The 112,547-nt window shown below is 41.1% G+C and carries 138 protein-coding genes, 1 tRNA gene, 1 rRNA gene and 2 pseudogenes (1 of these 142 running past the window's edge); 109 read left to right on the top strand and 33 right to left on the bottom strand.

Translation table 11 applies throughout. The features are described from left to right. Positions 1-410 carry the 5' portion of a YhcN/YlaJ family sporulation lipoprotein gene (locus tag C4B60_RS10895; protein WP_104058040.1) on the bottom strand. Its footprint begins 262 nt before the window's first position, so 410 of the gene's 672 nt are visible here — the first part of the coding sequence; the start codon lies at positions 408-410; its stop codon lies off the left edge, out of view. 116 nt (positions 411-526) lie between these two features. Here C4B60_RS10895 and C4B60_RS10890 point away from each other — a divergent pair, with 116 nt between their 5' ends. Further along, positions 527-808, top strand: a complete 282-nt coding sequence (locus tag C4B60_RS10890; RefSeq protein ID WP_104058039.1) for a YutD family protein — start codon at positions 527-529, stop codon at positions 806-808. 31 nt (positions 809-839) lie between these two features. Here C4B60_RS10890 and C4B60_RS10885 read toward each other — a convergent pair whose 3' ends face one another. Further along, positions 840-1,076 carry a cytosolic protein gene (locus C4B60_RS10885; protein ID WP_104058038.1) on the bottom strand — a complete coding sequence of 79 codons (237 nt, stop codon included), beginning with the start codon at positions 1,074-1,076 and terminating at the stop codon, positions 840-842. Between the two features lie 156 nt (positions 1,077-1,232). Here C4B60_RS10885 and hepT point away from each other — a divergent pair, with 156 nt between their 5' ends. Genes hepT through C4B60_RS10870 form a run of 3 tightly spaced genes read left to right on the top strand, consistent with a single transcriptional unit; the run spans position 1,233 to position 3,466 of the window. Continuing rightward, positions 1,233-1,670 carry a type VII toxin-antitoxin system HepT family RNase toxin gene (gene hepT, locus C4B60_RS10880; protein WP_104058037.1) on the top strand — a complete coding sequence of 146 codons (438 nt, stop codon included), beginning with the start codon at positions 1,233-1,235 and terminating at the stop codon, positions 1,668-1,670. A 35-nt stretch (positions 1,671-1,705) separates the two neighbouring features. Further along, a complete protein-coding gene (locus C4B60_RS10875; protein ID WP_104058036.1) occupies positions 1,706-2,473 on the top strand; it encodes a TIGR01457 family HAD-type hydrolase in 768 nt (255 codons plus the stop codon). Between the two features lie 30 nt (positions 2,474-2,503). Continuing rightward, positions 2,504-3,466 (top strand): 2-hydroxyacid dehydrogenase, encoded by a 963-nt coding sequence (locus C4B60_RS10870; RefSeq protein WP_104058035.1) that lies wholly within the window; start codon positions 2,504-2,506, stop codon positions 3,464-3,466. An 85-nt stretch (positions 3,467-3,551) separates the two neighbouring features. On the opposite strand, the gene C4B60_RS10865 is transcribed toward C4B60_RS10870, so the two are convergent. Next, on the bottom strand, positions 3,552-3,788 hold the full coding sequence (locus C4B60_RS10865; protein ID WP_039810717.1) for a NifU family protein: 237 nt from the start codon (positions 3,786-3,788) through the stop codon (positions 3,552-3,554). 102 nt (positions 3,789-3,890) lie between these two features. On the opposite strand from C4B60_RS10865, the gene C4B60_RS10860 reads away from it, so the two are divergent. The 3 genes from C4B60_RS10860 (at position 3,891) to C4B60_RS10855 (ending at position 4,875) form a co-directional block, all read left to right on the top strand. Beyond that, positions 3,891-4,226 (top strand): YuzD family protein, encoded by a 336-nt coding sequence (locus tag C4B60_RS10860; RefSeq protein WP_104058034.1) that lies wholly within the window; start codon positions 3,891-3,893, stop codon positions 4,224-4,226. Positions 4,227-4,381: 155 nt separating this feature from the next. Continuing rightward, entirely contained in the window at positions 4,382-4,504 is a 123-nt protein-coding gene (locus C4B60_RS21835) for a hypothetical protein (protein ID WP_280632266.1), read from the top strand. 146 nt (positions 4,505-4,650) lie between these two features. Then, on the top strand, positions 4,651-4,875 hold the full coding sequence (locus C4B60_RS10855; protein ID WP_104058033.1) for a transcriptional regulator: 225 nt from the start codon (positions 4,651-4,653) through the stop codon (positions 4,873-4,875). A gap of 434 nt (positions 4,876-5,309) precedes the next feature. Here C4B60_RS10855 and C4B60_RS10850 read toward each other — a convergent pair whose 3' ends face one another. From C4B60_RS10850 to C4B60_RS10840, 3 genes are all read right to left on the bottom strand, one after another. Continuing rightward, a complete protein-coding gene (locus C4B60_RS10850) occupies positions 5,310-6,479 on the bottom strand; it encodes a tyrosine-type recombinase/integrase (protein ID WP_167578637.1) in 1,170 nt (389 codons plus the stop codon). Positions 6,480-6,628: 149 nt separating this feature from the next. Continuing rightward, complete coding sequence (locus C4B60_RS10845; protein WP_167578636.1) at positions 6,629-7,150, bottom strand: ImmA/IrrE family metallo-endopeptidase; 522 nt, start codon at positions 7,148-7,150, stop codon at positions 6,629-6,631. 313 nt (positions 7,151-7,463) lie between these two features. Beyond that, positions 7,464-7,814, bottom strand: coding sequence for a helix-turn-helix domain-containing protein (locus tag C4B60_RS10840; RefSeq protein WP_104058030.1), 351 nt, complete (start codon positions 7,812-7,814; stop codon positions 7,464-7,466). Between the two features lie 167 nt (positions 7,815-7,981). Here C4B60_RS10840 and C4B60_RS10835 point away from each other — a divergent pair, with 167 nt between their 5' ends. The 57 genes from C4B60_RS10835 (at position 7,982) to C4B60_RS10565 (ending at position 42,670) form a co-directional block, all read left to right on the top strand. After that, the gene (locus tag C4B60_RS10835; RefSeq protein ID WP_104058029.1) at positions 7,982-8,221 is read left to right on the top strand and encodes a helix-turn-helix transcriptional regulator; all 240 of its coding nucleotides are present in this window, start codon (positions 7,982-7,984) and stop codon (positions 8,219-8,221) included. Positions 8,222-8,337: 116 nt separating this feature from the next. Beyond that, a complete protein-coding gene (locus C4B60_RS10830; protein WP_104058028.1) occupies positions 8,338-8,577 on the top strand; it encodes a LexA family protein in 240 nt (79 codons plus the stop codon). Next, positions 8,570-9,328 (top strand): phage antirepressor, encoded by a 759-nt coding sequence (locus tag C4B60_RS10825; RefSeq protein ID WP_104058027.1) that lies wholly within the window; start codon positions 8,570-8,572, stop codon positions 9,326-9,328. Before C4B60_RS10830 ends, C4B60_RS10825 begins: the two co-directional genes overlap by 8 nt. 14 nt (positions 9,329-9,342) lie before the next feature. Next, positions 9,343-9,642, top strand: coding sequence for a helix-turn-helix domain-containing protein (locus C4B60_RS10820; RefSeq protein WP_104058026.1), 300 nt, complete (start codon positions 9,343-9,345; stop codon positions 9,640-9,642). A gap of 49 nt (positions 9,643-9,691) precedes the next feature. Continuing rightward, a complete protein-coding gene (locus tag C4B60_RS10815; protein ID WP_104058025.1) occupies positions 9,692-10,264 on the top strand; it encodes an XRE family transcriptional regulator in 573 nt (190 codons plus the stop codon). Positions 10,265-10,399: 135 nt separating this feature from the next. Next, a complete protein-coding gene (locus tag C4B60_RS10810; protein ID WP_104058024.1) occupies positions 10,400-10,588 on the top strand; it encodes a hypothetical protein in 189 nt (62 codons plus the stop codon). Then, positions 10,588-12,570 carry an AAA family ATPase gene (locus C4B60_RS10805; RefSeq protein WP_104058023.1) on the top strand — a complete coding sequence of 661 codons (1,983 nt, stop codon included), beginning with the start codon at positions 10,588-10,590 and terminating at the stop codon, positions 12,568-12,570. Before C4B60_RS10810 ends, C4B60_RS10805 begins: the two co-directional genes overlap by 1 nt. Positions 12,571-12,589: 19 nt before the next feature. Further along, positions 12,590-13,246: a hypothetical protein gene (locus C4B60_RS10800; protein WP_104058022.1), complete on the top strand. Its 657-nt coding sequence runs from the start codon at positions 12,590-12,592 to the stop codon at positions 13,244-13,246. Between the two features lies 1 nt (position 13,247). Beyond that, positions 13,248-14,126, top strand: a complete 879-nt coding sequence (locus C4B60_RS10795; RefSeq protein ID WP_104058021.1) for a recombinase RecT — start codon at positions 13,248-13,250, stop codon at positions 14,124-14,126. Next, positions 14,123-14,827 (top strand): MBL fold metallo-hydrolase, encoded by a 705-nt coding sequence (locus C4B60_RS10790; RefSeq protein ID WP_104058020.1) that lies wholly within the window; start codon positions 14,123-14,125, stop codon positions 14,825-14,827. Before C4B60_RS10795 ends, C4B60_RS10790 begins: the two co-directional genes overlap by 4 nt. 12 nt (positions 14,828-14,839) lie before the next feature. Next, the gene (locus C4B60_RS21680; RefSeq protein WP_245153946.1) at positions 14,840-15,184 is read left to right on the top strand and encodes a hypothetical protein; all 345 of its coding nucleotides are present in this window, start codon (positions 14,840-14,842) and stop codon (positions 15,182-15,184) included. Next, positions 15,129-15,497, top strand: a complete 369-nt coding sequence (locus C4B60_RS10780) for a hypothetical protein (RefSeq protein ID WP_245153944.1) — start codon at positions 15,129-15,131, stop codon at positions 15,495-15,497. Before C4B60_RS21680 ends, C4B60_RS10780 begins: the two co-directional genes overlap by 56 nt. 39 nt (positions 15,498-15,536) lie before the next feature. After that, positions 15,537-16,328, top strand: a complete 792-nt coding sequence (locus C4B60_RS10775) for a hypothetical protein (protein WP_104058018.1) — start codon at positions 15,537-15,539, stop codon at positions 16,326-16,328. Beyond that, positions 16,246-17,172 carry a DnaA ATPase domain-containing protein gene (locus C4B60_RS10770; RefSeq protein WP_104058452.1) on the top strand — a complete coding sequence of 309 codons (927 nt, stop codon included), beginning with the start codon at positions 16,246-16,248 and terminating at the stop codon, positions 17,170-17,172. The genes C4B60_RS10775 and C4B60_RS10770 overlap by 83 nt, the downstream gene beginning before the upstream one ends. A gap of 2 nt (positions 17,173-17,174) precedes the next feature. Beyond that, a complete protein-coding gene (locus C4B60_RS10765) occupies positions 17,175-17,417 on the top strand; it encodes a hypothetical protein (protein WP_104058017.1) in 243 nt (80 codons plus the stop codon). Positions 17,418-17,429: 12 nt separating this feature from the next. Next, positions 17,430-17,597, top strand: coding sequence for a hypothetical protein (locus C4B60_RS21455; RefSeq protein ID WP_167578634.1), 168 nt, complete (start codon positions 17,430-17,432; stop codon positions 17,595-17,597). 15 nt (positions 17,598-17,612) lie between these two features. Next, positions 17,613-17,924 carry a hypothetical protein gene (locus C4B60_RS10760; protein WP_104058016.1) on the top strand — a complete coding sequence of 104 codons (312 nt, stop codon included), beginning with the start codon at positions 17,613-17,615 and terminating at the stop codon, positions 17,922-17,924. A 3-nt stretch (positions 17,925-17,927) separates the two neighbouring features. Further along, entirely contained in the window at positions 17,928-18,473 is a 546-nt protein-coding gene (locus C4B60_RS10755; RefSeq protein WP_104058015.1) for a hypothetical protein, read from the top strand. After that, positions 18,473-18,907: a pyrophosphohydrolase domain-containing protein gene (locus C4B60_RS10750; RefSeq protein ID WP_209020081.1), complete on the top strand. Its 435-nt coding sequence runs from the start codon at positions 18,473-18,475 to the stop codon at positions 18,905-18,907. The genes C4B60_RS10755 and C4B60_RS10750 overlap by 1 nt, the downstream gene beginning before the upstream one ends. Further along, the gene (locus tag C4B60_RS10745) at positions 18,870-19,085 is read left to right on the top strand and encodes a hypothetical protein (protein ID WP_104058013.1); all 216 of its coding nucleotides are present in this window, start codon (positions 18,870-18,872) and stop codon (positions 19,083-19,085) included. The genes C4B60_RS10750 and C4B60_RS10745 overlap by 38 nt, the downstream gene beginning before the upstream one ends. A 181-nt stretch (positions 19,086-19,266) precedes the next feature. Continuing rightward, entirely contained in the window at positions 19,267-19,614 is a 348-nt protein-coding gene (locus C4B60_RS10735) for a hypothetical protein (RefSeq protein WP_104058011.1), read from the top strand. A gap of 217 nt (positions 19,615-19,831) precedes the next feature. Continuing rightward, positions 19,832-19,984, top strand: coding sequence for a DUF6011 domain-containing protein (locus C4B60_RS21450; RefSeq protein ID WP_167578633.1), 153 nt, complete (start codon positions 19,832-19,834; stop codon positions 19,982-19,984). Continuing rightward, positions 19,974-20,399 (top strand): DUF1064 domain-containing protein, encoded by a 426-nt coding sequence (locus C4B60_RS10725; RefSeq protein WP_104058009.1) that lies wholly within the window; start codon positions 19,974-19,976, stop codon positions 20,397-20,399. The genes C4B60_RS21450 and C4B60_RS10725 overlap by 11 nt, the downstream gene beginning before the upstream one ends. A 5-nt stretch (positions 20,400-20,404) precedes the next feature. Further along, the gene (locus tag C4B60_RS21445) at positions 20,405-20,578 is read left to right on the top strand and encodes a hypothetical protein (RefSeq protein ID WP_167578632.1); all 174 of its coding nucleotides are present in this window, start codon (positions 20,405-20,407) and stop codon (positions 20,576-20,578) included. Between the two features lie 4 nt (positions 20,579-20,582). Further along, positions 20,583-21,950: a DNA cytosine methyltransferase gene (locus tag C4B60_RS10720; RefSeq protein ID WP_245153942.1), complete on the top strand. Its 1,368-nt coding sequence runs from the start codon at positions 20,583-20,585 to the stop codon at positions 21,948-21,950. 33 nt (positions 21,951-21,983) lie between these two features. Then, positions 21,984-22,427 (top strand): hypothetical protein, encoded by a 444-nt coding sequence (locus C4B60_RS21675; RefSeq protein ID WP_245153941.1) that lies wholly within the window; start codon positions 21,984-21,986, stop codon positions 22,425-22,427. A gap of 55 nt (positions 22,428-22,482) precedes the next feature. Continuing rightward, the gene (locus tag C4B60_RS10710; RefSeq protein ID WP_104058008.1) at positions 22,483-22,740 is read left to right on the top strand and encodes a hypothetical protein; all 258 of its coding nucleotides are present in this window, start codon (positions 22,483-22,485) and stop codon (positions 22,738-22,740) included. A gap of 82 nt (positions 22,741-22,822) precedes the next feature. Beyond that, complete coding sequence (locus C4B60_RS10705; protein WP_342365040.1) at positions 22,823-23,011, top strand: XtrA/YqaO family protein; 189 nt, start codon at positions 22,823-22,825, stop codon at positions 23,009-23,011. Positions 23,012-23,118: 107 nt separating this feature from the next. After that, the gene (locus C4B60_RS10700) at positions 23,119-23,643 is read left to right on the top strand and encodes a hypothetical protein (protein ID WP_135122109.1); all 525 of its coding nucleotides are present in this window, start codon (positions 23,119-23,121) and stop codon (positions 23,641-23,643) included. A gap of 187 nt (positions 23,644-23,830) precedes the next feature. After that, on the top strand, positions 23,831-24,367 hold the full coding sequence (locus C4B60_RS10695) for a hypothetical protein (protein ID WP_104058005.1): 537 nt from the start codon (positions 23,831-23,833) through the stop codon (positions 24,365-24,367). Positions 24,368-24,461: 94 nt separating this feature from the next. Further along, a complete protein-coding gene (locus tag C4B60_RS10690) occupies positions 24,462-24,665 on the top strand; it encodes a hypothetical protein (protein WP_104058004.1) in 204 nt (67 codons plus the stop codon). A 13-nt stretch (positions 24,666-24,678) separates the two neighbouring features. Next, positions 24,679-25,143 (top strand): sigma-70 family RNA polymerase sigma factor, encoded by a 465-nt coding sequence (locus tag C4B60_RS10685; protein ID WP_245153940.1) that lies wholly within the window; start codon positions 24,679-24,681, stop codon positions 25,141-25,143. Positions 25,144-25,364: 221 nt separating this feature from the next. After that, positions 25,365-25,568 (top strand): hypothetical protein, encoded by a 204-nt coding sequence (locus tag C4B60_RS10680; protein WP_104058003.1) that lies wholly within the window; start codon positions 25,365-25,367, stop codon positions 25,566-25,568. Continuing rightward, a complete protein-coding gene (locus tag C4B60_RS10675; RefSeq protein ID WP_104058002.1) occupies positions 25,565-26,050 on the top strand; it encodes a putative toxin-antitoxin system toxin component, PIN family in 486 nt (161 codons plus the stop codon). The genes C4B60_RS10680 and C4B60_RS10675 overlap by 4 nt, the downstream gene beginning before the upstream one ends. 80 nt (positions 26,051-26,130) lie before the next feature. Continuing rightward, a complete protein-coding gene (locus C4B60_RS10670) occupies positions 26,131-26,457 on the top strand; it encodes a hypothetical protein (protein WP_104058001.1) in 327 nt (108 codons plus the stop codon). A gap of 37 nt (positions 26,458-26,494) precedes the next feature. Continuing rightward, positions 26,495-27,253, top strand: a complete 759-nt coding sequence (gene terS / locus C4B60_RS10665; RefSeq protein ID WP_104058000.1) for a phage terminase small subunit — start codon at positions 26,495-26,497, stop codon at positions 27,251-27,253. After that, on the top strand, positions 27,246-28,448 hold the full coding sequence (locus C4B60_RS10660; protein WP_104057999.1) for a PBSX family phage terminase large subunit: 1,203 nt from the start codon (positions 27,246-27,248) through the stop codon (positions 28,446-28,448). The genes terS and C4B60_RS10660 overlap by 8 nt, the downstream gene beginning before the upstream one ends. A gap of 9 nt (positions 28,449-28,457) precedes the next feature. Continuing rightward, complete coding sequence (locus tag C4B60_RS10655) at positions 28,458-29,831, top strand: phage portal protein (RefSeq protein ID WP_104057998.1); 1,374 nt, start codon at positions 28,458-28,460, stop codon at positions 29,829-29,831. Further along, the gene (locus tag C4B60_RS10650; RefSeq protein WP_104057997.1) at positions 29,812-30,831 is read left to right on the top strand and encodes a phage minor head protein; all 1,020 of its coding nucleotides are present in this window, start codon (positions 29,812-29,814) and stop codon (positions 30,829-30,831) included. Before C4B60_RS10655 ends, C4B60_RS10650 begins: the two co-directional genes overlap by 20 nt. 14 nt (positions 30,832-30,845) lie before the next feature. Next, positions 30,846-31,166, top strand: a complete 321-nt coding sequence (locus tag C4B60_RS10645) for a hypothetical protein (protein WP_104057996.1) — start codon at positions 30,846-30,848, stop codon at positions 31,164-31,166. 12 nt (positions 31,167-31,178) lie between these two features. Beyond that, positions 31,179-31,391 carry a hypothetical protein gene (locus C4B60_RS10640; RefSeq protein ID WP_104057995.1) on the top strand — a complete coding sequence of 71 codons (213 nt, stop codon included), beginning with the start codon at positions 31,179-31,181 and terminating at the stop codon, positions 31,389-31,391. Between the two features lie 131 nt (positions 31,392-31,522). Next, positions 31,523-31,675: a hypothetical protein gene (locus tag C4B60_RS21440; protein WP_167578631.1), complete on the top strand. Its 153-nt coding sequence runs from the start codon at positions 31,523-31,525 to the stop codon at positions 31,673-31,675. 92 nt (positions 31,676-31,767) lie between these two features. Continuing rightward, positions 31,768-32,367 carry a DUF4355 domain-containing protein gene (locus tag C4B60_RS10635; protein ID WP_104057994.1) on the top strand — a complete coding sequence of 200 codons (600 nt, stop codon included), beginning with the start codon at positions 31,768-31,770 and terminating at the stop codon, positions 32,365-32,367. Between the two features lie 17 nt (positions 32,368-32,384). Further along, entirely contained in the window at positions 32,385-32,699 is a 315-nt protein-coding gene (locus C4B60_RS10630; RefSeq protein WP_104057993.1) for a hypothetical protein, read from the top strand. 32 nt (positions 32,700-32,731) lie between these two features. Next, positions 32,732-33,754, top strand: a complete 1,023-nt coding sequence (locus tag C4B60_RS10625; RefSeq protein ID WP_104057992.1) for a major capsid protein — start codon at positions 32,732-32,734, stop codon at positions 33,752-33,754. 54 nt (positions 33,755-33,808) lie between these two features. Beyond that, positions 33,809-34,093, top strand: coding sequence for a hypothetical protein (locus tag C4B60_RS10620; protein ID WP_104057991.1), 285 nt, complete (start codon positions 33,809-33,811; stop codon positions 34,091-34,093). Between the two features lie 4 nt (positions 34,094-34,097). Further along, positions 34,098-34,424: a phage head-tail connector protein gene (locus C4B60_RS10615; RefSeq protein WP_104057990.1), complete on the top strand. Its 327-nt coding sequence runs from the start codon at positions 34,098-34,100 to the stop codon at positions 34,422-34,424. A gap of 11 nt (positions 34,425-34,435) precedes the next feature. Next, the gene (locus C4B60_RS10610; protein ID WP_104057989.1) at positions 34,436-34,723 is read left to right on the top strand and encodes a hypothetical protein; all 288 of its coding nucleotides are present in this window, start codon (positions 34,436-34,438) and stop codon (positions 34,721-34,723) included. A 5-nt stretch (positions 34,724-34,728) separates the two neighbouring features. Beyond that, entirely contained in the window at positions 34,729-35,070 is a 342-nt protein-coding gene (locus tag C4B60_RS10605) for a phage head closure protein (RefSeq protein WP_245153939.1), read from the top strand. After that, positions 35,063-35,488 carry an HK97 gp10 family phage protein gene (locus tag C4B60_RS10600; protein ID WP_245153937.1) on the top strand — a complete coding sequence of 142 codons (426 nt, stop codon included), beginning with the start codon at positions 35,063-35,065 and terminating at the stop codon, positions 35,486-35,488. The genes C4B60_RS10605 and C4B60_RS10600 overlap by 8 nt, the downstream gene beginning before the upstream one ends. A 4-nt stretch (positions 35,489-35,492) precedes the next feature. Continuing rightward, on the top strand, positions 35,493-35,897 hold the full coding sequence (locus C4B60_RS10595; RefSeq protein ID WP_104057987.1) for a DUF3168 domain-containing protein: 405 nt from the start codon (positions 35,493-35,495) through the stop codon (positions 35,895-35,897). Positions 35,898-35,911: 14 nt separating this feature from the next. Continuing rightward, entirely contained in the window at positions 35,912-36,436 is a 525-nt protein-coding gene (locus tag C4B60_RS10590; protein ID WP_104057986.1) for a phage major tail protein, TP901-1 family, read from the top strand. Positions 36,437-36,506: 70 nt separating this feature from the next. Then, a complete protein-coding gene (locus tag C4B60_RS10585; protein ID WP_167578630.1) occupies positions 36,507-36,974 on the top strand; it encodes a tail assembly chaperone in 468 nt (155 codons plus the stop codon). A 2-nt stretch (positions 36,975-36,976) separates the two neighbouring features. Then, positions 36,977-37,315, top strand: coding sequence for a hypothetical protein (locus tag C4B60_RS10580; RefSeq protein WP_104057984.1), 339 nt, complete (start codon positions 36,977-36,979; stop codon positions 37,313-37,315). Between the two features lie 19 nt (positions 37,316-37,334). Next, the gene (locus tag C4B60_RS10575) at positions 37,335-40,175 is read left to right on the top strand and encodes a phage tail protein (RefSeq protein WP_104057983.1); all 2,841 of its coding nucleotides are present in this window, start codon (positions 37,335-37,337) and stop codon (positions 40,173-40,175) included. Between the two features lie 3 nt (positions 40,176-40,178). After that, positions 40,179-40,994, top strand: coding sequence for a phage tail domain-containing protein (locus C4B60_RS10570; RefSeq protein WP_104057982.1), 816 nt, complete (start codon positions 40,179-40,181; stop codon positions 40,992-40,994). A gap of 17 nt (positions 40,995-41,011) precedes the next feature. Further along, positions 41,012-42,670 carry a hypothetical protein gene (locus tag C4B60_RS10565; RefSeq protein WP_104057981.1) on the top strand — a complete coding sequence of 553 codons (1,659 nt, stop codon included), beginning with the start codon at positions 41,012-41,014 and terminating at the stop codon, positions 42,668-42,670. Positions 42,671-42,684: 14 nt separating this feature from the next. Here the strand turns inward: C4B60_RS10565 and C4B60_RS10560 are convergent, their stop codons facing one another. Then, positions 42,685-43,899 carry a hypothetical protein gene (locus C4B60_RS10560; protein ID WP_135122107.1) on the bottom strand — a complete coding sequence of 405 codons (1,215 nt, stop codon included), beginning with the start codon at positions 43,897-43,899 and terminating at the stop codon, positions 42,685-42,687. A gap of 337 nt (positions 43,900-44,236) precedes the next feature. Between C4B60_RS10560 and C4B60_RS10555 the strand changes: the two genes are divergently transcribed. From C4B60_RS10555 to C4B60_RS10520, 9 genes are all read left to right on the top strand, one after another. After that, entirely contained in the window at positions 44,237-44,500 is a 264-nt protein-coding gene (locus C4B60_RS10555; RefSeq protein WP_104057979.1) for a hypothetical protein, read from the top strand. Between the two features lie 330 nt (positions 44,501-44,830). Next, positions 44,831-46,867, top strand: a complete 2,037-nt coding sequence (locus C4B60_RS10550) for a phage tail spike protein (RefSeq protein WP_245153936.1) — start codon at positions 44,831-44,833, stop codon at positions 46,865-46,867. Continuing rightward, positions 46,867-47,001 carry a hypothetical protein gene (locus tag C4B60_RS21830; protein WP_280632265.1) on the top strand — a complete coding sequence of 45 codons (135 nt, stop codon included), beginning with the start codon at positions 46,867-46,869 and terminating at the stop codon, positions 46,999-47,001. The genes C4B60_RS10550 and C4B60_RS21830 overlap by 1 nt, the downstream gene beginning before the upstream one ends. 13 nt (positions 47,002-47,014) lie before the next feature. Then, positions 47,015-47,200, top strand: coding sequence for a hypothetical protein (locus tag C4B60_RS10545; protein ID WP_209020080.1), 186 nt, complete (start codon positions 47,015-47,017; stop codon positions 47,198-47,200). 46 nt (positions 47,201-47,246) lie between these two features. Next, positions 47,247-47,546 (top strand): hypothetical protein, encoded by a 300-nt coding sequence (locus C4B60_RS10540; RefSeq protein WP_104057976.1) that lies wholly within the window; start codon positions 47,247-47,249, stop codon positions 47,544-47,546. A 117-nt stretch (positions 47,547-47,663) separates the two neighbouring features. Then, complete coding sequence (locus tag C4B60_RS10535) at positions 47,664-48,197, top strand: phage holin family protein (RefSeq protein WP_167578629.1); 534 nt, start codon at positions 47,664-47,666, stop codon at positions 48,195-48,197. Then, positions 48,197-48,466 carry a holin gene (locus C4B60_RS10530; protein WP_104057974.1) on the top strand — a complete coding sequence of 90 codons (270 nt, stop codon included), beginning with the start codon at positions 48,197-48,199 and terminating at the stop codon, positions 48,464-48,466. The genes C4B60_RS10535 and C4B60_RS10530 overlap by 1 nt, the downstream gene beginning before the upstream one ends. Further along, complete coding sequence (locus tag C4B60_RS10525) at positions 48,466-49,668, top strand: N-acetylmuramoyl-L-alanine amidase (RefSeq protein WP_104057973.1); 1,203 nt, start codon at positions 48,466-48,468, stop codon at positions 49,666-49,668. The genes C4B60_RS10530 and C4B60_RS10525 overlap by 1 nt, the downstream gene beginning before the upstream one ends. Positions 49,669-50,079: 411 nt before the next feature. Then, a complete protein-coding gene (locus tag C4B60_RS10520; protein WP_104057972.1) occupies positions 50,080-50,436 on the top strand; it encodes a hypothetical protein in 357 nt (118 codons plus the stop codon). A 143-nt stretch (positions 50,437-50,579) separates the two neighbouring features. On the opposite strand, the gene C4B60_RS10515 is transcribed toward C4B60_RS10520, so the two are convergent. After that, positions 50,580-51,647 carry an NAD(P)/FAD-dependent oxidoreductase gene (locus C4B60_RS10515; protein WP_104057971.1) on the bottom strand — a complete coding sequence of 356 codons (1,068 nt, stop codon included), beginning with the start codon at positions 51,645-51,647 and terminating at the stop codon, positions 50,580-50,582. Between the two features lie 252 nt (positions 51,648-51,899). Here C4B60_RS10515 and C4B60_RS10510 point away from each other — a divergent pair, with 252 nt between their 5' ends. From C4B60_RS10510 to C4B60_RS10500, 3 genes are all read left to right on the top strand, one after another. After that, positions 51,900-52,136: a YuzB family protein gene (locus C4B60_RS10510; protein ID WP_104057970.1), complete on the top strand. Its 237-nt coding sequence runs from the start codon at positions 51,900-51,902 to the stop codon at positions 52,134-52,136. A gap of 194 nt (positions 52,137-52,330) precedes the next feature. After that, on the top strand, positions 52,331-52,693 hold the full coding sequence (locus tag C4B60_RS10505) for a HesB/IscA family protein (RefSeq protein WP_104057969.1): 363 nt from the start codon (positions 52,331-52,333) through the stop codon (positions 52,691-52,693). A gap of 144 nt (positions 52,694-52,837) precedes the next feature. After that, the gene (locus C4B60_RS10500) at positions 52,838-53,086 is read left to right on the top strand and encodes a type B 50S ribosomal protein L31 (RefSeq protein ID WP_104057968.1); all 249 of its coding nucleotides are present in this window, start codon (positions 52,838-52,840) and stop codon (positions 53,084-53,086) included. 233 nt (positions 53,087-53,319) lie between these two features. Here C4B60_RS10500 and C4B60_RS10490 read toward each other — a convergent pair whose 3' ends face one another. Both C4B60_RS10490 and C4B60_RS10485 read right to left on the bottom strand, forming a co-directional pair. Continuing rightward, a complete protein-coding gene (locus C4B60_RS10490; protein WP_104057966.1) occupies positions 53,320-53,970 on the bottom strand; it encodes an SDR family oxidoreductase in 651 nt (216 codons plus the stop codon). A 68-nt stretch (positions 53,971-54,038) separates the two neighbouring features. Further along, positions 54,039-55,034 carry an NAD(P)/FAD-dependent oxidoreductase gene (locus C4B60_RS10485; protein ID WP_104057965.1) on the bottom strand — a complete coding sequence of 332 codons (996 nt, stop codon included), beginning with the start codon at positions 55,032-55,034 and terminating at the stop codon, positions 54,039-54,041. 365 nt (positions 55,035-55,399) lie between these two features. Between C4B60_RS10485 and C4B60_RS10480 the strand changes: the two genes are divergently transcribed. The 5 genes and pseudogenes from C4B60_RS10480 (at position 55,400) to C4B60_RS21825 (ending at position 58,813) form a co-directional block, all read left to right on the top strand. Continuing rightward, positions 55,400-56,614: an NAD(P)/FAD-dependent oxidoreductase gene (locus C4B60_RS10480; protein ID WP_104057964.1), complete on the top strand. Its 1,215-nt coding sequence runs from the start codon at positions 55,400-55,402 to the stop codon at positions 56,612-56,614. 69 nt (positions 56,615-56,683) lie between these two features. Continuing rightward, positions 56,684-57,014, top strand: a pseudogene (locus C4B60_RS10475) (NUDIX domain-containing protein); the annotation flags it as partial. A gap of 351 nt (positions 57,015-57,365) precedes the next feature. Further along, on the top strand, positions 57,366-57,488 hold the full coding sequence (locus C4B60_RS21435) for a YuiA family protein (protein WP_167578628.1): 123 nt from the start codon (positions 57,366-57,368) through the stop codon (positions 57,486-57,488). 165 nt (positions 57,489-57,653) lie between these two features. After that, positions 57,654-57,980 (top strand): YuiB family protein, encoded by a 327-nt coding sequence (locus tag C4B60_RS10470; RefSeq protein WP_280632264.1) that lies wholly within the window; start codon positions 57,654-57,656, stop codon positions 57,978-57,980. A 185-nt stretch (positions 57,981-58,165) separates the two neighbouring features. Continuing rightward, a complete protein-coding gene (locus C4B60_RS21825) occupies positions 58,166-58,813 on the top strand; it encodes a 3D domain-containing protein (protein ID WP_280632263.1) in 648 nt (215 codons plus the stop codon). A gap of 45 nt (positions 58,814-58,858) precedes the next feature. On the opposite strand, the gene C4B60_RS10460 is transcribed toward C4B60_RS21825, so the two are convergent. Together C4B60_RS10460 and C4B60_RS10455 are read right to left on the bottom strand one after the other, a co-directional pair. Continuing rightward, positions 58,859-59,668, bottom strand: a complete 810-nt coding sequence (locus C4B60_RS10460) for a cobalamin-binding protein (RefSeq protein ID WP_104057963.1) — start codon at positions 59,666-59,668, stop codon at positions 58,859-58,861. Positions 59,669-59,688: 20 nt separating this feature from the next. Beyond that, positions 59,689-60,168 (bottom strand): divergent PAP2 family protein, encoded by a 480-nt coding sequence (locus C4B60_RS10455; RefSeq protein ID WP_104057962.1) that lies wholly within the window; start codon positions 60,166-60,168, stop codon positions 59,689-59,691. A 146-nt stretch (positions 60,169-60,314) separates the two neighbouring features. On the opposite strand from C4B60_RS10455, the gene C4B60_RS10450 reads away from it, so the two are divergent. The 7 genes from C4B60_RS10450 (at position 60,315) to C4B60_RS10420 (ending at position 66,337) form a co-directional block, all read left to right on the top strand. After that, entirely contained in the window at positions 60,315-61,823 is a 1,509-nt protein-coding gene (locus tag C4B60_RS10450) for a leucyl aminopeptidase (protein WP_104057961.1), read from the top strand. Positions 61,824-62,083: 260 nt separating this feature from the next. Beyond that, a complete protein-coding gene (locus tag C4B60_RS10445) occupies positions 62,084-62,950 on the top strand; it encodes a GNAT family N-acetyltransferase (protein ID WP_245153973.1) in 867 nt (288 codons plus the stop codon). A 179-nt stretch (positions 62,951-63,129) separates the two neighbouring features. After that, positions 63,130-63,354 (top strand): NUDIX hydrolase, encoded by a 225-nt coding sequence (locus C4B60_RS10440; protein WP_245153935.1) that lies wholly within the window; start codon positions 63,130-63,132, stop codon positions 63,352-63,354. Between the two features lie 375 nt (positions 63,355-63,729). Beyond that, on the top strand, positions 63,730-65,055 hold the full coding sequence (locus tag C4B60_RS10435; RefSeq protein ID WP_104057959.1) for a Na+/H+ antiporter family protein: 1,326 nt from the start codon (positions 63,730-63,732) through the stop codon (positions 65,053-65,055). Positions 65,056-65,144: 89 nt separating this feature from the next. Continuing rightward, positions 65,145-65,363, top strand: a complete 219-nt coding sequence (locus C4B60_RS10430; RefSeq protein ID WP_104057958.1) for a hypothetical protein — start codon at positions 65,145-65,147, stop codon at positions 65,361-65,363. Between the two features lie 152 nt (positions 65,364-65,515). Beyond that, the gene (locus C4B60_RS10425; protein WP_104058446.1) at positions 65,516-65,911 is read left to right on the top strand and encodes a hotdog fold thioesterase; all 396 of its coding nucleotides are present in this window, start codon (positions 65,516-65,518) and stop codon (positions 65,909-65,911) included. 60 nt (positions 65,912-65,971) lie between these two features. After that, complete coding sequence (locus C4B60_RS10420; protein WP_104057957.1) at positions 65,972-66,337, top strand: DUF2188 domain-containing protein; 366 nt, start codon at positions 65,972-65,974, stop codon at positions 66,335-66,337. Positions 66,338-66,353: 16 nt separating this feature from the next. Here C4B60_RS10420 and mnhG read toward each other — a convergent pair whose 3' ends face one another. Genes mnhG through C4B60_RS10385 form a run of 7 tightly spaced genes read right to left on the bottom strand, consistent with a single transcriptional unit; the run spans position 66,354 to position 72,118 of the window. Beyond that, on the bottom strand, positions 66,354-66,725 hold the full coding sequence (mnhG, locus tag C4B60_RS10415) for a monovalent cation/H(+) antiporter subunit G (RefSeq protein ID WP_104057956.1): 372 nt from the start codon (positions 66,723-66,725) through the stop codon (positions 66,354-66,356). Then, positions 66,709-66,993, bottom strand: a complete 285-nt coding sequence (locus tag C4B60_RS10410; protein ID WP_104057955.1) for a Na(+)/H(+) antiporter subunit F1 — start codon at positions 66,991-66,993, stop codon at positions 66,709-66,711. Before C4B60_RS10410 ends, mnhG begins: the two co-directional genes overlap by 17 nt. Then, complete coding sequence (locus C4B60_RS10405) at positions 66,993-67,469, bottom strand: Na+/H+ antiporter subunit E (protein ID WP_104057954.1); 477 nt, start codon at positions 67,467-67,469, stop codon at positions 66,993-66,995. The genes C4B60_RS10410 and C4B60_RS10405 overlap by 1 nt, the downstream gene beginning before the upstream one ends. A gap of 6 nt (positions 67,470-67,475) precedes the next feature. Further along, positions 67,476-68,957, bottom strand: a complete 1,482-nt coding sequence (locus tag C4B60_RS10400; RefSeq protein ID WP_104057953.1) for a Na+/H+ antiporter subunit D — start codon at positions 68,955-68,957, stop codon at positions 67,476-67,478. After that, the gene (locus C4B60_RS10395) at positions 68,950-69,291 is read right to left on the bottom strand and encodes a Na(+)/H(+) antiporter subunit C (protein ID WP_104057952.1); all 342 of its coding nucleotides are present in this window, start codon (positions 69,289-69,291) and stop codon (positions 68,950-68,952) included. Before C4B60_RS10395 ends, C4B60_RS10400 begins: the two co-directional genes overlap by 8 nt. Then, positions 69,291-69,716, bottom strand: coding sequence for a Na(+)/H(+) antiporter subunit B (locus C4B60_RS10390; RefSeq protein ID WP_104057951.1), 426 nt, complete (start codon positions 69,714-69,716; stop codon positions 69,291-69,293). Before C4B60_RS10390 ends, C4B60_RS10395 begins: the two co-directional genes overlap by 1 nt. Next, positions 69,713-72,118, bottom strand: a complete 2,406-nt coding sequence (locus C4B60_RS10385; protein ID WP_104057950.1) for a Na+/H+ antiporter subunit A — start codon at positions 72,116-72,118, stop codon at positions 69,713-69,715. Before C4B60_RS10385 ends, C4B60_RS10390 begins: the two co-directional genes overlap by 4 nt. Positions 72,119-72,498: 380 nt before the next feature. Here C4B60_RS10385 and C4B60_RS10380 point away from each other — a divergent pair, with 380 nt between their 5' ends. Continuing rightward, positions 72,499-73,068, top strand: coding sequence for a DUF5366 family protein (locus C4B60_RS10380; RefSeq protein ID WP_104057949.1), 570 nt, complete (start codon positions 72,499-72,501; stop codon positions 73,066-73,068). Between the two features lie 49 nt (positions 73,069-73,117). Here the strand turns inward: C4B60_RS10380 and C4B60_RS10375 are convergent, their stop codons facing one another. Beyond that, complete coding sequence (locus C4B60_RS10375) at positions 73,118-74,968, bottom strand: transglycosylase domain-containing protein (protein WP_104057948.1); 1,851 nt, start codon at positions 74,966-74,968, stop codon at positions 73,118-73,120. Between the two features lie 20 nt (positions 74,969-74,988). After that, positions 74,989-76,197 carry an MFS transporter gene (locus C4B60_RS10370; RefSeq protein WP_104057947.1) on the bottom strand — a complete coding sequence of 403 codons (1,209 nt, stop codon included), beginning with the start codon at positions 76,195-76,197 and terminating at the stop codon, positions 74,989-74,991. A gap of 294 nt (positions 76,198-76,491) precedes the next feature. On the opposite strand from C4B60_RS10370, the gene kapD reads away from it, so the two are divergent. Beyond that, positions 76,492-77,109: a 3'-5' exonuclease KapD gene (gene kapD, locus C4B60_RS10360; RefSeq protein ID WP_104057945.1), complete on the top strand. Its 618-nt coding sequence runs from the start codon at positions 76,492-76,494 to the stop codon at positions 77,107-77,109. Between the two features lie 69 nt (positions 77,110-77,178). On the opposite strand, the pseudogene C4B60_RS10355 reads toward kapD, so the two are convergent. Together C4B60_RS10355 and kapB are read right to left on the bottom strand one after the other, a co-directional pair. Then, a pseudogene (locus C4B60_RS10355) lies at positions 77,179-77,808 on the bottom strand (polysaccharide deacetylase family protein); the annotation flags it as partial. A gap of 65 nt (positions 77,809-77,873) precedes the next feature. Beyond that, positions 77,874-78,278, bottom strand: coding sequence for a kinase-associated lipoprotein KapB (gene kapB, locus C4B60_RS10350; protein ID WP_245153933.1), 405 nt, complete (start codon positions 78,276-78,278; stop codon positions 77,874-77,876). Positions 78,279-78,372: 94 nt separating this feature from the next. On the opposite strand from kapB, the gene C4B60_RS10345 reads away from it, so the two are divergent. From C4B60_RS10345 to C4B60_RS10335, 3 genes are all read left to right on the top strand, one after another. After that, positions 78,373-79,146, top strand: coding sequence for a peptidylprolyl isomerase (locus C4B60_RS10345; protein ID WP_104057943.1), 774 nt, complete (start codon positions 78,373-78,375; stop codon positions 79,144-79,146). A gap of 73 nt (positions 79,147-79,219) precedes the next feature. After that, complete coding sequence (locus C4B60_RS10340; RefSeq protein ID WP_104057942.1) at positions 79,220-80,449, top strand: aminopeptidase; 1,230 nt, start codon at positions 79,220-79,222, stop codon at positions 80,447-80,449. A 357-nt stretch (positions 80,450-80,806) separates the two neighbouring features. Continuing rightward, complete coding sequence (locus C4B60_RS10335) at positions 80,807-81,004, top strand: hypothetical protein (protein WP_104057941.1); 198 nt, start codon at positions 80,807-80,809, stop codon at positions 81,002-81,004. A gap of 66 nt (positions 81,005-81,070) precedes the next feature. Here the strand turns inward: C4B60_RS10335 and C4B60_RS10330 are convergent, their stop codons facing one another. Next, positions 81,071-81,937, bottom strand: coding sequence for a MurR/RpiR family transcriptional regulator (locus C4B60_RS10330; RefSeq protein ID WP_245153932.1), 867 nt, complete (start codon positions 81,935-81,937; stop codon positions 81,071-81,073). Between the two features lie 141 nt (positions 81,938-82,078). Between C4B60_RS10330 and gnd the strand changes: the two genes are divergently transcribed. The 3 genes from gnd to gntK all read left to right on the top strand — a co-directional run bounded on the left by gnd (position 82,079) and on the right by gntK (position 85,966). Then, a complete protein-coding gene (gnd, locus tag C4B60_RS10325; RefSeq protein WP_104057939.1) occupies positions 82,079-82,978 on the top strand; it encodes a phosphogluconate dehydrogenase (NAD(+)-dependent, decarboxylating) in 900 nt (299 codons plus the stop codon). A gap of 12 nt (positions 82,979-82,990) precedes the next feature. Then, entirely contained in the window at positions 82,991-84,331 is a 1,341-nt protein-coding gene (locus C4B60_RS10320) for a GntT/GntP/DsdX family permease (RefSeq protein WP_104057938.1), read from the top strand. 99 nt (positions 84,332-84,430) lie between these two features. Further along, positions 84,431-85,966 (top strand): gluconokinase, encoded by a 1,536-nt coding sequence (gene gntK / locus C4B60_RS10315; protein WP_104057937.1) that lies wholly within the window; start codon positions 84,431-84,433, stop codon positions 85,964-85,966. Between the two features lie 72 nt (positions 85,967-86,038). Here the strand turns inward: gntK and C4B60_RS10310 are convergent, their stop codons facing one another. Further along, a complete protein-coding gene (locus C4B60_RS10310; RefSeq protein ID WP_104057936.1) occupies positions 86,039-87,205 on the bottom strand; it encodes a MalY/PatB family protein in 1,167 nt (388 codons plus the stop codon). A gap of 78 nt (positions 87,206-87,283) precedes the next feature. Between C4B60_RS10310 and C4B60_RS10305 the strand changes: the two genes are divergently transcribed. Further along, positions 87,284-87,544 carry a DUF1871 family protein gene (locus C4B60_RS10305; RefSeq protein WP_104057935.1) on the top strand — a complete coding sequence of 87 codons (261 nt, stop codon included), beginning with the start codon at positions 87,284-87,286 and terminating at the stop codon, positions 87,542-87,544. A gap of 86 nt (positions 87,545-87,630) precedes the next feature. On the opposite strand, the gene C4B60_RS10300 is transcribed toward C4B60_RS10305, so the two are convergent. Both C4B60_RS10300 and C4B60_RS10295 read right to left on the bottom strand, forming a co-directional pair. Next, positions 87,631-89,787: a 5'-nucleotidase C-terminal domain-containing protein gene (locus tag C4B60_RS10300; RefSeq protein ID WP_104057934.1), complete on the bottom strand. Its 2,157-nt coding sequence runs from the start codon at positions 89,785-89,787 to the stop codon at positions 87,631-87,633. Between the two features lie 454 nt (positions 89,788-90,241). Beyond that, positions 90,242-91,588 (bottom strand): sodium-dependent transporter, encoded by a 1,347-nt coding sequence (locus C4B60_RS10295; RefSeq protein WP_104057933.1) that lies wholly within the window; start codon positions 91,586-91,588, stop codon positions 90,242-90,244. Between the two features lie 181 nt (positions 91,589-91,769). Between C4B60_RS10295 and C4B60_RS10290 the strand changes: the two genes are divergently transcribed. The 3 genes from C4B60_RS10290 (at position 91,770) to yugI (ending at position 96,502) form a co-directional block, all read left to right on the top strand. Beyond that, positions 91,770-93,962 carry a hypothetical protein gene (locus C4B60_RS10290; RefSeq protein ID WP_104057932.1) on the top strand — a complete coding sequence of 731 codons (2,193 nt, stop codon included), beginning with the start codon at positions 91,770-91,772 and terminating at the stop codon, positions 93,960-93,962. Positions 93,963-93,986: 24 nt separating this feature from the next. After that, a complete protein-coding gene (locus C4B60_RS10285) occupies positions 93,987-96,029 on the top strand; it encodes a hypothetical protein (protein WP_104057931.1) in 2,043 nt (680 codons plus the stop codon). Between the two features lie 86 nt (positions 96,030-96,115). Beyond that, entirely contained in the window at positions 96,116-96,502 is a 387-nt protein-coding gene (gene yugI, locus C4B60_RS10280) for a S1 domain-containing post-transcriptional regulator GSP13 (protein WP_104057930.1), read from the top strand. A gap of 55 nt (positions 96,503-96,557) precedes the next feature. On the opposite strand, the gene C4B60_RS10275 is transcribed toward yugI, so the two are convergent. Continuing rightward, positions 96,558-96,863, bottom strand: coding sequence for a hypothetical protein (locus C4B60_RS10275; RefSeq protein WP_104057929.1), 306 nt, complete (start codon positions 96,861-96,863; stop codon positions 96,558-96,560). A gap of 295 nt (positions 96,864-97,158) precedes the next feature. Next, positions 97,159-98,526: an AAA-type ATPase lid domain-containing protein gene (locus tag C4B60_RS10270; protein ID WP_104057928.1), complete on the bottom strand. Its 1,368-nt coding sequence runs from the start codon at positions 98,524-98,526 to the stop codon at positions 97,159-97,161. Positions 98,527-98,672: 146 nt separating this feature from the next. On the opposite strand from C4B60_RS10270, the gene pruA reads away from it, so the two are divergent. From pruA to C4B60_RS10255, 3 genes are all read left to right on the top strand, one after another. Continuing rightward, positions 98,673-100,220 carry an L-glutamate gamma-semialdehyde dehydrogenase gene (gene pruA / locus C4B60_RS10265; RefSeq protein ID WP_104057927.1) on the top strand — a complete coding sequence of 516 codons (1,548 nt, stop codon included), beginning with the start codon at positions 98,673-98,675 and terminating at the stop codon, positions 100,218-100,220. 154 nt (positions 100,221-100,374) lie between these two features. Further along, positions 100,375-101,565, top strand: a complete 1,191-nt coding sequence (locus C4B60_RS10260; protein WP_104057926.1) for an ornithine--oxo-acid transaminase — start codon at positions 100,375-100,377, stop codon at positions 101,563-101,565. Between the two features lie 89 nt (positions 101,566-101,654). Further along, a complete protein-coding gene (locus tag C4B60_RS10255; RefSeq protein WP_104057925.1) occupies positions 101,655-102,899 on the top strand; it encodes a Glu/Leu/Phe/Val family dehydrogenase in 1,245 nt (414 codons plus the stop codon). Positions 102,900-102,953: 54 nt separating this feature from the next. On the opposite strand, the gene C4B60_RS10250 is transcribed toward C4B60_RS10255, so the two are convergent. Continuing rightward, a complete protein-coding gene (locus tag C4B60_RS10250; RefSeq protein WP_104057924.1) occupies positions 102,954-103,199 on the bottom strand; it encodes a DUF378 domain-containing protein in 246 nt (81 codons plus the stop codon). 166 nt (positions 103,200-103,365) lie between these two features. Between C4B60_RS10250 and C4B60_RS10245 the strand changes: the two genes are divergently transcribed. From C4B60_RS10245 to C4B60_RS10235, 3 genes are all read left to right on the top strand, one after another. Further along, positions 103,366-104,529 (top strand): iron-containing alcohol dehydrogenase, encoded by a 1,164-nt coding sequence (locus tag C4B60_RS10245; RefSeq protein ID WP_104057923.1) that lies wholly within the window; start codon positions 103,366-103,368, stop codon positions 104,527-104,529. A 145-nt stretch (positions 104,530-104,674) separates the two neighbouring features. After that, on the top strand, positions 104,675-106,024 hold the full coding sequence (locus C4B60_RS10240; RefSeq protein WP_104057922.1) for a glucose-6-phosphate isomerase: 1,350 nt from the start codon (positions 104,675-104,677) through the stop codon (positions 106,022-106,024). Between the two features lie 100 nt (positions 106,025-106,124). Then, the gene (locus C4B60_RS10235; protein WP_342365036.1) at positions 106,125-106,538 is read left to right on the top strand and encodes a YugN family protein; all 414 of its coding nucleotides are present in this window, start codon (positions 106,125-106,127) and stop codon (positions 106,536-106,538) included. On the opposite strand, the gene C4B60_RS10230 is transcribed toward C4B60_RS10235, so the two are convergent. Continuing rightward, positions 106,526-107,275, bottom strand: coding sequence for an ion channel (locus tag C4B60_RS10230; RefSeq protein ID WP_104057921.1), 750 nt, complete (start codon positions 107,273-107,275; stop codon positions 106,526-106,528). The two genes, C4B60_RS10235 and C4B60_RS10230, sit on opposite strands and share 13 nt — an antisense overlap. Before the next feature lie 204 nt (positions 107,276-107,479). On the opposite strand from C4B60_RS10230, the gene C4B60_RS10225 reads away from it, so the two are divergent. Next, positions 107,480-107,551, top strand: a tRNA-Ala gene (locus tag C4B60_RS10225). A 58-nt stretch (positions 107,552-107,609) separates the two neighbouring features. Here C4B60_RS10225 and C4B60_RS10220 read toward each other — a convergent pair. Together C4B60_RS10220 and C4B60_RS10215 are read right to left on the bottom strand one after the other, a co-directional pair. Beyond that, complete coding sequence (locus tag C4B60_RS10220) at positions 107,610-108,746, bottom strand: CapA family protein (RefSeq protein ID WP_104057920.1); 1,137 nt, start codon at positions 108,744-108,746, stop codon at positions 107,610-107,612. Between the two features lie 267 nt (positions 108,747-109,013). Continuing rightward, the gene (locus tag C4B60_RS10215; protein WP_104057919.1) at positions 109,014-109,706 is read right to left on the bottom strand and encodes an MgtC/SapB family protein; all 693 of its coding nucleotides are present in this window, start codon (positions 109,704-109,706) and stop codon (positions 109,014-109,016) included. 79 nt (positions 109,707-109,785) lie between these two features. On the opposite strand from C4B60_RS10215, the gene C4B60_RS10210 reads away from it, so the two are divergent. Together C4B60_RS10210 and C4B60_RS10205 are read left to right on the top strand one after the other, a co-directional pair. Continuing rightward, on the top strand, positions 109,786-110,709 hold the full coding sequence (locus C4B60_RS10210; RefSeq protein WP_104057918.1) for a DMT family transporter: 924 nt from the start codon (positions 109,786-109,788) through the stop codon (positions 110,707-110,709). 266 nt (positions 110,710-110,975) lie between these two features. After that, positions 110,976-112,526: ribosomal RNA gene (locus C4B60_RS10205) — 16S ribosomal RNA — on the top strand. The last annotated feature ends 21 nt before the right edge of the window (positions 112,527-112,547 follow it).

Here is a 112,547-nt window from a genome sequence, read left to right as displayed (position 1 = left end):
ACGTAAACATGGTACCATCTTGGCACTACTGAAAAAGCATTTTTCTTTACCTGATCAGCCAGTTCATTCCGGTCCATATCATTGTCCGGCGCCACTTCATACGAAATCAATACTTCTTCATCTGTTACAACCGTTGATACATTTTCTATTCCAGGTAAAGAGGCACCAAATCTGCTAATAGCATCTGCCGTTACCTGGCGATCAAAGTTGTATACAATTCCATCATTCTCCCCGTGGTTATCATTAGGATTTGACGCTTTGCTTGAGTAGCCAAAATTGTTTTCTGTCGTAATCATTTCACCTGTATCAGCAGAAGCTGATTGTTCAGGCTTAACGGATGGCGTGTCAGGGACTGAACAGGCAGTCAGTGCGAGTGAACCTGCAAGTAATACAAAAGCGCATTTTTTCATAAACTTCCCCTCCTTCTTTCTAGGATGTCCTTATTCACCTTGTTTTTTTCATAGTAAATCATGGTTTTTGAGGTATAATGGACGTAATAGCTTGTAATGTTAGGGTGGTGTTTTAGTTGATTTCCATTCAGAATCAATCGTATGAAATTGTAGATGAGTATCGCGAGGCATTTGATCAGGAAGCGTTCGAAGGAAGATATAGTGAAATATTACATAAATATGATTTTATTGTAGGGGACTGGGGCTACGGGCAGCTTCGCTTAAAAGGATTTTTTGATGATCATAATCAAAAATCGTCCTTTGACACCAAGATCTCTACAGTAAAGGATTATTTGTATGAATACTGTAATTTTGGCTGTCCTTATTTTGTATTAAAAAAAGTTAAGACAAAAAAATGACCCGCAGAAGGTCATTTTTTTGATCTTCGTTTTAGGGAATGTGTGAACCGGGGACTTGTCTTGGAATGTCTTCGTGCAAGGACTTATTTTCATAATTGAAGGCACTGTAGTAGCGCTGTCCTTCGCGCCAGGGACCTGATTTATTTTTCACTAATGAGTACTTTCCTCTGGGAGACCCGTAAGGCCCTTCCGGTAAGGTTTCCGGTACTAAGTATTCTCTTCCGACTTCAACATTAGAAAAATCACTGTACTCTTCTTTTTTTCCCATCAGCAAAAGCCTCCTTGTCTATAGACTGCCCAAAAAGAAGGGATTTTTACACGAAAATTGTTCCCGGTAAGGAAGCTTGTGCTAAAAGAGCCGTTTAAAAATGTGGTAAACTAATGATGGAAATAAAAGAGCGAATTTATAATGGAGTGAAAAAGGATGTATTTTGTTGATCGAGAAACAATAGAACAGACGCTTGTGTATCTGGAAAATAAAGTGACTTTACTGAACAGTAATCCATCCTGGGAAACACCACTTGATCAGCTGGCTCTTGAAAGAAGCATTCAAATGGTGATTGAAAGTATTTTGGATGTAGGAAACAGTATGATTGACGGGTTTATTATGCGGGATCCGGGCAGCTATGAGGATATTATTGATATCCTGGAGGATGAAAAAGTGATTCAGGATAATATGGCAGCGCCTTTAAAGAAAGTAATTGAATTGAGAAAGCCTCTTGTCCAGCACTATTTAACGATTGATCATCAAAGGCTGGAAGAAATTATTCAGGAGGCTATGCCCGCAGTAATAAAATTCCCTGGCAGTGTAAGAAAATATTTGCTTGATGAGCTTGGCCCGGTCTCGGCTTTTAGAAAATAAATGTTTACTGCTGTATTTAGGAAAGGATGTAGAAGTTGAAAGCTTATAAAGGATATTTAATTGATTTGGATGGGACAATGTATCGGGGAACAGAGCGGATTGAGGAAGCTGTTTTATTCGTAAAAAAGCTTCACGAGCGTGGCATTCCATATTTATTTGTTACAAATAACTCTTCGAAAACGCCAGTCCAGGTGGCTGAGCATCTGACAAAATTCGATGTTCCTGTAACAGAGGAACAGGTTTTTACCACCTCAATGGCAACGGCAGCATTTATTTCCCAGGAAAAGAAACATGCTTCTATTTATGTTATTGGAGGGGAAGGAATCAGACAGGCCCTGACTGAGGAAGGGCTGGAGCTGGTTACAGATTCTCCTGACTATGTAGTGGTCGGTCTGGATAAAGAAATTACATATGAAAAACTGGCACTGGGCTGCTTAGCTGTACGGGGAGGAGCAAGGTTTATTTCAACAAATGGTGACATTGCGATTCCAACAGAACGTGGGCTGCTTCCGGGTAATGGATCCCTTACTTCTGTTATAGCTGTTTCCACTCAGACACAACCTGTTTTTATTGGAAAGCCTGAAGCGATTATTATGGAACAGGCATTAAAGGTTTTAGGACTGCCAAAAGAAGATGTAGCAATGATCGGCGACAATTATGATACTGATATAACTGCTGGAATAAACGTAGGGATGGATACCATTATCGTTCATACCGGAGTGACCACTAGGGAAATATTGCAGACGATGGCAAAGCAGCCTACTTATTCTATTAACTCGCTGTCGGAATGGAATGTACTTTAAAATCGAATTTTTAAAGGGGTGCAAAGCAGATTGAAAAATGTATTTATAACCCGAAAAATTGATGAAAAAGTAATAAGCAGACTTTCAGAGCAATTTAATGTAGATTTTTGGCCGCATGAGGATCAGGTATGTCCAAGAGAAGAGCTCTTAAAGCAGGCGAAGCGCTGTAACGCACTTTTAACGATGCTGTCAGATCAAGTAAATGCTGAGCTGTTGGACCAAGGAGGCGATGATCTTGAAATTGTCGCAAATCTGGCAGTCGGCTACGACAATATTGAGGTTGAAGAAGCTAAAAAAAGAGGAGTAATGATTACCAATACTCCTGATGTGCTGACAGATACCACTGCTGATCTGGCCTTTTCTCTTTTGATGGCGTCAGCGAGAAGAATTGTTGAGTCAGACCGTTATATAAAAGACGGAAACTGGAAATCATGGTCACCATACCTGCTTGCGGGTAAGGATATACATCATAAGACGCTTGGTATAGTGGGGATGGGGAATATCGGCCAGGCAGTAGCTCAAAGAGCAAAGGGCTTTGACATGGACATCCTTTATCATACACGCTCCCGTAAAAAAGAGGCGGAAGAAAAATATAATGCGAAGCACGCTGAGCTGGATGAGTTATTGACTAAGTCTGACTTTGTCCTTTGCCTTGCGCCTTTAACCGAGCAAACCAAGGGTATGCTCGGATCTGAGCAGTTCAAAAAAATGAAGAAATCCGCTATATTAATTAACGCAGGCAGAGGCCCGGTAGTGGATGAGGAAGCACTTATAGAGGCATTAAAAAATGGGGAAATTGCTGGTGCCGGGCTTGATGTATTTGACAAAGAGCCAATCGACAAGGATCATCCGCTTTTGTCGTTAGCAAATGTAGTTGCTGTTCCTCATATTGGCAGTGCCTCAGTTGAAACCAGGTTTGCCATGATGGATCTATGTGCTGAAAATATAATTAATGTACTTTCAGGGAAGGATCCCGTTACGCCGGTAAAATGATTAAAAAACAACCCCTCACAGACTTGTGGGGGGTTTTACCATTATAAGAAGTGGAGTATAAGTGCCACTTACATTATCCGGTTGATTAAAATACTTGCTCTACCTCAACGACACCAGGCACTTCCTCAAGTAAAGCACGTTCAATACCGGCTTTAAGAGTAATCGTCGAGCTTGGGCACGTTCCGCAGGCTCCAAGAAGTCTAAGCTTAACAATGCCATCTTCAACATCCACTAATTCACAGTCTCCGCCATCGCGAAGAAGGAATGGACGAAGCTTATCGAGAACTTCCTGAACTGAATCTTTCATTTCAACTTCTGTCATTCAAATCGACTCCTTTCCTAACATCTATTATAATAAGGATGAAGAAAAAAATCCATCCATCGAGATTAAAACAATGTTATGAAATGAAAGGAAGTGCCAATATTGACAGAAAAACCAGTTACAGTGACCGTTTATGGGGCAGAAACCATTTGCCCGAGCTGTGTAGGTGCACCATCCTCCAAAGAAACCTTCGAATGGCTTGAAGCCGCTATCGGTCGGAAATTTCCCGATCAGCCTTTTACAATGGATTATGTGGATATAAATCAACCTCAAAGCGATGAGAAAAAAGCGGCATTTGTCAGCAGAGTGTTTGATGAGGATTTATTTTATCCCGTTGTACTGATTGGTGATGATATTATCGGAGAGGGAAATCCGAGGCTGAAGAATGTATTTAATGAGTTTGAAAAGCATGGATATAAAGCCAAAGAGGAAGCTTAACTAGCGTCTAATGACTGTCGTTTATTTATATTTTTAAATATTTTAACTATTCTAAATAAAATGATTGAATTATTGCAAGTGGAGGAGCATACTATCAATAAGCTTTACCATTAAAGAAAAAAGGTGATGACATAATGAAAGTGTTAAAAAAAGGCATGAAAATCTTTTTCCTTTCAAACTTAGCGGTAGTTGGTGTACTTATCCTGCTCCCGGCCCTTGTCATTACCGGAGACATAGAGCTGGTCAATCAATTTGTAAATTACCTTACAAAAGAATAATAGAAAAAAAGAACAGCCAATTTTTTATTGGCTGTTCTTTTTTGGCACGGACAGGAGGAAGAAGATTTTTTTGGAGATAAAGGAAGTACTTTTTTGTACTAAAAACAGAACATTTGTTCTATAATAGAGGGAGAGGAGGGAAATCAATGATTAAAAAGCAGCTGTTTCATGCTATGCAAAAAAATCTGGATGTAGAAATGATTTATATCTCAAATACTAATCAGATCAGCCAAAGAAAAATAAAAGTGCTTAAGCTGAATGAACATTCAATGGCTGCCTACTGTTACCTGCGAAAAACTACCCGCACCTTTACCTACAGCAATATTCTTTCCTGTATTCCTGTCATCGAAAAAGAACCACTGGTCATGTAGGTGCGCTGAGGTCATGGCACAGTAAAGAATAAAGAGGCTAAACAAAACGTATGCCACTGCCTCTTTTTTCCGGTGTACTGCGCTTCATACGAATGCTTTCCGTGGGACGGGGCTTTAGCTCACTTAATTTCAGCAAGTGGATCTCAAGCCCCCTCTTCATCCTGCCGGAGCCGCCACCCCCGCTCCGTTCACCCCGTGTTTCTACGATTATCGTTATGTTCTATAGTCTCATCCATAATCATTATCAAGGTCTTTCGATAAAACATAAAAAAACGCTCCATATAAAGGAGCGTAAATTAAGTCATTCTTATCCGTTGTGATACTTATACATCTGTAAAAATTTAAAGAATGGCTTAATATCGCTGTTGGTCAGGTGTTTTGATCAGTTTTTCTTTAAAAAACCTGACAAAACCCTGACATTTTTTTTGATTTCTTTAAAAATCGAGCATCTTTCCGAATTTTTCTTCCATGATGATTGGAGCTTCGATTTTCGCTTGTTTCGTGACATGGGTATAAACCTTTCTTGTGGTCGAGGAATCGGAGTGACCCATCCGATCCATAATGACATCCTGACTAATTCCGGCAGCAGCCATTAAAGATACATGACTGTGTCGGAATTTATGAGGGTTGGCTTTGCCCTTATAATTAATTAGCTTCGCCAGGCGCTGAATACGGTAATGAATAAACCGTGGAGTCCGGGGATTACCTTCATGATTCACCGCAAGGAACTTCCGGGGGTTAAAATCTTTCCCGTTTTTCAATCGTTCCTCTTTCATGATGGCAATCTGTCGTTTGAAAATAAAGGCCAGCCTGGGGCCAAAAGGGATGGTTCGAATTGATTTCTGCGTTTTCGGTGTAGTGATTTCGAATTGACTTGTATTACCGCTGATATTGTACATGGTCTTCGTGATCCGTATCGTATTGGAGGTAAAGTCAATATCATCTTCTGTAAGGGCACAATTTTCCCCTACTCGCATTCCACTAAAAGAGAGCGTATGCAAAAAATAAGCATCATCTTTCAGGCCATCCTTTAAACTTGCCTTTAAAAACTTCTCAAGCAGATCCTCCTCGAAGAACAATTCAAGCACTTCATCTTTTTCAATCTCTTCAACTGTCTTTAATTTCTTAGGCGGCTTTACATAGTCAGCAGGGGAGTTCTTAATGATATCCCAAATGACCGCCTGGCGGAAAATCTTCTTAGCAGCTGCATGAGCATTAATGATGGTGTTTTCTGAGTACCCATCTTTCATCATGGCGTTTAAGACATTTTGATACATCTTTCGGGTGAATGACCTGACATCAATTCTTGATACGTATTTATTAAATCGTTTGACATGATATTCATAGGAATACTTCGTTGAATTTTTTTTGTTTTCGGTTACATGTTTCAGCCAGAGGTCAGCCAATTGCTCAAAGGTAATGTTCGCTTTAGAGCCGGCCACCAATAAACCATGCTCAGTGAGCTGATCGATCTTTTCCTCTACCTTCGCTTTTGCTATCCCTTTATTTTTATCCCTGGCTGATACTCTTCTTCGCTTCCCGGTAACTGGATCAGGCGGGGCGTCCTCCATGCATTCCCATACTACACCTTTTTTTGTTTTCACCTTATTACAGTACATTTATTCACCTCTCTTCTATACATCCATTATCATTTTGCAATAGAAGTGATTATGACGAGCATTCCAGTTGATTTATTATCTAGTGACGAAATATCACTATAGTTCCTTTATTGCAATTTCTTAATTTCGTCATTCTAGTATTTTTGATTGGTCAGCAACTGCTGCATCTGATAGAAAAACTCCTGCTCTTTCTTCATCCTAAGGTATTGCTGCAGTCGTTTACTTGCCAGGTCGTGCTCTACACTAAACGCTTTCGCAATGGCATTTACCGCGTGTGATTCAAACCGTATTCCCTGAATAACTTTTTCTAACATAAAGGTTGGCACACAGGCTTGCTGCATGAAATTTGTTGCTCTCCACTCTTGTAATTGACGGAAAGATAGGGGCATATTTCTTTGACTCCCCACATGAAGGAGTGCGTGGCATAGCTCGTGACAAAAATACCGTTTTTGCTCATGGTCACTGAGTCTTTCATCTAAAAAGATGTAACAAACTCCATCGATCATTAAGCATTTACTGGGGAGGGCTTCATACCTTAAAGCGATTCCTAATCTAGCCGCAACGGTTTCGGGGTCAATTTGACTCGGCTTAAATACATCAATTGACAGGTACAAGTTTTCAATATAATTTTCTAAATCTGTCTTCCAGAGCTTCAAAAGAACCACTCCTTTCATACGAACAAGTGTTCTATTGAAGTATAAAAGAAAACTCCCAAAATTGGAAGTGTAAGAAGAATTTATATAAATAAAATTTGATATGTAAAATAATGGTCGTTTCTTCCTCGTTTTGGAAGTACTCTAACCCGGAACAGTGTTGGAACACCTTGAAGCCTTGACAATAAAGGGCTGAACACAACTGTTAAAACGGAACTTGGAACAATATTGGAACAGTGTTGGAACAGTATTGGAACAATAATAATAAGGTTTAATAAAGTAAATAATGTATTACTACCTCTATAGCACGCGCGAGTTAATTTTTCTTATTCTTCTCCAACATGTAATAAAGACTACGAAAGTGTTCGATTACTTCCTGGTCAGTCTCAGGTAATTTTGAGTACCATTCACCTTCAACCGAGTTTGCAAAATCGAGTATTTTACGATCTTCTTCTGAAAGAGAATTATGAGTCTCATCATTCCCCAATAGATAATCCACAGATACATCAAACTTCTTTGCTATCTTTAACAAACCTTCATGACCAGGCTGGGCTTCTCCGGTTTCATATTTTGAATATGCTTGGCGAGTTACACCCAAGAGATCGGCCATATACTGCTGGCTGTATTTTTTTTGCATTCTCAATTTTTTTAATGTTTCAGGAAACATTGTTCACACCCCGATCTATAAGGCTTTCTAATAAGTATTATAACGCAACATGTAGTTGCTAAAAAGAAAAGTAAAAAAAAGTTGCAACAATTTGTTGACAGCAACTTAAAGTTGCGTATAATAAGAGTTAGAAAGCAACCTAAAGTTGCACAAGAGAGGTGAATACAGTGACTAAAAAACAACTACAGGTTCTCTTGATCAAACAAAGGGAGCGACTAAATCTTTCACAGCAAGAAGTTGCAGACCTTTCAGATGTATCTCGTCAGTTCTACAGCATGGTTGAAAAGGGTGAACGAAAACCCTCAGTCCCGGTTGCAAAGAAAATCGCTGATGCATTAGAGATTGAATGGACCATTTTTTTTGAAGTAACAAGCAACCCTAAGTTGCTTGAAGGGAATGCATGTTAGAAAGGATGTTTCAGTAATGGAATTTTGGCACTTATTATTCATTCTGCCTTTGAGTGTGGGCTTTGGAATCCTTTGGGAGTGCGCTTGTCAAGACGTCAGGAAAGATCGTGAAGCTAATGATTAAAGAAAGATCGCTCAGCAAGAGCCAGGCAAAAGTTTTAAAAGCTATCCGGTCATTCATCCAAGCTAACAAGTATCCACCAACCATTAGAGAAATTGGTGATCTTGTGAACCTGAAGTCAACATCGACTGTACATCTGCATTTTCAAAATTTGAAAGAAAAAGGTTATATCGATTTTGTTGAAAGTCAGCCACGGGCCCTCTGGATCACAGAAAGGGGAGAACAGTATGAATAGCATCACGAAAGTCTTTAACGGTACTGAGCTTAGAATCATCGATCAAAACAATGAACCTTGGTTTGTTGCAGCTGATGTTTGCAAAGTCTTGGATATCAAAAATGTCACTCAAGCCCTTGGCCGATTAGATCAAGATGAACGGTCTATGTTGAACATAGGGCGTCAGGGACTAACAAATTTAGTAAATGAGCAAGGACTTTATGAATTGATCTTTGCTAGCAGGAAATACGAAGCGAAAATATTCAAACGCTGGATTAAATCGGAAGTGCTACCTTCCATCAGAAAACATGGAGCATATGCCACGCCGGAAACATTGGACAGGATGCTCGCTGATCCCGATAACATGATCAAGATTTTAACCACCTTGAAAGAAGAACGCACTGCAAAAGAAACAGCTCAAAGGCAGATCGTCCAGGACCGGCCGAAAGTTGTTTTTGCAGAATCACTTGAAGTATCACCCGACACCATTTTGATAAAAGAGCTCGCTAACCTCTTAAGACAAAAAGGAGTTAATACAGGCGAAAAACGCTTGTACGAATGGATGCGAGAAAAAGGTTATCTCTGCAAGAAAGTCGGAGGGATGTACAACCTTCCTACGCAAAAATCTTTAGACTTGGGCCTCTTTGAAATTAAAAAGGGTGTTCGATCTAGTACCAGTGGTGAAATGAAGCAAACCAAAACAACGAAAGTAACTGGTAAGGGCCAGATTTACTTTATAAACAAATTTCTTGGCAATCAAAAAATTATTTAAAGGGGGTGAAACCATTGCTAAAAGTTGAAATTGATCTTGATCAGTTGCAGGAAGTTATCAACAACGCTGTGGATAAAGCCATTAAGCGCCACGCTTTAAAGGATTCATTACCAGCGCTGCTTACTCGCAAGCAGTTCATGCAGCTACTGGACATTGGAGATACAAAAGCTTCTGAGCTTCTCAACCGAAAGGACTTTCCAGTCTTCCGTGAAGCCGGCCATCCGAAAGTGCCTACCAAGCAGCTATTTGAATGGATTGATCAAAATACCAACTGGGTGCAAAAAAATACATCTTATCTCAATCGAGTAATTTAAGTTTACTCCATATTGAGACAAAACTAAGACGGAAAAAGGAGTGAAAGAAATGGGCAAAGACGTACGTAATAAACGTGTTGGGGAGGTTGTCAAAAAGTACAGAGAACCTAATTACACTCAACAAACTTTGAGCTTGGAAATCCCCATGTCACGAACTGGATTTGCTGAATATGAGCAAGGTTCGGTCAAGATGCCAAATGATGTGGGGCAGAAAGTGGTAACGGTTATCCGAGATCCATTCATGGTGATGGAAATGTCCCAGGCGTTTACGGGAGTGGGCCCGGTCGTTTTAGATGGGCCGCATGTGGATCTACACCGATCCAGTGTAAAAGAGAAGACGATTGAGGAAATGGAAGAGGCTTTAGATAAGCTGAAAAGCTTTTGTTTCTCTAAACCTTTTAATTACATCAGTCATTACGAAGTAGGTTCATTCAAGGACACGATCAAGGAAATGATCGAAGCAATTACAGCTTTGAACCACATGGTAGCTGTTATGTGTAAAGAGTCCGAGTCGGCTGATTACGTGGAAATGTGGAAGGCTCATTACAGGTACTTATACTCTCATGGCTACATCTCCAAAGGGCAGTTTGAAAAGTTCGGTGCAGAGGAGATGCACTCATGATGATCTTGCAACTAACCATCGGAAAGCAAAATAAAAGACCCGTAGCTGTAACTACGAGTCGGGGTTGTTCGCTTATGAAAATCGATAACTTAATTGTAAGTGATCTTCCTCAAAATATCAAGAGGAGGGACCAAGATGGACACTTATATCGCTGAACCACTGGCTCAGGATGCAGAGGTAATTATTGAATTGCACCAATGGCTTGAAAAACATAAAGCAACACTTGCAGGATCACCAGCATTTGATCAACTGCATGAAATTTATGAAATCAATCGTATGAACACGCTGCAGGAATTGAAAGTATATCAAGGGGGACGCGCGTAATGAAAAAAATGAAAATTCTTAAACTTAATCTGCTTAATTTCAAAGGGATCAAGAACTTCTCAGTTGATTTTAATGGTGGTGACGTAAAAATCTTTGGTGATAATGCCACTGGAAAGACAACCTTGTTCGATTCAGTTCTCTGGCTGCTGTTTGACAAGGATAGCAATAACAAAAAGGATTTTGAAATAAAAACCTTAACCGGTGAAGGAAAGCATTTATCAGGTCTGGATCACGAAGTGGAAGCAGTTCTTGAAATCGATGGGAAAGTTACCACTCTGAAGAAAACCTATTCTGAGAAATGGGTCAAAACGAGAGGTAAAGCTGCTAAAGAATTTTCCGGCCATCAAACGGAATACGGAATTGATGGGGTGCCAGTTAAGAAAGGCGAGTACAACAAATTTATTGAAACAATCGCTAATGAAGAAGCGTTCAAGCTTCTAACTAATCCATCTTACTTCAATGAGCAGCTGCACTGGGAGAAGCGTAGACAGACGCTCCTGGACATTGCCGGTGACATTACGGATGCAGAGGTTATCAATAGCAATCAAGCACTGCAGAAGCTATCAAGAATATTAGATACGCGTTCTATCGAGGATCACAGAAAAGTAATTGCTTCTTCCAAAAAGAAGATCAATGAAGACCTTGAGAAGATCCCGGTTAGGATCGATGAGCTGAATAGGGGTATGAACGACAATCAGGAAGACAACGAAGCTGATCTGATCGATGAACTGAATTTTATTACACATGAAATTGATCTAAAGCAGGAGAAGATCAACAGCATTATGAGTGGATCGGATGCTGCTTCCAAAGAAAAAGATTTGATGGTAGCAGAAGGCGAGCTACAGAAGATACGTAATCAGCATGACAAATATACGAGTGATCAAACGGTCCAAGTACAAAAAGTATATTTCGAAGCTCAGCGTTCAAGAGATTCCATCCAGTACAGCATTCAATCTAAGGAACGGGATATTACTCAGAAACAAAACCAAGTAGAGCGAATGGATAAGGAGTTAACTGATCTAAGGGGCAGATGGCACGAAGTTGAAGCTTTAACCTTTGAACATAAAGAACAATGCCAATGCCCTACATGCGGCCAGGCACTGCCAGAAGAAGAGGTGCAAGCTGCACGGGATAAGGCAAAAGAAAACTTCAATCTTGAAAAAGCAACCAAACTTGAAGATATAACTGCTCAAGGAAAAGAAATGAAGAAGGAAATGGAGATCTTAGTTTCTGAAATTGAGCAGATCAAGCAATCAAAAGAGCAGCTTGAGCGTGACTTGGACATTGAATTATCTCACGTTGAGAAGTATGGAAAAGAACTGAATGATATTAAAGCAGGATTGATCAAAGTTGAGGACGTACCGGCTTATCAGGACAAGCAGAAAGAAATTGAATCGATTAAAGCTGCTATTCAGGAATCAAAATCAAAAGCCATTGAGCAGGCATCAGCTGTCCGTGAGGAGATTTCAAAGCTTAGAAAACAATCTGCTGATGTTTCAAGTTCCATGGCTGAATTGAAGCGATCTCAGCAAGATAATAATCGAGTTGAAGAACTGAAAGCCGAAGAACGAGAGCTTTCTAAGAAATACGAGGAGCTTGAGGAAGAACTATTCCTTACAGAAGAATTTATCCGCACGAAAGTTAATTTGCTTGAAAGCAATATTAACAGCTGCTTCGAATTTGCGAGGTTCAAACTGTTCGAGGAGCAGATTAACGGAGGGCTGAGAGAGACTTGCCTTACTACACTTAATGGCGTGCCATATGGATCGGGGTTGAATAACGCAGCTAAGATCAATGTCGGAATCGATATAATTAATACCCTTTCGAAACACTATGGTTTCTCAGCTCCGATATTTGTCGACAACCGTGAGTCGGTAGTGAAGTTAGCAGAGTCAAAATCTCAACTTATCTCTCTAATAGTTAGCAGCGTTGATAAAGAATTAAGAATTGTTAGAGAAAAAGAGGTTGAATTTATCGGATAAAAGTAAAGGGGGTCCTAAAATGCCACAACGCATCGATAGAACTGGAATGAGATTCGGTAGATTGATTGTAAGGCGTTTGGTTGAGGTCAATAAGTATCATCAAGCTAAATGGGAATGTATTTGTGATTGTGGGAATGTCACTATAGTTCATTACTCAAATCTGCATACAGGCACTTCTAAAAGTTGCGGGTGCCTGAAAAGCGAATTGAATATAAAACGAAACACTAAACATGGTCTATCAGGTAGATACGACAAGGACAGAAGAATCTATGTTATTTGGATCCATATGAGAAGTCGGTGTTTAAATGAATCTGATATAGATTACGCACATTATGGAGGTCGTGGAATAAAAATTTGTGAAGAATGGTCAGATTATGCAGTGTTTTATAAATGGGCTAAAGAGAAGGGATATAACCAAGAACTGACAATCGAGCGAATTGATAATGACGGAAACTACGAACCTACAAACTGCCGATGGGCTACTCGTAAGGAGCAAGCGAGAAATAGACGCAGTAACCCACAATTCACATTTAACGGAAAAACAAAAACAATACCTGATTGGGCAGAAGAAATGAATATCAGCTATTCGGCACTAAGAACAAGACTGCATGATGGCTGGTCTATAGAAAAAGCATTAACAACACCAATAAAAAATAATAGGAATGAGGTAATTTAATATGTCAAACCAAAATCAATTAGCAATGGTGAAGAAAGACACAGTGGATGTAGTAGCAAACAAAGTAAAGGAGTTTCAAGAAAAAGGGGAGCTCCACTTCCCGGCCGGTTATTCCCCGGAGAACGCAATGAAATCAGCCTGGTTAATGCTGCAGGAGATCAAAACGAGTAAAGAAAGTGGTTATAAACCGGCTTTGGAATATTGCACGAAAGACAGCATTGCAAACAGTCTACTGGATATGGTGGTTCAAGGTTTGAATCCAGCAAAAAAGCAAGGATACTTCATTGTTTATGGGAAGTCACTCTCTTTCCAGCGTTCTTATTTCGGCACTATGGCGGTAACAAAACGAGTTACGGGCGCAAGATCAATTGATGCAGCTGTAATTTATGAGGGCGATGATGTGGAATACGAGATTCACAATAGCCGCGTAACTGATTTAACTCACAAACAGAAATTTGGGAATCAAAATAAAGAAATTTTAGGAGCTTATTGCACGATCGTCCAGGAGGATGGGTCAACTTACATCGAGGTTATGACCAAAGAAGAAATTGAGAAATCATGGGGTCAATCGAAAATGAACCCTCAAGGCGAGAAGTCGACTCACAATAAATTTCCTCAGGAAATGGCTAAACGGACGGTAATCAATCGAGCTTGCAAGAAGTTTTTAAACTCTAGTGACGATAGCAGCCTTCTGATGGAACATTTTAAAGGAACTGATGAACGCCTGGAAGAAGCCCAGCTTGAGGAAGAGCTTTCAGATAATGCGAACAAAGAAATGCTGGATCTTGAGTATGAAGAGATCCCTGATGAAGAACAAGCACCGGAACCGCAAAAAGAACCGGAAAGAGAGCCTGTTTCATCAGGTGGCCCGGGCTGGTGATCGATATAAAGGTATTAGGCTCGAGCAGTAAAGGTAACGCCTATCGCATTTCAGATGGGCGTACTTCTTTACTCTTGGAAGCTGGCATAAAGTTCCGCGATATCCAAAGAAAACTAGATTTCAAGACTTCTGACTTAGCAGGCTGCCTTATAAGCCATGAGCATGGAGATCATCGGTCAGGACTGAAAGATGTGCTGAGAGCAGGGATTGATGTATATATGTCTCCTGGCACTGCAGAAGCAATCGGCATTGATCATCACCGGGTCAACAAGGTTGAGAACAAAAAGCCTTTCAAGATTGGTACATGGACAGTAATGCCTTTTGATGTGCAGCACGATGTATCAGAGCCATTCGGATTCCTGCTGCAGAATCAAGCAGGGGAAAAGCTACTGTTTGCGACTGATACCTATTACATCAGGTACAAGTTCCAGAACCTAACTCACATCATGATCGAAACGAATTACAGCATGAACATCCTGAAAGAAAATATAGCAGCCGGCCGGGTGCCTAGCATCATGAGAAAGCGCCTAATGCAATCGCATTTTAGTTTGGAGCACGCATTGGACTTCTTTAAGGCTAACGATCTTAGCAAGGTCCAGGAGATATGGCTACTTCATTTAAGTGATAACAATTCGGACGAAGAGTTCTTTAAAAGAGAGGTTCAGAAGGTCACTGGCAAGATTGTCAAAATAGCGAAGTAGAGGAGAAATAACATGCTGAAAAAAGGCGACAAGGTTGTAATGCACACTTGTATTGAAGCTAAAGATCCGAATAATTTAGGTAAGATCTGGACTTGCAGAACAGATGAACAGGAAGTCACTTGGACGGGGTCAAACGTGGTCTGGTTAGAAGGCTTTTCCGGAGCATTCTCAGCTCAGTATTTACAAAAAGTTGATACCAATGAGACCGAGACCTATAAACAAATGTTTCTTGATCTACATTCAAAACTTCAATCTACAGTAATAAACGAAGTCTATAACGATGATCTTGATGTGAATGAGCATGAGTTTAATGTCGATCAGCTCAAAGAAATCGCTTTGGATCATTACCACGGTTAAGAACCATATGGAAGGGTTGAAGAAATTGAAAAAATACAGAGTGCATAGCGAAAATGATTGCTCTTTTAAACTTGACTCACTAGAAGAAGCTGAAAGAATTTATGAAAATTGGAAAGATGACTATATGTGTGAAGGAGTAAGAGAAAGCGAATCATATGTGGAAATTGCAGAAAGTGAAGATGATTTTGAGGATTACAAAGTAATCAAAAAGGTTGTAGCTGTAATTGACCATGATAGACACGAATTAGGCACACCAAAAGAAGAGGGCTTTGATTGGGATTATTGGGCAAAGTGGCTAGAGGTTGTTGAATAGTTCGAACATAAGACCAACTAACTAACAGGAGGCGATCCAGTGACTGGCGGGGCTTTTATGATCAGCAGGGAGATTTTTGACAACGATATATGGGAAGACCCGATCAAGTTACGGATTTTCCTCTTCCTTGTTGGTAAAGCAGTTTTTGCAGAAGAAGGAAAGAGGGTGGCTGGCGTTGATCTGAAAAGGGGCCAGTACCTTCGATCCTATCGAAATTTAATTGAAGACTTATCTTATAAAGAAAACAGAAGCGTTAAAAAGATTTCATTATCGACTCTTCATAGAAAACTGGATGCCCTGGTTAAGGAAGACAGGCTGAAGGTTGAAGAAACACCGCTTGGAACGATTTTCACAGTTGTGAACTACTCAACCTATCAAAACTTTGATCACTATAAAAAACCAAAAGAAGCTGCACCGGTGCAGCAGCCGGAAGAACAACAACCATCGGCTCAAAATGAGGATGCAGAGAAGAACCTGCAGGCACTGCTTAATCGTTTTCTTGAATTGAGGGGTAAAGGGCTCAACTATTCCGCAAAAGACGTAGATGCCGCCCAGGGCATTCTCCAGTATGTGCCGATTGATAAGGCGATTCATTACCTTGAAGAAAAATTCAAGGCATACAAGCCAAAACACAACTGGGATGTAATAAGTAATTTAGAATATTGCGCTGGTTACATCGTTGAATCTTATCAAAATGAACAGAAAATAAGATCCATTCAAGCAGGAGGTGGAAGAAGTGGCAAAAACCATGCAGGAAGTGCTAACGGAGCTCCGCAGCAAGACTCGATCACAGGCGGTAAGGTCGGAAGGTTACGAAGAAAACAAAGTTAAATGCAGCATTTGCCGGGACAAGGCTGTTGTAATCTACCGAGTTCATAAAGATACGGAATGGGAAGAGCGTAAAGCACAGAATGGCAGCTTCATTGAAGTACCAAAAGAAATGGTTCTGGAAGAGGACTTTTTAGCCGGTGACGTGTGCAGCCCTGATAAAGCGTGGGAGTGGAGAACAACCTATTCAAAACGTTGCACATGCATAGAAAACAGTCGCTTAGAACGAATCTTAAAAGCTAGTGAAATTACGGAAGAATTTAAGAAGCTTGGCTTCGGGAATTTCCGGACGGAGGGTAAAAACCCAATCATTCATGAAGCAAAAGAAGCTGCTCATGAGTATTACACCGAGTTTGATCATATTAGGGGCAACAGACAAAACAGCATTGCTCTCCTGGGGCAGCCGGGATCCGGAAAGACTCACTTGCTTATGGCCGTTTCTAACAATCTCATGCAAAAGAAAAAGCTTCCGGTGCTCTACTTTCCATATGTTGAAGGGTTCAACGATCTAAAGGACGACTTCACAGCGATAGAAAAAAAGCTCAAGCGAATGAAAGAAGTGGAAGTGCTCTTCATTGATGATCTGTTCAAGCCAGTTAGCAAGGTTGTAAATGGTGTAAGGATTAAGGTCCCAAGAGCCACAGAATGGCAGATAGAGCAAATGTACGCTGTTCTGAACTATCGGTATTTAAATCACAAACCGATCCTTGTTTCATCTGAATTAACGGTTGATGAATTGGCAGATGTAGATGAAGCGCTGGGTACTCGAATTTATCAAATGTGTAAAGACTTTACCGTCCTGATCCAAGGAGATCGTAAAGAGCTTAACCACCGTCTGGAGGATTAATTATGTGTGAGATTTGCAACGGAGAAGGAGCTACATACAAGGATCATGGTTTCGGTGCTGAAATCATCCCTTGTTCAAATTTAAAGTGCCAGGAGCGCAACCTGAAGGAAGCTGCCATTAAGAAAAAGCTTCGCCGCAAAAGAATTGATCAGGCTTGCAAGCGTTTAGGAATCAATTATGCAGATTTAGGGATGGATGAATTTCATAAGCAGCTGGATGCATGTAAGAAAAAACAAGTTAGTTAAGGGGGGATTCAAATGTTACTAAGACAAGCAGTTACTCGTTCAAATGAATTTATGGCCAGTTCATTCAGACAGGACTTACTCGCTGCAGGAGTCACGGAGAATAAGCAGGGCAAAAGGGTCCAGGACATGGACTACTACGAGCTGCGGAATCTACTGGCAATAACCGCATTATCAAAATAAAAAGAGGTGGTATCGATGAACTTTCATGTTGGCATGAGTGTACAGAACAATGAAAATCGACACTTCGGAATAGTCATGGGAACAGTTACTCAAGGTAAAAACATTAAAGGGTATGTCGTTCATTTCTATGATTCTCGTAAAAAGGAATACTACCACTCTTACACTAAGCCTCACGATTTAGTGCCGGTTAAAGAAGATCATTATATCCACCGCAAACCTATTAGCAGTAAAGAACAGGAAGAAGAATTTCAGGCAATATGCAAAGTCATTGCTTTTCGGATGGATGATACGGCTTGGTTAAACAAAATTAAAGGGGTTGAGGGTTGAGGGATGGCTAAAACCGATTTGACCTTAGAACTAGAAAGAAACATATTTTCTGCAACAAATAAGCAAGGTGTTTTTGGCTGCTTCGAAGTGACAATCGGTTGGTTTGGTTCTGAGCGAGTCGATTTTCTGACTTATGACACTAAAGGTATCTGGCGATGCTACGAAATTAAGGTTTCTGTTTCTGACTTTAGAAGCAAAGCCAAAAATACGTTTTGTGGACATTATAACTATTACGTCATGCCACAAGAGCTCTTTGAAAAAGTAGAAAGCGAGATACCTAAACATATAGGCGTTTATATTAATGGTTTTTGCAAAAAAAGAGCTAAGAAACAGGAATTAATAATCGATGAAGAAGTATTAAAAAATTCATTGATCAGGTCATTGGCAAGGGAATCACAAAAAATATATAAAGCTGATAATCCTAGAATAATCGATGCTATGAATAGAAGGATTAATCATGCAGAAAAAACAATGCAGGAGTACAGGCGACAATACAGAGAATTACAGCACGAAGTTAGAGAAAAATTCGGTGCAAGGTGGTGGGCTTGATGAACCAATCATTCAATAAAGTGAAAGAATTCCAAGAAATCATGCAGCAGCCGGTTGCAGATCAACCAACAGCATTACTGCCAGAGAGGGTTGCAGAACGATACGGATTCATGCGAGAGGAACTAAATGAATTCGCTATGTCAGATAAGCTGGTCGATCAGGTAGACGGGATCATTGATCTGCTATACCTGGCAATCGGAACACTTGTGGAAATGGGAGTAAGACCGGAAGAATTGTTCAATATCGTGCATGAGGCGAATATGAGCAAGCTTTGGGAAGATGGCAAACCAAGATTCGATGTGAATAACGGTGGTAAGATCATCAAGCCGCCAAGCTTTGTACGTCCTGAGCCTTTGCTAGAGCAGGAGATTCAGAGACAAAAGGAGGTCTATGAGGATGCCTTACAATTACAAGCGAGGGAAGGAAACGCCTAAGAGTATAGCCTTTATGATGCAGTATAAGATTGGTCATGCAGTCGAAGTGAAGAAGGGTAAGCGAATCATGATTGATGGCAGCCCATTCATTGTAAAGAGCATTCATAGCGTAGGGATACTAGGTAAGAACGTGAAGGTTATCGGTAAATGTACTCCTTTGGAAGAGGTAACTACATGAGGACCAACAGACCACGACTGAAGATTGTATATAAAGTTGTGCATTGGGTTTACATGTCAATCGACGATCTCATAGTTAAAAGATTCACCAGAATGTGGGACTTGATGGTCAAACACTACAAGATCACCTTTACGGTTCAGGCGTTGATATTTATAAGTTTGCTAGTTTGGGGGTTGATTGAATGAAGCTAGTAATTGGTCAAAGTGGAATAATCTATCGAGCAGATACGCTAGAAGAAATAACGCATATCGACCATGCAAAAGCTCTTATAGAAAGGTTCATAGAAAGAATGAAAGAGTTTACTGAGTCTGTAGTAGTGGTCTTTCGCAATATAATCGACACGATCCTGGATGCATTTAGAGGAATGCAAGGGGTTGCTGCTGACGTATTACATTATGCCGAACTTCACGAAAAGAGATTCAAAAACGAACACATAAGAGCAACCTGGCACATTCCGAAAGATACGAGGATCGCCAGTCAAGTACATCTAAACAAGCCGCGATACCAAGTGAGGAAAATCATTCGTTAGAGAAAAGAAACTCAATAAAATGTGTGAGGAGTGAAACCATGACCTGGGGAATGCCTAACCGCCAATTAAAGAAAGTGGTTTTCGGTTTATCAGAAGCAACCGTAAAGAAGCTAATCACACGGCACCAGGAGCGAGGTTGGATAGTGAAAAGTGATATTAAACCTCACGGGAACGGTGTAGCTTGCTTGATGGTCTATCCAAGGAAAGGAGAGGTTTCATGAACTGTCCAGTATGTGGCCGCGAATTAAAAGATGAAAAAAGCATTGCAAAAGGGATCGGTCCTGTATGTGCAAGAAAGCTCGAGAAGCTAAAAGACAAAGCAGATGAAGATCAGTTGAAAATGGAGTTGAGTTTTGAGGATGAGAAGTAAATACGGCAATAAAAAAGTAAAGGTGGATGATCACAAATTTGATTCCATCGCTGAGGCAAAGTATTACAAGCAGCTGCTTTGGTTGCAAGAGCACAAGGAAATTAACTTCTTCCGGATCCAGCCGCCGTACTTGCTGCAGGAAGCGTTTGAGAAAGACGGCATAAAGCATAGGCGCATTGATTACAGTGCAGACTTTGAGATTCATCATAATGATGGGTCAATTGAGGTAGTGGATGTGAAAACAACAGCGACTATAACAGAAACATTTAAAGTTAAAAGAAAATTATTTGATCGAAAATTTCCTCACAAATTCACGGTTCTTATTTGGGTGCAAGAGCTTAGCCAGTTTATTGAGTTTGAAGAATTTAAGAAGCTCAAAGCCAAAGGAAGGAAGGCAAGAGCAAAGAAGGGGTGAAGCTGATGTGTCGGCATGTGGTAGAGCATAAGGCTGCATCGATTGATTACGAGCCATTGGTGGTCATTCAGATTTTTGAGGAAGGGATTAATAAGCAAACCATTAAGAAATTGAATCGGTATACACAAAAGCGCCGGGTCCTGATCGGGGACCCTGGGCGTTACGAGTTTAAGAGGTGAGGAATTGAAGAATAAAAAGCAGTTGGATCTATTTAGAGAAATTATAGTAGATAACTTTGCCGGAGGTGGTGGAGCTTCTACTGGTATAGAGCTTGCTACAGGGTTGTCGGTTGATATTGCTATCAATCACGATCCTGCAGCTATCGCAATGCATAAGGCGAACCATCCGGAAACTGAACACTATTGTGAGAGTGTCTGGGATGTAGATCCGAAAGAAGTAGTAAACGGCCGGAAAGTGGGGCTGTGCTGGCTCTCTCCTGACTGCAAACACTTTTCTAAAGCAAAAGGTGGTAAGCCGGTAGAAAAGACAATAAGAGGCCTTGCGTGGATCGGGGTCAGATGGGCTGCTACTGTTCGACCCCGGGTTATCATCTTGGAAAATGTAGAAGAGTTTCAAGATTGGGGTCCTCTAAAAGATGGACGGCCGGATCCGGGGCAGAAGGGCAAAACATTTCGATCATTTGTAAGAGCTTTTGAAAGGCATGGTTATAAAGTGGATTTCAGAACTCTAAAAGCATGTGATTACGGAGCTCCTACAACTAGACAACGATTCTTTATGATTGCTAGATGTGATGGGCAGCCTATTACATGGCCTGAAGCTACTCATGGTGATCCTGGAGAAGTAAACGTTCAGCTTGGATTAAAGAAGCCATACAGAACAGCAGCAGAAGTAATTGATTGGTCGCTCCCAGCACCAAGTATTTTCACTCGATCTACTCCATTAAAGGAAAACACTTTGCTGAGAATCGGCAGAGGGATAAAGAAGTTTGTAATCGAAGCTAATGAACCTTATATCGTAAATGATCATGCTCACCTCATTCAACATTACTATACCCACCAGGGGGCTGAAACAAGAGCATCATCACCGGCCGATCCATTAGCAACAATACCTACAGCGAATCGGTTCGGGTTAGTAACTGCATTTCTCACTAAATATTACGGTCAAGGTATTGGTCAGGATGTACAGGAGCCCATTCACACTATACCTACTAAGGATCGTTTTGGGTTAGTTACAGCCTTCATGATGAAATATTACGGCACCAATATTGGGCATGGATTGAATGAACCTTTGCACACGATAACATCCGGTGGAAATAAATTCGGGCTTGTCACTGTAAAAGGAGAAGAATATCAAATAACAGATATCGGTATGAGGATGCTTCAACCACATGAATTATTTAAAGCTCAAGGTTTTCCGCAGCAGTACATTATCGATAAGGATTATAAAGGGAAGCGTTACCCAAAGTCAGCTCAGGTAGCCAGGTGCGGTAACTCAGTACCACCACCCTTCGCAGAAGCTTTAGTAAGAGCAAATTTACCGAATATGTGTGCTGCAGTTCACGAGAATAAGTATCGAAATGTGGCGCAGTAACCGCGCTGTTGAACCATATAGGAGGAGAGAAGAATGTCAGTAGAAGCACACAAATGTAATGTGATTGATTGTAAAGGTTTTATTGTTTTTGAGAATGCTGATTTTGATTATAAGAACCCACCAACGGTCAACGGGATGTATGAATTTGATGATCCCAAATGTACTGAATGCGGTAAAGAATATAAGGTTGTTCCTCATCATGCTGTTATCGCTTTAGATGAACATGAAGATATTGAATTGGTTGAATCGGCTTGCATCACGCAATTTGAAAAAAGAGAACAAGTACGCTCATTTGAAAATGAAATAATGCCATATGAGAAGGTGAAAAAATTCATCCAATTAAGACGATACACTTACTCACCTGAAGAAGTAATTGCACGTTACACAAACTACAAAAACGGAGAATATGTCAGCCATACTATGAAAGATTGTATAAAAAATTTAACGCCAGAATTAGAAAGATTGGCACCATTTTAGTTAAACCGTTCGAATATAAAGCGTGATAACCAAATAATCCATAGGAGTGGTGAAATTGCATAACAACTCTTTCTATCTTTTTAATATGGCAACCGGCCCTAGTGAAGCTGAAAAAGAGCGCATGAGGATAGCAACAAACTATATGAATCGCCGAAAATACGGCAAACATAAAGGACATTTCAAATGGGATTTGGCCGTTTCTTATTTCCGGATGGATAACGATACATTTTTCTCGGTTTGGGGCTTTAACTTTGTACCTGAAGGACGATTATGGGAAGAAGCTAAAGACTATCGTTGGAAATACCTAAATTAAACGAAAAAGAACCAAGGATCACTCCCCGGCTCTCTTAAAAACTCGACACTTTTATTATAGCATGGGGGGATCTTGTGTGAGAATGGAAGAATTAAAGATTGATGGCAAAGGCTACCTTAATATTGATATAATGGAACTAGATAAATGTGCTGTGATAATTGATGGGGGAAAAGCAAAATTAATTAAGTTGCACGAGCACGGAGAGGCGCGGATTATTACTCATCAAGGGAAAGTTAAAAGAGTAAGGTTTGAGGAAGGAGAGGATTTTTAATTTTAGATATACTTTCATGGGAGCTATTGTCTTTTGTAGCCCCACTTCTAACGTTAATTGTTTCTTATATGGTCTACACCTTATATAAAAAAGATATGAATCCAAAATTGTCAGCAAAGCCAACCTTAGAACCTTCAAATGATAACTTTCATAATGCAGATATAGGGGAAATATATTTAGAAACAAAGGATATGGTTGGTTTTCCTAATCTTCCTCATGATCCAAAAATGCTTTCAGTTGAATTATTCAATAATAGTGACCTGCCTGCTACAAAGATTAAAATGAAGTACTCTGTTGTATTTTATAAAACAATACCAACTTTTGATTCTGAGGGTACTGCTGTAAGTCATTCATATATCGAGTATAAAGAAATTAAATCTGTACTAAATTTTGATTATTTAGCCTCACATGATAGTTATTTAGTGAAAATAATGAGGGTATCTGGGGAATTCTCTAGAATAGATATAGTTGTAAAAACACTAAAATCAAAGGAAAGAACTTTTATTAGACAAAGTTTGAGGATCTACAGGTATGAGCACCCTGCATTTGAAAGTCTACAGGATAGTTACGATTACAGATTGTTACTTGGAGTTTCTCCCAATCTCCATGGGGAGGAACATAGAGAAGAGTGATTTAATAGGAGCAATAATGCTTTGTATTCATAATTTAATTGAGTTCGAAAATGAAGTAATTAATCAATGTTATTTTGAATCATAATAAACCTCCTCCCAGCAAATGAAGGACACAGAAGACAAAAAATATTACACATAAATTTTAGGTTAACGGGGTACAATTTGAGGAAGGAGAAGATTTTTAGGTATGAATTTCATTGGCGGTTTATTTAGTGACTCCAACTTTTTAGGAGCCTTAGTTGGTTCAATACTTTCTGGAATTGTAGCTGTTGGAGTGTATGTAATGAATTTAAAAAATATTAGAGATAAAGAAAAAAATAAAGAGAGAATAGATAATTACAAAGAGTTCAAAATTTTAGAATCATGTCTATCTGACCTAAGTAGTTATCTCAAGGAAATAATCGAAGGTTTAAATCAAAACGACTTTGGAATAGTAAAAGCTTACAGTGAAGAAATAATTAGACTGGAACATAGGTTTAACACAATTGATATAAAAAGGTTTGTAACTGAAAAAGAAATATTCCTCCATGCTAATTCAATAATTGCTAATTACCGGTTTTTTAATAATATTTGTACATTATTATTGGATAGAGCATCACAAGGGTTCGAAAATGAAGAGCCAAAAAAGCAATTTATTACGAGTATAAAAAAAATTAAAAGTGGTATGGATGAATCATATTCAAAAATTAGGAAAAGTCTCATAGATCTTAAATATAAAGTTTAATAGTCCCCCCAGCCAACTGGAGGACACAAATTGAGAGCAAATAAAGCTCTTAGTTTGTGTCCTCTTTTTATTTGCAAAAAAAGGAGATGATCTTATGGATGTTACTGCAAACGAAAAATTAAAAGAATTGAAACGCCAATATAGAGAGCTCAATCCTCCAAAGGTGAAAAAGAAGAAAACAAAAACCATAAATAAACCAAAACAGCCGAAGCTTTCTGACCGTGATCTACGAGATTTAATGGGCGTAGATAGACCTACATATAGCAGAAAGCGCGGCGGCTCTTATATACAACGGTGAAGGGGGAATTATTGTGGAGACAAAACAAGTTGAGACGTTCATATACGAATACCACTGGATGAGAAAAGAAGCTGACCGCCTCACATCTCTAATTTGGGGTTCCTCTGAGTCTTATAAAAGTTGGGGTGTCGCTCAGTACGGATTAGAAGCAGCAATGCCTAAAGGCCAGTCCATCCGCAGCGCTGCTGAAATGGATGCTATGGATGCCAGGGATTTACGCTTGTACAATAGGTTTCAAAAGTTCGATGAACATGTTAATGCAGTTGAATCAATTGCTAATTTTGTAGAGAAAACCTTTGATGATCGATACGCTGTTATTTTGGATTGCATGATGGAAGGTATGAGCTACCGATCAATAGCCATGCACTTGGGTGTGAATCGAAACACTATAGGTGAGATGAAAAACAAAATGCTTAACGAGGTGTGCCAAAAATGCCACTTCTTGCAGGAGTTGCAATCATGGAAAAAAACTTCGTAAAATGTGGGTAGGTCGGACGGCTGTTAGGTTGCGCTTTAGCTTATGAGCGCAATCGTAATAAGTCACTTCGTGCCTTGTACAATTTCGATTTTTATAACCCATTGGTATGATTAAAGTTCCTTTTTTTGTGGAATACTTCTCTAAAAAGTGTAGATAAAATGTTGTTTTGTGATACAATTTTTCTAATCAGCATATAGTCTACTCTTGAGGAGGGTGATTGTATGAAAAAAGGAGATGCTAATGTGGGAGCAGTTGCAGACTATGAAAAGAATGTAAATGAAGTTAAAAAAGACCAGTTGTCTGAATCAATTTTAGAATTAAGAGAAATTGGTGCTCAATTAAGAATTGACAATCCTAGAGCAACTTCACCTCAAAGTATTAAGGAAGCTGTTAAATTGGCAAGAGAAATGAGATCAATAACATGAGGGTAATTATTGATACTTCAACACTTATTAACGGATTACTTAACGACGATGATTCACATGCTTGTTATTTAATAAATCGAATTCATGATAAGTCCTTGCAGTTGGTAACGACTGAAGAAATGGCGAAAGAATTAGGTGTATCTCTATTAATCGTCTGTGAACGTGAGGGAAAAGAAGCAAAACAAGCCATTAGAGCAGCCTTGAAATTTGTACATGCTTCTGAAAAGGTCTCTCCAGAACTTAAATTTAAAAATTGTAAAGACCCATATGATGCTATGTTTATCGAGTGCGCTATTGCAGCTAATGTTACTCACGTTATATCTGATGATTACTCACTCCATAGTATTAAAGAATATTGTAAAGATCCTACCGCATTAGCCCAAATTGTAGACATCCAATTCCAAACTCCTGATGAATTTGTTAGACAAATTTATCCTAAACGTCATAAGTTGATTGAAGCTAGAAAAGCTAAAGCAGAATAGGTTTTGTTGAATTGTTGTCGCACCTTAATGGGTGCTTTTTTTATGTCTGAAAAAGCGATTAGCGTGGAAGGGGTGAGGCGTTGGATATCGTTGTAACCATTCCTAAAAGCGAGTATCACAATGATGAACTTGAATCGGTCCATATGAAAGAAGAAGGATTACTGCAATTCTGGACACTTTCCAAAGTACCTAAAAGACTTGCTGCAGGTGATCGAATTTATTTTGTAAAGAATCAACAAGTTGAATCATCCATGAGAGTGATAGACATTAAAACCGACTCCTCAATGCAGTGTGAAACCACTGGCAGGACATGGTCAGGTAAATGTCAGATTGTGATGGATGATTTAAGAGAAGAAGAGTTGCTCAATGTTAGAGGCTTTCAAGGATTTCGTTATAGGTGGTGGTGAGCCTAAAAAATAGATAGGGGATGAGGACGTGAAGTAGATGCCAAGAGCAAGAGATCCTAATAGAGATAAAGCTTTTGAGATATGGAAAGAGAAAAATGGTGACATTACAAATCGTGCTTTAGCTGAAATGTTAAACGTCCCGGAAAAGACAATCAGCGCATGGAAAAGTCGTGATAAGTGGAATGCGGTACTGCAAACGAATGATCGTAGTACTACAATGCGGAAAAAGAAACCGGAACGAAAGAAAAGAAGTGGTAACCCTAACCCGAGTAACCAGTTCACAAAACGGAACAGTACAGCAAGGACTCACGGCTTCTTCTCGAAGTTCCTGCCAGAGGAAACATTGGAGATCATGGAGGCTATGAATGAGTTTTCTGCAGCTGATCTTATATGGGATCAGATACAGATTCAATACGCTGCTATTATCCGGGCTCAGAAGATCATGTTCGTTACAGGGAAGGATGAACTGATCAAGGAACTGAAGAAAACAAAAACCACTAGTACAGACTTTGCTGACACTAAAGAGGAAGAGTGGGAGTTTCAGTTCGCTTGGGATCGCCACGCTTCTTTCCTTAATGCTCAATCCAGAGCCATGAGTGAGTTGCGTGGTCTGATAAAGCAGTTTAATGAATTAGCTTATGAACATGATGAGCGCAGATTGAAGCTTGAGCAGATGCAAACATCTATTGATAAGAACCGCGCAGTGATCTCTAAGTTGGATTCAGATGGAGAAGGCAGTCAAGAGAGCGAAGTGGCAAAAATGCTGCGTAGGATGGCAGGTGTAAAGGATGAGTAACCTGACCCAAAAGCAGCAGGAAGTCTGGAACTGTTATATAGAAGAATCACCTAAAATCCTTGTAGCAAGTGGAGCGAAACGTGCTGGTAAGACGTTCGTGTTCATCTTGCTTTTTTTAATGCATATTGCCAAGTATGAAAATCAAGGGCTCTCATTCATTATCGGCGGCGCAACGCAGGCATCAATCAGGCGTAACGTGCTGGACGATATGGAAGCGATACTCGGTAAAGAACTAAAGCTAGATAAAACAAACGCCATCCGTATATTCGGCAATAAAGTATATTGCTTTGATGGGTCTACTGCAGATGCTTGGAAGAAAGCGCGTGGTTTTACATCAGCCGGGGCACTGCTCAATGAGGGTACTGCACTTCACAACATGTTTGTGAAAGAAGTCATTTCACGTTGTTCCTATCCAGGTGCAGCTACATTCCTTGATACAAACCCTGAGAATCCAGCTCATACCGTTAAAACGGATTACATTGATAAAGACGGCCAGCGATTAAAAAATGGAAAGCTCAACATAAAAGCATTTCACTTTTCGCTGTTTGACAATGATCAATTAGATCCAGAGTATGTCGAATCAATTGTAGCAAGTACGCCGTCAGGTATGTTTACAGATCGAGACATACACGGGCAATGGGTTGCTGCTGAAGGGGTTATATACAAGGACTTCAATCAGCACATTCATTACATTTCGTCTGAAGAAGCCGAAAAGAAAAATTTCGTAAAATACTTTGCTGGTGTTGACTGGGGTTATGAACACCATGGCTCAATTGTGGTGCTAGGAATCGATGATAAAGAATACATCTATTTACTTGAAGAGCATGCCAAACAGCATGAGGAGATTGACTATTGGGTTGAGATTGCTAATGGTGTGAAAGAACGTTATGGCAATATTAACTTCTATTGTGATACCGCAAGGCCTGAACACGTAGTCAGATTCAGGCGAGAGCGCATTAAAGCGAGGAATGCTGATAAAGCTGTTGTGTCTGGCATCGAAGAAGTTGCCAGGCTGTTTAAGCTGCAGAAATTAAAAGTGGTGAAGGATCGTGTTAAGCGATTCAATGAAGAAATCAACCTGTATGTATGGAATGAGAAGACCGGAGAGCCAGTAAAGCTCTGGGATGACGTGCTCGATGCAGTCCGTTACGCCATTTATACAGAATTAAAACCAAAAAGACGTAAAACGGGGTAGGTGAGTTCATTGCTGAAATTCAAGAAGCAAATTGATGAAAATGGCATTAATGAAGAATTGATTCAGGAAATCATATCTGCTCATAGCAAAGAGCGTGAGCGAATGAAGAATTTATATCAGCGTTATAAAGCTGATGAAGACGGTCCGAAGATATTCAAACGATCTGCAGCTGCTTATGATGGCTTTGGTAAGTCGAATGCAGTTAAGCGATTAGATGATAAGGTAAACAACCGTCTGAACAACGCATTCGATGCAGATATCGTTGATACAAAGATCGGTTATTTGTTTGGTCATCCAATCAGTTATGAGGCTGGTAAAGAGAATGAGTCGCTAAAAAAAGTGTTAGAAGAGTTTATTCTTCGAAACAGTGTTGCTGATGCTGACTCAGAGTGTGGAAAGATGGCTGCTATATGTGGTTACTCTGCAAGACTTGTTTATATCGACACGGACGGCTTTGAAAGAATTAAGAACATCGAGCCGTGGGAAACGATCTTTATTGGAGAAGAGATCCACGAGCCTGATTACTCCATTAGATATTACACAATCAATGGACAAACCTATGCTGAATTTTATGATGATTCATACGTTTATTTATTTACTAAAAGTGGTGGTAATTCGTATGACTTAGTTGAAATTGAAGATCATCTGTTTGAGCATAATCCTTTATTCGGCATGGCGAACAATAAAGAGTTGAAAGCAGACGCTGAGAAGGTACTGGCGCTGATCGATGCGTACGACAGAACAATGTCCGATGAATCAAACGAGATTGAACAGTACCGCCTGGCTTACCTGATCCTTAAGGGAATGGGTGCCGATGAAGAAACACTCGCTGAAATGAAGAAGTCAGGCATCTTGGAGATGTTTGAAAAGGATGATGATGCCAGGTATTTAACAAAGGATATAAATGATCAGATGATCGAAAATCACCTTGATCGCCTTGAAGAGAATATCCTGCGTTTTTCTAAGTCAGTGAATTTCTCAGATGAATCATTCGGCGGAACGATTACCGGTCCAGGAGCCCGATACAAGCTGATTGCTCTTGAAAACAAATGCATCACGATGGAGCGTAAGTTTTCAGCAGCACTCAGATATCAGTTCAAGGTGCTTTTCAGCGCATGGGCCAAGCGCAAAGGATTCGCAAAAGAGGATTATTTGAAGGTGTGGTTTGGTTTCAAGCGCAACCTGCCGCCAATGCTGTTAGATGAAGCGCAATCAACTGCTCAGCTTAAAGGTAATGTGAGTGAGCGCACGCGATTGTCATTGCTTACGTTCGTTGATGATGTTGATTTCGAAATAGAGGAAATGGAGAACGATCTTCTGAGGTTTGGTGAACGATTGCCGGATTTAGAGGAGGATGAAGAGGATGAACCAATTACAGATTGAGGATCTCCTGGATAAACTCCTGAAGCAATCGGAAGACGATCTTGAGAAGGTATTCAATAAACGACTGAGAAGCATTCAGTTTCAAGTCTCTGAAATGTTCCGAAAGTATGAGAGGGACGGAGAGCTCGGTTGGACTGAGGTAAACAAGTACGACCGGTTTGCGAAGGAAATGGCGAATATCACTAAAGAATTGACCGGTGATTACCGCATGATCATCCGTGAGCTTCAGAAGTCGCTTGAATATCAGTACGTTGAGGGATATTTGAGAACAGCGTATCTATTGGAGAATTTCGCAGGCTCGGAGATGGGCTTTTCGGTTCCGTCGGTTGAGATGATTAAAAGCGTGTTACTTAATCCAATCGCTGAGCTGACTTTATCAGCAGTTTTACAGCAACACCGGAATGAGATTGTACGAAAAGTAAATATCGAGATTGCACAAGGCATTCAAGCCGGCGAAGGCTATTCTCAGATCGCTAAGAGGTTAGAGAAAACAGTCGGATTCTCCAAAAACAAGGCTCGGCTGGTTGCTCGGACTGAAAGTGGGCGCGTTAGAAGTCTTTCAGGTGAAAAAGCAGAGGAACAAGCTGATAAGTTTGTTGAAATCACCGGGCTTTGGATGAGTGCACTGGACTTCAGGGTTAGACGATCACACAGAATACTCGACGGTCAGAAAACCGATAAAGAAGGTTATTTTCATTACAGAGGATTAAAAGCAAAGGGACCTCACCAGTGGAATGTTGCTTCAATGGATATTCAGTGCAGATGCGTGAAGCTAAGATTGGTTAATGGGTTGATTCCTGAAGTGCGGAGAGGTAGAAACTACGCTGACCCGACGTATCAGAGAAAGCTTGCTGATCGAATTGAGAAGTATATGGCTGATGAGTCGCTGACATATAAACAGGCGCTTAAAAAGGCACAGAAAGAGATTTCACCGCCATCAATGGTTATGGATTACGAACCGTTTGAGAAGTGGAAGGAAAGACAGCCGAAAGCATCTTAAAGGAGTGAATTAGAATGGCTAAATTAGTGATCAAGAAAAAAGCAAGCTCTAAGAGCAATGATGGTGCTGATGACTTCCGGAATGAGGAAGGGTTGTTCTTTAATGATTATCATACAACAGTAGATGGTGTAGAAATCAGGCATTTAACATCATTAAAATTAATGATGTCAACAGATGCGATTAACGAGTGTTCACTTACGTTCTTTGTGGATCATGTAGATGTAGATGCCGATTTTTTGGCTGCTGTTAAAGTGCATATTGAGGAACAAAACAATAGTAAGTTGGAACAGGAAATCGAAGAAATCAAAAGAACCGGTGTCATAAAAAAAAATTAGGAGTGAGCTCAGGTGCCAAAAACAGATATCGACTACCTTAAATCTATCGACAGCACGTTAAAGGATGTGCTAAAGGAATTAAAGCGAGGGAATCCGCAGCCTGAACCTAAACGATTTGGGAAAGTAGAAATTCATAGTAAGGATTTAGCGGATGCCCTAATTCAACTTAATGAGTCAGAAGAAAGAAAAAAAGAAATGCAATGCATGGCCCGTGGCACTCGCTAGGGCTATTTTTTATATCTGAAAGGTGATGGTGATCTTGCTTTTGTACTCAAATACGAAAGGAAAGGTAAGGTGATCCACATCTCGGTTTGCTACTCCGTTATGTAGCTGAATAGTCAATGGAGGTGGTCTTAATGCAGCCCCAAGACGTAAAGAAAATCGACTTAGAGCCTATATTCGATCTTTACCGATTAGGAATGATTTCATGGGACATGATGAAAGGCTTAATAATTGCTGAGTTTAACGATTACCGAGAAAGCGTTCAACTTTATAGAGAATTCATTTGAAGTCCGGTCTTTAAGCAATAGACCTTATAAACAGGCTTATTTATTTTGCACTCTCAGGCTCGTACTGCGGAGGGCACAAGGAGGTACTACCAATGACATTAGAAGAGATCAGAACATGGCTAGAAGCCAATAGAGGAAATTCAGATGTAGCTGCTTATTTAGGAGAACTTTCAACGCCTACTGCTGAAGGAGTGGAAGGGTTCTTAGATACGGAAGCAGGACGCAAGGTTCTTCAACCACGTTTGGACAGTAACTTCACGAAGGGTTTAAACACCTGGAAGGAAAAGAACCTGGACAAGCTTATTGAGGATGAAGTGAAGAAGCGCAATCCGGACAAAACACCGGAACAAATTGAGCTAGAGAACCTCAGAAAAGAGCTTGAGGATCAAAAGAATGAAGCTAAGCGTGAAAAGCTCATGACTTCAGCAATGAAGGAAGCTTCAACAAAAGGATTGCCTACCGCCTTCCTTGATCTATTTGTAACGAGCGATGAAGAAACCACACTTGCGAATTTGAAGCGCTTGGAAGAAACGTATTCTGCAGATCTTCAAAAAGCTGTTGATGAGCGTTTCCAGAAGGGCGGCCGAAAGATTCCTTCAGGTGATCCGAACGATGATAACAGTGTTGGTTCAAGTTTCGCCAAATCAGCCAATGAACAAAGTAAGCCAGCTTCAGCTGGACTATGGGATTAAGAGAGGAGAAATAAATCATGCCATACGTAAAAAATTACGGTAAAACAGAAGAAATTAACTTTCTTGCTAGTGCTAAATTTGTAGCTTTCACTGAACAGGTGAGTGATTCAGATGTAACAGCAAACGCTGAGGGTCGTAAGGTCGTTCCTGCTGGTACTGTTTACCCTGCAAATAATGCAACTGCAAAAGGGATCCTAATCCATGATGTGGATGTCACGGAAGGTCCTCAGCCTGGCTCAATAATGGTCGAGGGTTATGTGATTGAAGCACGCCTGCCAGAAGCGCCATCCACTGAAGCAAAAGCAGCTATGACAGAAATCAAATACCGATAATTAATAATTGATAAGAAAAAGGAGACGATCACATGCCAAACGTTTTAGAACTATTTAATCAAAGAGAGGTACTTACCTACCTTCAAAACCGTCAATTTCCTGCGCTACTTGGTGAAACACTTTTCCCTGAGGTTAAACGTCAAAGCCTTGAATTTGATCAAATCAAAGGCGGCAGCATGATTCCTGTCACTGCAAGCGTTCATGCTTTCGATACTGAAGCAGAGATCGGAAGCCGTGAAGCGAGCAAACAGGCCCTTGAGCTTGCCCTAATCAAGCGTAAGATTCAACTGAAAGAAAAGGACATCATTGCGCTTGAGAATCCACGTAATAGTGCTGAGCAACAATATCTGATGTCTCAGGTATTCAATGACGTTGATCGTCTTGTTGCCGGTGTTAAATCTCGTGTTGAGCAAATGCGTATGGAGGCACTTGCTTCCGGTACGGTAACACTAGCCGAGAACGGACTGAGTGCTGTTATTGATTACGGTGTGCCTGCTGGAAATAAAGAAGCACTTGCAGGAACTTCAGCATGGACTGATAGCTCTTCGGATCCAATTGCTGATTTAGAGCGTTGGGCTGCAGTAATCAACGGATCAGCAACACGTGCGCTTACTTCCAAATCAGTACTGAATACGCTTCTGCGTCATCCTAAAGTGGTTGCTGCTATCTTCGGATCGGGGTCTGGCCGCATTCCAACTCGGGCTGATTTCAATGCATTCCTTTCTCAGCAGGAACTCCCACAGGTTGCTGTATATGATCAAGTTTTCCGTAAGCAAGCAGCAAACGGCACATACACTCAACAGCGTTACTTCCCTAACAACAAGTTTGTTATGTTCGGTGAAGGAACGATGGGTGAAACGATTTACGGTCCAACTGCTGAAGAGATCCGTCTGACTCGTGATCCTTCTATTGATACGAACATGGTCGGCAATGTACTGGCGATGGTGTATGAAGAGAACCTTGATCCAGTAAGCACATGGACAAAGGCGGTTGCTACTGCACTTCCATCATTCCCTGCTGCTGATGAAGTATTCCAAGCTCAGCCGATCGCATAATAAAAATTCTGAGGGTCGCTTTTAGGCGGCCCTATATTATTGGAGGTTACGCAGATGAAAGTGACAGTAAAAGATACAGCTGTTGTATATAACGGCAAGCGATACGAACCTAAAGCGAGTCTTGAGGTAGATGAAAAGCACTTTAATGAGAATCTTTTTTCTAAGAACGAAGCTGCTTCATCACCAAATGATGAAGAAACTGATTACTTTGGTTTTACAGCCGAACAACTTGAAAAGGTTAGCAATGACAAGCTCAAGGCTTTCTTAGATAAAGAGGGAATTGAGTACAAGTCATCTGATAAGAAAGAGGACTTTATCAATCTGATTGTCGGGGAGTGATCTTATGCCACTTCTTGAAGATATTAAAACCATACCAGCCTTTTCAAATGGCAAACATGATAGTTTCTTAGCTTTCATGGTTCCTGCTCTTGAAGAGTGGATTAAAGAATATTGCAATAATCATTTTGAAACTTCGCCAAATGGAGAAACAAAGTACCCGGGCGGCGCGAAAATCTTTATTGCCAAAGCCTGTGAACACAACATGACAAAGGCTGGCTTATCGGGCAGGTCAATGGGAAGCGTGTCATATTCATATGATTTAGAGTTTCCGGAGAGCTTGAAAATGTATCTTAGACCTTATCGAAAGCTGAAGTTTGTCAGACAAAGATAGGAGGTAGAGCAATGATCAACATTGTCGGTCCAAAAGGACAACGCATGAGAGTCACAGAACGAGCTTATAACGAGCTTTACAAAGATAAAGGCTATAAGTCTGTGAGCGACAAACCAACCGTCAAGGAAGTCCAACAAGCTGAAGTGGAGGCGGAAGAAGCCGCTGACTATTCAGCGCAAACGGAAGCAGCATTAAAACGAGTGAAGAATGAGAAATTATCGGCTTTCCTCGATGAAAAAGGCGTTGAATATCAAGAAGATGCCACTAAGAAGGATCTTATTGCGTTGATTAAGGGGTGATTGGCTTGGAAGAATTTCCACATGAAGTCATCATTCAAGTGCATACTGAGCCTGTTTCTGACGGCGGAGGTGGATATCTGCCCGGCACTGGCGGCTGGATGAATGTAGATACAGATGACTTTTTCGGGTTCTTGGACACTCCAACGTCCAGAGAAATCTACGAAGCTCATCAACTGCAGCATCCTTTTGATCGCAATCTCTATTACCCTTACAGGACCGACATAACGCCTAAGATGCGTGTCGTATGTGAGGGAGATATTTATGAGATTGTAAGCAAGCCCATGGATCAGGGCGGCCAGAACGAAATCATGAAGGTTCCTTTGAGGTTGGTGAGTCCTGGTGGCTAGAAATGGTCAGGTTCAGGTAGGTAATAAATTGATGCAGCGTGCTATAAAAGAGTTCGGTGACGAGATTTTAGAGCGAGTCAGAGAGATTGTCCAGGAAACTGGAATGATCATCTATAATAACGCTGTTGCGACTGTTGCTGTCGATTCAGGAGACACTCGTCAATCGATCACTTTTTATAGCAGCTTAGATGGTCTGTCTTGTACAGTGGAGGTCGGGTCTTCGATAGCGATTTACTTGGAATTTGGCACCGGCATCCATGCAGTGAATAACGACGGGCGAAAAACACCGTGGGTATACTGGTCCGATAAATTAAATCGATGGGTATTCACGCGCGGGATGCCAGCTCAACCTTTCTGGTTCCCGGCTGTCGATAAAGGCCGCAGATACTTCTCTCGTGAGATAAAGAAATTGGGGTGATGGAATGCCGATTCAAACAGCTTTATGGCCGGTGCAAGTTGCTTTGTTTCAACGACTCAGCAATGACCCGGTTTTATCATCAATCGTGACCGGTGTGTTTGATTACGTGCCTGATGAGCAGTCGAAGCCTTATGTGCGTATCGGTGAGCCTCTTTCGGATCCATTCTCCAATAAAACGTCTTACGGTGAAGAGGTATCAACCGTTATTCATACCTGGTCAAGCGCTATGGGTAAAAAGCAAAGCTATGACATTATTAATGCTGCAATCAAAGCATTATACGCTCAGCCACTGTCATTAGACGGTGGTTTTTCTATTGTCAAAATGGATGAACCGAGGACGCAGGTCTTTGATGACATTGACGGCAAAACGAACCATGGCGTTATTAGGTTAAAATTCTGGATTAAATAAAAGGAGTGAAGAGAATGGAACAAGGTAAGGATTGGATTTATATTGTGCAAAGTGAAAGTGCCCCATTAGGAGCACCACCTCTTGCTGTAGGACATCAAACAGAAGGAACGTTTAATCGGGGCGGCTCTATTATTGATGAGCAAACTAAGTTCGGACGGGCATTGGGTTATGGACCGAAAGAACAAAGTTTCGAAATCACAGCATATGCAGAGGTTGGGGATTCAGGGCAAACAGCGCTAGAAGATGCTTACGATAACGAGGAGCAATTGAAAGTATGGCGCGTTTATACAAAACCAAATGCTAACGGTGCTCATACAGCATATTTTGCATACACAATCATTGAAAACATCGATGTTTCAGATCCTACAGATGGTTTTGCGGAACTAAGCGTCACATTACCAATTATGCTTCAAGCTCAAAAGAGTGAACTACCTGAGCTTCCAGCAGACCTAATCGCATTCGCGCAATACGGATTCGAAGCGCCAGGAGAAACTACAGGAGCATTCCCTAACCAAACATCAGAAGCACCAGCAGGATAAACCAGAAGGGCGAGAGCATATCTCGTCCTTTTTATTATGAATTTATTTAATGAAAACGGAGGAATCATATATGCCAATTTTAAACGTGAACGGAAAAGACCTTGAATCGAAGGTAACATTCAAATTTAACAGTCTTGCGAAAGAAAAATATTACGGTGAAGACAAGGAAGGGAACAAATCATCTGGCATTAATAACATTTATGAAAAGTTACTTAATTTCGATCATGAAGGACTTATCGGCTTTTGGGATTGTGCAGTAAACCACCTTAAAGAACGTCCAACACGCGGGGATATTGAAGATGCTCTAATGGCAGTCATTGAAAAAGATGACGACACTGAAAAATTATTTAAAGAAGCATTTGAGACGATGGATAAATCGGGTTTTTTCAAACTACAAGCGAAGAAATACTGGAAGGACCTCGAGAAGGCGCCAGAGTTCGCGAAGGACGACAAAGAAAAAACTCAGATCGAAACATACGTGCAAAGAATGAAGGACAGCAGAGACCAGCTTCTAGGGACAAAAAAGAAAACGGCATAGACATGATGAAGGTATATGAGTTATGCGCTCGTTACCTTCAAGTTTATGACGAAGATGTGATCGGCTCATGGACGATGAACGAATACAAAGCCAAATTAAAAGGTGCTCATCTTCGTGAGATCGATCAGCTGGAGAACCTGAGTAAAGGCGCAATGATGAACGCTATAGCTGCTAACAAGAAAGGCACGACAGCCAAGAAGCTGTTTGACGCTCAGAAGGCGCGTAGGGAGCTCGAAAAAGGGTCTCTACAATATACCCGTCAAGAAGTTAAGCAACCATTGGATAAAACACGCTATAACAAGATGAAAAAAGCCATGTCATCCTATCAGATGCCAGTATAAATGAGGGGAGGAAACGCTTATGCATGAAAATTTTATGGCTCGAATCGGTGCTAGAATCAAAGAGTTTCAAGCTAAGATGAAGCAAGTTGATGCCCAGGTAAGAAAAACGGCTATGGGTACTGATAAGCCGATCGGTGCTGATATTTCAGAGTTTTTGCGTAAAGCTGCTTTAGTCGCTGCAGCTGCTAGAGCCTTAGCACGAGACAAAGTAATCATACCCATTGAAGCTAGGGTTAATCGTTTTCAATCAGCAATGGACCGTATTGCTACGACTATCCGTAGCTTTGATACGATCATCAGAAATTCAATAGGAGGATCGTTTCTAGCCATTAGTCCAATAATTGTTCCAATTATCTCCTCAATAACGGGAGCACTCGGAAATCTAGGCGTCATGCTTGGAACAATAGCAGGTTCAACCTTTGCACTTGGTTCGGCCTTCGGGCTTGCCGGAACTGCAGGGATTGGGTTTGCATCCATCATGACCAGCAACCTAAAAAGTGTATTCGAAGCAAATGAAGAGTTAAAAAAGCTTGAAGAAAAAATGGCGATGGCTACGACTGGCAAAGAGAGAAATAAAATCGCTGAAGAAATGGCGCAAATTCAAAACGCTTTAAATGGCAACCAAACTAAAGCGCTTGAATCTATGGAGAAATTAAGCAACATATGGGGCAAGATTACGAAACAGTTCGAGGATCAGTCAATAAGTATTTTTACAGATGCCATGGATCTCCTTGGGAGAACACTTCAAAGAATTACGCCTCTCTTTGAGGGATCATTCAAAGCTGTTGAAAATCTCATGAGCAGCCTGAATAAATCCTTTGAATCTGACAGCGCGGCAGCCTTTTTCGATGTTCTGAATCGTACTGGCGGTCCGTTACTTGAAATGTTAGGTAAAGCCTTCGGAAACTTTGCACAAGGCATAATGAATATGATGGTCGCCTTTGAGCCGTTGACAAAGACAACGACTGAGGGCTTTTTGGCGATGTCTCAGCGCTTTGAGGAATGGTCAGCAGGATTAGGCAAGTCAAAAGGTTTTCAGTCCTTTATCGCTTACGTAGAGGACAATATGCCGAAGATCCGCGCTATCTTTCGGGATGCAATTGCAGGAGTTATTTATTTGTTCGCAGGATTCAGTGGATCCGCATCCGGCATGATGGATAACCTGGTTGATCTGATGGCTCGATTTAAAAAGTGGGCGTCAGATCTTGGTAATAACAAAGGATTCCAAACGTTCCTTGATTATATTAATGAAAGTGGTCCTAATGTCATTCGTTTTATCGCTAATTTGACAAAATTCCTCGTAAATCTTGGAATCGGGTTAGCACCGATCGGATCTTATCTGCTTGATTTAGTTGATCGCTTTTTGGAGTGGTCAAACGCCATGATGGAATCAAACCGCATAATAGGAAACTTAGTTGGAATTGGTTTGGTCATTGCAGGATTTTTACTTGCTATTATCCCGACAATTGTAGGGGTAAGGGTCGCTTTCGCGGGATTAGGCACGTTCATTCTAAAAAGCATTGGTCCTGCCTTCAATTTTCTTAAGGGATTATTTACGAACTTCGGAGCAACCATGGTGAACCTGGGTGCAAGATTTCCGATTCTATTAAGCTCCTTCAACCTATTACGTGCTGGATTTGCTTTATTGGCCGGCCCGATCGGAATTGCAATTGCAGCTCTTTCTCTACTCATTCCGGTATTCATAAGGCTATGGAATGAAAATGAGAATTTCCGAAATGGGATCATTACGGCGTGGAATTTGATAAAAACAGCCTTTCAAACAGCCATCACGTTCATTTCTGAGCTGGCAATGACTGTTTTTGGCGCGCTGTCTACCTGGTGGGCAGAGAATCAACAAACTTTCTATACTGCAGCTAAAAATACATGGGATTTAGTCTACAATTCAATTGTCGCAATTCTAGGATTTATCTGGGAAATTATCGTGCAAATCGCTTCGAGAATCGCTGATTTTTGGGCGACTCACGGCGATACCATTTCTACAGTCGCGAAAAATACATGGACTTTCCTTTATGATACGATTTCTCACTATGTCAAGCAGGCGTGGGAAGTCATCAAGCTTGTTCTGGGCTTGATACAAGGGATATTCCAAGTGGTATGGCCTTTAATTTCTGGGATTGTGCAGGTTGCCTGGTCACTAATTACCAGCATTATCCAGATTGCGATAGATTTAGTTTTTGGCATCATAAGCGCGACAATGTCTGCTTTGCAGGGAGATTGGGGCAAAGCCTGGACAACCATTAAGGATACTGCTTCAAATATCATGGATACCATTGTTAGCACGTTTGAAAATATCGACTTGCTTCAGATCGGTAAGGACATCATCCAAGGTTTGATCAATGGCATTGGGTCGATGGCAACAGCTGTCTGGGATGCTGCTTCAAATGTCGCGGGGAATATCATGGATGCGATCTCCTGGACAACTGACACTCATTCACCATCAAGGGAGACGTTCAAGCTAGGGGTATTTAACGGTCAGGGATTAGTCAATGGTCTAGCATCCATGGGCAGTAAGGTCAAGAATGCTGCTACAGGATTAGGTAGTGCTGTGATTGACAATATTGCTCCAAAACGAAATCTAGCTTTTGACATCGGCATGAACAGCATAGACACCGGCTGGCAGATGGACGAGTTAAAACGTCAGATTGAACAGGAGCTGCAAGTTGATCTTACTATTCATCACGAAGGTACTGGATCAACAGGAACAGGCGGTTCTGATACGACTAACGTCGATAATCGCGGGCTATTCGAAGGCGCGAACTTCTATGTGCGTGACGATCAGGACATTGAGAAGTTAGCTCGACAGCTTCACTTATATAATCAAAAATCAAGGAGGGGATAAGCATTGAGAGAAGATGACGTTTATATTGATGATTATTTATTGCAAGATGACGGTCTGATCATCACGCTGGACTCGGAAGAATCTTTGCTCCCTCCTGTTCGAAATAATTCAGTGACGATCCCGGGCCGCCCGGGTGCTTATGATTTCGGAGGGGAATTTGATGTGAGGCCATTTAACCTGATCTGTGTCAAGTTCTCTGATAGCCATACGAATTTTAAATTCGATACGAGAAAGTTTTCCGGCAGATTTAAGGATCAATACGGAAAGCTAAAAACAGTTAAGCTCAGGTTTGGGGATGAACCAGATAAGTTTTATTGGGTCCGGTTGACTTCTGGTATTCCCATTGAAAAACTCGCAAAGAACGGCCGTTTCGTTCTTCCTTTGACCGCTTACGATCCGGCTGCCTATTCGATCGTTACAAGCGACGAAGTGACATGGGGAAGCACAGAATTAACCTTTGCATCCAGTTATGAGTTCGGGCATATGGGGACGGGAGTAGTCAATGTGACTGCTCCCCAAACCATTAACTACACCGTAACCGGAGATTACTTAAAACCAAAAATTGAAATCACAGGCTCAGCAACATCATTGACCATCTCAGCTAATGGGAGGTCTATTTCTTTGCCTTCTTTTAGCAATGTTACGTGGGTGATTGATGGTGAAATGTACGATGTATTAAAAAATGGTCAAAACGCCATAGGCGAAGTAATAGGTCCATTTAATCCTATTGAGTTTTTCAATGGAGATAATGAACTTCAGATCACGGGAACGGGGTTAAATTTCACATTGAAAGTACCAATTAGAGATAAATACTCATAAAAGGATGGTGGTGGTATATGCCAGCAGAACGCATAGATAAAGGTTGGAGTTTAAATCGGGGCACTGACGAGCTTAATAAAGCGATTGATATTGCGAATAAAGTAGAGGTTGATTCTGCAGTAGCTGTCAATACAGCGAATGAGTCAAAAAATCAATCCCAAAACGCATTAACAAAAGCAGATAACGTACAGCTTCAGTTTAACGAAGTGGTTATTGATGGGGATTCCAGTGTCGAGGCAGCGCAGGCGAGAGTAGATGCTATAGGAAATGTTAATCCTACTTTAAAGGCTAGGTTGGATCGAGAAAGCCAAAAGATGGGTTATATTCGATATGGTAAACTAACTTACCCATCTGAATTTTCACACCCAGGTGTGGATATTTATCGCGATGTAACCGGAAGAATACATCACAACTTTGATCTGAAACAATACTTGATCGGAGACCTAGATATTTATTTTGATAGTGTAAATGGTAATGATACGTTGGGAAATGGAACATTATCGAATCCTTTTCGGACGTTGAATAAAGCAAAGGACACAGCAAAAGTAGCTGCCGAACCCAAAATAATTATTAAAGGATTATCTGAAATTGTTGAGTTAGGTCAATTTAACAAAGGTAATAATACAAGGGAAGTAATGCCGGAAGGTAAGATTATCTCTATTATTCCCTTTAATGATAAAAATAAATTCAAGTTTATTAATGGTAGAAATAGTAACACCTTAACCTGGGTTTCGTCTGATGGTATCTACAAAACGACCCGAAATTTAGTAAGCAACGTTATGGATTTTACTTACTTGGATGTAAATGGCGTTCCAATACCTTTCGAAAAGAAGACAACTCTTGAATTATGTGTTGAAACTCCCTTTAGCTATTATACCAACGGTACAGAATTGTGGGTAAATCGCAATGGATCAGTGCCTGATACAAATGTTTGGGCTATTTTAACAACAGCAAATTACACTTGGGATATATCAGGGAGCACACTATATTTAAAAGATGTTGAATTTTATAGTGGTTCCGATGTTTACGGGAACTGCGATATAAAAGGTAATTTAGCGTCAGTCTTTGTAGGAGACAATGTAACGTATTGGGGTGGTTTAATACACTCTGTTAATAACAACAACGGAGATAACGGTCTGAGTATTGAAGGAGTTGGAAGGGTTTATAACTTTAACTCTAAAGCAACTTATAACGGTAAGGATGGTTTTAACTACCATTACAATACTATCGATCTTGTAGACCGAAGAAAATGCACTGTTTTTGAGTTTGAATGTGAAGCGTATGAACAAGGTAGATATAAAACCCTTTCGAACAATAACGCTACTACAGCGCATGAGGGGGTTACTATTTTCAGGGTTTCTTGCATAGGTTATGACACATATGGGCCAGTATGTGCGGATGTTAATGGATGTAATATATACATGGTAGATTGTCATATGAGGGAATGTTTAGCGAAAGATTTAGGAGTAGGTAGACATGCAGCTTACTATTTCGACAATGTGAATGCACAGTCTAATGGAGTAGCATACCTTGAAAATTGTAGTGGCGGTGGTGTAAGTAATTATGCGATCGGCACAGACAATACCTTTGATATTAAAATTTTAAAGTTTGAAGGTTCCGGACGTATTTTGAATAGTACGTGGTCAAAAATAACACAAGTTGAAGGGATAGTATAAAAAAAGCCTAACCCTTAATGGGTAGGCTTTAATATCCTTTTTCTCGTAATAATTATTGCTGCACAAAACCATATAAGAGGTTCTGTAACGAAGAAAGATGAAGCAGGGATGCTATAAATAATGATTGCTATCGCTGCAAGACTCATAATCATTGTAGTAGAATCAACTGTTTTTATGCTGATCTTCAGTAATTTAAAAAAGAAAATTATCAGTATTAACAAACCAATTAATCCATATCTAAAAAGCATAGCACCATGTAGTAAGTGGATGTTATGAACACTTTCAGCTCCTAATAAAGCTGAGTTTGCTACTGAAGTATCCAGTGTACCTGACATATCCAGAGTACCTCCAAGACCGTAGCCGAACAGCCAGTAAAAAACATTGGAGCCTAATGTGTGGGTAACAGCAGTTACTTCATATAATCTTTGCGAAATGGTGATGTCTCTTGAAAAATCTATTCCCCCGACATTCGGGTTGAATATCTCCATCATCGAGTAAATTCTCATACCCAGTGGAGAAGAAAGTATTTCATAAGCAAAGTGATTTAGAAGGCTATTAAAAGTTAGTATGGCTAAGATTAAAAGTAAAACTGAAGAATACATGAATATAGCTAATAATCCAAATTTCTTTTTGAATATCATGATAAATACCAAAATTATTATCATTATCCCTAATGTCATTAAGGTCGCTCTATTTGAATTAATCGCAATAAGGATGATCGGAATGAGGTTTATAAAAATGAATTTCTTATATCCTAAGTATGATCCATAAAGGAAAAGAGCGAAATAAAAAATAATTAAAGAAACAGACGGCCATCCAAATGCGAATTCTAAAATTAAAATTGCTATCGCAGTGAGCAAGGAAACTTTAATTAAGTTGTTTTTGTTAATATCAAAATGAATGTTTCCAAATCGTGTGAGAAGAAAAATGGCTAGTCCTACAATCAAATATGCTAAATCAGACAAGATGTATGTATACGAGTTGCTATTAATAAATCCTATTAACAAGGAATAAAAAATAACAATTCCAATTGTAGACGTAAACTTAATATCTTCCGAGTAAAATTTAATTTTGTGATTAAATAGGTATAATGGTCCTGCAATGTAAACTGTTCCAAATGCTATCGAGGCAACAAACAAACCTCTTATATACGGAGTTTGAGCGTTCCCTAAAATACCTGCTTGATTTAAAGCTAAAGTCCCTATCAAATTTATAAATATGTATGCCATTAGAAAGTAAAAAAACCAAACTCTTCCTGAGGGGGTGTAATAAAGCATAATAAAGAATTTCCTCCTAAAATTGTTAATGTAGGAACTATTATATACTATTTTCCACTTCAGTAGATGAAAATTTTGTCGAAGTCTTATAATACGAGAAACCGTCGGAGGTATCGGCATGGTATGGAATCAGAAAAAGCTTATTTTACAATAATTTGTGATAAATGCGGTTCTAAGGAAGTTCAGTTAAGCGCAGATACAGAATTCAGCGTCCATGTTCACTGTAGTGATTGCGGATCTTATGGCGTACAGTATGATAATCTTGTCTACAATTCGTAGGAGTGAACATATGGATAAAACTACACTATTCAAATCAATAGAAGGGTTATTCGCTTATGACACAGGGTGTGTAGATTCAGGAATTAAAGATGAATATATAAAACACGAAGTTTTTTCGTATTTGAACAGTCTTTCCGAGAATGGTTTTCGTATTCTTTTGTCTGAATATATAAGAGAGTACTATGTATCTGAAAATGCGATTGCCAAAGGATATGGAATTGAAGATGTTGCAGAATTTCTTAGGTGGTTAAGTGATAATGGTATTGATTTATAAGTCGTAGTAAGAAACGGAGTGATATTGTGCGATTGAGAAAGGGTTATAAGATAATAAATGACCGTGGTCGTATAGGTGTTATCACAGAGTTTGGAAGTAAAAACTCTACTCGAACTGTATCATTCGATGGAATTGAAGGAAGCCAAGACGGATGGTGTTATAGAGAGCAAATAATTGAAGTTTATAAACCAAACGGAGAACGGGTTATTTAAAGCGTAGGAACAAACGGCGCAATAACCAAATAATCAAAATCAAAAGGATTCGGCAAACCGTCGGGTCCTTTTTCTATGGAAAAGAGGTGATACCTTGATCAAAATATTCAACCGTAACATGCAGTTGCAGTCTATCCTACAAAATGCATATGCAATCGGCTATGAGACGCCACTCAATGAATTATGGAGTGCGTCTTTTTCTATGCCTTTAAATGACCCTAAGAACCAATACTGCAAGCCTTTTAACTACGTGGAGGTGTGGGATGGGGATGAACGCATTGAGCTTTTCCGGATCATGCCGACGCTAACCACTAAAAACGAGAATGAAAACTCAGTGTCCTATCAATGCGAGCATGTGCTGGCAACCCTAATCGATGATCTGATCGATGATTATGCCCAATGGACTAACTTTACGACACGTGTTGTCTTAACGGACATGCTGCAGTACCAAGAGGTTAAGAGGTGGGCACTTGGTCGTGTCGCTTTTACCAGGTACTTTCATTACGGAATTGAAAAAGAGGAACTTTATAGCGTTATTATGAGTATTCCGAGACCATTCGATCAGCAGTATCAGTGGAATTTCGATACAACTGTTTTCCCATGGGTCCTCCATTTAGATGCAGCTTCAAACGAGATTGTTGGAGAAGCTCGGTGGGGTAAGAATATTCAAGGAATCACGAAAGAATCTGATCCTTATCCGGTAGCTACTCGTATCTATCCATACGGCTATGGCGAGGGTGTCAATCAGTTAAATATAGAAGAGGTCAATCCCACAGGAAAACGCTACATCGAAGCGGAACCTTCCATCATTGAACAATACGGCATCATTAAATATGTATGGGTGGATCGACGTTTTGAAGTTGCTGCCTCTCTCTATTCAAGTGGATTAGCCAAATTAAATGAACTTAAAACACCTAAAAATTTGTACACCGTCAACGTCGTGGACTTGAAAAAGCTCGGTGATCTTAACCGGTTTGATGTCGGGAAACTCGTTCGAATTACAGATGAGGACCTGGGGATTGTCGATGTTCGTGTAAGGAAATTTAAGAAGTCAGATATCTATGGTGCACCACATGCAATAGAGCTTGAGATCGGCGACAAGTTAGACGATACTGGCACAACTCAGGCTGATCTAGAACGAAGGCAACAGATCAATGATACGTATTCACAGGGAGCAACCAATATTGACAGTCATTCCTATGTAGATAATTGCGATCCGGGTCATCCGGCCGTCATTGAAATCTTCCTTGATGAGGGATTGGTGAATGTTAATACAATGAACTTAACCTTTAAAACAGAAGGTTTTCGATCCTATTCACGAGCGACAGAAGGCGGAGGGGCGAGGGTTGATACCACTAGCTCAGGAGGAGGAACAAGTACATCAACTGAAAGCGGAGGAGAGAGTACACAGACTTCGAGTTCTGGCGGAGCTAACACTGCGACAAGTTCTAGCGGTGGAGGTACAACCGCATCAAGTACCAGCGGAGGTGGAACTAGCAAGTCTACCGATAGTGGTGGAGGAAGCGCTCAAACATCAGGAGGCGGCGGAGATCACCGACACGTCATGTTTCAGACGACTGGATCATCCGGGGGTTCTTCTCAATCCACAGCAGCTACAACAGCTGGGGGATTAACGATTCATTTAGATGGCAATACGCCAACCATGACAAATTTTGAAACCTTATCAGCATCAGGTAATCACTCGCATAGCGTTACGATCCCGTCTCACAGCCATGATTTTTCAACGCCGAATCATTCTCATGATGTCACGATTCCAAATCATACTCATAGTGTTAACATCCCTAACCATACACATAATGTCACGATTCCGGCTCATACACATAACTTTACGATCCCGAATCATACACACAGCATCACGTTGCCTGATCATGTCCATGAAATCGAGCACGGTATCTACCGCTTGAATACAATGCCTTCATCCGTTCAAATAAAGGTAGATGGCAATATCGTTCCGATCAATGATTTAAACGTTACTGACCTCAATATTATCCCATACCTGGCTAAAGATTCAGGCGGTAGAGTCACACGGGGTACATGGCACACTATTGAGATCACACCAAACAATCTAGCCAGGATCAATGCCAATGTGATTTCGCGTTTATTTATCCAGTCGAGATCAGGAGGGAAATTTTAATGAGAGAATGGTTGATTAAAAAAATCATAGGCAACAAGCCGGTTATTGCAAACGTAACGATCGAAGCAACGTTAATCAAAGCATCTGAAGCACATGTATTAGTCCATAAATCGAATATAAGTGAGGTGAAGTAGCATGATATTAGAAGTGAGTACTCACAGTGGAAAAGAATTAGAAATAGAAGTGGAGTCCTATAACGCTACAGAAATGAACCAAAAAACAAATGATCGAGAAGTTGATACGATCGTGATTGGAGATTATATTCTTTCTCGAATTGACATCAAGTATGTTGGTCCAAAAGCGCCTCAAAACACTGAAAATTCGTCAGAGTAATAACCGAATATAAAGTACAATTGTTATATAGACAGGAGGGAGTTTCATGAAGAGAATTTATGCAACTTTAATTGCTCTTTTGGTAATTATTTCGGTTCTTGCAGGATTTGATGATAATAAAAGCACAATAGATTTTGATTCGTTTGCTGTAGGTTTCTATACAGAAATGATAATTGCTGGTGAACATACAGATGAATTAGAAACGCAATATGAACAGTTGAAAGAATATCAATCAGAGCAGGATCAAGAGCTTTATATCGCTCTTGAAAATATGTATATCGCTTTAAATTCTGATGGATCCGCAACGCCTTATCAGCTAGAGGCTATGCGGTTGATAAATAAATAGAGAAAGCACAAGGCGCCCATAGAGGCGTCTTTTTTGTTGAGGAAAATTAAGAGAACTAAAGGGGGAGTTTGATATTGAAAGGAGACGAGGAGAATGGTGCGTTGGGAGGTATTTGCTGTGAAAAGTATTTTAGCTTTAGTTACTGGTTTTACAGTTTATATATCAGGCGTTATTAATGAAGCCACAGTAATACTAGTCTTTTTTATGTTTCTGGATTTTATCTCAGGGATGTTAAGGGGGTGGCTTACTAAATCATTGAATAGCACGATTGGTCTTGCAGGGCTAATCAAAAAATTTGCTGTCATTGTGATCTTAGCCATGACTGCAGGGCTTGAATATTTCTTTATGCATATGGGGCAGGACACAGGGGGACTGATCATCTTAACGGTGAGCAGTTTTTTTATTGTCAATGAAGGGTTATCGATCTTAGAGAATTGTGCGCAGTTGGGCTTACCGATACCACCTATTCTCTATAATTCGCTTGAAAAGTTGAATCGGGATCCATCCGGTAAAGAACAGGCCATAATCAGAGATCCTTTGCTGGATAAGATCGATAAGGCGGTTTTGTTGAAAGAAGTAAAGCAGAACCAGGTAGAGATCGCCAGCCAAGAACTAAAAAAAGAAGAAGATCAAAAAGGAGATGATGTCTGATGAAAGAAGTATTGATTTTCGCAACGGTATTAGCACCAATCGTTTTAGCCGTAGTGGAGTTATTTAAGCGATCTTTTCCCATTTCAAAGAATTACGTTCCACTCATCGCAGTTGCGGTGGGTATTTTTATTGGTTTTGCAGCAAGTCCGTTCAGTGAATTAGATACCGTTTTAAGATTATGGGCCGGAGGTTTTGCTGGTTTAAGCGCAACAGGGCTTTTTGAAATTGGAAATAAGAGATCAGGACTAACAAAGGATGGTGAGAGGTAATGGTAATCTTAAAAGATGTTGTAGATATTAAAGATAAAGGACATGGGCCTAATACGTACCCACCTAGTAAAGGTGTGCCTCAAATGGCAGAGTTTTCATTTAATAATGCTGTAGTTAATCACGCTGCACAAATCCTTGGAAATAAAATTAAGAGTGTAGAAGCTCAATCATCTACTGCTCCAGATGTTCCACTTGTTACAAGAACGAATATTTATAACGCTGCATATAAAGCAGCTAAAGAAGCAATCGGGGCATCCCACCACGCTAATGCAAATGGGAATCCGACTGTTCGAGGGTTTGGCGTTTTCTATTGGTACAACAATCCGCAATCTAAGAAGCTTGCAGAGATGTATCTGGCTGAATATAAGAGAGAGTTCCCGGATCTGCCAATTTGGGGTACCGGGCTCTTTGCTTCTATGCCGGGCTCTTGGACAAACTTCCATATGACACGAGTACCGGATTATCCGGCAGTATTGGTTGAATGGGAGTTCATGACCAATCCTGAAGCACTAAAGCTGTTAATGTCGGATGATTATCGAAGACGATGCGGAAAAGTTGCTGCTAAAGTAACATGCGCTTGGTACGGCATTCCATTCGAAGAAGGAGGAAAAGTTGTACCGATTAAACCGGCTCAAACAGTACAGCCGATTGTCGATAAAACACCGCCCGCAGTTGGTCAGGAAGTTGTGCATTTACCTGCAGCTGCTTCATCATGGAGACTTTACCCAACAAACAAGGCTCCTGTTAAAGGGAATGAAGTGGCTTTCCTTAACCCTGCTAAATTTGGAGGATTATCTTATACAGTTATCGGTCGTCCGCAGGCAAATGTTGTTACGATTCAAACTTCACAATTTGGCAAGGGTAATATTTTTGTGGGACCTGGCACCGGAGCAACATTCTCAAGCAATCAAACTTCTCCAGCGAAACCATTGCCTAAAAAGCGTTTCGTAAAGCTGCCTGCACGATCAGGAAGAGTAAACAATACTTCATGGGCTTTGTATCATCTAAATAAGCCACCGAGACGCTCTCCTGCTTCTAATATTAAATTAGAGCTTAACCCTCATAAGTTTGGTGGACTAGAATATGAAGTGCTTGGAAACCATCCTGATATTGCGAACGTGGTTAAGATCAAGTCCACGCAAGCAGGAGAAGGTTGGATTTATGTTGGCAAGGAAACAGGAACAACATTTGAAACTAGATAAGTGTATGGTATACTAAATCCACACGATACTTACATCTGGTGTACTGGCACCGATGGACGAAAGAAGCCCCTTTACCTTAATTGGTAGAGGGGCTTTTTTATTTGTGTAGAATATGGTAAAATATATTTACAGCACATCTATGCGGATAGGTGTGACTCGTCTAAGCTATCAGACTTTCCGCAGCTGGTAGCGATGGGGTAGTTGCTTACCTTGAGTGCACGCAAAAGTAACGGTTTAGGGTTTGGTGTCCCCTGTTTTTGCCTTAAAACAAAATGGCGCTGGTACATATATGCGAATGCGGCGCAGTCACTAGCTGACCGATCAATTGAGATCAACCGTATATATTAAGCCCTTTTACCTTTAATGGTAGAAAGGCTTTTTTATTTGCTATAATCTTCATGAGGTGATTAGGTGTTTACGGAAGAAGAAATATTGAAATCAATTGAAAAACAGATCCCCGGCATTCTAAAACGTCATAAGGCTATTATCTCCGTTAAACCATTTAAGTCTGAAATAGATGATTACTCTGCAAAATTCGGTTATGAGGTTAAAGATCATGATCGTGTATTTCACATTTACAAAAGGTTCGTATTAACAAACGATGGATACAAATATGATTCAGATTATATTCTTTCATATGAAGTAGGAGGCAGCAGAGGATTTTCTCAAGGCTCCCGTTCGTTTGACGAGGCTTACCAGGTGCTTAAAACATTCCCCTCGGGTACTGCTTATAAGTCCAGTAGGTTTTTCTTGGAGGATGAAGAGTAAGCAAAAAAACCTGACGAAAACCTGACAAAAACCTGACAAAAAAACACGCTCAGGTGAATGAGCGTGAAATAAATCAGAAATTATTAAGCTATAAATGCCTATTCTAAAGGGTTTTGAAGATGTCGGTAAAAGCCTGAGAAACCCTATCCGTTATGATACTTATACATCCAAAGGACACCGGATTTCATCAGACGGGCAATTCTTCCAGTAATGGTTCGGTCGGCAAGGTAAGCAAAGCCATGCTTTTTACCAAGTGAGCCCATAAAACCTTTAAGTTTTATTTTTGGCATTTCTTCAGGAAGTTTGTCGCCCTTCCAGCGTGCCTGCAGCACCTTTACAATTTGCTCTGCCTGTTCTTCAGCCAGCTGAGCGCTAGGGGCAAAAGGCAGGCTTGCGCAGTCTCCGACCACATAAACATGCTCATTCTCAGGCAGATTATGATATTGAGTAAGCACAAGACGCTTTGAAGAATCCTTTTCAGTTGGAATATCACGAACCACTTCAACGGGCTGAATCCCTGCTGTCCATACACAAACATCAACAGGAATAGATTCCTCACGATTATAAAGCATATTAGGCTCTACTTTCGTGATATTTGAATTGCTGACAATTTCCACCTGATTGGCATCAAACCATTTTTTTACATAATTACTTAAACGAACAGGGAAGGCAGGAAGAATTCGTTCGCCTCGGTCAAACAGCTTAATCTCCAAATCGCTTCTGCTTTCTCTGAGCTCACTTGCGAGTTCAATTCCACTTAGTCCCGCCCCCACTACTCCAACAATGGAGCCGGAAGGAAGGTTAGACAGCTTTGAATAGGTTGCACGTGCCTGATGAATGGATTGAATGCTATGTGTATATTCATCTGCACCAGGAACATTATGATACTTATCCTCACATCCCAGGCCGATGACGAGGTCATCATAGTCGACAGAATCGCCGCCCTCTAAAAGCACCTGTTTACTGTTTATATCAATTTTTGTAACCGTTCCATATTTCATTTTAAGGCGCTCATGCTCAGGAAATGATACACGGACCTCCTGATCTGAAATCGTGCCGGAGGCTAATGCATAATACTCCGTTTTTAAGCAGTGGTAAGGCGTTCGATCAATTAAGGTGATTTCTACATCATCTGGCAGCTGGTTTGGCAGTAATCGAAGCAATACCCTCATATTACCGTATCCTCCGCCGAGTAATACTAACCGTTTCATAGGAACCCTCTCTTTGCAATCAGCATTTATTTTACGAAAGCACTTTCAATAAGATGCTTATTCGCACAATACGTTATAACTAAACGTCTGCATATATAAAAAAGTATAGCGGAATAAGGTCCAATGTACAATAACAATAAGAGAATTCCTTCACAAACTTTTCAAGAGTATACCCTATTAAACACAATTCAAATCATTGACTGGGGATAGTAAAAAAGGTAGCATGGAATGGTGTGAGAGGTGAAATAGAACATGAAACCGATTATTGAATTTTGCATCAGCAATCTTGCAAGCGGCTCCCAGGAAGCACTTGAGGAACTGGAAAGAGACCCTAATCTTGATGTCATTGAATATGGATGTCTTGGATACTGCGGAAAATGTGCTGCCTCCCATTTTGCTTTAGTAAATGGCGATGTAGTAGAGGCAGAAACTCCTAAGCAGCTTGTTGAGGAAATTTATATCTATTTAGAGGAAAACCCAATGTTTTAATCATAGAGAAATGGGCCTGACCGTCTACTGGTTGGGTCTGTTTGGTGTTTTAAAGGATATACTGCATAGCTTCTAAGAGAGGGGAGTATACTTCGTTTGAGTGAAGGAACGAGCCTGTTCTCGATTCAAAAGGTTGAGACCATTTGCCAAAAAAGCTATACTACGGTTACAGGAAACTTTTCGGAGGTGTTATTATGGAGCAGGTAATCAAGATCTCTGAAGCAGCTGCGCTTCAGGTAAAGGATATGATGAAAGAAGCGGAAGAGGAAAATTCATATTTGCGCGTGGCTGTTAAAGGCGGCGGATGCAGCGGTTTGTCCTACGGAATGGGCTTTGAGCAGGAAATCAATTCAGACGACCAGCAAGAGCTTCATCATGGAATCCGTGTCATTATTAAATCAGAGGATACCGATATTTTAAAGGGTACAGAAATTGATTATAAAGAATCGCTCATGGGCGGCGGATTCACGATAGAAAATCCAAATGCGATCGCCTCATGCGGCTGCGGGTCGTCATTCCGAACTGCTGCAAAAGCAGGTACACCGGAGAATTGCTAAAGAAATTTATTTACATGCTATGAGAAAAACCTTCCTTTTAAAGGGAGGTTTTTTGTTTGCAATCAACTAGTGAATATGTTTTAATAGATAATAGTAATCATTACGATTTATGTTTTCTAATTTAGTAAAATTGGAGGTTTTATCATGAAACAAGGACAACACCCTGACTATCGTAAAGTAGTGTTCATGGATACAAATAGCGGCTTTAAATTTTTAACTGGCTCCACGCTCCACTCAAAGGAAACGATTGAATGGGAGGATGGAAATACGTATCCCTTGTTTAAGATAGAGGTAAGCTCAGACACGCACCCGTTTTATACGGGCAGACAGAAATTCGCTGACAAAGGCGGTCGGGCAGAGAGATTTAATCGAAAATATAATATGAATCAATAATAGAGGAGGCTTACAGTGGTTGTTCGCTGTAAGCCCTTTTTTGTGTGTAATTTTACAATATATTAGTCATAAACCTGTGAGGATTTCTCAGATATTTTATATACGGGTTTTAATGTTTTTCATAAAGTTGATTTATTTACTTTCTTGTTTTTTTGAAAAAAGTAAACTTATTTTAAAAGCAATAAATAAGACAGACAAAAGCCCTCACCATTCTATATGGCAAGGGCTTAATTTTATAGATGCTCCAAAGCAGGCTTAATCTCACTGTCGTCGCTGTTTTGAATTTCAATTGTCATATTTTGAAGTCCCTCAATTAAGAGTGATTCCACTAATACCGTCGCAACGTCCTCACGGGTAATCGAACCCTTGTGATTAGCCAGGCTTTTGCTTGCGGTAATTTTGCCTGTTGCCGGCTTATCTTCAAGGCCGACCGGACGGATAATTGTATAGTTTAACCCGCTATTCATTAAATGAACATCGGCATTATGCTTTGATTTTAAATAATGGTGGAAGCTTTCATTGTCAGACGCAATTGATGGATCGTCTGCGCCAATCGAGCTTAGCAGGATAAAGCGCTCGATTCCTTTTTCTTTTGCGTAGTCAATCGCCTTAATAGCTCCCTGCTCATCAACAGACGTTGTTTTGTCAGGTCCGGTATCAGGTCCTGAACCGGCTGCAAAAATAACGGCATTCACGTCTTCCATTACATAATCAAATTCATTTTCAAGATCAGCGATAATCGGCCGAGCACCGAGCTCTTCCATTTTAGATGCCTGCTCTGTTTTTCGAATCATAGCCCGCACTAAATGCTGCTCACTTTTGGCAAGCTTTTCTACCACCATGCTGCCGGTTGTACCATTTGCTCCAATAACTAATACATGCATAGGTCATCACCTTTCAGATAAGTGTTTTTTACACTATTACCCTTATGGCGACTGCCTAAACAAACAGGTTATTCAAACATGGACGTACTGTGCATTGGCTGAACACGCGCTTTTGGATCAATAGAAGCTTTTGCATTGTTAACGGCAGTTGGCGCTTCACCAAAACCTGAAGCGATCAGCTTAACTTTTCCGTCGTACGTACAGATATCTCCTGCAGCATAAATGCCGGGTACAGTTGTTTCCATTCTGGAGTTGACAACGATTGAATTTTTTTCAATTTCCAGATCCCAATTCTTAATCGGGCCTAGAGATGAAACGAACCCATAGTTAATTAAAAGGTCATCTAGTTCAACTGACACCTGCTCTTCTTCTCGTCCTTTTTGGAGGACAAGGGACTTAATGTTTCCATCAACAGCCTGATAGCCTACAGGTGTATATGGCGTCATAATATTGACGCTTGAATTCATTAGCTGCTCTACACTGTGTTCGTGTGCACGGAATTTATCTCTTCTGTGTATAAGTGTGACAGACTCAGCAATTGGTTCGAGCATTAGCGCCCAGTCTACAGCAGAGTCTCCGCCGCCGCATAATACGACTTTGCGTCCTCTGAATTTTTCCAGATCCGGTACAAAGTAATGAAGGTTTTTGTCTTCAAAGTCACTTAGTCCGTCAAGATCAAGCTTACGCGCCTGGAACGCACCATTTCCTGCTGTAATGATAATAGTTCGTGTATGATGGATCTCTTCATTTGTAGTAAGCAAAAACGTTCCATCTTCAAGCTTCTCTACATTGATGACCTCCTGATCCAGACAAACCGTTGTATCAAAGCGATCCATTTGCTCTACCAGGTTATCGACAAGCTCTTGTGCTCGTACCTTTGGAAATCCGGCTACGTCATATATATATTTATCAGGGTATAAAGTTGAAAGCTGTCCGCCAAGCTGAGGAAGACTTTCTATAATTTTCACACTTGCCTGACGCATTCCACCATAAAAAGCGGTGAATAGTCCGACGGGTCCGCCGCCAATTACCGTAATATCGTAAACTTGTGTATCTTCTTTCATCTCGATCCCTCCATTAAATGAAACCAGACACCCAAAAAAAGGGTGAATGGTTTGGCCTCTAAGCTAAATTTCACACTGTGTGTATTTTATCATATTCCTTTTTTAAAGCCTACTCCATGCTCATGCCTTTAATAAATTCATACTTTTGGATGAAAAACATTGACAAATTATTCTGATTTCCTTTCTATACCTTGAAAACTGGACAAAAAAAGACTATGATTGATAGAGAGATGAGCTATCCATTCACAAGAAACTAGTTTGCTGTTTTCTTTCGTGAATGTTATCACAAACTTTATAAGATATAGGGCTTCGCGATGGCGCCTCAAACACCATCGCAATTTAATGTAAAGGTGGAAGTGATCCAAGTGAAGAGACCTACAATAGTAGTATTAGGAGCAGGATACGGAGGATTATCCGTTATTACAAAGCTTCAAAAGCTTGTCAGTGCTGATAACGCAGACATCATTCTAGTTAACAAAAATGATTACCATTATGAAACAACTTGGCTGCATGAAGCATCAGCAGGTACTATGCATCATGATAAAGTAAGATATGATATCGGCGGCGTTTTGGATAAAGGGAAAGTTACCTTTGTCAAAGCGAGTGTAGAAAACATCGATACTAAAGGACAAAAGGTAATTACAGACCGCACTGAGATTCCTTATGACTACCTTGTTGTAGGATTAGGATTTGAAGGGGAAACATTTGGTATTCCAGGCTTAAAAGAGCATGCCTTTTCTATTGCAAATATTAAGGCTGCCCGTCAAATTAAAGAACATATTGAATATCAATTTGCTACCTACAGTGCAGAAGAAGTGAAGGACCCTGCGCGCTTGACAATTATTGTTGGAGGAGCAGGTTTTACTGGCATCGAATTCTTAGGAGAGCTTGGAGAGCGTGTTCCTGAGCTTTGCGCGGAATATGACATCGACCCTAAAGCAGTCCGCGTTCTTTGTGTTGAAGCGGCACCAATGGTACTTCCAGGCTTTGATAAAGAGCTTGTAGACTATGCGGTTTCTCACCTTGAAAGCAAAGGAATCGAGTTTTCAATTGGAACACCTGTAGTTGAAGCAACGGCAGAAGGCGTTAAAATCAAAAAAGACGAAGATGTCTTTGAAGAAATTAAATCTAATACAGTTGTCTGGGCAGCCGGCGTTCGCGGAAACCCGATTATTGAAAAAGCAGGCTTTGAAAACATGAGAGCCCGTGTAAAAGTAGATTCGGACCTTCGTGCTCCTGGCTTCAACAATGTATTTATCGTTGGAGACTGCGCATTGATGATTAATCCTGAAAATGACCGTCCATATCCTCCTACTGCTCAAATCGCTATGCAGCAGGGTGCACATACTGCAAATAATATTGCAGCAATGCTTAAAGGAGAAAATCTTGAAGCATTCACACCTGATTTAAAAGGTACTGTATGTTCCCTTGGTGGAGGAGAAGCAATCGGTGAGGTATTCGGACGTAAGATTACCGGTAAGCGTGCAGCTATTATGAAGAAAGTAATCGACAACCGTGCCCTTCTAATCATTGGGGGACCTGGACTTGTATTTAAAAAAGGCAAGCTGAACATGATTTAATAGCTTGATTTTAAAAGAGCAGCTCACGGCTGCTCTTTTTCTATCTCATCAAAAAGGGAGGGGCAGGAGATGAAACAGAAGAGAGGGAGCGTATGGCTGGCTGCTGCAGGACTGGTCGTAAATGACCGGGATGAATGGCTGGTCGTAAAAAAGAAATATGGCGGTTTAAAAGGAGCCTAGTCTCTGCCAGCAGGATTTGTAGACAAAGGTGAGACCGCGGACCAGGCTGCTGCACGAGAGGTGCTCGAGGAAACGGGCATTATTGCTGAGGTAAAAAACGTAATCGGTGTCAGAACCGGTGTGATAGGATCTGAAATTAGCGATAATATGATAATATTTGCTTTAACATGTAAACAGACTGAACAGATCATTAAAGTTCAGGAGAAGGAAATTGAAGAAGCGAAATGGATGTCTGTAGCCGCTCTTAAGAATGAGGTTAAAATTTCTCAAATAATTCCCGCCATGATTGAAAAGTATGGAGCTGGTGGACTAACGCAGCATTCCCTTGGTAATCCGGGAGACCATTTCAATTATACAGCTTACCATCTTTTTTTATGAGCAGCGATTGTCTAATTGTGAACAAATTTCGAAATATCCTTATAGTTCTAAATTTTCTGATAATTAAAGGATAATGAAGTATAGACAAGTTGTATTCGCTTACATGGCTTAATTTCGCCGTATATGACTCTTTTCACCTTCTAAGCTGTCGTGCTATAGTTACTCTCAACCACATTTGAGAGGGGTCGCTTCTATGAAAAAGACAAACAGAAAATCAAGCAAAGCATGTGATTATTGTTCAGGCCTTGGTTACTTCCAGCTCCGTCTGGGCGGATCAGAGACATGTCCTTCATGCGGAGGAAACGGTAAAAAATAAAACAGCCATATTACACTATATATAAGCAGCCTGAATCCCCGGATCCAGGCTTTTTATTTTGCCTAATCACCCCCTTTGTGACAACTACATGAATAAAGACAGGGTACCATTGCACCTGTCACCCAAATAAGGTAGACTGTTGAAGTGAATGTGGAGGTGTGTCGTTTGGGGACATTTGGGATTGCTCAATTACTGATTTCGATGCTGCTTTTTCTTGTACTCTTTTTTGGCATCGGATTTTTATTAAATATGCTGCTTCGGATGACGTGGGTGATGGCCGCTATTTATCCGATCGTAACCATTTTAATCGTAGACGAAGTTCGTTTTATACAATATTTTCGTTCCCCGGGAGAGTCATTGACGTTGCTCGGCGATCGATTTTCTTCTTTAGCAGCGGCAGATATTTTAATATTATCAAGCGGTATGGCAGGTGCAATTATAGCTGGTCTTGTAATGAGATGGCTTCGTGCAAACGGCTACCGGATGTTTTAAAGCTCCCAGGATATGTGGAGCTTTTTTTAGTTGTCAAAAAATTATTGCTTGTTAAGGAATTGCCAATTTACTAGCTTAAAGACCTAGTACGCTTTCTAAAAACCCCACATTTATTCCTCATTCATAGAAAAAAGGATTAGATTCCTTTAAACAGGGGAAAAATCAGTTTGGAAGGAGAGATAAAAGTGAAAAATGCCATTTATATGAAATTATTAACTTTGATTATAATATTTGCATTTATAACCCTAATTCCCTTAAATTCAAAAGCTGAAGTCATGTTCACTTCTACGATCGAGCCTCCAAGTAAAGAGGTAGAGAGGGTAGAGGTGCTTGATGATCAGCTTCTTGGAGACCGGGATCTTTGGCTTGAAACAAAAGCTTTAGCAAAAGAGAGAACATCACGGACTTTTATTGCCTCAAAACTAACTACATCTGATAAGAAAACGGTCCCTGAGCATATTAAAAGCTATCCTGCAAAGACAGTAACAGCTACCGGATATACTGCGGGGGAAGAATCTACCGGAAAGAACCCGGGAGATAAGCTTTATGGCATTACCTTTTCGGGTGTAGAGGTTAAACGGGATACATATTCTACAATTGCAGCTGATCCTAAGGTTTTTCCAATCGGCTCTATTTTATTTATTCCAGGCTACGGGTATGGAGTCGTTGCTGATACAGGAAGCGCAATAAAAGGGGACATAATTGATTTGTATTACGAGACGGTTGATGATGTCTTTAATGAATGGGGCAAGCAAAAGGTTAAAGTTTATGTGGTCAAAAAAGGCGATGGCTCCTTTTCAGAAAAAGAGCTGTTAAACCTGAATGGTAACTAAAAAAGAAGCGTGATTAATTTCACGCTTCTTTTTTATGAGAATTTATTAGGTTTTAAATAGAGCAGGGAGTTCAATTTCTTTATACTGTTCCCGGTGAAGAAGATTTCCGAGTTTCCATATGCCCTCGATCAACCTTGGGGAAGGCCTGCAATAGAGATCCTCTTCCAAAACGTGTATCCGGTCCTCCTGTATAGCGTTAAGCTCACTCCAGCCTGGACGTTTTCGAACGATTTCCGGCTTGACCTTTTCTGTCCTCACACCTACCCATGCCAGACAAATATGGTCAGGCTCTCTTTTTCGTACATCCTCCCAGTCTGTTTGAACACTCGCAAGCTCTATATCCTTAAACAGGTTTGTACCTCCAGCGAGTACACTTACTTCCGTTAACCAATTTACAGCACCTGGAGTAAAGACAGGCTTTGGCCACCACTCCCAATAAAGAGAAGGTACTGAGGAAACATTGCTTGAAGTGGCTTTAAATTGCTCGATCATTTCCTTAAATTCGGTTTGAACATGCAAGGCTTTTCCCCTGCAGCCCGCAGCCTCGCCGAGCGTCAGGAGATCCTGCCCTATTTCCTCGAGGCTCTGCGGATTTAAAACAATATGGGGGATATCCCTTTTTTGAAGCTCGTCAATATTCTTCTCCATCCCTGGTACACTCAGTGAAGCAACCACCAGGTCGGGCTTTAAAAACTCAACCTCATCCATGTCGATAGAAAGATCCGGGCCAAGGCGCGGCAGTGTCTGGACTTCTTTAGGCCAGTCTGAAAAATCATCCACTGCAATGAGAGAAGAGGTCAATCCTAGATAATGAATCAGTTCTGTATTGCTTGGACAAATTGAGATCATTCTCATTAAACTTCACCTGCCAATCATTAAATCGTTAAAATAAAATGAATAAGTAATGTTAGTAAGATTCCGGTTAAACCGCCAAAAAAAACTTCCACTGGCTTGTGGCCAAGCAGTTCTTTCAATTCTTTTCGTTTTTCTTCTTCGTCTTTTTCAGTCCACCCTTTAGCTTCTGAAACGAATTTATTAAAATCCTTCATTAGCTGGTTAATAACAGCGGCCTGTTCACCGGCTTGAAACCGTACACCAGTGGCGTCAAACATTGTGATGATCGCAAATACGGTAGCGAGAGCAAAAACTGGAGAAGACAGGCCTGACTCTAACGCGATTGCAGTAGCAAGCGCAGTTACAGCAGCTGAGTGAGAGCTGGGCATTCCTCCGGTTGAGGTAACAAGCGACCAGTCAATTTTTCTCGTTCCAATAAACTGAATCGGGACCTTTACCACCTGAGCAAATAAAATGGCAAAAAGTGAGGCCCAGAGTGGGAAATTCGTAAATAATTCCATAAAATTGACTGCACCCTTTCTGCTGTCTTGAATCGATTATTTGTGCCATTATATCATAAAAAAGTTTCATTTTTGAGCGAGAGCGTTTTATCGGCAATCGAAATATATTCTGATATTCTGTATAATAAAGGCTGGAGGTGTTCGAAATGAACTGGACAATACATAATCAAAATCCATTGGAACAGACGCATGAATATTTAGTTGCGGGTCTGTGGAATAAAACAGCCAAGCTAGATGGTTTTTTAGAAGAACTTGACCAGCAATTTCAAGGTGAATTAGCAGGGCTCGTGAAGGAAGGGGATCTTTCATCTTCAGTTAGAACCATTACAAAGCTTCCGTCTTTAGGAAAATCAAAAGCAAAGCGAATAATCTTTGTAGGACTCGGTAAGGAAAAGGATCTAACCATTGACGATCTTCGTGAGAGCTTCGGGGTGTTAAGCAAGGAGCTGAAAAAAGCGCGGGTTGCAAAGGTTTCAGTAGCACTGGATACTTTCTTAACCGATGGCATATCAGAGTCAGATGCAGCGCAAGCGCTGGCAGAAGGTGTAGCTCTTGCTGCCTATGAGTTTGAAGGCTACCGGCAAAAGCGAAATCTTCCGGAAGTAAATCTTGAAACGCTTGAAGTGTATTCAAATGCCGATGAGCGGGAATTAAATGCTGCTCTAGAGGTAGGCTATGTTTTAGCTGAAGGAACAAACTCTGCCCGTACGCTTGTTAATATGCCTTCTAATATGCTGACAGCTGCTAAAATGGCAGATTACGCAGCTGATATGGCAAAAAAATACGGCTTTGATTCGGAAATACTCGGCCTTGAAGAGCTGGAAGAATTGGGCATGGGCGCATTACTGGCAGTAAATAATGGATCGGACGAACCGCCAAGAATGATCGTTCTTAAGCATCAGGGCAAGGAAGAATGGACTGATGTAGTAGGGCTGGTCGGTAAAGGAATTACATTTGACACAGGCGGCTATTCCATTAAGCCTAAAGACGGCATTGTCGGTATGAAGGCCGATATGGGAGGCGCGGCTGCAGTGCTTGGGGCAATGGAGATTATCGGCAAGCTTAAGCCGGAGCAAAATGTTGTTGCCGTTATTCCGGCGACAGATAATATGATCAGCTCTAAAGCATTTAAGCCTGATGATGTCATCACTTCTTTAAGCGGAAAGACAATTGAAATTTTAAATACTGATGCTGAAGGACGTCTTGCCCTGGCTGATGGGGTTACCTATGCAAAGCAGCATGGTGCAAACTATATTATCGACGTAGCAACGTTAACAGGCGGTGTAATTGTCGCGCTCGGTCTTGATAAAACCGGTGCGCTTACAAACAATGAACCTCTTTTTGAAAAGGTGCTTGAAGCTTCTGCTGAAGCTGGAGAATTTATCTGGCAGCTTCCTTATACAGAGGGAGATCGCAAAAGGGTACGGAAATCACCGGTAGCAGATTTAAACAATTCTCCGGGAAGAGACGGTCACGCGCTGTTTGCAGGGGCATTTATCGGAGAGTTCACTGAAGGTACCCCATGGGTGCACCTTGATATCGCAGGAACTGCTACAACCAAATCAGCTCATTCCCTAGGACCAGCAGGAGCAACAGGAGCTATGACACGAACGCTCGCTCTTCTCATCGAGCAGTTTACATTAGAGAATAAATAAGTACAAAGTTTTGAATATTAAAGGAAAAAGAAGTACTATTCGCAGCTGAATTGTACTTCTTTTTGTTTAAAGGTTTTTTTCGTAAAATATTGTTTTGAAACAGATAAAGCAATATTTACTTTTTATGGTATTATTTAAACAATAACAGATAGGGACAGCTAACCTATGCAGATTTTTATTCGGTTATGTAAAAGGAGAATTAAATGTTGATAACGATTCAAAAAGCAGTCATTTCAGATGCCCAAAAGCTAACAAAAATCATGAAAAAAACATTTGATGAAGAAGCAAGAAGATGGCAATTAAATCAGGGAATGATCGATTACAATATTCAACCTCCAGGCTATTCTTCAGTTGAAATGACTAAATATATGATTGAAGAATTAGTCTATTACAAAATAATTTATAACAAAGAGGTTGTTGGCGGCATTATCGTGACCATAACGGGTAAGTCCTTTGGACGTATAGACCGTATTTTCGTAGACCCGGATTTTCAAGGGAAAAAAATCGGTTCAAGAGTAATAGAATTAATAGAGGAGGAATTTCCATCAGTAAGAACGTGGGATCTTGAAACATCAAGCAGACAAGTCACTAACCACGTTTTTTATGAGAAAATGGGTTATAAAATAACCTTTCAAACAGAAGATGAATATGGCTACATAAAGAGAATAAAGAGCCCTATTGCTATAGAGAACCTAGTTAGTGATAAGGATTTAACAAATACTCAATATGAGAATTGTGATATGGAAAAGACAGAGTGTTACCAAGTGAGTTTAAAAGGAAGTTCTATTTCTAACAGCAACCTGATGAATACTCATTTCAGTAACTGTAACCTTAGTTATTCAAAATTCCATAACATTAATTTCAACTATTCATCTTACGCCGATTTAAACCTTTCTCATAGCAAGATGAGGTTAGTGACTCTTGGTGGAGTACGTTTTATAGATGCAAATCTTGGGGAAGAACAGGAACCAGTTTCATTTGAACGATGCGACCTTCCAGGAACTAAAATTAGCAACAGTAATCTATCAAACCTCCAGATTACGGATAGTGACATTTCAGGAATGACAATAAACAATATACCTGTAGATAAACTGCTTGAAGTGTATTATCGAGAGTTGAAAAAGTAAATAGTCTTTATAAGAAAACAGCCGCATAGGAATGGCTGTTTACCTATATCTCACACCCCGCAGATAGCATCCGCCTAAGCGCAGTGAACCAGGCGTAAGAAGAAACAGGGCTTGAAGTAAGTGACCTTACATACAAAGGCCTTTATGAATATGTAAATCCCGAAAAAAACGAACGCCATATGATCTTTAACTATTTAGCTAAAAGCTTCAAAGGGAAATTAGTAGAAGACTCTCCTGAAGGTAAACCTATTTGGGTTAAACTCGATCAAGTCCCAAACCTTCCAATGCAAAAGTCCATCAGAAGAAGATTCCCTCTGTTTTTTGAAGAAGGAACATTCGAAATTCAAATCGAATGGGACAATGAAAAAAATCAGGAAGGTCGAGTTAATATAAGAAAAACATAATTATCCCTTTACTTATTAACAGTATAATTTTCAAGCACTAAATTACCTCACCAGAAGTTGATTGGAGTGTAAGGGGGTGACTCCTGCGGGAAGAAGCGGGAAGGCTGAGATCCACTTGCGTTAGCAAGTTAGCTCAGCTCCCGCCCCGCGGAAAGCATGCCCCTGCAGTGTAAATCAACACGCCTCCTTTAGACCCCTACACTAATTAACATCCAAATTTTAATGTAATTACTAAAGCACATCGTACAAAAATTCCGTCTATTTGCTACTTCGTTGACAGGCTAAAGCAGGTTTGTTAAGTTATGATAGTGTTTTATCACGTTACCTGTTTAGCAGACTAAAGAAATCAACAAATAGATTGTGAGGATGATTAAATTGAACGCCGTAATCATTGCTGTATCACTGATGTTAATTTTAAGCCTATTAAGAGTAAACGTCGTAATCGCCCTGGTCATCGGCGGCGTTGTTGGCGGTTTTGCCGGCGGCTTAACCGTTGATGAAATTACCACCGTATTCTCTGCAGGCGTCGGCGGCGGCGCGAATATCGCTTTAAGCTATGCGCTGCTCGGAGGATTTGCAGTAGCTATCTCCCACACAGGTCTTCCTCAGCTGCTCGTAAATAAAATCGTAAAATTGGTTCGCAGGAAAGGGGAGGAGCGCCAGCAGACACTTCCAAAGGTGCTCGTTGTTCTAGTCATCCTATTTATATCCTGTCTATCCCAAAACGCAGTACCTGTGCATATTGCCTTTATCCCTTTATTGATCCCGCCGTTATTGCTCGTCATGAACGAGCTCCAGCTGGACCGAAGACTGATCGCCTCAGCGATTACATTCGGACTCACTGCACCATATATTTTACTGCCATTTGGCTTTGGACAAATTTTTCATCAGACTATTGCTGTCAATATGGAGCTGAGCGGGCTTGCCATTGATTCTTCTACAATCCCGAAAGCGATGCTTATTCCGACAATCGGTATGGTATTGGGTCTTTGTATTGCTATATTCTTCAGCTACCGTAAACCAAGACAATACGAAAATAAAGCTTTAACAGACTCCGATTCACCGGCAGTTGAAAAGCCTATTAAAACGAAGGATCTAATTGCAACATTAGCTGCAATTACAGCAGCCCTCGCTGTTCAAACGTTTATTGAATCAATGGTCTTTGCTGCAGTTGTCGGTCTTAGTATTTTATTTGCAGCTGGAACGGTTAAGCTGCGTGACCAGGATGGTTTAATGACAGAGGGGATGAAAATGATGGCGTTTATCGGTTTTGTCATGATTGCCTCCAATGGATTTGCTGCCATATTAACTGAAACCGGACATGTGGAAGGTCTTGTTGACAGCGCATCAGGTATCTTTGGCGACAATAAGGCGATTGCCGCTCTTTTAATGCTGCTGGTAGGCCTGGTGGTTACCATGGGGATCGGCTCTTCCTTTGCCACCATCCCAATCATAACTGTTATTTTTGTTCCACTGGCGCTTCAGCTTGGGTTCAGCCCTCTGGCTACAATCGCTTTAATTGGAACAGCTGGGGCACTTGGGGACGCAGGATCTCCTGCTTCAGACAGCACGCTCGGCCCTAGTGCCGGTTTAAATGCAGACGGTCAGCACAATCATATCTGGGATACATGCGTGCCTACATTTATCCATTATAATATTCCTCTCATTTTGTTTGGATGGGCTGCTGCACTAATCCTGTAGAGTAGGCTTTTTTCTCAATTAAGCTGATTGCCCAGCCTAATCTTTTCTTTTCACATATGTATATAAGGAAAGAAGAAGGAGGGAGAAGAATGCCAAATTATCCTGTATGGAGTCGTTCAGGGTATAACCAGCGGTTTTTTGGAGCACCTTTTATCGTAGCCCCTTTTTTAGGCGGTTTATTAGGCGGAGCTCTAGGTAGTGCGTTGGTCCGCCCGCCAATATATGGCGGTTACCCTCCATACCCACCGCCATATTTCCCGCCGGGCGGTTACCCATATCCTGGTTACGGCCCTTACCCATATCGTTAGACTCAAGGCTTAACCTCTTTTAAATAGCTCTATTGTTGAATGCTGTAAGCACATTTTTAGTGTTTACGGCATTTTTTTATGGAGTCAATGCTTGATTTTTCCTGTATTACTCCTCAAGATAAAAGAGATAAGGAGAAAGGGAGTGTTTGCCAGTGGAAAAACTCAGTGTAAAGGGAACATTAATCGAAGCGCTTGGCATCGAATTTGTTTCCATTGAAAAAGGAAAAGTAATTGCGACCATGCCAGTAGATGAACGAACCCGACAGCCTTTAGGCTATCTTCATGGAGGCGCCTCTGTGGCGCTTGCTGAGACCGTTGCAAGCTATGGGACGGTTGCGTTAATTGATGCTGAAACACATATTTGCTTTGGTCTCGAAATAAATGCAAATCATATTAAAGCAAAAAGAGAAGGTATAGTTACGGCAACTGCCTCAACGATTCACCAGGGGCGTACTACGATGGTATGGGAAATTAACATCACTGATGAAGATCAAAAACTGATTTGCGTCTCACGCTGCACAGTGGCAGTCGTTGAAAAAAAACAATAATACGTTTACATACATCCTTTCGTGGAATGATAAAACTATTATACGGAAAGGGTGAGTCATATGCCTTGGTCAAAAAATGATTATCCTGATTCATGGAAGAACCTTGATGAAAATGTCCGAAATAAAGCGATTGAGATAGGCAATGCCTTATTGAGAGAAAACTATGAAGAGGGAAGAGCCATTGCCATTGCGACAGACCGCGCGGAGAAATCAGCTCAGGACGACGGGGACCAACCTGTTTTCCATATCAAAGAGCATGATAAGGGTTGGCAGCTGCAGCAGGAGGGCAAGGACAGGGCAATTTTCACTGAAAGCACAAAGGGAGAGCTGGAGGATAAGGCAAAGCCCTACGTAGCTAAACATCATGGTAAACTGGTTATTCATAAGGCGGATGGCTCAGAAGAGCTGACCCTTTATGATAACTAAAAAAAGAAGGATCCCGTTAGTAGCGGGATCCTTCTTTTTCTTTTTCAAATTGTTCTTTTTTGGCTAAATCATCCTGAATCGATTTATCCCATAGTTTAACACCGGCATTATAAGCAGCGCGTGAAATCAAATGTCCACCAACAGGGGCAGTAATCAGAACAAAGAAAATTCCCAGTACGATTCTGGAGTTGAAAAATCCTTCCTCAGTTAAAAAGAAGATCAATGTCCCAATTAATATACACATGACACCAAGAGTCGCACTTTTGGATGCAGCATGTGTCCTGGAATAAATATCAGGCAGACGAATTAAGCCGATGGCTGTTACTACACTGAAAAACGCGCCAATTAATATGAAAAGGATGATGAGAATATCACTTATGTCTGTCACGTTGGATAATCTCCCCTTTCTCTATAAATTTGGAAAAGGCCACTGTCCCGATAAACGCCAAAATTCCAAGAAGGAGAATAACCTCTAAGAAAACACTTGTACGAAGCAGGATGGAAACAAGACCAATAACCGAAATCAAACTGATCCCAAGAGAATCCAGGGCAATAACCCGGTCAGCAGTGCTTGGACCTTTTATTACTCTGTAAACAATCCCAATCATAGAGAGAACCACAGCGATTAAAGCAATCGACACGACAATGTCTAACATTATCGGCTCACCTCCATAATTGCTTTTTCAAAACCATCTTTTATTGATGATACTGCCTGATTTACATCAGGAATATTTAAAGCGTGAATGTAGAGTGTTTCATTATCATCAGAAACATCCATTACAAGCGTTCCGGGAGTTAAGGTGATAAGAAGGGAGAGGAGTGTAATCTCCCAATCCTTCTTTAACTCAGTGTCATATTTGAAAATACCGGGCTTCATATCCATCTTTGGTTTTAAGACGATAAGCAGTACTTCAAAGTTTGCTTTAATTAATTCCCATACAAACATTAAGGTCAGTTTTATAATCGCGACGATTTTTCCCATATAAAAACGTCCACTGAGGAAGCGCCTCATTCCAAAGATGACCAGCATACCAAGAAAATACCCGATAATAAAGTTTGCCAGGTTAAAGGTGCCGGCCATGAACATCCAAAGGAACGCCAAAAAGAAATTTAATAATAGTTGAAATGCCATATCACATTACTCCTTTAGCACTGCGTCTATATAGATTGCAGGGTTTACGAGTGGTTCGACTGCCTGTGTAATAAAAGGTCGTACCGCTTCTGCCCCTACACCATATGCGATAGCGATCAAAATAAGCGCAGCAGCAGGTACCCACAAGCGTGTAGCAAGATGAGCCTTTGCACCATGATACTCTCTTGGCGTTCCCCAGAAGCCATTTGTAAAAATCTTCATTGCCGAATAAAGAACAACTAAGCTTGAGATCAAAATAAGCAGAGGTCCGATCATGTCACCAGCAGCGAATCCGCCTCTGACAATCAGCAGTTTACCGATGAAACCGCTGAGGGGAGGGATCCCTGCCAGTGATAGTGCACCAATGAAATATGTCCATCCAATCCATGGGTAGTCTCTGATCATTCCGCCCATGTCTTTTAAGTGGCTGGACCCTGCTATTGCCATCATAATTCCTACAAGGAGGAATAGAGCAGCTTTGATAACCATGTCATGAAGCAGATAAAAAATTGCTCCCTCAAGGCCATCAGGTGTCATAACTGCCACTCCGTAAAGAATTACACCTACTGCAATGATGATATTGTAAATGATGATCATTTTAACATCACGATAAGCAAGTGCCCCTATCGAACCGATAATCACTGTCAGCAAAGCTAAAGCACCTAAAACAATGTGAACGTAGCCTCCATCCTGATAGAAAAACAAGGAGAAGGTTCTCATGATCGCATAAATCCCGACCTTTGTAAGAAGTGCACCAAAAAGCGCAAGAACAGGAATTGGCGGTGCATGATAGGAACCTGGAAGCCAGAAATACAGCGGGAAAATTGCTCCTTTTAATCCAAACACTATCAGGAAGAAAATCCCTATGACTGAAATAATCCCTGGCTCATTTAGTGCTTCAATACGCTGAGAGATATCAGCCATATTCAACGAGCCGACCACAGCGTATAAATAGGCAACGGCAGCTACAAATAGGGCAGAAGAAATGACGTTGATTAAAACATATTTAATTGATTCACGAAGCTGTCCTTTTTTTCCACCTAACACAATAAGAAGGTAAGAGGAAATCAGGAATACTTCAAAAAATACGAACAGGTTAAATATATCGCCTGTGGTAAATGCTCCGTTTAACCCTACAAGTAAAAACAGCACAGATATATAGAAGAAATAACTTTCGTATTCTCTGTCAGAGTAATAAATAGCATACCATAGAACAAAAAGGACAATGATGCTTGTGGTCAGCACAAGGAGTGCCGAAAGCATATCCGATACGAGCGGTATCCCGTAAGGTGCCGGCCAGCTTCCAAGATTAACCGTCAGAATTCCATTTTGTTTAACCGCAGCAACTAAAACAGCTGAAGCGATAATGGTTGCAATAGCCGTTACAATTGAAATTACCCGCTGGGCTGCAATGTGTTTCGGAAATAACATTAGAATTACAGCTGCCAGCAGGGGAATCAAAATCGGAAGTAAAGGTAAATTAATCATGACTTTCAGTACCTCTCATTTGCTCCATATTATCTGTTCCAAGCTCCTGATATGCTCTGTAAGCGAGAACCAGGAAAAAGGCTGTTACCCCGAAACTGATAACAATCGCCGTTAAAACCAATGCCTGCGGTAAAGGATCTGCATACTCAGAAATATTGTCCATTAAGACCGGTGCTGACCCCGATTTTAGACCGCTCATCGTAAGCAGTAATAAATGAGAGCCGTGACCTAAGAGGACAGTTCCGATAATTATGCGTATTAAGCTTTTGGATAGAATTAAATACACCGCACAAGTGAATAAAATTCCGACTATAATTGACATTAGAAATTCCATTATTCACTCTCCCCTATCGTTTGAATAATGGTCATTGTTATACCTATTACGACCAGGTAAACTCCGATATCGAATAACACCGCTGTGTGAAGAGATGTTTCGCCCAATAAAGGAATATCAAAATAATCGTAAGCATGTGTGAAAAATGGAACGTTGAATAACAATGCACCAGCTGCTGTTAAAACAGCAATCAATAATCCTATTGCGGTCATTCGTTTATAATCAAACGGCAGAATTTTGTTCATCGTTTTAATATCATAGGACAGCAGCAGTAAAACTAAAGCGGCTGCTGTCATCAATCCACCAATGAATCCGCCGCCGGGCGTATAATGGCCGGCGAAGAACAGATGGATTGAAAACAAAATAATTATAAACGAAATGATTTTTGTTACGGTTTGTAAAATGACATCATTTGTTTTTTTCATTCATTTTCACTCCTTACTGCACGAAAACGGATCATTGCATAAATTCCTAGTGCTGCGACACCTAAAACAGCTATTTCAAACAGGGTATCAAACCCACGGAAATCAACTAAAATAACATTTACCATGTTTCCGCCTGCCGCAAGATCATAAACATTCTCAATATGATATTGTGAAATGGATTCAAATGAACGGTAGCTGAAAGATGAAAATGCTAACAATGTAACTGTGAGTCCTACTAATACAGCAAGAAGTGCATTTCCAAAGCGGAATCCCATACGCTCTTCTTTTCTGCTGATTTCCGGTAGATGATAGAAGCACAGTAGGAATAGTGCAACGGAAACAGTCTCAATTACAAGCTGTGTAAGAGCCAGGTCAGGCGCTCCAAAAAATACAAAGAATAGAGCAATAGAATAGCCGACAGCACCGAGTGAAATAAATGACATTAAACGGGTCTTGGCAAACAGGATAGTTATGGCACTTGCCGCAAGAACGATTGCCAGGACCACCTCATAGGGTTCAATCTGTGCCAGATCAGCCGTATCGAACAAAAACGCTCCTCTGATAAAAAGGGTAGCGAGAAGAATCGCAACAAAAAATGAGAAAATATAAACAAGGTAGGTTCTCATGAATCCTGACATTACGCCGTTTGTTAAACGATATCCGCCAGTTTCGCTTCCCGCGAGGCCTTTGTCATAAAAGCCGTTTAGTGTCAAACGCTCCGGAATCCGGTTATAGATCCCCTGCCATTTAGGCAAGGTTGAATATAAAACAATCCCAATTAGAACAACGCCAAGGGTCATAAATAATTCAGGCGTAAAACCGTGCCAGAAGTAAATATTTACGTATACCTCCTGACCAGCATCCCCAAGAGCCGGTAAAATGGCTTCAACAGCCGGCTTAATCATACTGTTTGACAACAAGTTAGGGAAGAAACCAAAGACAATAACAAGAGCAATCAGAATTAAAGGTGAGATCAGCATGCCAATTGGCGCCTCATGCGGCTTCTTAGGAAGCTTCTCAAACTGTGCCTTGCCAAGAAAAGTTTTGTAGACAAGCATGATGCTGTAAACAAACGTAAACACGCTTCCAACCCATGCCAGTACAGGGAACAGATATCCCCATGTATTTAAATTAAATACATCAACCTCAATGATGGAAATCATTGCTGCAAGAAACATTTCCTTACTTAAAAATCCGTTAAATGGCGGAATTCCTGCCATTGAAAAAGACCCAATGATCGCAATTGTAAAGGTGATCGGCATTAACGTAACTAAACCGCCAAGCTTACGTATATCCCTTGTACCTGTTTCGTGGTCCACAATCCCGACCATCATAAACAGGGCTCCTTTAAAGGTTGCGTGGTTAATCAAATGAAAAACAGCGGCAATTGTTGCAATCATATAGATGTTTTCATCGAGATAATCATAGTGAAGAGCAGCTGCTCCTACACCAAGCAATGACATGATTAACCCAAGCTGGCTGATCGTTGAAAATGCCAGGATGGCTTTTAAATCAGTTTTCTTAACCGCATTAAAGGATCCCCAGAAGAGGGTGAAAATCCCAAAACCGGCAACTAGCCACAGCCAAAGGCCGGATTCTGCAAACACAGGGCTCATACGGGCTACCAGATAAATACCGGCTTTAACCATCGTCGCCGAGTGAAGATAAGCACTGACAGGTGTCGGTGCTTCCATCGCATCGGGAAGCCAGATATGGAATGGAAACTGTGCAGATTTCGTGAAGGCTCCAAGTAAAATAAGAAGCAGAGCCGGAACAAACAGCGGGTCAGTAATGAGAGTGCCCGACATTCCTGCGAGCTCCTGAATACTGAATGTGCCTCCCATTAAATAAAGGAGCACGATACCACCGAGCATTGAAAGTCCGCCAAAGACCGTTATCAGCATGGATTTCTGAGCGCCGTAGCGGGAACGCTCCCGATCATACCAATACCCGATCAGGAGGAAAGAAGAAATGGAGGTAAACTCCCAGAACATATATAGCACAATTAAATTATCAGAAAGAACTACTCCAAGCATCGCTCCCATAAACATGAGGAGATAGACATAAAAATTATGAAGGGCTTCTTTCTCTTTTGCCAGGTAGTAAATAGAATAAAGAACAACGAGTGTTCCGATTCCGGTGATCAAAAGGGCAAACAATAATCCGAGCCCATCAACATGAGCGGTAAAATCTATCCCTAAAGAAGGAATCCATTGAAAGGTTTTAGTGACAGTTTGTCCGCCGCCAGTAAGGGGCAAATACTGTATAAAATAAATAAACAATGCTAATGGAACGAGTAATACGAACCATCCTGTGTGAATAGTACGCAATCCCTTAAATAGAAAAGGGATGAAGACTGCCGCCAGAAAAGGCAGTACAATGGCAAGGTGAAGCAACGACAACGAAAATCCCTCCTTAGTAAATCCATTACAATAGATTCCCCATACAGGGGTCTGCACATGTAAATAAGGACTACATTAGTAAGCAGTTCTTATCTGCAAACGCAGTCCTTTGCAATTTGACCAATTTTGTTTACGTAAATAGAAGTATAACGTAAAAATACAATCTGTGCATGTCTAAACGGCTCGATTTAAAGGTCTCTGTAACCTCTTATATATATGAAGAAAGAAAGATTTTTACCAGAAAATATTCATGATTTTGTCGAAATTTGATGAAGTAGTTTGCTGGTGTTCTGCAAATTTTGAGAAAATGCCTTCTCTTCTTCTAAAAAACCCCGTACTATGTAAAAGATAGCAATTGATCATTTTAGGAGACCATAAAAATGAAAAACACTTATCTATCGGGATACTATCCTTTATTTTCAATCTTATTATTCAGCTTAACCTTTTCAGTATACGGAGTAGGAATAAGTCTCGAGCTGTTTAAAGGGATCGGGATCTATGCAGGCATGCGGGAGTTTCTGTCCGATTTACAGCTGAAACTTTTTATATTAATTTTGCTGATGGTTCTTTTCTTTATGCTGTTTGCAGCCTTAAAGCTTATCGCTGAAACGATTAACGAACTGGCGCTTCTCTTTTTTTCAAGAGACCAGGAAGGGGCAGCCCTGCAAAAGGTTCGTGCCGGTTCCTTTATTTATTTTGCAGGGGCATTGATCAGTGTAGCAAGCCTAAAATCGATCATTGGCCTTATTGTCATTTTTATCATTACTTCTTTTATTTATTTTGTGTACTTTGTCATTAAAACAAGTACGACTTTAACGGCAGCCGGGACCCTTGGATTAATCCTGTTTGAACTGATTGTCTGGTCTGCTCTTTTATCTTCCGTTATTTATGTAATTGTCAGGCTGTATAACGGCCTGATGGCGAGCCTTCCGATACTGGAGCAGCTGTAATTAAATGGGTGAAATGAAAAAAGAAGAAGCGGAGCAGCTTCTTCTTTTTTCATTTCATCATATCCCGCCAAATTAATTGAGAAGGGCGGTCCTGCTCGATGCTTTCCATACTCTTTGGAAGGTCATGACCTACCCAGACTCCCGCAGTGAATTCATTTGTAAGACCGATTGTCCAGAAATCAAAAAACTGGTTAGTAGTACCGGTTTTAATGCCCGAATAGGGTTTATTTACATTAGCAGGAATTCCTGTTCCGGAAGTTGCAGCTGCAGATAAAAGCTGCCTCATTTTATCTGTGGTACCCGGCGACCAGATTGACATTGAATCATCAGGCCACTCATATAACAGGCTTCCATCTGAAGCAGTGACCTTTTGTATCGCATGGGACCGTTTATAGCTCCCATCAATAAAGCTTGTATACGCATCCGTCAGCTCAAAAGGAGACATCCCATAGGTAAATCCTCCTACAGCCGCAGCAGCCGTATAATCCTCCTTCACCACCCTGTCAAAAGAGAATGGGGTCAAGGTCTTAAAAGCATCTTCAATACCGGTATGTTCTAAAAGACGCACAGCTGGAGTATTTAGAGAAAGAACAAATGATTTGGAAAGTGAAACCTCTCCATACTGTAAACCGCCATAGTTTTTAGGGCAGTAATCATTTATACAAAAATCGCGTGCATCAATAGGCTGAGAAAGCTCCGGGGAAAAGTGTTCAATGTACGGCGCAAAGACTAACAAAGGTTTTATAGCGGAGCCGGGCTGTCGATATGCCTGAAAAGCACGATTAAAATTATACTTTTGATAGTCTTTTCCGCCGACAATACTCACGATTTCTCTTGTAGAGTTGCGAATCATAACACTAGCTCCATTTATGCCCTCATAAGGAAGACGGCTTTTCAGCGCCTCGGTATTTTTAACCTGTAGTGCAGGGTCCAGTGCTGTATGGATGATCACACCCGATGTAAGGATTTCCTGTGTTCTTTTTGTTAAAGAGTGTTGGAGCTTCTCTTTTTCTTCTTCGGATTCAGACTCAAGGAGCTTCTCCATATAGCCTTCCTGCAGGGCAATAAGGTCTTTTAGCTCAAACTCGACATACGCAGCATAATCAGGATGATCATCTTTATCCTGAAAAACGTCTAAAACAATTTTTTCTGCTTTAACTTGTTCAGCTTCAGTTTCTGTCAGTTTTTTCTCTTCTGTCATAAGATCGAGCAGCCGCTCCTGCCTCTTTTTCGTTTCCTCGAAATGATCAATGGGATCATATTTTCCAGGATTATTAGGAATAGCCGATAAAAAGGCAATTTCTGCATTCGATAATTCGGATGGCTCCCGCTTAAAATAGTACAGGGATGCTGAACGGATCCCATACACTCCATTGTTAAAATAGATATTATTTAAATAGCTGTCTAAAATTTCTTCCTTTGTCATGGACTGCTCAATCTCATAGGCATAAACTAATTCTGTGATTTTACGGCTATACGTTTTCTCCTGTGATAAATACAGGTTTCTTGCGAGCTGCTGCGTGATCGTGCTCCCGCCCTGCTGTATATGAGTAAAGACAAGGTTCTTAACGACAGCACGGATAATAGCACCCGCATCAAAGCCGATATGGTCATAAAAGTTGCGATCCTCGGATAATACAATGATGTCCCTTAAAAAATCAGGTATTTCCTCACTCTCTGCATGAAAGCGCAACTCGTAGGAAGCCTTTGAAAACCGGTTTCCATCTTTATCGAGCAAAAAGCTGGTTTCCTTTGGGAAAGCCTGCTTGTCCTCCACTGTTGCAGCAAGTGCTTCATTTATACTTGTAATACTCTTAAATTCCTGATTAGCCAAAACCCATATAATGATACATAAAGGAAGAAGCAGCGCAATTACTGCATATCCCAAGGTCATACGCATTCATTTTCCCCGTTTCTTTCTTAAGCTGATTGCCGGTCTACCTGAACCATTTGCTTTCTGCTCCACCATAAAAGACCAAATGCACATAAAAATAATCCGCCGGTTACATAAAACACTGCAGAAATTCCGATAAAGCCAGAGACAATACCGCCAAACGTCGGTCCGATTACATTACCGAGAAATCGAAAGCTTTGATTATAGCCAAGAACTTCACCCTGAATGGAGACAGGCGCCGAGTGTCTGATAAAAGCCGTCACACTAGGAATGATGCCTCCGATGGCTATACCGAATAAGAAGCGTAAAATAATTAACTGCCACAGCTCCGTTACAAGTGCTTGAGGAACAATAAAAATAGTGGATAAAATTAATAGGAGAGTCAGTACTTTATCATAACCGATCGCATCACCAAGGCGGCCCCATGACCGCGTAGCCAGAAGATTGCCAAAGCCGGTTGCAGAAAAAGCTAGACCGGATAAAAAAGCAATATTTGAAGCTGAAGTAAGCCCGCCTACATAAAGAGCAAGCAGCGGCTGGATACTAAAATTCGCCATTTGCACTAAAAATGAAAGCACCATAACCGTCAGCAAAAGCCGGTGGCCGGCAATCAGCTGAATTACTTCTTTGCTGGTATAACCAGCCTTACTCTTTTTATCGGCAGTATTTTTCTTTTCTGAAATCCCGACAAGCACCAGTGTAGCTGCTATAGAAATTGAGACGGCTGTGATGATAAAGGTATAGCTGAAGCCAAACGAATCCGCCATTATTCCGCCGATTAGCGGACCTAAAAGGCTTCCTGATACTGTACCCATCTGAAGTGTGCCAAGTGTCCGCCCTGCTGTTTTACGGGGAGTCTGGGAAGAAATCAGTGCTAAGGAGGTAGGGATGAAGCCTGTCACGATTCCCATTAGAAGGCGTAGAATAAACAAACCTTCAACACTTTGAATAAAGCCCATGAGAAAAATACATAAGGCAATTCCATATCCGGTAATGAGTAAGATGGGTTTGTAGCCGAACCGGTCGCCAAACCTTCCCCAAATTGGAGATACAAGAAAAGCGGTAAGAAATGTTATGCCAAAAACAAGACCAGACCATTTTTGGACATATTCACTCGAAAAATCACCCATTGTATCAATATAAAGAGATAAAAATGGGAGAATCATCGTTGCACTTGCAGCAACCAGAAAATTTGCAAACCACATAATTAACAGGTTTTTCTTTTCAATTGTCATAAATGGCACCTTCTTCTAAGAGAAAAACAGCTTTAGTGTAAAAAATACTTCGCTTTTCTAAACAATTATACAGGATCGATTTATGAGCGCAACCGCAGAAAGAAATCAGTTATTGTCGCAAGAAAATTCTGACTTCTATGTTTCATCTCGCCTGAAGCATGATATAATCATTCCTAACCATAAATTCTTAGGCTGCTGCCGGGAGAATCCTATAGAAGATATAGATAAGCGGAGCTTGTGTATAAAAGGAGGACAAGCCAGGGCTTTCGCTGACTGGGAGAAAGGGGAAAAGGGATGAGAGGCACTACGCTAATTTTCATTGACTTTGAATTTTCTATGCCTGAAGGACGCGGACCAAAAGGTTTCTTCCCAGAAATCATTGAGGTAGGACTGATTAGTGTAAAAGATTTCTCTGATACAGATGAATTTTCAAGCTATGTAAAACCGAGGGTGTTTAAGAGGCTTTCAAGACGCTGTAAATCATTTTTAAGTATTTCTCAGGAGGATGTTGATGGGGGGATTACGCTTGCGGCTCTAGTCAAACGCCTGGCTGCTTTAAATAATCAGGGAAATAACAAGGTCATTACCTGGGGTAACATGGATATGCGGGTGCTTAGACAAAATTGTGAACGGGCTGGACTGCCCTTTCCCTTCAGTGGAGAATTTGTTGATTTATCTATGGAGTATAAGCGTTTTTTTGGTGACCGGAATCAAACGGGCCTTTGGAAGGCAGTACAGGAATACGGACGGGATGGGGTAGGAAAGCATCATAAAGCATTGGATGACGCACAGACGACCCAGCATATTTATCATCTTGTTGAAAAGGACAAGCGTTATCTAAACCGGGCTGAGCCTACAACCATTGGAGATCGAATCGACTTATCCAAGCTCCAACAGCTGCTTGTGCAATAATACTTCAGCAAATAAAAGAAGACTCCGGGGAAATCGGGGCCTTCTTTTTTCTTTTTTAAGGAATGCTCTTTAAGGAGTTTTTAAATCCTGAAGCTCATTAACCGTAACAAATTCATAACCCTCTTCTATTATCAGTCTGATAATCTCTTCCGTTACTTTGAGCTCTTCCCCGCTACTATCATACATGGGATGAAGAAGTATAATTGAACCGTTAGAAAGATTGCTTTTTACATATTCTATTTTATCAGCTTCCCGATCCGGTTCAATATTCCACATGATCGTATCCCGGTTGTTTTTAGCCAGGTAGTAGGGAAGGATAAACAGCTTCTTTCCATTAGGCGGGCGAAAATCAATTTCCCCTTCAAATCCGATGCTTTTGATTAATTCATCAGTTTCACTTATCTCCTCTTTAATGAAGGAAGGGGACTTAAAAATCATTCGCTGGTGGGAATAGCTGTGGTTTGCAACCTGATGTCCGGCACGTACAATTGCCTCTGCTTGCGCCCGATTTCTTTCGATTTCGTTTCCTATTAGAAAAAAGGTTCCACTAACCTTATACTCGTCCAATAAAGTAAGGAGAGCGTCCACATTCTTAGTCGGTCCATCATCGAAGGTTAATGCCACTACTTTTTGGTTTGTATCTACCTGATTGGTGAGGGCGCCAAAAAGCTGAAACGTTCTCGAATTCATCAATATATAGTCCAGCTGAAAATAGGGTGAATGAGAGAAATACAATTCCAATCATCCATAAGATCTTCTTCATCTTATCTTGTAAAGTTTAGTGAATACATGAGCTCATATTCTCTTTTGACTCCATTTAACGCCTCTAGACTTTTCTTATGAAAAGGAGAAGCTCCGCTTTCTAGTTCCTCTTCCAGAACTGCTACTGCTTCTTTTAAACTGTCAAAGTAATCTCCCGGCTCTTCTTCATACGGTTTAATCATATTTAGGGGGATGTTCGCCCGTTCATTAAACGACAGAGCCTTCCGTTCATGAAAAAGCGGTACCTCCACTTCATTTGGGTGGTGCAGGTCTCCTTGTTTAGGGTGCTTTTTTACTTCTTTTATCTGAACAACTGCATGAGATTCCTTGAGCTCAGTGATTTGACCAATGTAAGCACCTGTTTTGTAAAATGCTCGTACGATCTGGTCTTTTTTTACCTCTGTCAACTTACTCACTCCTTTCATTTCTTAAGTCCATTGTAAAGGAAACGGATGATTTTTTGTTCTATTTGAGGTAAAGTATTTGATGGAGGCGAATGAAATGAAACTAAGATTAATGAGTATGCTTGTACTATTTTTACTGTTGCTTGCCGCCTGCGGATCCAACCAGGATGAAGCTGCCGATAACACGTCTGCAGATGAAGCATCTAAAGACCAAACGGAAGAAGCCGCAGATCAGTCAGCAGAAGAGAAGAACTCAGAAGAAGCGGCTCAAGTGCCGGATCATTTTCCTCAGCTTGAAGCAGAAGCTGGTGAAAATGAGCCTGTTGTTGAACTAACGACCAATAAGGGTGTTATTTCCATTAAGCTTTTTCCTGAGTATGCACCTAAAGCAGTTGAGAACTTCCTTACACATAGCGAAGAAGGCTATTATGAGGGGGTTATCTTTCACCGTGTCATTCAGGATTTCATGATTCAGGGCGGTGACCCTAACGGAACGGGCACAGGAGGCGAAAGTATTTACGGAGAAAATTTTGAAGACGAATTTTCAGCTTCACTTTATAACTTCCGCGGAGCGCTTTCCATGGCTAACTCAGGTCCAAATACGAACGGAAGCCAGTTTTTCATTGTACAAAATAATGAAGTGAATGACCAAATTGTCGATCAAATGACACAGGCGAACTTTCCTGAAGAAGTAATTGCTGCTTATCAGGAAAATGGGGGAACGCCTTGGCTTGACGGCAACCACACAGTCTTTGGACAAGTCATTGAAGGCTTGGATATCGTTGATGAAATTGCGGCGGTGGAAGTGGATGCAAATAGTAAGCCAACTGAAGATGTAGTCATTGAAAAAATTGAGATAATTGAAGAATAAGAGGAAAGGCTGCGAAAACGCAGTCTTTTTTTATAGAATCGATTACTTAGCAAAAGAGAGGAGATTAATCGGAATGGACCATACAGAATTGCTTAATCGTTATGCAGAGCTTGCTGTGAAAGTAGGGGTAAATATACAAAAGGGCCAGTATTTATGGATTGGGGCTCCTCTTGGAACAGAGGATTTTGTTCGCAAAGTGGTTAGAAAAGCGTATGAGGCAGGCGCAGCAGCCGTTCATGTACAATGGCAGGATGAGAAGATAACGAGGCTTCATTACGATCTTGCACCTGAGGAGGCATTCTCGTATTATCCTGACTGGCTTGTACAGGCTCATGATGAAATCGTTGAAAAAAGAGGAGCCATTCTGCAAATTGAAGCGGAGGATCCGGATTTATTAAAAGGAATTTCTACAGAGCGGATCACCACCTATTCAAAGGTTAAGGCTGAAAAATTAGATGCTTTTTATGAAGCAATTGAATCCGATAAAATCAGCTGGTCCATTGTGGCAGTCCCATCACAAAAGTGGGCTGATAAGGTGTTTCCTGAGCTGCCATTGGACAAAAGGACTGAAAAGCTTTGGGAAACGATCTTTCAAACAGTTCGTCTGTATGAACAAGATCCTGTTTGTGCCTGGCAAAAGCATATGTCTAAACTTGAAGAGAGAGCAAAAGTCCTGACCGAGAGAAACTATGCAAAGCTTCACTACCGGGGGGATGGGACGGACATATCCGTCGAGCTTCCTGAGGATCATTTATGGCTTACAGGGAGCAGTAAAAACCAAAAGGGCCATTCTTTTATTGCCAATATGCCGACAGAAGAAGTGTATACTGTTCCGCATCGCTTAGGCGTGAATGGAGTCGTATCCAATACAAAGCCTCTGGCCTATGAGGGCAATATTATCGACGGCTTCACCCTTACCTTTAAAGAGGGAAGAGTAGTAGACGTTAAAGCAGAAACGGGTCAGGAGCTTCTTGAGAAAATTATAGCGATGGATGAAGGTGCCTGTTATTTGGGTGAAGTGGCGCTTGTCCCCGATCAATCACCCATTTCCATGACGGGCACGCTCTTTTTTAATACGTTATTTGACGAAAATGCCTCCAACCATTTTGCTCTTGGCTCCTGCTATCCAACCTGTATAAAAGGCGGAACGGAGATGAATGATTTGGAACGGGAGGTGCATGGTTTAAATGACAGCGTGGTTCATGAAGACTTCATGATCGGCTCCTCTGAAATGGACATTGATGGGATCAGTCAGGATGGAACGATTGAGCCGGTGTTTAGAAAAGGGAATTGGGCTTTTTAAGGGTTCTATTTGTTTTAAATAGGGATAGATCTTAGCCCCATTCCCGGTTCACTGCGCTTCATGCGGACGCTTTCCGCGGGGCGGGACCCTTTGCTAACTTGCTACGCAAGTGGATCTCAAGCTCCCGTTTCCTCCCGCAGGAGTCGCCGCCTTACGCTCCGTTCACCTCACGTTTTTAAATACTGTCTCCAACACACCTTTAAATTGATCTCTATGTTCTATTATGTTTGAGTTAGTTAACATAACTTCAAATGCAAATCTCTGTTTTCACGAAACGTTCATTCAACCCAAGTTGCGCGTGGGGCTGAAGTTGTTATAATGAAGCGAGACAGACATGCTGGGAAAGGGTGAATATGCATGCTTGATTGGTTTATTTTACAGCTATTTTTATACTTCCCTGAAGATAAATCTGAATATATACCAGCTGCATTTTGGATGATGTTATTTTTAACCTTTACCATTTTGACATTCCGCTGGATTCTAAAAGTGTCAAAAAAACAGGAAGAAAAGACAAAAAAGATTGAAGAAGAGGTTAATCGTCAAAGGCAGCAGTAAAAAACATAAGGTTTTGCTTTATTAATTACAAAAAGGCATGCTCATTCGAGCGTGCCTTTTTGTAATTTAAATTCTTTTAGTAGAGATTGCTGTTCTCATTTTTTCAAGGGCTTCCTGTCCGCTTCCCTTTAATGACCTCATTACGCTGACGTAAAGAGTGTCTACATAGCTTAACTGCGCAATACGCGAGGACAGAGCCTCTGACCGGTAATCAGTTTCATCAGAAAGCGTATAAAGAGAAAGATCCGCAAGCTTGGTGAGTGGGGATTTCGCCAGGTTTGTAATAGCAATGGTTTTTGCACCTGTTTTTCCAGCAACCTTGCAAACATTCAGGATATCCTTTGTAGAACCCGAATGAGAAAGGAAAATAGCACAATCATTTTCCTTCAGCTGTGAGGCGCTCATTAATTGGATATGTGAATCTGACGGCGCCGCAACATTCAACCCAGTTCGGATAAACTTATGATAAGCATCCATAGCGAGGATAGAGGAGCCGCCGCTTCCGTAAAATTCAATTCTGCCTGCATTCAAAATATAATCAGCAGCTTTTTCCAAGCTGGAAGTATCAATAATTTCCATGGTATCTTCAAGTGTTTTCATATTAGAGCGGAACACTTTTTCTGCCAGCGCTTTCGTGTCATCCTCTTCCGTTATTTCATCATGAATATTTTTAATAGGGGTCACAACCTCAGAAGCAAGAGCAATCTTCATTGATTGATACCCGGTAAACCCGATTCGTTTACAAAACCGAAAAATCGTCGAATCAGCCACGCCCAATTCTTCTGCAAATTGAGTAATACTTAAATGGATGATATTTTGAGGATCACGCAAAATGAAATCAGCAATCTTTGATTCCTTCGCACTAAAGCTTGGATAAAGCGACCGAATCTTGGCCAGGCATAAACGGTTATCGATCTTCATAATTCCACTCATTTCCTGTATGGTGTAGTAAGAGTTGTCTGGTATCTATTATAAAATAAAAATTTTTTCATTGAAAGCGATTGCAAATAAAATATTTTTCTTTATAATATCAAATAGAAAGAAAATTATTTCGAAACAGGCAGGTGCTTTTAGATGAAAGTAGGTATGATCGGCTTAGGGAAAATGGGTTTTAACCTGGCTTTACAATTACATCAAAGAAAATTTGACGTGGAAGCGTTCGATTTAAATGAAGAAGCTGTGAAAAAAATTTCCGCAAATGGTATTTCAGCTCATTCTTCTATTACACATTTAATGGAGGCTTTCCCAGAAAGAAAGATTCTTTGGATGATGGTTCCGGCTGGAGAAGCGACCGAATCTGTTTTTCAACAGCTGTTAACTGAATGCCGTGATGGAGATATTATCATTGATGGCGGAAATGCTCACTATAAGGATTCGATCCGCAGAGATGCGATGGCAGCTGATAAAGGCGTTTTCTTCTTTGATTGCGGGACTAGCGGAGGAACAGAAGGAGCACTGAATGGAGCCTGTTTAATGGTTGGCGGAAACAAAGATGTGTTTACAGCCATTGAGCCGATCTTTAAAGAGATCTCAGTTGAAAGCGGTTACCTTCTTACGGGTCCGGCTGGAAGCGGTCATTATCTTAAGATGGTACATAACGGAATTGAATATGGCATGATGCAGGCAATAGCAGAAGGGTTTGAAGTATTGGATAAAAGTCCTTTCCCTTATAACTTTAAAGAGGTTGCAGGAGTGTTTAACAATGGTTCAGTTATCCGCTCGTGGCTAATGGAGCTGACGGAATCTGCTTTTGAAAAGGATGAGAACTTGTCCTCTATTAAAGGAGTTATGCATTCTTCCGGAGAAGGAAAGTGGACAGTTGAAGAAGCGTTGAATCTTCAGACAGCAACTCCAATCATAGCTTTATCTTTAATGATGCGTTACCGCTCACTTGAAACAGATACGTTCTCAGGTAAGGTAGTTGCAGCGCTTCGAAATGAATTTGGCGGTCATGCCGTCGAAAAAAGCGAATAGGGGGTTTAAGATATGTATGGGTCTATATTAATTGTCATTGCAATTGCAGGAATATTTTTATTGTTATATTTAGTAATGGGTGTAAAACTGCATGCATTTGTGGCGTTGCTGCTTGTCAGTTTACTGGTTGGGATAGCCGCGGGAATGCCGCTTGGAGAGATTCTGAGTTCAGTAGAATCCGGGATGGGAGGCACCCTCGGGTTCGTGGCCGTTGTTGTTGGTTTAGGTGCCATGTTTGGCCGGATGCTTGAGGTTTCAGGTGGAGCTGAGCGCCTTGCTCAAACCTTAATCGGTAAGTTCGGAGAAAAAAATTCCCAATGGGCGCTTGGTATTACTGGTTTTATTGTGGCAATTCCAGTGTTTTTTGATGTTGGGTTTATTATTTTGGTGCCTATCATTTATGGACTTGCTAAAAAGACCGGAAAATCTCTATTATTCTATGGAATTCCGCTGCTCGCGGGATTGGCTGTAACGCATGCTTTCATCCCGCCAACGCCCGGTCCTATCGCTGTAGCAACGATTATACAGGCAGATCTTGGGTGGGTAATCCTATTTGGTGTGCTTGCCGGAATTCCATCTATGATTCTAGCAGGTCCTGTTTTTGGTAAATTTATTGCAAAGCGTATTCATGTTACGGTGCCGGAATACATGGAAGTTGAGAAAAAAGAATACGATAAAGACCTTCCAAGCTTCGGCTTGATTGCATTTTTAGTCTTTATCCCATTAATTTTGATCTTGGCCAATACCCTTTCAGGTGTTCTTCTTGACGAAGGAAATACTGTGCGCTCATTCCTTACATTCCTTGGTCATCCATTTGTAGCACTTACAATCGCTACTTTATTAACCTTTATTCTCTTAGGTACACGCCGCGGCTATACGAGAGACGAGGTTCAGGATATTGCGACTAAAGCGCTTGAGCCTGCTGGGATTATTATCCTGGTAACAGGAGCGGGTGGGGTGTTTAAACAAATCCTGATCGACTCCGGTGTTGGAGATGTTCTTGGCCAAATGATGGCAAACTCTGCACTGCCACCTATTATGATGGCATTTGCTATTGCTTTGTTAGTGCGGATTGCACAGGGCTCTGCAACGGTTGCTATGGTAACGGCAGCTGGCCTGATTACGCCGCTGATTGATGCGATTGGTTATTCAGGACCTATTTTAGGGCTGATTGTTATTGCTATTGCTGCAGGAGCTACAGCAGTGTCACACGTGAATGATTCAGGCTTCTGGCTTGTTAACCGTTACTTTGGACTTGATGTTAAAGACACCTTGAAAACCTGGACCGTCATGGAAACAATTATCGGGGTTACAGGCTTCCTGGTTGTGTTCGCAATCAGTCTGTTTATATAATAGAAAAGAAGAACGGACCGGAATAGTATAGGTAAACGTAAAAGAGCTGACAGCAGAAATTGTCAGCTCTTCACTCATTTTTTTTAGGAGGATCGCTGCATGAAACAAACACATATGATCGGTGTTGATATCGGCACAACGAGCACAAAGGCTGTAGTATTCAGTAAAAACGGCGAATTTATCTCAAAGGAAAACATCGAATATCCTCTTTATACACCTCATCCAGGTACAGCTGAGCAGGATCCGGATCAGATTTTTGAAGCAGTTCAAGCGGCAATTCGGGGGAGTATTATTCTTAGCGGGCTTCCAAAAGAAGCCATATCCTTTGTTTCCTTCAGCTCTGCTATGCACAGTGTAATCGCCGTAGATGAAGCAGGAACTCCATTAACAAAGTCGATTACATGGGCAGATAATCGTAGCAACGAATACACAAAGCAGATAAAAGCGCAAAATGGACATGAGATTTACTTAAGAACAGGTACACCGATCCACCCGATGTCCCCGCTTTCAAAGCTTGCATGGCTGCACGGGGAACAGCCTGATCTTTGCAAAAAGGCAGCAAAATTTATTTCAATTAAAGAATATGTTTTCTTTAAACTATTTGGTGCGTATGAAGTTGATTTTTCCATTGCTTCAGCAACTGGAATGTTCAACCTGAAGGAGCTGGATTGGGACCAGGAGGCTTTAAGGATTGCAGGTGTAACAGCTGACAAGCTGTCTGCTCCGGTTGATACAACACATTATCGGCAGGGACTGTCTTTAGCACACGCCTCAAAAATGGGACTTGCTGCTGATACTCCTTTTTTCCTTGGAGCAAGTGATGGTGTCCTGTCTAATCTAGGAGTAAATGCAATAGACAAAGGCTCGGTAGCCGTCACGATTGGAACAAGCGGAGCAATCAGAACCGTTACAGATAAGCCTGTTACAGATCCAAAGGGACGGATTTTTTGTTATGCATTAACGAAGGATCGCTGGGTAATTGGCGGTCCGGTTAACAATGGAGGCATGATTTTCAGGTGGCTCAGAGATGAGCTGTGCCAGGATATTGTAAAAGAGGCAATAACAGAAGGCATAAATCCCTATGATGCACTCACGAAGCTTGCCGATCAGGTTTCCCCTGGTTCCCACGGCCTGCTATTTCATCCATATATGGCAGGTGAGCGTGCCCCAATCTGGGATGCAAATGCAAGAGGGTCCTTTTTTGGTCTCGGTTTAAATCATAAAAAGGAAGATATGGTACGGGCGGTCCTGGAAGGCATTTTATTTAATCTTTACAGTGTCCTTCTTGCTCTTGAAGAACTGATTGGTGAGCCTAAGCGTATTCAGGCTACTGGAGGCTTTGCCCAGTCAGGGATTTTACGCCAGATGATGGCTGATATTTTTGATCAGGAGGTCGTCGTGCCGGAAAGCTTTGAAAGCTCCTGCTTCGGAGCCTGTGTCCTTGGACTGTATGCAAGAGGCGAGATGGAAAAACTTGAAGATGTGAGCAGGCTTGTAGGATCCGTTCATACGCATCAGCCAAATAAGGAGGCCGCTGCTGTGTATCAACAAGTGGTGCCGATGTTTATCCGGTTATCAAGAATGTTCTCCCAGGAATTTGAGAACATCGCCAAGCTGCAAAAAGAGCTTTCATAACAAACAGCAGCCCTTTAGGAAAAAATTCTAAAGGGCTGCTGTTTTATACTTTATGGACAATTTTTAGATCAATTAATCTGTAAATGCCAGCTTCAGTCGTTTGATTCCTTCCCGGACCAGTTCACGTGAACACGCGATGTTCATACGGACAAATCCTTGCCCGCCTTCACCGTATTTCTCACCAGGCTCAAGTGCAAGCTTAGCTTTTTTTAATAAAGCGTCATTTACTTCTTCATCACTTTTTCCTGTCTCTTTAAAATTCAGCCATAATAAGTATGTGCTGTCAGGCTCCATTAAGGAAAGCCCGGGTATTTCTTCTACCGCTTCCCGTACCAGACTCAGGTTACCTTCAAGATAGTTCATCAGAGCATCCAGCCATTCTTCACCCTCTAAGTAAGCTGCTTCCATTGCTGCTATCCCGAATGTATTCAATGTGAAAAAGCCCATTTTGGTTTGCTCTGCCTGAATTTTTTCTCTGATTTCCTGACTTGCTGAAATAATGACAGAAGCCTGCAGGCCCGCCAGGTTAAATGTTTTGCTTGGGGCAGCAAGCGTAATAATATGCTTTGATTTTTCATTATTACCGGCAGCAAGTGCAGCTGGCACATGCTTAGAATGGCTGTAAATTAAATCTGAATGAATTTCATCAGATATAATCAGCACATCATGCTTCAAGCACAGCTCGCTGATTTTGTGTAATTCATCTTTGCTCCAGACCCGTCCTGAAGGATTGTGGGGACTGCATAATAAGAATAATGCTGTATCCTTCAGCTTTTCTTCGAAATCCTCCCAATTAATTTCATAGCGTTCATTCTTCTCTTTTAAAAGAGTAGTAGCAAGCTTTCGGTCATTTAACTCGACCATTTGAAAAAAGGGAGTATAAACCGGTGTCATAACAAGCACCTGGTCGCCTGGCTCAGATAAGGCTCTTATGGCTACAGAGATTGATGGCACAACACCGATTGAATAGAGAATCCAGGCACGGCTGATTGGCCAGCTGTGGCGCCGCTCAAGCCAAGAGACCACAGCATTTCCGGTGGAATCAGGTACAAAGGTGTAGCCGTAAGGCGGCTGCTGCAGTCTTTTTTCCAAAGAATCCAGCACCGGTTGTGGGGGCTTGAAATCCATATCCGCCACCCACATTGGGAGCAGATCTTCACTGCCAAATACCGTTTTCAGCATATCCCATTTAACTGATGAGGTTCCTGCACGATGAATTTTTTCATCAAATTGTTCCAATGAAAATCACTTCCTTTTCATTTTTCTATTCTATGTTATGATAGATTCAGCCATTTTCAAAATGATTAGGTGGGACACATGAATACAAAAGAGATGAATTTTAAATTAATAACCCTTTTACAGGAGTGGGATCCATTTAATAAAGGGGAGGATGCATACGATGCCGAGATCACTGATGTTCTTCAGGCTGTAAGTGACTTTCATCATCCATCTGATCTCGCTAAAAGGATTCAGGTAATTTATGAAAGTGCATTTGAACAATGGATTCCGCTGCAGGAATGCATCAGGATCTCTTATAAACTGTTAGCAGTAAAAATGGAAGCTCTGTATATTTTATAATCGATCCTGGTTCCTAAAAACCGATATTTCCTAAATAAAAGAAGGCACCCGCCACATAAAGTGGGAGGTGCCTTCTTTTATTTGATTTATTTAACTACATTGCGGAAAATAGAAATCATTTTCGCTGCTTCTGCACGGGTGGAAGAGTTAGCTGGGCGGAACTGATCGTTACCGTACCCATTTACAATTCCTGTTTCATAAGCCATTGAGATCGCCTGAAGTGTTTCTGCATCTACTTTTGAAAGATCTTTAAAGTAGTTGGTGTTCTCAGGCGCATAGGTTGTGTCTTTTGCGTTGTTGTAAGCACGGTAAACCATTAGTGCAAACTGTCCTCGCGTTACTTTATCCTGAGGCATAAAGTTTCCTTTGTAGCCGATGATAATTCCGTTTTCATAAGCTGCGGCAATTTCAGCCTTCGTTGCATCCGGTAGTCTTCCAAGGTCAGCAAATGGTGCGTCTGATTCTGCATTAAGACCAAGGCTGCGGACGATTAGTGATGCTGCCTGAGAACGGGTTAGAGAGCTGTCAGGCGCAAAGGAATTAGCGTTGACACCTTTAATCAGGCCACTAAAGTAAAGATCTTCAATATAAACGCGGTACCATTTATTTAATGGAATATCGGTGAATGGCGTTAATGGAATAATACGGCTTTCAAGAGCAGGTGCGACACGATCGAGAGAAGTAATGTGATCGATAAACATCTGGTAATCCATAAATCCAGGCTCACTTACACGCCCTTCATTATAGGCATTTGCAAAAACAGTATAATTATCTCCGCCTTTAGCAGTAAAGACGTTTGTCGCTACTTTATAGTTAGCAGCAGGATCAAGCTTCGTTTTTTCATTGCCTTTTACTACATATACATCCTGAACCTTTGATCCTGCAGCTGCTGCGGGATTAAAGGTAAAGCTCATACCGGAAACGTGCATGAATGCACCTGATTCCCTTGGGTAATCCTTTACACTATGCTCAAGAGCCTGAATAATTTCTGCTCCAGTAATATTCATAATGGCAAGATCATTTCCAAAAGGCAATACAGTCAGCACTTCACCCACCGTAATATCTCCCTTATCGATGGAAGCGCGGATTCCGCCGCCGTTTTGCATAGCAATTACGGTATCAGAATCAATTGATTTCGCTTTTGACAGCATACCGTCTGTAATTAGGTTTCCAAGATTTGTTTCAGATGTACGGACACCGCCTAAGTCACGAGTACCATCAAGGAATACTTCAGCTGTAGCGCCGGTTGATTGTTCTTTTACTTGTTTAATCTTTTCAGCGTAAGGTGCTAACAGTGCAAGTGCCTCTGCATCATCTTCAGCTTCTTCTATCGGGTGCAATTGTGCACTGTAAGAAGCAATGCCTCCATTTTCATCAAAGGATACATCGAGCTGGCCAAGATTGGCATTAGATGAACCTGCTTGAACGATTACAGTAGGCTCCTCATGACCATTGTATACTTCGCCATTAGGCAAAGTGGAATGAGTATGTCCGCCAACAATGATATCAATCCCTTCTACTGCTTCAGCAAGTAAAAGGTCATTGTCAAATTCAGCTGAATCATTAAAACCAATATGAGTTAATGCGACAATTTTGTTAATTCCCATTTCTTCAAATTCAGCAACCGCTTCTTCAGCAGCTTCAATATAATTTGTAAACTCGATGCTTTCAGGGCTTGAAATACCTGCAGTTTCTTCAGTCGTCAAACCGAAAATACCGATTTTCTCTCCATTAACTTCTTTTACGATCCCGTTATAAATTTCACCCGGATTGAATTCCTCTGAATAAGTAAAGCTTTGAAGGCCATCGAATAAGCTATCATTTGAAAAATCAACATTAGCTGCTACAAATGGGAATTCTGCGCCTTTCACAAATTCAGATAGCGCTTTGTGACCATCAGGACTTGAGCCAAGATCGAATTCATGGTTTCCAAAAACCATCGCATCGTATTTCATTAGGTTCATGAATTTAAGATCAGCTTCCCCCTGGAACTCATTAAAGTAAAGTGAACCTGAAAAAACATCCCCTGCATCCAATAGCAGGTTATTTGGATTGTCAGCTCTTAATTGATTAACGAGTGTTACACGTTTAGCCACATCATCCAAGCTTGCATGAGTATCATTTGTATGTAGAATACTCAGATCAAAAACACCCTCAGCAGCTTGTGACACTTGGGGTGGAATCCCAAACATACTAATAGTAAGGGCACTGGCAATTGCAGCAGTACACATCTTCTTTTTCATTCGACACCATCCTTTTTATTTTAGTAGCAGCATTTTTATAGTAGGGGGTTTCTATTAATCTAGTTGACTATTTATGTAAAAATATCGTGAAGAAACCCACTATAAAAATACCGTTACCTGAGAATATAGTAGCACCCATGAAATGATCCAACAATAGAATTAAATGGTAATTACTGCTGGAAAAATCCACTTCAAATGTCGAAAAAGGACATACGAGCCTTTAAAACTAAAGGCTTTTCAGTAAGTAAAAAACAATTTACCCAATAAAAAATATTCAAAATCTTTTTTTAAAAGGGTATAAAAATGGTTCAAAAGAAGCTAAGGGATAGTTGAACACAAAACAAGAGGCTGAGACATACATATGTATGTCTCAGCCTCTTTCCTCCGGTTCACTGCATTTCCGATGGACGCTTCTCCGCACGTTTCTAAAATAAATGATTTTTATCCGAAGTTTTTAAAATTTTATTATTTCAAATGATTGCAAAAAGATAAGGAGTATGGCCAGCGGGGCGAGTATTTTTATTGCATAATACCAAACTGGCATCCACTTTGCCTTAACGCCTGCACCTTTTTGCAGTTCTTCATAGACGTCTTCTTTTTTAAGCTGAAACCCAATAAACAGGCAGATCAGTAATGCTCCAAGCGGGAGACCAAAGCTTGCCGTTATATAATCGGCAAAATCAAAGATCAGGTAATTCATAATGGTAATGTCCGTAAGAACACCAAAGGATAGAGCGCTTGGTATACCAACTACGAAAATCAATGCGCCTGCCAGCCACGTATACTTCGTTCGTTTTCGGTCCTGTCCACGGGAAAACGAAGCTACGACAATTTCAAGTATTGAAAAAGCTGAAGTTAAGGTTGCAAATAATAGCAGCACAAGGAAGACAAACATAAAGATTCCGCCAAAGGCAAGCTCATTAAAGACAGCCGGCAGTACTACAAAGACTAGACCAGGGCCTTCTCCCGGTTCAAAACCAAGGGCAAAAACAGCCGGGAAAATCACAAGGCTTGCAAGAATTGAAATGATTATATTTAACGTTGCAACTGAGATAGTCGACCTTCCCAGATTGTCCCGGTCAGTCAAATACGAAGCATAGGTGATCATCACAGAAACACCAACGCTTAATGCAAAAAATGACTGGCCAAGAGCTAACAGCATCGTTTTTGCGGTGAAATAGCTCCAATCCGGAATAAATAAATAAGCTATTCCTTCTGATGCTCCTTCTAAAGTCAGAGAACGAATGGCAAGAACAACAAAAAGGATTAAAAGTGCAGGCATCATAAATGTGCTCGCCTTTTCAATTCCATTTTGAATTCCTCCGGACACAATAATGATTGTAATAAGCATAAAGATCATTTGAGCGCCTAAAACTTCAATCGGATTAGCGATTATCGATTCAAACAAACTACCATACTGAGCCTGGGTTAAATTGCTTAAACCCCCTGTAGCACTCCTTGCAAGATACGATAATATCCAGCCTCCCACAACGCTGTAAAAAGACAGGATAATAATAGCTACGACCGTGCCAAGGATTCCAATAATGGGCCAGGGAGTTGAAGGCGCAAGTTTTTTAAAGGTTGAAATCGCGTCTTTTTTTCCTCTTCTGCCGATCACAAATTCAGCTAGAAGAATAGGGCCTGCAATTAAAACGGTAAAAAGTATAAAGAAAATAAGGAAAATACTGCCCCCATTGGAGCCCGCCATATATGGAAATTTCCATATGGCACCAAGACCGATTGCAGAACCGGCTGCTGCCAGAACAAATCCAAGCTTTGAAGACCATTGTTGATTACTCATGCAGATATTTACTTCCTTTCATTCACTTGATGATTTGTACATGCTACTATAAATTTGTCGAATTATGAAGGTTAAATTTAATATTTGTCGGAAAATTAATTGTTTTTCTTCTTTTTTTAGAACAATTATGGAAGATTTGGCGATATAATGGCAAATAAAGAGGGGAAAGGAGGGGCTCCTTGTGAGCGAAAGACCTTTACAGCACCGGAACGAAAACAGTAATCCGCTTTTTGAGCTATTTCTTAAAGAATATTCTGCAGCTGCTGAACAATTTTTTCACCAGCTTGGCGCTCATCCCCACGATATCCCCCTTTTAGTGTGTGCAGTTTTTCATGAATTAACGCCTGCATCTGCAGAAACCGCTTCTGAGCGTTCAACAACTGAGCTCTTTCAAACAGCGTATAGTGAGTTTAAAAAAGGATATATACATAAAGAAGAAAGTGAACCTTTTAAAAAGCTGCTGGTTTATCAGGAGGATCAGGAGCTTCATTCAATGATTCAGGAGCTTTCTTTGCCTCAAAGGTCTGCAGTGAGCTTAACGCATTTTCATTCGCTGCCGCATAAAGACGCTGCTGAAGTAATGGCAATCGATCAAAAAGATCTTGAGATTCTTTTAAATGAAGCAGAGAGTGTCTTACGCAAAAGGCTTGCTTGGGATAATGAATACGAATTAACGTATGGCCAGCTTGAGAAGTCCCTCCAGTTTTTAGCGAATTCCTATGCAGCTTTACAGCCATTAACTAAAGCAGAAGACCAGCCAATTTTAACAAAAGCTGAAGAACAGTCAGTAGAGCCTCTAGCAGGAGTGCCGGCAAAGAGCTCGAGATGGTCCTGGGTGCTCGGCGGAGCGGCAGCTATTATTTGTATTGGGTTAATTTTTTCACTTCCTGCAAATCCACAAAAAGCTACAGATGAATTAGAGGCAACTGACGCTGAAGGTGAGGAACAGGAGCCCGTAAAAATCCCTCAGGAAAAGTTAGACGAACTGGAGAATGAGTACCACGAAAAATATACAGCACTTGGCGATAAACTGGGATTAACGGGAGAAGAGCTTCAGCATGTCAGCTTTGCTGTTCAGCCGGGTTTCTATATTGTTTACCTGAAGGAAATGAATAATGGTGAAATGGATGGCGTGCAGGCAACCGAAATAAGAGACTTTTTAAATAATTTTGATATGTACACAGAGCATATGTTTTCAGAGATGACACCACCGCTTAGCAGCACATCAGAAAATTTGAGATTCAATTCGTCCTTCTCCAATGAAGAAGAGGCACTAGCGCAATCTGACAGTATTGCTGACTATCTTCTTTATCGGACACGAGGGCTGGCAGATCTTTATAGTAAAAAATTAAACAAGCTGCAAAAAGATTATATAGAAAAAAATAAGTTTTATTTTAAACAGGACGAAATGCCCGAAAATATCCGAATCATGCGGGAAAAAATTAAAGAAAATGGATTTGACATTTCCTTTGACCATAAAAAATCCTCTTTTACAGTTAAACTCGGTGGAGAAGCCGCTAAAGAAGCCTTAAAAGAACTGCATCCAATCTACCAGGACTATCTATTTGATCCGCCGCCTTATCCCTTTGTTAATAATGGGCGACTGAATATGAGCTATGACGAAGCGCTCAAAGAACTTTTAAAGGCGGAGGATATTTTAAAGCAAGCGCCTGAAAACACGACCATGTATTTCCCTGTGTTATCCCAGCTTGCAACAGAGCATCACCAGTTGATGAAGCATTTTATATTTGGCAGTCAGATTCAGCCTATATTCCAGGATGGGGCAGTAAAAGAGGAGGTTATGGCTGCCTGGGAAAAGATGATTATGCCTGAACATCTAAATGAGTATGAGACAGCCGGAATTGTGAAGGGTTTTTATGACCAGCTGGCGCAGTATGATTTTAAAGAGCAGGAGAACTGGTTTCAATCCGACAACCTTCCTCTTATTTCAAGCATCGAGGTAGATAGAGGCTATTCAGACTATGGCAACTGGAATCCGCTTGAAAGAGTAGAATTAGAAAAATTCGAACAATATCAGTTGTCTCTAAACGATGAGTTGATTGAGGGTTATTCAGCAGATGAAGTAGTGGAATTTTATTTGCAAGCCTTACTCATTGGTGATTCACAAACAGTCTATTCTCTTTTAGCAGATTCCGAAGACCTTCCGTCACCTGAGGAATTTAATGAACTGTCAGGACCACATTTTAAAGAAAAGCAAAAGATCGAAAATCTTAGAGACTATTATCAAATATATGAAAGGGGTCAGACAAATGTTTTTGTACTGAATTTTTATGATGGCGTGACCCGCTTTCTTCATGCTGTTGACCAGAAGGGTGTCTTTAAGATTGTCTACGATGAATACGATTATTTGTAATGGAACCCGGGGAGTGGTTTTTTAATGAATGATTATTATAGAGAAGAACTTAGAAAATTTCTTTTTTCAATTGGGGTGAAAGCAGATTTAATTCATGCAGTACTAGCCGAAGCGGGCAAAGAAGAAAAGCGATTTGAAAGACAGGAGCTTTTTCAAAATGTGATCAACTCGGCAGAGAATCTTCCTTCGACTGTAAAAAATGCAGAAGACCTTTCATATGCAGAGGACAGGGAGTTATTTGCTGAAATGCTGTCTCTTCCTTTTGAGAATAGAACAGCTATTGTTTTGTTTCACTTTTTTAATTTTAAGGAAAAAGAGGTCCGGCAGCTTCTAAGTTGGACAGTGGAAGAAAGTCCGGTTGAAGCTTCTGAACACCTGCTGGCAAAAAACCTTGAAAAGCAGCTTGGATTTGTCATTGGACGAGCTGAACTGCGTCGTTTGGTGAAGTTTATAAATCAGGAGGTTGAGAAAGTTAAATGGAAGATCCCTGATGATCCACTTCCTTCCCCTGTACCCGAAAAGAAGGAAAAATCTCATACCGGAAAAAATAAACGAAACCTTCTCATTTTTGCGGCTGTGTTCTGTGTACTGTTTGTTCCTATACTGCTGTTAAACTTCCCTGGGGATAGAGACGAGGAGGCAGAAGGCTCAGTCACCCTGGAATCTGAGCTTCAAGAACTGGATGAAAAAATCCTTCAGAATGTAGAAAGACTGTCCGAGGAAACAGGACTAACCCGTGAGGAATTAGAGAGAACCCAATTCGCAGGCTACTATTTAGGCATTCATTCCTCTATCCATCAAGAAGCTAACCGGGCTGAGACTGAGGAAGAAATTGCGGCTGTGTTTTCCCAGATCAATTTACTCTCAGTTTTGCGGGAAAATGAAATTCAAACGCCGATGGAACAGCTTATCTCAAGTAGAGATCAGTTAGAAGCTGAAACGGAGGCTGAAATCAGAATGAATGCAGACCAAGCGCTCGAAGCATTTCTTTCATACTCAGATGGAATGAAAGAAATTTATGAGGAAAAGCTAAAAGAACTTGAACCGGAGCTTAGCCAATTAAAGGGAAAAGAAATTGCTGAATTCAGTTTTTCAGATGAAGCTTCGCAATTAATCAGTAAAATTGAAGCAAATGGATTCCAAGTAATGGTCAATCCATCTAATCAGACCTTTCAGCTTTCTCCGGGCGGCACAACGTTTGAAGAAATGACAGAGGGGATCATGACATTCTCATATCTCAATTTACTAAAGGAAATGAATAATTTTCCTTATATCCAAAATAGTGAAACAGCTTATTCATACGCTGAGATCACGGATAAGCTACTCGATACAGATGGGATTTTAAGAGGGCTGCACTATGGAACACGGCTTTCCGATGACCTTTTATCACAAAATTATGAACTGCTAAGGTTTCTTGTAAATGGAACAGCCGACCATCCTATACATCAGGAAGGCAAGCTTCGTGATGAGGTTAGAGAGGCATGGGAAACCCTGACGAGCGATGAATTTGAGGTAGACTGGTCCAATTCTGCGTCTTATGTAGCTATGCTTTATAGAGAATATGAGAAAAATAATTTCGAAGTGTCTGAAGAGATTTATGAATTAAAAGCAAGGCTGACAGCCCCGCCGGCAGCCTTCGGTATGAGGGCAGAACTCACAGTCTTTCCATTGGAGTCTCATTTGCGCTCCAGATATAATATGTATTCTGCATTTCAGGATGACAGAGATCTCAGCGTGCTCACTCCAATTGAGATAGCTGCTTTATACATTAATGCTCTAATCGAAAATAATCATGAGCTCAGCTACATGCTTATGGCGAAAACAGAAAACCACCCGTCAGAAACCGAGTGGGGGGGAAAAGATCTTCTTCAAGTCATCGATATGGGCTATGAAAATATAATTTCAATGAACGTAATCCAAGCAAATGGAAAAGGAGAAGGCCGTACGTGGATAGTCCGTATGACTCACAGTGACGGAATAAAAAAGAACTTCATAATAAAGAATGAAAATCATGTCTGGAAGGTTATTTTCGAAGAACGCCATGTTTCAGGTGAATGGGGCTTTTAAACAACCTTTGATTTATACGTAGACTTATGATATAATCAATAATTGCGTGTAAACGATAAAAATTATATATAACAGGAGATGTTCCCATGTCTACAAATTTCGAAGCAGGACAAGAGCTTAAAGGTAAAGTAACCGGCATTCAGCCATACGGTGCATTCGTTGCACTTGATGAAAACACACAAGGTTTAGTTCACATTTCAGAAATTACTCACGGCTTTGTAAGTGATGTAAGTGAGCACCTTTCTGTAGGTCAGGAAGTTAATGTGAAAATTCTTTCTGTTGATGAGAAAGCTGGAAAGTTCAGCCTTTCAATCCGTGCTACTGAAGAAGCACCGGAAGTAAAGCCGCAGCCGCGCAAAGAGCGCCGTTCAGCTCCTTCAAAATCAGTATCCCACACTGAAGACACAACTGGCTTTAACAGCCTAAAAGATAAGCTTCAGGACTGGATTGATCAGTCTGACATGAAGCGATAAGTCAAAATAAAAGTCCTGAATCAGCTTATAAACTGAATCAGGACTTTTTTTAGCCTCAGCTTTCAACAAGCACAGGCTCTAGGTTCTTTATGGAGACATTAATATATTTTCTGTTTTTGAAGATAAAAGAAACTAATTCCTCATTTTCGAGCTCAGTTTCCCCATCCTCACAATAATCCTCGCCCATGCTATGGACAGTCCAGCGGTTGTCTGATTCGTAATGCATCAGTGTCCATTGCCCATTTCTTTCATGATCTTCAAAAATAAAATAATACTTTTTGCCATCATGATCAAAGGTAAAGCAGGCGTCATAATTACTAATAAAATTCTCAGCATCCTTTTTGGATCTTATTAATTTCATATTATCACCCTTCTTTTTTTATATTAATAGTTAGATTACTAATTTAGCAAATGACGATCTATTAGTGCATTTTCATAGAGGCGAAGAAGAATCCGGCAGACAAAAACGTTATAAGAGCTTATGCTGTAGATTTTTCTATACAGGTTCCTCCTAAAAGTGTTTTTTTAAATTGTATCAAATTTTTAAATAAATCCAATCATTTTCTTTCAAAAAGAGGAATTTTGTGGATAATTAAGTGAAGAAAGTTTATTTTCTGCTGTAATTAAAAATCCGGCTGCCTTCTCAGGCTGCCGGATTATTTTTTTCGAATGACATTATTTTTTTTCAGACGGTATTGAAGGTTTTGTCTGCTCATCCCGAGAGCATCAGCTGTTTTTGTCACATTGTAATCGTGGTATTGCAGGGATTTTTGAATGTAATAGGATTCAGCTTCTCTCAGGAAGGCATCAAGAGTCTGCAGCGCTTTTCCCTCCCGGATCATAAATGCGGAGCTGTCCAGTGCAGGTTTGCTTGCCATAGGGTCATCGAATTTTAATCTGAAGTAATGGGGAAGATGTGTAAAGGACAGCAGTGTTTCCTGGCCCATCGCAAACATGGAGGCCTCCATTACATGCTCAAGCTCTCTGACATTTCCCGGCCAATCGTATGAGGAGAATAATTTAATAATCTCTTCTGTTACCCCCTGAATATTCGTTTGAAATCGAGAATTAAAATCGTCAATAAAATAAGTCACTAGCTCGGGAATATCCTTTTTCCGATTTCGCAGACTGGGCACGAAGATGGTAATTTCACTCATTGTGTAATATAGGTCCTTATCCAGCTTACCGGACTGAATGGCATCTACCGGATCCTCACTTAAGGTTAGAATCGGGTAATAGAGAGGGGAATTAGTGATACGGAGTGTTGCTTTCCAATCCGCAAGCAAATCTGTAAGCTGTTTTTGAAGGGAAAGATCCAGGCTTTCAATATGGTCAATAAATAGTGTGGATAATTCCCTCCGGCCCTTTTTGTCATTATATTCGTTCAGCAATTCATTAAATCTGTCATCAGTAAGTGCCCGGCAGTCAATTGAATAGAATGTATGAACACCAAGCCCTCTTTCTACATGAATACACTGGGCGAGCCGTTCCTTGCCGCTTCCTGCTTCTCCGGTCAGCAAGATCATGCTCTTTGTATTGCTAGCCTGTTTCCCGGCAAAAATCATATCCTCTATCAGAGGAGACGAACCGGTCCAATGGTCAAAGGATGATAATTCAGCCGTGCCAGAAGCGGAGTTGATTCTGAGCTGTTCCCTTGAGGAAACATCCTGGGCAATTTCGATCGCCCCGACTACTTCTCCCTTGCTCCAGATCGGGTAAGTATTATTCAGGGTTGTGATTTCCTGTCCATGGACATTAAAATAGGTCTGTTTTATGTTTAAAATTGGTTCTTTGAGGGTCAATGCCTGTAATAGTGTACTGTTTTCATCCGGAAAAAATTTAAAGACCTCAAGAAGACGTTTGTCGAGAATATCTATGTCCTCCATCGATTCCATAACACGCATTTTTTGATTATATAAAACCGTTCTTCCGTGGGTATCTACCACATGAATTCCTTGCTGAATATAATCAAGCGCCTGAGAAACAAAGTGAATATCGAGAAAATTTCCTTTGGGCATAGCCATAAATAACAGCTCCTTAAAAAACTGAAAAAACAAAATACTTGAAAAATGCAATCATCTTTTGCATTATTATATATGTAAGAGTTTTGAAAGCGCAAATATTTTTTGCGCCTGGCAAATAATAAATTATATAATTATATAGGAGGTTTATTATGATTCCGTACAAGCACGAGCCATTTACTGATTTTTCTGCAGAAGAGAATAAAAAAGCATTCCAGGAAGGCCTAAAGACCGTAGAAGGCTACCTTGGTGAAGAATATCCGCTTATTATCGGCGGAGAGCGTATTGTGACTGAGGATAAAATTGTTTCTTATAATCCCGGCAATAAAGAAGAAGTTGTAGGCCGTGTGTCAAAGGCTGATCAGAAGCTTGCTGAAAAAGCGATGCAGGTAGCTGATGAGACCTTTAAAACGTGGAAAAAGGTAAAGCCTGAAATTCGCGCTGATATTTTATTCCGCGCTGCAGCAATCGTCCGCAGACGAAAGCATGAATTTTCAGCTCTGCTTGTGAAGGAAGCTGGTAAGCCTTGGAATGAAGCCGATGCAGATACTGCAGAAGCGATTGACTTTATGGAGTATTACGGCCGTGAGATGCTTGCAATGAAAGACGGCAAGAAAGTGGAGAGCCGCCCGGGCGAATACAATCGCTATGATTACATTCCTTTAGGTGTGGGTGTGGTCATTTCTCCGTGGAACTTCGCATTTGCCATTATGGCAGGAACAGCGGTAGCTGCTTTAGTAACAGGCAATACTGTATTATTAAAGCCTGCTTCAACGACTCCGGTAGTCGCTGCTAAATTTGTTGAAGTAATGGAGGAAGCTGGTCTTCCAAAAGGCGTGCTGAACTACATTCCCGGCAGCGGTAAAGAAGTGGGCGATTATCTTGTTGATCATCCGCGTACACGCTTTATCTCCTTCACCGGTTCACGCGAGGTTGGTACCCGCATGTATGAGCGTGCAGCAAAGGTGCATCCTGGCCAGGTATGGCTGAAGCGTGTTATTGTGGAGATGGGCGGTAAGGATACGATTGTTGTGGACAAGGAAGCAGATCTGGAACTTGCAGCTCAGTCGATTGTCAAATCAGCTTTTGGCTTCAGTGGTCAAAAATGTTCGGCCTGCTCAAGAGCTGTTGTGCTTGAGGAAGTATATGACCAGGTTCTCGATCGTGTAATCGAATTGACAAAAGAACTTTCCCTTGGTGAAACAAAATCACCGGAAACATTTATGGGCCCTGTCATTGATCAGAGTGCTTTTGACAAAATTATGAGTTATATTGAAATTGGTAAAGAAGAAGGGCGTTTAGTAGCAGGCGGCGAAGGCGACAGCTCAAAAGGCTACTTTATTAAACCGACTGTTATCGCTGACGTAGATCCTAAAGCCCGCATTATGCAGGAAGAAATCTTTGGACCGGTAGTTGCGATCTCTAAAGCAAAAGACTTTGATGAAGCCCTGGATATCGCAAATAACACAGAATACGGGTTAACAGGTGCTGTTATCACAAACAACCGTATGAACCAGGAAAAAGCGCGTGAGGACTTCCATGTTGGAAATCTTTACTTTAACCGGGGCTGTACAGGTGCAATTGTCGGCTATCAGCCATTCGGCGGTTTTGATATGTCAGGGACAGATTCCAAAGCTGGCGGCCCGGACTATCTGACGCTGCACATGCAGGCTAAAACAACATCTGAAATGCTATAAAAACCGGTAAACAAAAAGCCGATCAAAAAAGTAATGAATAGAGCAGGGCTAAAGCTGGCTGCTGTTCGAAGGTTAACTTATGCTTAGTGCCTTTTCTGTTCAGTCTATTCTTTTTTGATCGGCTTCTTTTATAAACTTTTTTGGAGGGATTCTTATGACTAACTCAACATCAATTATTGAACAGACAGAAAAGTACGGTGCAAACAACTATCATCCGCTTCCAATTGTAATTTCTCATGCAGAAGGTGTATGGGTAGAGGACCCTGAAGGAAATAAATATATGGATATGCTCAGTGCCTATTCGGCTGTTAATCAGGGGCACCGTCATCCTAAGATTATTCAGGCTTTAAAAGATCAGGCTGACCGGGTTACACTTACTTCCCGTGCTTTTCATAATGATCAGCTGGCTCCGTGGTATGAAATGATTTGCGAAATGTCAGGAAAAGACATGGCCTTGCCAATGAACACAGGAGCTGAAGCGGTTGAAACGGCAGTGAAAACAGCACGCCGCTGGGCATATGATGTAAAAGGAGTAGCTCAAAATCAAGCAGAGATTATCGCCTGTAACGGCAACTTTCACGGCAGGACAATGACAGCTGTATCCCTATCATCGGAACAGGAATACCAGCGCGGTTTTGGACCGATGCTTCCTGGCATTAATTTAATTCCTTATGGTGACCTTGATGCGTTAAAAGAAGCCATTACACCTAATACTGCTGCATTTTTAATTGAACCGATTCAGGGAGAAGCAGGGATTGTATTTCCTCCTAAAGGCTTTCTGAAGGCTGCGCGTGAATTATGTAAGGAAAACAACGTATTATTTATTGCGGATGAAATCCAGGCAGGTCTTTGCCGATCAGGAAAAATGTTTGCGTGTGAATGGGAAGACGTAGATCCTGATATGTACATACTGGGCAAGGCATTAGGCGGAGGAGTATTTCCGATCTCCTGTGTCGTTGCCAATAAAGAAGTTCTTGGAGTATTTAATCCGGGGAGCCACGGATCAACATTCGGCGGGAATCCAATGGCCTGCGCTGTATCAATCGCATCGCTGGAAGTTTTAAAAGAAGAAAACCTGGCTGAGCGGTCTCTTGAGCTTGGCGGGTACTTCATGGATGAGCTAAGAAAAATTGATAATCCTAAAATTAAGGAAGTAAGAGGAAGCGGATTATTTATAGGGGTTGAGCTCACTGAGCCTGCTCGAAGATATTGTGAGGACCTTAAACAGGAGGGGCTGCTCTGTAAAGAAACGCATGATACAGTCATTCGTTTTGCTCCTCCATTAGTCATTACTAAAGATGAGCTTGACTGGGCGATCGAACGCATCGTAAAAGTCCTGTCTTAATTAGAGATAAAGCTATCGTTAAATTGTGTCATCTATGTTACAATTATGCCGATTCATACTATTGAAATAAAAGAGGGCGAACATCAATCATGGCAGAAAATTTAAATCTTTTTACATCCACACAAGAGGTCATTCGCGAAGCATTGACAAAAATGGGCTACGATGAGTCTGTTTACGAACTGATGAAGGAGCCGCTGCGCTTGCTTACAGTTCGTATGCCTGTCCGGATGGACGATGGCACGACTCGTGTTTTCACTGGATACCGTGCTCAGCATAATGATTCTGTTGGACCTACAAAAGGAGGAGTTCGCTTCCATCCTGATGTAGACGAAGAAGAAGTAAAAGCATTATCCATGTGGATGACATTAAAGTGCGGCATTGTGGATTTACCTTATGGTGGAGGAAAAGGTGGAATTATTTGTGATCCTCGTACCATGTCAATGGGAGAGCTTGAACGGTTAAGCAGAGCTTATGTTAGGGCGATCAGTCAAATTGTAGGACCTACAAAGGATATCCCGGCACCTGATGTGTATACAAACTCGCAAATTATGGCTTGGATGATGGATGAGTACAGCCGAATTGACGAATTTAATTCTCCTGGCTTTATTACTGGAAAGCCAATCGTACTTGGCGGTTCGCAGGGACGGGAAAAAGCCACTGCTCAAGGTGTAACAATTTGTATTGAGCAAGCAGCAAAAAAACGGGGAATTTCTATTCAGGGCGCACGTGTAGTCGTTCAGGGATTCGGCAATGCCGGAAGCTTCTTAGCAAAATTCATGCATGATGCAGGGGCTAAGGTTATTGCTATTTCCGATGCACATGGTGCTATTCACGATCCGAATGGCCTGGATATCGATTATTTATTAGATCGCCGTGACAGCTTTGGAACGGTTACGACGCTTTTTGAAAATACACTGACAAACAGTGAACTGCTTGAAATTGAATGCGATATACTTGTTCCTGCTGCTGTTTCCAATCAAATTACCGCACAGAATGTTGACCGCATTAACGCTTCCATCATTGTAGAAGCAGCCAATGGTCCGACTACCCTTGAAGCGACTAAGCGGCTGAACGAAAGGGATATTCTCCTTGTTCCTGATGTTCTGGCAAGTGCAGGCGGGGTAACGGTTTCCTACTTTGAGTGGGTACAGAATAACCAGGGCTACTACTGGACAGAAGAAGAAGTAAATGAAAAGCTTGAGAAGAAAATTGTCTCTGCCTTCAATCAGGTGTATGACCTGGCCCATAGCAGAAAAGTTAATATGAGACTGGCCGCCTATATGGTTGGCGCCAGAAAATCTGCTGAAGCCTCCAAGTTTAGAGGCTGGGTATAAAAGGAAATGTTTGAGGATACAAAGAAAGGACTGGCGACTGCCAGTCCTTTTTTTTTAGCTTATAGGCGCAGGATCGATATCTCTTTCCTTAGTGCGACTAACTTCTTCGGATGGCTTAAACAGCAAACCAAGATTAATTAAACCGGCGATTCCAACTAATCCATAAATTAGACGTGATAATGCCGCATCTTGGCCGCCAAAAATAGCAGCTACTAAATCAAATTGGAAGAAGCCGATGAGTCCCCAATTTAGTGCACCAATAATTGTGAAAACTAAAGCAGTACGCTGAATTCCGCTCACAATCTTCCCCTCCTTCTTTATAAGATAAAATCAGTATTAGTATGTTGTTCGAACAGAAATTTATACGGAGAATTTCCCTCTAGGAATAGCTTGAAATGAGCATTTTTTTTGCAAACAAATACCTCTTCAACCATAATGAAAAAGAATCATAAGGAGGCTGAAATGAATGGAAAAGTTTACTTTTTATAATCCAACGAAATTAATTTTCGGCAAGGATCAGCTTGAACAATTACAGCATGAAATTCCTCAATACGGTAAAAACGTACTTGTTGTTTACGGTGGAGGAAGCATAAAAAAGAATGGTTTATACGATAAGGTAATGGCAGCTTTAAAAGAAATTGGCATATCCATTTCAGAGCTCTCAGGCGTAGAGCCCAATCCGCGTTTAACAACGGCTGAAAAAGGAATTCAAATTTGTAAAGAAGAAAATATCGATTTTATTTTAGCTGTTGGCGGTGGAAGTGTGATTGACTGCACTAAGCTTATAGCAGCAGGAGCAAAATATGACGGAGAAGCATGGGATCTTGTAACAAAAAAAGCACCAGCTAACGAGGCATTGCCTTTTGGAACGGTTTTGACACTCGCTGCAACCGGCTCTGAGATGAATGCAGGCTCTGTAATAACAAATCTTGACACACAGGAGAAATACGGATGGGGAAGCGCAGTAACATTCCCTAAGTTCTCCATTTTGGATCCTCAAAATACCTTCACGGTTCCAAAGGATCAAACCATTTACGGCATCGTTGATATGATGTCCCATTTATTTGAACAGTATTACCACAATACATCGAACACTCCTGTGCAGGACCGGCTAATTGAAAGTGTCCTTAAAACTGTTATTGAAACGGCTCCAAAACTCGTCGAGGACCTTGAAAATTATGAGCTGCGTGAAACAATTCTCTACAGCGGCACTCTTGCTTTAAACGGAATGCTCCAAATGGGCTACCGTGGAGATTGGGCATCCCATAATATTGAGCATGCTGTTTCAGCAGTGTATGACATCCCGCATGCAGGGGGTCTGGCCATTTTGTTCCCGAATTGGATGAAGCACAACCTTGAGGTGAACGAAGGAAGATTCAAGCAAATGGCCGTTCGTGTATTTGAGGTGGATCCTGAAGGTAAAACAGATAAAGAGATCGGGCTTGAAGGAATCGAACGTCTTCGTGATTTCTGGACAAGCATCGGGGCGCCATCAACCCTGGCTGACTATGACATCTCTGATGAGAAAATTGAAATTATGGCTGATAAAGCAATGATTAATGGTCAATTTGGCAACTTTAAACCGCTTCAACGAGAAGATGTAACTTCAATTTTGACAGCTTCTCTATAAATAGTTGGCTGTCGGGCAAAGAGTGTCCGGCAGTTTTTATACATCTTTACAATTGTATCCGTTTTCAGCACAGAGACTTTCTTGATTATAGCCGGCACATTCGTTAAAGTGAAAGAGGGAAATACATTTAACGGAGGAAAACGACATGACACATATTCGTTTTGACTATTCAAATGCTCTGGACTTTTTTGGAGAACATGAACTGAACTATCTGCAGGACACAGTGAAACAGGCTCATCATTCGCTCCATGAAGGAACCGGAGCAGGAAGTGACTACCTGGGATGGATTGATCTACCTGTGAATTATGATCGTGAAGAGTTTTCACGCATTCAGCAGTCAGCTGAAAAAATTAAAAAAGATTCTGACGTACTTTTAGTTGTAGGAATTGGCGGCTCTTACCTTGGTGCGCGTGCTGCAATTGAAATGCTGAATCACAGCTTCTATAATGCGCTCACAAAAGAGCAGCGAAATACCCCGCAGGTTATTTTTATTGGTAACAATATCAGCTCCACGTATATGCGGGATGTTATGGACCTGCTTGTAGGAAAAGATTTTTCAATCAATGTTATTTCAAAATCCGGCACAACAACTGAACCAGCTATTGCATTCCGTATCTTCCGCAAGCTTCTTGAAGAAAAATATGGAGCAGAAGAAGCGAAAGGCCGCATTTATGCAACCACTGATAAATCAAAAGGTGCTTTAAAAACACTTGCAGACGAAGAAGGCTTTGAAACATTTGTTGTACCTGATGATGTTGGAGGCCGCTATTCTGTTTTAACAGCAGTAGGTTTACTGCCGATCGCTGTAAGCGGTGTTGATATTGAAGCGATGATGAAAGGTGCTGCTGATGCGCGTGATGCCTATAGCTCTTCTGAATTAAAACAAAATGAAGCTTACCAGTACGCTGCAATCAGAAATGTCCTTTACAATAAAGGAAAAACAATCGAAATGCTGATTAATTATGAGCCTGGACTTCAATATTTTAATGAATGGTGGAAGCAGCTGTTTGGAGAAAGTGAAGGGAAAGACTTAAAAGGGATTTTCCCTGCATCTGCTAACTTCTCAACTGATCTTCACTCATTGGGCCAGTATGTGCAGGAAGGACGCCGTGATTTATTTGAAACGGTTGTCAGAGTTGGAAAAGCGCGTCATGAACTAACGATCGAGGAAGCATCAAGTGATTTGGATGGCTTGAACTATTTAGCTGGCGAAACGGTTGATTTTGTTAATAATAAAGCATTCCAGGGAACACTCCTTGCCCATAACGATGGCGGTGTACCGAACCTGGTTGTGGAAATTCCTGAAATGGATGCTTATACATTCGGCTATCTTGTGTATTTCTTTGAAAAAGCCTGTGCGATGAGCGGCTATCTCTTAGGGGTTAATCCGTTTGATCAGCCTGGAGTAGAGGCATACAAAGTAAATATGTTTGCTTTATTAGGCAAGCCGGGATTTGAAGAAAAGAAAGCTGAGCTTGAAAAGCGTTTAAAATAATCAATTACTTTCAGTGAGTAAAAGCAGCTGCTTTTACTCACTTTTTTATTTGCATACCTGTCCTAATATCGGAAAAGCTAAAGAAAAAGGATGGTGAAGCATGATGATTCAAATCGATTCATCTTTAAATGGATACCAAACAACACTGTATAAATTGGAAACAGCCTTAAAGCCAATCGGATTTTCTATTGGCGGGGGGTGGGAATATGATCATGGCTATTTTGATTACCCCTTATCAAAGGAAGGCTGCTATTATTATATCCGTTTGCCGTTTACTGCAACTGAAGGCGAGCTTGACCGTGAAGGAGTGGAGGTAAAGCTTGGTACGCCGTTCTTACTTGGCCATCAATATGAGGATGGAGTCGATAAAGATGGGGAAATAGGAAATATTTCAGCTTCCTTTAACCAGTTTCAATCTCCAAAGGATTCAGATACAGAAGAAATTCCCGAAGAATATGAAAAGCTGGGGATTACGATTATTAAACGTGCAGAACTGGCTGTTCAGGTTAATTGATCCAATGATTCGGTTATAGCACGCCCTACCGTTGCGTTTGATTCAATAATTGTTGAAGCTCCAGCCTTTTTAGCAGAATCCACCTGCTCATGTGTCAGGAGCTCAACAATGCAGGGAATAGTAGGGTGCAGCCGACGGATCATCAGCAGCGTTAAAATCGATTGGGCGTCTGCTGTTTCCTCATCAACATGCTGGTTTGCTGTAATAATGACTGCCTTTGCTGTGGGGACAGAAGCTTTCTTCAATGTATCAAAGTAATATGATTTCCCCTTTATAAATTGGCAAATGGAATATTCCATCATTGGATGCTGAGTCAATGATTCATCAATTAAAACAATGTGCTCTTCTTTATGGTGTTCAAGCAACCAGGAAGTCCTTGAATTCCAGCCAATTATAATCAGATGATTTCGTCCGTGATAAACAGATCTGCCTTCGAGAATTGCCTGCTGTTTTGTAAAAGCAGAACTTGCAATGGTAAAGAAATAACTCGAAATTAAACCGGCACCAAGTAGAATGATCACTACCGTAAGCCATCGTCCGCCAGTGCTTGATGGAGCATAGTCACCAAAGCCAACGGTTGAAATGGTAATCAGCACCCACCAGGCACCGTCGCCGATAGTCGGAAATGTGTTCGGTTCTATAAAATGGATGAGTAGTCCAAATAACCCTACAAACAAACTTATAACAAGAATTAAATACAGCCATCTTGGTATACGCCAAAGCTTTGCCCAGCTCATTTCATCACCTCAGCATTAGTGTTAACCATTTTACGGAAAAAATTCCATTCCGTTAGCCTGAGTGTTGTATCTTTCAAATTTTTATATAGAGGATAAGAGTTAAGTTCTGCAAAAAATCCCTTGTTATCTCTTTAGAAAAATTATATAATAATATTTGTCTTACAAAACTTAAGTGTTATTCTTCTCTTAGGTTATTTACATAACGGGGCTATAGTTCAGCGGGAGAATGCTTCGCTGGCAGCGAAGAGGTCAGGGGTTCGAATCCCCTTAGCTCCATTTTAAAAATCCTTTAACCAATGCGGTTAAAGGATTTTTTATGTTTCGGGTCAATCAATTAGCGAAGCCACTGCGATACATGCTCCACTGTTTCTTCATAGGTTTCTCCTGCAATAGAAGGGGGTGCCGCGTCTTTCATTGGGACAACGATATACTCCGAATTAGATCCCCGAATTACCTGAGTCGGCTCAATAACTGGATTGCTCAATGAAATTCTGACTTTGTCTGCACTTAGTGTTTTTGTAACCTCTACGGAAGCTACTCCTCCTACATCTGTATAATTAAAATTCTGTCCTGAATAAAAGTTTCCGAGAGAATAAAAGACTATAGTATCCTCAGCATCAGGCTGTTTTAATTGATCGATTGGCTGTAAAACGTGAGGGTGATGGCCAAAAATGATATCTACCTGTTCATCAGCAAGCTTTTGGGCCCAGGAGGTCTGATAATCATTTGGCAATCGTTCGTACTCGTTTCCCCAATGCATATGAACCACGACAACATCAGCCATTTCCCGAATCGTACGAACTTCTTCTATCACACGCTCCTCTTCGATTAACGCTACCGAATCCTCAAAGCCAAAAGGGATAGGGATTCCATTTGTGCTGAAGGTATAGGAGAGTACACCGATATCTATTCCTTCAATCTCGATAATACGATGATCATTCCGATCATCTGCATTCTTGAAAGCTCCTGCATATGGAAGTTCAAGTTCATCATAAAGATCAAGGGCATTTATAAGAGGAGGGATGCCCCGGTCAATTGTATGATTGTTCGCAGCGATGATCATATCCACGCCTGCATCTTTTAATGTATGAATAATTTCCTGTGGACTGTTAAAGGCAGGATAAGAGGATAAACCAAATTCTATGCCGCCGGGTATTGATTCCTGATTGGCCATTAAAAAATCAGGAGCGGATAGTAAGGGTTTAACTTGTTCAAAGAAAATGTCAAAATCATAAGTTCCGGGAGCTGTTTTCGCCAGCTCATATACTCTGTCATGCAGCAGTACATCGCCAATCGCTCCAATCGAAATGGTCGATTCCTGTGTAATCCAGGAAGCTGTGTTATCTTTTGTGGAAGTAGTAAGCACGCGAGTTTCATGATTAACAGCAGCAGGCTTTTCTTCCAGATCCGAACAGCTGGTAAGAATCAGCAGGGTTAGAAGCCATAAGGCAATAAATAAATTAAACCTCATTTCGCATCCCCTTTACAGTTTTATAGGTTTATTATATCACGCAACTTCAAAAATCCTCCTAATTAACGGAATTAAACTCCCTTTTTAGGAAGGTGGAGGCAATTATTAGGGTATGCTGCGGCATCTGATTTTCAAGGGCTGATAATCCATTAAAAATACCAGGCACCATTACACAGTTCTGCGTGTGGGGCCTGGTATTAAGGAAAATAAAGTTCTTTTCTCATTAATAGATTCAGCGTTATAATCTTTATAATGCGTAAAAATTAGTTAACGGCTTTCGATTTCTACTCCTGTTACACCGGGTAGTTTAGAAATAAAAAGATAAATGTCTGTTTCGAGTCTTCTAAGATGAACAGATGTGTGCAGCTCTATCATATGTTCTTTACTTTTCATGTCCCTTAAGCGCATTTTATCAACCTTAATTCCATCCTGTTCCAGCTTCTTAACGACAGTACCTACATAATTGGCATCCTGTACAGTAATCTTTAAATACATATCTTTTTCCCTCAGCCTCATGGGACCGATCCACATTAAAAGCACTGGCAGGATCTCAACACTTATGATCAGTAGGATAACGCCGAGAATTGCTTCTACAAAAAAGCCTGCCCCAACAGCAATTCCGATACCGGCTGCACCCCAAATGATTGCTGCAGTTGTCAAACCGGATATTGTATCATTCCCACGATGCAGAATAACGCCTGCTCCTAAAAATCCAATTCCGGATACGATTTGTGCAGCTAGTCTTAAGGGGTCCATTGTGATATTCACTGAATCATCACCGGGGAAGGAATAAGCAGATTCAATGGATACAATCGTTAACAGACAGCTTACGATCGATATCACTAGACTTGTTTTTAATCCAACAGGCTTTCGTTTTAATTCGCGTTCAATGCCGATGACGAGTCCGAGTAAAGCTGTCAGTCCTAATTTAATGAAAACAATCTCATCAATCAAAAACATATCTGCTTCTCCTTTCCATCTAAGTATATGAAGATTAAATTAAAGTTTTAATTTATGTCCGGCCAAAGGAGTCCTTCTCATGCAATCTCCAAAACGAACTGCTTATCTGGCAATATTAATAGGGATCTTAACCGTTTCATTCTCTGCTATTCTTGTGAAACTTTCAGACGCAGAACCCGGTGCTCTCGCATTTTACCGGATGTTTTTCAGTGCGTTGCTTATGGCGCCGGTTTTTTTTCTTTCCTATAGGAAAGAAGTTGCGAAGCTAACAAAACGGGATTGGCTATTTTCAGGTGTTGCAGGAATTTTTTTAGCTTTTCATTTTATTTTATGGTTTGAGTCTCTTCAATATACATCTGTAGCAAGCTCTACTGTATTAGTAACGATGCAGCCGATCTTTGCTTTTGCAGGAGCTTATTTCTTTTTTAAGGAACGCTTTGCTCCTCTTACAATTATTTCTGCAGTAATTGCGATTGCAGGAAGCGTAATTATTAGCTGGGGAGATTTCAGAATTAGCGGTTCCGCACTTTACGGTGATATTCTTGCTTTGATTGCATGTGCATTAGTCACGGCTTACTTGTTATTTGGTCAGGATGTCAGAAAGCGTCTCTCCATTGTAACTTACACCTTTATTCTTTATAGCATCAGTGCGGTAATATTATTTTTATATACCCTTTTTAAAGGAGAATCATTCGGACCTTACCCTCAGGAAGAATGGGTTTATTTTTTGCTTTTGGCGATCCTGCCGACTTTGCTTGGACATTCATTATTTAACTGGTCATTAAAGTGGGTCTCTACAACTGTTATTTCCATGGCTATTCTTTTTGAACCGATTGGAGCTACCATCATGGCTTTTTTCATCTTAAGTGAAGGGGTAAGGCTGACGCAGGTGTTAGGCGGAAGTATTGTAATTTTAGGACTCTCACTTTTTATTCTTGATGGCAATAAAGCCTGGGGAGCTTCTATTCGGGGGCTTCTAGTAAAATACTCGAAAAGAAAATAGGATTCTTCCAAAAAAATAATGAAATGTTATTGCGTTATATTTTTATCCGTGGTATATTATTAATCGTCCTTAAGGGAGCTGAGCAACTTCAGTAATTGAAAACACAGCAAAAAAAGTGTTGACATAACGCCCTGCAGGATGTATGATAATAAAGTCGCCTCAACAACGAAGCGGCAATAAAAACACCTTGAACCTTGAAAACTAAACAACCAAAAACGTCAACGTTAATTCTTGATTTAAATGAAACAAATGAGCTTTTCAAACACTTTACGGAGAGTTTGATCCTGGCTCAGGACGAACGCTGGCGGCGTGCCTAATACATGCAAGTCGAGCGGATCGTTTGGAGCTTGCTCCAAACGATTAGCGGCGGACGGGTGAGTAACACGTGGGCAATCTGCCCGTAAGACTGGGATAACTCCGGGAAACCGGGGCTAATACCGGATAATTCCGGCTCTCTCCTGAGAGCCGGCTGAAAGATGGTTTCGGCTATCACTTACGGATGAGCCCGCGGCGCATTAGCTAGTTGGTGAGGTAACGGCTCACCAAGGCGACGATGCGTAGCCGACCTGAGAGGGTGATCGGCCACACTGGGACTGAGACACGGCCCAGACTCCTACGGGAGGCAGCAGTAGGGAATCTTCCGCAATGGACGAAAGTCTGACGGAGCAACGCCGCGTGAGTGAAGAAGGTTTTCGGATCGTAAAACTCTGTTGTTAGGGAAGAACACGTACGAGAGTAACTGCTCGTACCTTGACGGTACCTAACCAGAAAGCCACGGCTAACTACGTGCCAGCAGCCGCGGTAATACGTAGGTGGCAAGCGTTGTCCGGAATTATTGGGCGTAAAGCGCGCGCAGGTGGTTCCTTAAGTCTGATGTGAAAGCCCCCGGCTCAACCGGGGAGGGTCATTGGAAACTGGGGAACTTGAGTGCAGGAGAGGAAAGTGGAATTCCACGTGTAGCGGTGAAATGCGTAGATATGTGGAGGAACACCAGTGGCGAAGGCGACTTTCTGGCCTGTAACTGACACTGAGGCGCGAAAGCGTGGGGAGCAAACAGGATTAGATACCCTGGTAGTCCACGCCGTAAACGATGAGTGCTAAGTGTTGGGGGGTTTCCGCCCCTCAGTGCTGCAGCTAACGCATTAAGCACTCCGCCTGGGGAGTACGGCCGCAAGGCTGAAACTCAAAGGAATTGACGGGGGCCCGCACAAGCGGTGGAGCATGTGGTTTAATTCGAAGCAACGCGAAGAACCTTACCAGGTCTTGACATCCCACTGCCCGGTCTAGAGATAGACTTTTCCCTTCGGGGACAGTGGTGACAGGTGGTGCATGGTTGTCGTCAGCTCGTGTCGTGAGATGTTGGGTTAAGTCCCGCAACGAGCGCAACCCTTGATCTTAGTTGCCAGCATTCAGTTGGGCACTCTAAGGTGACTGCCGGTGACAAACCGGAGGAAGGTGGGGATGACGTCAAATCATCATGCCCCTTATGACCTGGGCTACACACGTGCTACAATGGACGATACAAAGGGCAGCGAGACCGCGAGGTGGAGCTAATCCCATAAAATCGTTCTCAGTTCGGATTGTAGGCTGCAACTCGCCTACATGAAGCTGGAATCGCTAGTAATCGCGGATCAGCATGCCGCGGTGAATACGTTCCCGGGCCTTGTACACACCGCCCGTCACACCACGAGAGTTTGTAACACCCGAAGTCGGTGAGGTAACCTTTATGGAGCCAGCCGCCTAAGGTGGGACAGATGATTGGGGTGAAGTCGTAACAAGGTAGCCGTATCGGAAGGTGCGGCTGGATCACCTCCTTTCTAAGGAAATGGCCGATGGCT

Origin of the sequence: Jeotgalibacillus proteolyticus, assembly GCF_002926065.1 — a bacterium.
Lineage (GTDB): Bacteria > Bacillota > Bacilli > Bacillales > Jeotgalibacillaceae > Jeotgalibacillus > Jeotgalibacillus proteolyticus.
This window is presented reverse-complemented; position numbering and strand designations above follow the sequence as displayed.

Bases quoted from the DNA above. Each gene is read 5' to 3' on its own strand.
- C4B60_RS10595 (WP_104057987.1), top strand. From the start codon at position 35,493: ATGCCGATTCAAACAGCTTTATGGCCGGTGCAAGTTGCTTTGTTTCAA.
- C4B60_RS10855 (WP_104058033.1), top strand. From the start codon at position 4,651: ATGATTAAAAAGCAGCTGTTTCATGCTATGCAAAAAAATCTGGATGTA.
- C4B60_RS10270 (WP_104057928.1), bottom strand. From the start codon at position 98,526: ATGGCTATGCCCAAAGGAAATTTTCTCGATATTCACTTTGTTTCTCAG.
- C4B60_RS10735 (WP_104058011.1), top strand. From the start codon at position 19,267: ATGAAGCTAGTAATTGGTCAAAGTGGAATAATCTATCGAGCAGATACG.
- C4B60_RS10420 (WP_104057957.1), top strand. From the start codon at position 65,972: ATGCCTTGGTCAAAAAATGATTATCCTGATTCATGGAAGAACCTTGAT.
- C4B60_RS10760 (WP_104058016.1), top strand. From the start codon at position 17,613: ATGAACTTTCATGTTGGCATGAGTGTACAGAACAATGAAAATCGACAC.
- C4B60_RS10565 (WP_104057981.1), top strand. From the start codon at position 41,012: ATGCCAGCAGAACGCATAGATAAAGGTTGGAGTTTAAATCGGGGCACT.
- C4B60_RS10585 (WP_167578630.1), top strand. From the start codon at position 36,507: ATGCCAATTTTAAACGTGAACGGAAAAGACCTTGAATCGAAGGTAACA.
- C4B60_RS10825 (WP_104058027.1), top strand. From the start codon at position 8,570: ATGAATAGCATCACGAAAGTCTTTAACGGTACTGAGCTTAGAATCATC.
- C4B60_RS10810 (WP_104058024.1), top strand. From the start codon at position 10,400: ATGGACACTTATATCGCTGAACCACTGGCTCAGGATGCAGAGGTAATT.
- C4B60_RS10645 (WP_104057996.1), top strand. From the start codon at position 30,846: ATGGCTAAATTAGTGATCAAGAAAAAAGCAAGCTCTAAGAGCAATGAT.
- C4B60_RS10865 (WP_039810717.1), bottom strand. From the start codon at position 3,788: ATGACAGAAGTTGAAATGAAAGATTCAGTTCAGGAAGTTCTCGATAAG.
- C4B60_RS10285 (WP_104057931.1), top strand. From the start codon at position 93,987: ATGAATGATTATTATAGAGAAGAACTTAGAAAATTTCTTTTTTCAATT.
- hepT (WP_104058037.1), top strand. From the start codon at position 1,233: ATGTATTTTGTTGATCGAGAAACAATAGAACAGACGCTTGTGTATCTG.
- C4B60_RS21440 (WP_167578631.1), top strand. From the start codon at position 31,523: ATGCAGCCCCAAGACGTAAAGAAAATCGACTTAGAGCCTATATTCGAT.
- C4B60_RS10580 (WP_104057984.1), top strand. From the start codon at position 36,977: ATGATGAAGGTATATGAGTTATGCGCTCGTTACCTTCAAGTTTATGAC.
- C4B60_RS10395 (WP_104057952.1), bottom strand. From the start codon at position 69,291: ATGGAATTTCTAATGTCAATTATAGTCGGAATTTTATTCACTTGTGCG.
- C4B60_RS10660 (WP_104057999.1), top strand. From the start codon at position 27,246: ATGAGTAACCTGACCCAAAAGCAGCAGGAAGTCTGGAACTGTTATATA.
- C4B60_RS10305 (WP_104057935.1), top strand. From the start codon at position 87,284: ATGAATACAAAAGAGATGAATTTTAAATTAATAACCCTTTTACAGGAG.
- gntK (WP_104057937.1), top strand. From the start codon at position 84,431: ATGAAACAAACACATATGATCGGTGTTGATATCGGCACAACGAGCACA.
- C4B60_RS21680 (WP_245153946.1), top strand. From the start codon at position 14,840: ATGCTGAAAAAAGGCGACAAGGTTGTAATGCACACTTGTATTGAAGCT.
- C4B60_RS10555 (WP_104057979.1), top strand. From the start codon at position 44,237: ATGGATAAAACTACACTATTCAAATCAATAGAAGGGTTATTCGCTTAT.
- C4B60_RS10220 (WP_104057920.1), bottom strand. From the start codon at position 108,746: ATGAGGTTTAATTTATTTATTGCCTTATGGCTTCTAACCCTGCTGATT.
- C4B60_RS10455 (WP_104057962.1), bottom strand. From the start codon at position 60,168: ATGGAATTATTTACGAATTTCCCACTCTGGGCCTCACTTTTTGCCATT.
- C4B60_RS10460 (WP_104057963.1), bottom strand. From the start codon at position 59,668: ATGAGAATGATCTCAATTTGTCCAAGCAATACAGAACTGATTCATTAT.
- C4B60_RS10300 (WP_104057934.1), bottom strand. From the start codon at position 89,787: ATGAAAAAGAAGATGTGTACTGCTGCAATTGCCAGTGCCCTTACTATT.
- C4B60_RS10770 (WP_104058452.1), top strand. From the start codon at position 16,246: ATGCAGGAAGTGCTAACGGAGCTCCGCAGCAAGACTCGATCACAGGCG.
- C4B60_RS21455 (WP_167578634.1), top strand. From the start codon at position 17,430: ATGTTACTAAGACAAGCAGTTACTCGTTCAAATGAATTTATGGCCAGT.
- C4B60_RS10805 (WP_104058023.1), top strand. From the start codon at position 10,588: ATGAAAAAAATGAAAATTCTTAAACTTAATCTGCTTAATTTCAAAGGG.
- C4B60_RS10765 (WP_104058017.1), top strand. From the start codon at position 17,175: ATGTGTGAGATTTGCAACGGAGAAGGAGCTACATACAAGGATCATGGT.
- C4B60_RS10525 (WP_104057973.1), top strand. From the start codon at position 48,466: ATGGTAATCTTAAAAGATGTTGTAGATATTAAAGATAAAGGACATGGG.
- C4B60_RS10560 (WP_135122107.1), bottom strand. From the start codon at position 43,899: ATGGCATACATATTTATAAATTTGATAGGGACTTTAGCTTTAAATCAA.
- C4B60_RS10650 (WP_104057997.1), top strand. From the start codon at position 29,812: ATGAACCAATTACAGATTGAGGATCTCCTGGATAAACTCCTGAAGCAA.
- C4B60_RS10515 (WP_104057971.1), bottom strand. From the start codon at position 51,647: ATGAAACGGTTAGTATTACTCGGCGGAGGATACGGTAATATGAGGGTA.
- C4B60_RS10255 (WP_104057925.1), top strand. From the start codon at position 101,655: ATGGCAGAAAATTTAAATCTTTTTACATCCACACAAGAGGTCATTCGC.
- C4B60_RS10510 (WP_104057970.1), top strand. From the start codon at position 51,900: ATGAAACCGATTATTGAATTTTGCATCAGCAATCTTGCAAGCGGCTCC.
- C4B60_RS21450 (WP_167578633.1), top strand. From the start codon at position 19,832: ATGAACTGTCCAGTATGTGGCCGCGAATTAAAAGATGAAAAAAGCATT.
- C4B60_RS10410 (WP_104057955.1), bottom strand. From the start codon at position 66,993: ATGTTAGACATTGTCGTGTCGATTGCTTTAATCGCTGTGGTTCTCTCT.
- C4B60_RS21675 (WP_245153941.1), top strand. From the start codon at position 21,984: ATGTCAGTAGAAGCACACAAATGTAATGTGATTGATTGTAAAGGTTTT.
- terS (WP_104058000.1), top strand. From the start codon at position 26,495: ATGCCAAGAGCAAGAGATCCTAATAGAGATAAAGCTTTTGAGATATGG.
- C4B60_RS10485 (WP_104057965.1), bottom strand. From the start codon at position 55,034: ATGAAAGAAGATACACAAGTTTACGATATTACGGTAATTGGCGGCGGA.
- C4B60_RS10530 (WP_104057974.1), top strand. From the start codon at position 48,197: ATGAAAGAAGTATTGATTTTCGCAACGGTATTAGCACCAATCGTTTTA.
- C4B60_RS10430 (WP_104057958.1), top strand. From the start codon at position 65,145: ATGCCAAATTATCCTGTATGGAGTCGTTCAGGGTATAACCAGCGGTTT.
- C4B60_RS10440 (WP_245153935.1), top strand. From the start codon at position 63,130: ATGATCTTTAACTATTTAGCTAAAAGCTTCAAAGGGAAATTAGTAGAA.
- C4B60_RS10445 (WP_245153973.1), top strand. From the start codon at position 62,084: ATGAAAAAAACATTTGATGAAGAAGCAAGAAGATGGCAATTAAATCAG.
- C4B60_RS10575 (WP_104057983.1), top strand. From the start codon at position 37,335: ATGCATGAAAATTTTATGGCTCGAATCGGTGCTAGAATCAAAGAGTTT.
- C4B60_RS10755 (WP_104058015.1), top strand. From the start codon at position 17,928: ATGGCTAAAACCGATTTGACCTTAGAACTAGAAAGAAACATATTTTCT.
- C4B60_RS10680 (WP_104058003.1), top strand. From the start codon at position 25,365: ATGAAAAAAGGAGATGCTAATGTGGGAGCAGTTGCAGACTATGAAAAG.
- C4B60_RS10625 (WP_104057992.1), top strand. From the start codon at position 32,732: ATGCCAAACGTTTTAGAACTATTTAATCAAAGAGAGGTACTTACCTAC.
- kapD (WP_104057945.1), top strand. From the start codon at position 76,492: ATGAGAGGCACTACGCTAATTTTCATTGACTTTGAATTTTCTATGCCT.
- C4B60_RS10405 (WP_104057954.1), bottom strand. From the start codon at position 67,469: ATGGCATTTCAACTATTATTAAATTTCTTTTTGGCGTTCCTTTGGATG.
- C4B60_RS10630 (WP_104057993.1), top strand. From the start codon at position 32,385: ATGCCATACGTAAAAAATTACGGTAAAACAGAAGAAATTAACTTTCTT.
- C4B60_RS10330 (WP_245153932.1), bottom strand. From the start codon at position 81,937: ATGAGTGGAATTATGAAGATCGATAACCGTTTATGCCTGGCCAAGATT.
- C4B60_RS10590 (WP_104057986.1), top strand. From the start codon at position 35,912: ATGGAACAAGGTAAGGATTGGATTTATATTGTGCAAAGTGAAAGTGCC.
- C4B60_RS10695 (WP_104058005.1), top strand. From the start codon at position 23,831: ATGAATTTCATTGGCGGTTTATTTAGTGACTCCAACTTTTTAGGAGCC.
- C4B60_RS10390 (WP_104057951.1), bottom strand. From the start codon at position 69,716: ATGAAAAAAACAAATGATGTCATTTTACAAACCGTAACAAAAATCATT.
- C4B60_RS10675 (WP_104058002.1), top strand. From the start codon at position 25,565: ATGAGGGTAATTATTGATACTTCAACACTTATTAACGGATTACTTAAC.
- C4B60_RS21835 (WP_280632266.1), top strand. From the start codon at position 4,382: ATGAAAATCTTTTTCCTTTCAAACTTAGCGGTAGTTGGTGTACTTATC.
- C4B60_RS10240 (WP_104057922.1), top strand. From the start codon at position 104,675: ATGACACATATTCGTTTTGACTATTCAAATGCTCTGGACTTTTTTGGA.
- C4B60_RS10505 (WP_104057969.1), top strand. From the start codon at position 52,331: ATGGAGCAGGTAATCAAGATCTCTGAAGCAGCTGCGCTTCAGGTAAAG.
- C4B60_RS10450 (WP_104057961.1), top strand. From the start codon at position 60,315: ATGAACTGGACAATACATAATCAAAATCCATTGGAACAGACGCATGAA.
- C4B60_RS10275 (WP_104057929.1), bottom strand. From the start codon at position 96,863: ATGAAATTAATAAGATCCAAAAAGGATGCTGAGAATTTTATTAGTAAT.
- C4B60_RS10335 (WP_104057941.1), top strand. From the start codon at position 80,807: ATGCTTGATTGGTTTATTTTACAGCTATTTTTATACTTCCCTGAAGAT.
- C4B60_RS10615 (WP_104057990.1), top strand. From the start codon at position 34,098: ATGCCACTTCTTGAAGATATTAAAACCATACCAGCCTTTTCAAATGGC.
- C4B60_RS10795 (WP_104058021.1), top strand. From the start codon at position 13,248: ATGTCAAACCAAAATCAATTAGCAATGGTGAAGAAAGACACAGTGGAT.
- C4B60_RS21445 (WP_167578632.1), top strand. From the start codon at position 20,405: ATGTGTCGGCATGTGGTAGAGCATAAGGCTGCATCGATTGATTACGAG.
- C4B60_RS10635 (WP_104057994.1), top strand. From the start codon at position 31,768: ATGACATTAGAAGAGATCAGAACATGGCTAGAAGCCAATAGAGGAAAT.
- C4B60_RS10840 (WP_104058030.1), bottom strand. From the start codon at position 7,814: ATGTTTCCTGAAACATTAAAAAAATTGAGAATGCAAAAAAAATACAGC.
- C4B60_RS10375 (WP_104057948.1), bottom strand. From the start codon at position 74,968: ATGCGTATGACCTTGGGATATGCAGTAATTGCGCTGCTTCTTCCTTTA.
- C4B60_RS10610 (WP_104057989.1), top strand. From the start codon at position 34,436: ATGATCAACATTGTCGGTCCAAAAGGACAACGCATGAGAGTCACAGAA.
- C4B60_RS21830 (WP_280632265.1), top strand. From the start codon at position 46,867: ATGAGAGAATGGTTGATTAAAAAAATCATAGGCAACAAGCCGGTTATT.
- C4B60_RS10230 (WP_104057921.1), bottom strand. From the start codon at position 107,275: ATGAGCTGGGCAAAGCTTTGGCGTATACCAAGATGGCTGTATTTAATT.
- C4B60_RS10550 (WP_245153936.1), top strand. From the start codon at position 44,831: ATGCAGTTGCAGTCTATCCTACAAAATGCATATGCAATCGGCTATGAG.
- C4B60_RS10400 (WP_104057953.1), bottom strand. From the start codon at position 68,957: ATGATTAATTTACCTTTACTTCCGATTTTGATTCCCCTGCTGGCAGCT.
- C4B60_RS10340 (WP_104057942.1), top strand. From the start codon at position 79,220: ATGGACCATACAGAATTGCTTAATCGTTATGCAGAGCTTGCTGTGAAA.
- C4B60_RS10780 (WP_245153944.1), top strand. From the start codon at position 15,129: ATGAGTTTAATGTCGATCAGCTCAAAGAAATCGCTTTGGATCATTACC.
- C4B60_RS10800 (WP_104058022.1), top strand. From the start codon at position 12,590: ATGCCACAACGCATCGATAGAACTGGAATGAGATTCGGTAGATTGATT.
- C4B60_RS10295 (WP_104057933.1), bottom strand. From the start codon at position 91,588: ATGAGTAATCAACAATGGTCTTCAAAGCTTGGATTTGTTCTGGCAGCA.
- C4B60_RS10370 (WP_104057947.1), bottom strand. From the start codon at position 76,197: ATGACAATTGAAAAGAAAAACCTGTTAATTATGTGGTTTGCAAATTTT.
- C4B60_RS10215 (WP_104057919.1), bottom strand. From the start codon at position 109,706: ATGTTTTTGATTGATGAGATTGTTTTCATTAAATTAGGACTGACAGCT.
- yugI (WP_104057930.1), top strand. From the start codon at position 96,116: ATGTCTACAAATTTCGAAGCAGGACAAGAGCTTAAAGGTAAAGTAACC.
- C4B60_RS10500 (WP_104057968.1), top strand. From the start codon at position 52,838: ATGAAACAAGGACAACACCCTGACTATCGTAAAGTAGTGTTCATGGAT.
- C4B60_RS10540 (WP_104057976.1), top strand. From the start codon at position 47,247: ATGAAGAGAATTTATGCAACTTTAATTGCTCTTTTGGTAATTATTTCG.
- C4B60_RS21435 (WP_167578628.1), top strand. From the start codon at position 57,366: ATGAAAAAGACAAACAGAAAATCAAGCAAAGCATGTGATTATTGTTCA.
- C4B60_RS10745 (WP_104058013.1), top strand. From the start codon at position 18,870: ATGCCTTACAATTACAAGCGAGGGAAGGAAACGCCTAAGAGTATAGCC.
- C4B60_RS10345 (WP_104057943.1), top strand. From the start codon at position 78,373: ATGAAACTAAGATTAATGAGTATGCTTGTACTATTTTTACTGTTGCTT.
- C4B60_RS10620 (WP_104057991.1), top strand. From the start codon at position 33,809: ATGAAAGTGACAGTAAAAGATACAGCTGTTGTATATAACGGCAAGCGA.
- C4B60_RS10830 (WP_104058028.1), top strand. From the start codon at position 8,338: ATGATTAAAGAAAGATCGCTCAGCAAGAGCCAGGCAAAAGTTTTAAAA.
- C4B60_RS10815 (WP_104058025.1), top strand. From the start codon at position 9,692: ATGGGCAAAGACGTACGTAATAAACGTGTTGGGGAGGTTGTCAAAAAG.
- C4B60_RS10725 (WP_104058009.1), top strand. From the start codon at position 19,974: ATGAGAAGTAAATACGGCAATAAAAAAGTAAAGGTGGATGATCACAAA.
- C4B60_RS10705 (WP_342365040.1), top strand. From the start codon at position 22,823: ATGGAAGAATTAAAGATTGATGGCAAAGGCTACCTTAATATTGATATA.
- C4B60_RS10690 (WP_104058004.1), top strand. From the start codon at position 24,462: ATGGATGTTACTGCAAACGAAAAATTAAAAGAATTGAAACGCCAATAT.
- C4B60_RS10260 (WP_104057926.1), top strand. From the start codon at position 100,375: ATGACTAACTCAACATCAATTATTGAACAGACAGAAAAGTACGGTGCA.
- C4B60_RS10245 (WP_104057923.1), top strand. From the start codon at position 103,366: ATGGAAAAGTTTACTTTTTATAATCCAACGAAATTAATTTTCGGCAAG.
- gnd (WP_104057939.1), top strand. From the start codon at position 82,079: ATGAAAGTAGGTATGATCGGCTTAGGGAAAATGGGTTTTAACCTGGCT.
- C4B60_RS10380 (WP_104057949.1), top strand. From the start codon at position 72,499: ATGAAAAACACTTATCTATCGGGATACTATCCTTTATTTTCAATCTTA.
- C4B60_RS10490 (WP_104057966.1), bottom strand. From the start codon at position 53,970: ATGCATGTATTAGTTATTGGAGCAAATGGTACAACCGGCAGCATGGTG.
- C4B60_RS10320 (WP_104057938.1), top strand. From the start codon at position 82,991: ATGTATGGGTCTATATTAATTGTCATTGCAATTGCAGGAATATTTTTA.
- C4B60_RS10750 (WP_209020081.1), top strand. From the start codon at position 18,473: ATGAACCAATCATTCAATAAAGTGAAAGAATTCCAAGAAATCATGCAG.
- C4B60_RS10885 (WP_104058038.1), bottom strand. From the start codon at position 1,076: ATGGGAAAAAAAGAAGAGTACAGTGATTTTTCTAATGTTGAAGTCGGA.
- C4B60_RS10235 (WP_342365036.1), top strand. From the start codon at position 106,125: ATGATGATTCAAATCGATTCATCTTTAAATGGATACCAAACAACACTG.
- C4B60_RS10210 (WP_104057918.1), top strand. From the start codon at position 109,786: ATGCAATCTCCAAAACGAACTGCTTATCTGGCAATATTAATAGGGATC.